Annotated in this window: 110 protein-coding genes, 1 pseudogene and 2 riboswitches (1 of these 113 running past the window's edge); of the genes and pseudogenes, 42 read left to right on the top strand and 69 right to left on the bottom strand. The window is 45.8% G+C overall.

Translation table 11 applies throughout. The features are described from left to right. Positions 1–63: the 5' portion of a DUF1249 domain-containing protein gene (locus L1D44_RS01695; RefSeq protein WP_239888565.1), read on the bottom strand. It extends 372 nt beyond the left edge of the window; the window shows 63 of its 435 coding nt (coding positions 1–63); the start codon lies at positions 61–63; the stop codon falls past the left edge of the window. 52 nt (positions 64–115) lie between these two features. After that, positions 116–727 (bottom strand): ADP-ribose diphosphatase, encoded by a 612-nt coding sequence (nudF, locus tag L1D44_RS01690; RefSeq protein WP_239888564.1) that lies wholly within the window; start codon positions 725–727, stop codon positions 116–118. Between the two features lie 291 nt (positions 728–1018). Here nudF and tolC point away from each other — a divergent pair, with 291 nt between their 5' ends. After that, on the top strand, positions 1019–2329 hold the full coding sequence (gene tolC / locus L1D44_RS01685) for an outer membrane channel protein TolC (protein WP_239888563.1): 1311 nt from the start codon (positions 1019–1021) through the stop codon (positions 2327–2329). 84 nt (positions 2330–2413) lie between these two features. Here the strand turns inward: tolC and L1D44_RS01680 are convergent, their stop codons facing one another. From L1D44_RS01680 to L1D44_RS01670, 3 genes are read right to left on the bottom strand one after another with little or no spacing between them, the layout of a single operon-like run. Next, the gene (locus tag L1D44_RS01680; RefSeq protein WP_239888562.1) at positions 2414–3151 is read right to left on the bottom strand and encodes a TIGR04219 family outer membrane beta-barrel protein; all 738 of its coding nucleotides are present in this window, start codon (positions 3149–3151) and stop codon (positions 2414–2416) included. Between the two features lie 2 nt (positions 3152–3153). After that, positions 3154–4125: a DUF2333 family protein gene (locus tag L1D44_RS01675; protein WP_239888561.1), complete on the bottom strand. Its 972-nt coding sequence runs from the start codon at positions 4123–4125 to the stop codon at positions 3154–3156. A 12-nt stretch (positions 4126–4137) separates the two neighbouring features. After that, positions 4138–4617 carry a copper chaperone PCu(A)C gene (locus L1D44_RS01670; protein WP_239888560.1) on the bottom strand — a complete coding sequence of 160 codons (480 nt, stop codon included), beginning with the start codon at positions 4615–4617 and terminating at the stop codon, positions 4138–4140. 33 nt (positions 4618–4650) lie between these two features. On the opposite strand from L1D44_RS01670, the gene L1D44_RS01665 reads away from it, so the two are divergent. Next, positions 4651–5388 carry an enoyl-CoA hydratase-related protein gene (locus L1D44_RS01665; protein ID WP_239888559.1) on the top strand — a complete coding sequence of 246 codons (738 nt, stop codon included), beginning with the start codon at positions 4651–4653 and terminating at the stop codon, positions 5386–5388. Positions 5389–5564: 176 nt separating this feature from the next. Here the strand turns inward: L1D44_RS01665 and L1D44_RS01660 are convergent, their stop codons facing one another. The 5 genes from L1D44_RS01660 to L1D44_RS01640 form a co-directional block, all read right to left on the bottom strand. Continuing rightward, entirely contained in the window at positions 5565–5765 is a 201-nt protein-coding gene (locus tag L1D44_RS01660; RefSeq protein WP_202721041.1) for a PspC domain-containing protein, read from the bottom strand. Positions 5766–5893: 128 nt separating this feature from the next. After that, a complete protein-coding gene (locus tag L1D44_RS01655) occupies positions 5894–6202 on the bottom strand; it encodes a hypothetical protein (RefSeq protein WP_239888558.1) in 309 nt (102 codons plus the stop codon). 243 nt (positions 6203–6445) lie between these two features. Then, complete coding sequence (dusA, locus tag L1D44_RS01650; RefSeq protein ID WP_239888557.1) at positions 6446–7432, bottom strand: tRNA dihydrouridine(20/20a) synthase DusA; 987 nt, start codon at positions 7430–7432, stop codon at positions 6446–6448. Positions 7433–7655: 223 nt separating this feature from the next. Next, positions 7656–8606, bottom strand: a complete 951-nt coding sequence (locus L1D44_RS01645; RefSeq protein ID WP_239888556.1) for a LysR family transcriptional regulator — start codon at positions 8604–8606, stop codon at positions 7656–7658. Further along, positions 8590–9567, bottom strand: coding sequence for a LysR family transcriptional regulator (locus L1D44_RS01640; RefSeq protein ID WP_220769257.1), 978 nt, complete (start codon positions 9565–9567; stop codon positions 8590–8592). The genes L1D44_RS01645 and L1D44_RS01640 overlap by 17 nt, the downstream gene beginning before the upstream one ends. A gap of 435 nt (positions 9568–10002) precedes the next feature. Here L1D44_RS01640 and L1D44_RS01635 point away from each other — a divergent pair, with 435 nt between their 5' ends. Further along, positions 10003–12174: an OmcA/MtrC family decaheme c-type cytochrome gene (locus L1D44_RS01635; protein ID WP_239888555.1), complete on the top strand. Its 2172-nt coding sequence runs from the start codon at positions 10003–10005 to the stop codon at positions 12172–12174. Between the two features lie 134 nt (positions 12175–12308). Here the strand turns inward: L1D44_RS01635 and L1D44_RS01630 are convergent, their stop codons facing one another. The 3 genes from L1D44_RS01630 to dnaB all read right to left on the bottom strand — a co-directional run bounded on the left by L1D44_RS01630 (position 12309) and on the right by dnaB (position 16272). After that, positions 12309–13625 carry a hypothetical protein gene (locus L1D44_RS01630; protein ID WP_345773620.1) on the bottom strand — a complete coding sequence of 439 codons (1317 nt, stop codon included), beginning with the start codon at positions 13623–13625 and terminating at the stop codon, positions 12309–12311. 71 nt (positions 13626–13696) lie between these two features. Then, a complete protein-coding gene (alr, locus tag L1D44_RS01625; RefSeq protein ID WP_239888554.1) occupies positions 13697–14773 on the bottom strand; it encodes an alanine racemase in 1077 nt (358 codons plus the stop codon). A gap of 92 nt (positions 14774–14865) precedes the next feature. Further along, positions 14866–16272: a replicative DNA helicase gene (dnaB, locus tag L1D44_RS01620; RefSeq protein WP_220769254.1), complete on the bottom strand. Its 1407-nt coding sequence runs from the start codon at positions 16270–16272 to the stop codon at positions 14866–14868. Between the two features lie 123 nt (positions 16273–16395). Here dnaB and L1D44_RS01615 point away from each other — a divergent pair, with 123 nt between their 5' ends. Next, positions 16396–18615, top strand: a complete 2220-nt coding sequence (locus tag L1D44_RS01615; protein WP_239888553.1) for a S46 family peptidase — start codon at positions 16396–16398, stop codon at positions 18613–18615. 489 nt (positions 18616–19104) lie between these two features. Here L1D44_RS01615 and rplI read toward each other — a convergent pair whose 3' ends face one another. The 4 genes from rplI to rpsF are packed head-to-tail and all read right to left on the bottom strand — an operon-like array spanning position 19105 to position 20549. Then, complete coding sequence (gene rplI / locus L1D44_RS01610; protein ID WP_220769252.1) at positions 19105–19557, bottom strand: 50S ribosomal protein L9; 453 nt, start codon at positions 19555–19557, stop codon at positions 19105–19107. A 27-nt stretch (positions 19558–19584) separates the two neighbouring features. Continuing rightward, the gene (rpsR, locus tag L1D44_RS01605; RefSeq protein ID WP_005497284.1) at positions 19585–19812 is read right to left on the bottom strand and encodes a 30S ribosomal protein S18; all 228 of its coding nucleotides are present in this window, start codon (positions 19810–19812) and stop codon (positions 19585–19587) included. Positions 19813–19823: 11 nt separating this feature from the next. Beyond that, positions 19824–20129, bottom strand: a complete 306-nt coding sequence (gene priB, locus L1D44_RS01600; RefSeq protein ID WP_239888552.1) for a primosomal replication protein N — start codon at positions 20127–20129, stop codon at positions 19824–19826. A gap of 6 nt (positions 20130–20135) precedes the next feature. Continuing rightward, positions 20136–20549 (bottom strand): 30S ribosomal protein S6, encoded by a 414-nt coding sequence (rpsF, locus tag L1D44_RS01595; protein ID WP_028766438.1) that lies wholly within the window; start codon positions 20547–20549, stop codon positions 20136–20138. Between the two features lie 335 nt (positions 20550–20884). On the opposite strand from rpsF, the gene L1D44_RS01590 reads away from it, so the two are divergent. Further along, complete coding sequence (locus L1D44_RS01590; protein ID WP_239888551.1) at positions 20885–21628, top strand: DUF481 domain-containing protein; 744 nt, start codon at positions 20885–20887, stop codon at positions 21626–21628. A gap of 130 nt (positions 21629–21758) precedes the next feature. Here the strand turns inward: L1D44_RS01590 and rlmB are convergent, their stop codons facing one another. The 8 genes from rlmB to zapE all read right to left on the bottom strand — a co-directional run bounded on the left by rlmB (position 21759) and on the right by zapE (position 30102). Continuing rightward, entirely contained in the window at positions 21759–22499 is a 741-nt protein-coding gene (rlmB, locus tag L1D44_RS01585) for a 23S rRNA (guanosine(2251)-2'-O)-methyltransferase RlmB (RefSeq protein WP_239888550.1), read from the bottom strand. Then, a complete protein-coding gene (gene rnr / locus L1D44_RS01580) occupies positions 22500–24980 on the bottom strand; it encodes a ribonuclease R (RefSeq protein ID WP_239888549.1) in 2481 nt (826 codons plus the stop codon). It abuts the gene before it with no gap. A 41-nt stretch (positions 24981–25021) separates the two neighbouring features. Next, complete coding sequence (locus L1D44_RS01575) at positions 25022–25645, bottom strand: flagellar protein MotX (protein ID WP_239888548.1); 624 nt, start codon at positions 25643–25645, stop codon at positions 25022–25024. Between the two features lie 190 nt (positions 25646–25835). After that, entirely contained in the window at positions 25836–27131 is a 1296-nt protein-coding gene (locus L1D44_RS01570) for an adenylosuccinate synthase (protein WP_220769246.1), read from the bottom strand. A 66-nt stretch (positions 27132–27197) separates the two neighbouring features. Beyond that, the gene (locus L1D44_RS01565) at positions 27198–27386 is read right to left on the bottom strand and encodes a DUF2065 domain-containing protein (protein WP_220769245.1); all 189 of its coding nucleotides are present in this window, start codon (positions 27384–27386) and stop codon (positions 27198–27200) included. A gap of 402 nt (positions 27387–27788) precedes the next feature. Beyond that, positions 27789–28181, bottom strand: coding sequence for a 30S ribosomal protein S9 (rpsI, locus tag L1D44_RS01560; RefSeq protein WP_012156791.1), 393 nt, complete (start codon positions 28179–28181; stop codon positions 27789–27791). Positions 28182–28195: 14 nt separating this feature from the next. Then, a complete protein-coding gene (gene rplM / locus L1D44_RS01555; RefSeq protein WP_028766446.1) occupies positions 28196–28627 on the bottom strand; it encodes a 50S ribosomal protein L13 in 432 nt (143 codons plus the stop codon). Between the two features lie 365 nt (positions 28628–28992). After that, complete coding sequence (zapE, locus tag L1D44_RS01550) at positions 28993–30102, bottom strand: cell division protein ZapE (RefSeq protein ID WP_239888547.1); 1110 nt, start codon at positions 30100–30102, stop codon at positions 28993–28995. 308 nt (positions 30103–30410) lie between these two features. Between zapE and L1D44_RS01545 the strand changes: the two genes are divergently transcribed. The 3 genes from L1D44_RS01545 (at position 30411) to degS (ending at position 33517) form a co-directional block, all read left to right on the top strand. Beyond that, positions 30411–30767: a DUF1043 family protein gene (locus tag L1D44_RS01545; RefSeq protein WP_239888546.1), complete on the top strand. Its 357-nt coding sequence runs from the start codon at positions 30411–30413 to the stop codon at positions 30765–30767. A 178-nt stretch (positions 30768–30945) separates the two neighbouring features. Beyond that, entirely contained in the window at positions 30946–32301 is a 1356-nt protein-coding gene (locus tag L1D44_RS01540; RefSeq protein WP_239888545.1) for a DegQ family serine endoprotease, read from the top strand. A gap of 133 nt (positions 32302–32434) precedes the next feature. Next, positions 32435–33517 (top strand): outer membrane-stress sensor serine endopeptidase DegS, encoded by a 1083-nt coding sequence (degS, locus tag L1D44_RS01535; RefSeq protein ID WP_239888544.1) that lies wholly within the window; start codon positions 32435–32437, stop codon positions 33515–33517. Positions 33518–34772: 1255 nt separating this feature from the next. Here the strand turns inward: degS and L1D44_RS01530 are convergent. The 10 genes from L1D44_RS01530 to mlaF all read right to left on the bottom strand — a co-directional run bounded on the left by L1D44_RS01530 (position 34773) and on the right by mlaF (position 43478). After that, positions 34773–36449 (bottom strand): Ig-like domain-containing protein, encoded by a 1677-nt coding sequence (locus tag L1D44_RS01530; protein ID WP_239888543.1) that lies wholly within the window; start codon positions 36447–36449, stop codon positions 34773–34775. Positions 36450–36639: 190 nt separating this feature from the next. After that, entirely contained in the window at positions 36640–37278 is a 639-nt protein-coding gene (locus L1D44_RS01525; RefSeq protein ID WP_239888542.1) for a response regulator, read from the bottom strand. After that, a complete protein-coding gene (locus L1D44_RS01520; protein ID WP_239888541.1) occupies positions 37278–38603 on the bottom strand; it encodes an MFS domain-containing histidine kinase in 1326 nt (441 codons plus the stop codon). Before L1D44_RS01520 ends, L1D44_RS01525 begins: the two co-directional genes overlap by 1 nt. 210 nt (positions 38604–38813) lie before the next feature. Then, positions 38814–40076, bottom strand: a complete 1263-nt coding sequence (gene murA, locus L1D44_RS01515) for a UDP-N-acetylglucosamine 1-carboxyvinyltransferase (RefSeq protein WP_239888540.1) — start codon at positions 40074–40076, stop codon at positions 38814–38816. A gap of 21 nt (positions 40077–40097) precedes the next feature. Then, complete coding sequence (locus tag L1D44_RS01510) at positions 40098–40349, bottom strand: BolA family protein (RefSeq protein ID WP_012156801.1); 252 nt, start codon at positions 40347–40349, stop codon at positions 40098–40100. A 13-nt stretch (positions 40350–40362) separates the two neighbouring features. After that, complete coding sequence (locus L1D44_RS01505) at positions 40363–40656, bottom strand: STAS domain-containing protein (RefSeq protein ID WP_220769415.1); 294 nt, start codon at positions 40654–40656, stop codon at positions 40363–40365. Continuing rightward, positions 40656–41315 carry an ABC transporter substrate-binding protein gene (locus L1D44_RS01500; RefSeq protein ID WP_239888539.1) on the bottom strand — a complete coding sequence of 220 codons (660 nt, stop codon included), beginning with the start codon at positions 41313–41315 and terminating at the stop codon, positions 40656–40658. The genes L1D44_RS01505 and L1D44_RS01500 overlap by 1 nt, the downstream gene beginning before the upstream one ends. 32 nt (positions 41316–41347) lie before the next feature. Further along, positions 41348–41818 (bottom strand): outer membrane lipid asymmetry maintenance protein MlaD, encoded by a 471-nt coding sequence (mlaD, locus tag L1D44_RS01495; RefSeq protein ID WP_239888538.1) that lies wholly within the window; start codon positions 41816–41818, stop codon positions 41348–41350. 75 nt (positions 41819–41893) lie between these two features. Beyond that, a complete protein-coding gene (gene mlaE / locus L1D44_RS01490; protein ID WP_239888537.1) occupies positions 41894–42679 on the bottom strand; it encodes a lipid asymmetry maintenance ABC transporter permease subunit MlaE in 786 nt (261 codons plus the stop codon). Further along, positions 42666–43478: a phospholipid ABC transporter ATP-binding protein MlaF gene (gene mlaF, locus L1D44_RS01485; RefSeq protein ID WP_239888536.1), complete on the bottom strand. Its 813-nt coding sequence runs from the start codon at positions 43476–43478 to the stop codon at positions 42666–42668. The genes mlaE and mlaF overlap by 14 nt, the downstream gene beginning before the upstream one ends. Before the next feature lie 176 nt (positions 43479–43654). Here mlaF and L1D44_RS01480 point away from each other — a divergent pair, with 176 nt between their 5' ends. From L1D44_RS01480 to mgtE, 12 genes are all read left to right on the top strand, one after another. Further along, entirely contained in the window at positions 43655–44614 is a 960-nt protein-coding gene (locus L1D44_RS01480) for a calcium/sodium antiporter (RefSeq protein WP_239888535.1), read from the top strand. Between the two features lie 46 nt (positions 44615–44660). Beyond that, positions 44661–45638: a KpsF/GutQ family sugar-phosphate isomerase gene (locus L1D44_RS01475; RefSeq protein ID WP_239888534.1), complete on the top strand. Its 978-nt coding sequence runs from the start codon at positions 44661–44663 to the stop codon at positions 45636–45638. 1 nt (position 45639) lies between these two features. Continuing rightward, complete coding sequence (gene kdsC / locus L1D44_RS01470; protein WP_239888533.1) at positions 45640–46191, top strand: 3-deoxy-manno-octulosonate-8-phosphatase KdsC; 552 nt, start codon at positions 45640–45642, stop codon at positions 46189–46191. Further along, the gene (gene lptC / locus L1D44_RS01465; protein ID WP_239888532.1) at positions 46188–46745 is read left to right on the top strand and encodes an LPS export ABC transporter periplasmic protein LptC; all 558 of its coding nucleotides are present in this window, start codon (positions 46188–46190) and stop codon (positions 46743–46745) included. The genes kdsC and lptC overlap by 4 nt, the downstream gene beginning before the upstream one ends. Before the next feature lie 72 nt (positions 46746–46817). After that, positions 46818–47357, top strand: a complete 540-nt coding sequence (lptA, locus tag L1D44_RS01460) for a lipopolysaccharide transport periplasmic protein LptA (RefSeq protein ID WP_239888531.1) — start codon at positions 46818–46820, stop codon at positions 47355–47357. Further along, positions 47354–48085 (top strand): LPS export ABC transporter ATP-binding protein, encoded by a 732-nt coding sequence (gene lptB / locus L1D44_RS01455; protein ID WP_220769405.1) that lies wholly within the window; start codon positions 47354–47356, stop codon positions 48083–48085. The genes lptA and lptB overlap by 4 nt, the downstream gene beginning before the upstream one ends. 137 nt (positions 48086–48222) lie before the next feature. Continuing rightward, on the top strand, positions 48223–49686 hold the full coding sequence (locus L1D44_RS01450) for an RNA polymerase factor sigma-54 (protein WP_239888530.1): 1464 nt from the start codon (positions 48223–48225) through the stop codon (positions 49684–49686). 30 nt (positions 49687–49716) lie between these two features. Beyond that, positions 49717–50004 carry a ribosome hibernation promoting factor gene (gene hpf / locus L1D44_RS01445; protein ID WP_220769403.1) on the top strand — a complete coding sequence of 96 codons (288 nt, stop codon included), beginning with the start codon at positions 49717–49719 and terminating at the stop codon, positions 50002–50004. Between the two features lie 2 nt (positions 50005–50006). Next, the gene (gene ptsN / locus L1D44_RS01440) at positions 50007–50450 is read left to right on the top strand and encodes a PTS IIA-like nitrogen regulatory protein PtsN (RefSeq protein ID WP_220769402.1); all 444 of its coding nucleotides are present in this window, start codon (positions 50007–50009) and stop codon (positions 50448–50450) included. 207 nt (positions 50451–50657) lie between these two features. Continuing rightward, positions 50658–51512 carry an RNase adapter RapZ gene (gene rapZ, locus L1D44_RS01435; RefSeq protein ID WP_239888529.1) on the top strand — a complete coding sequence of 285 codons (855 nt, stop codon included), beginning with the start codon at positions 50658–50660 and terminating at the stop codon, positions 51510–51512. Then, positions 51499–51774 (top strand): HPr family phosphocarrier protein, encoded by a 276-nt coding sequence (locus L1D44_RS01430; RefSeq protein WP_220769400.1) that lies wholly within the window; start codon positions 51499–51501, stop codon positions 51772–51774. Before rapZ ends, L1D44_RS01430 begins: the two co-directional genes overlap by 14 nt. 111 nt (positions 51775–51885) lie before the next feature. Then, positions 51886–53250, top strand: coding sequence for a magnesium transporter (gene mgtE, locus L1D44_RS01425; protein ID WP_220769399.1), 1365 nt, complete (start codon positions 51886–51888; stop codon positions 53248–53250). A gap of 69 nt (positions 53251–53319) precedes the next feature. On the opposite strand, the gene L1D44_RS01420 is transcribed toward mgtE, so the two are convergent. Together L1D44_RS01420 and L1D44_RS01415 are read right to left on the bottom strand one after the other, a co-directional pair. Beyond that, entirely contained in the window at positions 53320–54111 is a 792-nt protein-coding gene (locus L1D44_RS01420) for a molybdate ABC transporter substrate-binding protein (protein ID WP_239888528.1), read from the bottom strand. Between the two features lie 221 nt (positions 54112–54332). Then, entirely contained in the window at positions 54333–55007 is a 675-nt protein-coding gene (locus tag L1D44_RS01415) for an OmpA family protein (RefSeq protein WP_239888527.1), read from the bottom strand. Between the two features lie 454 nt (positions 55008–55461). Here L1D44_RS01415 and L1D44_RS01410 point away from each other — a divergent pair, with 454 nt between their 5' ends. Beyond that, a complete protein-coding gene (locus L1D44_RS01410; RefSeq protein WP_220769396.1) occupies positions 55462–55677 on the top strand; it encodes a transposase in 216 nt (71 codons plus the stop codon). A 146-nt stretch (positions 55678–55823) separates the two neighbouring features. Here the strand turns inward: L1D44_RS01410 and L1D44_RS01405 are convergent, their stop codons facing one another. The 5 genes from L1D44_RS01405 to L1D44_RS01385 all read right to left on the bottom strand — a co-directional run bounded on the left by L1D44_RS01405 (position 55824) and on the right by L1D44_RS01385 (position 61980). Further along, entirely contained in the window at positions 55824–57191 is a 1368-nt protein-coding gene (locus L1D44_RS01405; RefSeq protein WP_239888526.1) for a hypothetical protein, read from the bottom strand. Between the two features lie 210 nt (positions 57192–57401). After that, positions 57402–58925 carry a VCBS repeat-containing protein gene (locus tag L1D44_RS01400; RefSeq protein ID WP_345773619.1) on the bottom strand — a complete coding sequence of 508 codons (1524 nt, stop codon included), beginning with the start codon at positions 58923–58925 and terminating at the stop codon, positions 57402–57404. 126 nt (positions 58926–59051) lie between these two features. Continuing rightward, positions 59052–59504, bottom strand: a complete 453-nt coding sequence (locus L1D44_RS01395; RefSeq protein WP_239888525.1) for a GtrA family protein — start codon at positions 59502–59504, stop codon at positions 59052–59054. Continuing rightward, positions 59489–60943 carry a glycosyltransferase family 39 protein gene (locus L1D44_RS01390; RefSeq protein ID WP_239888524.1) on the bottom strand — a complete coding sequence of 485 codons (1455 nt, stop codon included), beginning with the start codon at positions 60941–60943 and terminating at the stop codon, positions 59489–59491. Before L1D44_RS01390 ends, L1D44_RS01395 begins: the two co-directional genes overlap by 16 nt. Continuing rightward, entirely contained in the window at positions 60943–61980 is a 1038-nt protein-coding gene (locus L1D44_RS01385; protein ID WP_239888523.1) for a glycosyltransferase family 2 protein, read from the bottom strand. Before L1D44_RS01385 ends, L1D44_RS01390 begins: the two co-directional genes overlap by 1 nt. 130 nt (positions 61981–62110) lie before the next feature. On the opposite strand from L1D44_RS01385, the pseudogene L1D44_RS01380 reads away from it, so the two are divergent. Both L1D44_RS01380 and L1D44_RS01375 read left to right on the top strand, forming a co-directional pair. Next, positions 62111–62799, top strand: a pseudogene (locus L1D44_RS01380) (response regulator transcription factor). Next, positions 62793–64142: a HAMP domain-containing sensor histidine kinase gene (locus L1D44_RS01375; RefSeq protein ID WP_239888522.1), complete on the top strand. Its 1350-nt coding sequence runs from the start codon at positions 62793–62795 to the stop codon at positions 64140–64142. The pseudogene L1D44_RS01380 and the gene L1D44_RS01375 overlap by 7 nt, the downstream one beginning before the upstream one ends. A gap of 40 nt (positions 64143–64182) precedes the next feature. Here the strand turns inward: L1D44_RS01375 and L1D44_RS01370 are convergent, their stop codons facing one another. Continuing rightward, a complete protein-coding gene (locus L1D44_RS01370) occupies positions 64183–64764 on the bottom strand; it encodes an alpha/beta fold hydrolase (protein WP_239888521.1) in 582 nt (193 codons plus the stop codon). A gap of 215 nt (positions 64765–64979) precedes the next feature. On the opposite strand from L1D44_RS01370, the gene L1D44_RS01365 reads away from it, so the two are divergent. The 4 genes from L1D44_RS01365 to L1D44_RS01350 all read left to right on the top strand — a co-directional run bounded on the left by L1D44_RS01365 (position 64980) and on the right by L1D44_RS01350 (position 69404). Further along, a complete protein-coding gene (locus tag L1D44_RS01365; RefSeq protein ID WP_239888520.1) occupies positions 64980–66017 on the top strand; it encodes a class I SAM-dependent methyltransferase in 1038 nt (345 codons plus the stop codon). A 396-nt stretch (positions 66018–66413) separates the two neighbouring features. Beyond that, positions 66414–67583 carry an MFS transporter gene (locus tag L1D44_RS01360; protein ID WP_239888519.1) on the top strand — a complete coding sequence of 390 codons (1170 nt, stop codon included), beginning with the start codon at positions 66414–66416 and terminating at the stop codon, positions 67581–67583. Between the two features lie 191 nt (positions 67584–67774). Further along, positions 67775–68911, top strand: a complete 1137-nt coding sequence (rlmC, locus tag L1D44_RS01355) for a 23S rRNA (uracil(747)-C(5))-methyltransferase RlmC (RefSeq protein ID WP_345773618.1) — start codon at positions 67775–67777, stop codon at positions 68909–68911. 283 nt (positions 68912–69194) lie between these two features. Further along, positions 69195–69404 (top strand): molybdopterin-binding protein, encoded by a 210-nt coding sequence (locus L1D44_RS01350; protein ID WP_012278778.1) that lies wholly within the window; start codon positions 69195–69197, stop codon positions 69402–69404. 105 nt (positions 69405–69509) lie between these two features. On the opposite strand, the gene L1D44_RS01345 is transcribed toward L1D44_RS01350, so the two are convergent. The 8 genes from L1D44_RS01345 to L1D44_RS01310 form a co-directional block, all read right to left on the bottom strand. Further along, positions 69510–69833 (bottom strand): hypothetical protein, encoded by a 324-nt coding sequence (locus tag L1D44_RS01345; protein ID WP_239888517.1) that lies wholly within the window; start codon positions 69831–69833, stop codon positions 69510–69512. A gap of 121 nt (positions 69834–69954) precedes the next feature. Then, positions 69955–70506, bottom strand: a complete 552-nt coding sequence (locus L1D44_RS01340) for a NifB/NifX family molybdenum-iron cluster-binding protein (protein ID WP_239888516.1) — start codon at positions 70504–70506, stop codon at positions 69955–69957. Next, positions 70503–70799 (bottom strand): DUF134 domain-containing protein, encoded by a 297-nt coding sequence (locus L1D44_RS01335; protein WP_239888515.1) that lies wholly within the window; start codon positions 70797–70799, stop codon positions 70503–70505. The genes L1D44_RS01340 and L1D44_RS01335 overlap by 4 nt, the downstream gene beginning before the upstream one ends. Positions 70800–71068: 269 nt before the next feature. After that, positions 71069–71662 (bottom strand): ATP-binding cassette domain-containing protein, encoded by a 594-nt coding sequence (locus L1D44_RS01330; RefSeq protein WP_239888514.1) that lies wholly within the window; start codon positions 71660–71662, stop codon positions 71069–71071. Further along, positions 71646–72353: an ATP-binding cassette domain-containing protein gene (locus L1D44_RS01325; RefSeq protein WP_239888513.1), complete on the bottom strand. Its 708-nt coding sequence runs from the start codon at positions 72351–72353 to the stop codon at positions 71646–71648. The genes L1D44_RS01330 and L1D44_RS01325 overlap by 17 nt, the downstream gene beginning before the upstream one ends. Then, complete coding sequence (locus tag L1D44_RS01320; RefSeq protein WP_239888512.1) at positions 72347–73177, bottom strand: ABC transporter permease; 831 nt, start codon at positions 73175–73177, stop codon at positions 72347–72349. The genes L1D44_RS01325 and L1D44_RS01320 overlap by 7 nt, the downstream gene beginning before the upstream one ends. Next, a complete protein-coding gene (locus L1D44_RS01315; RefSeq protein ID WP_239888511.1) occupies positions 73170–74147 on the bottom strand; it encodes an ABC transporter permease in 978 nt (325 codons plus the stop codon). The genes L1D44_RS01320 and L1D44_RS01315 overlap by 8 nt, the downstream gene beginning before the upstream one ends. Next, on the bottom strand, positions 74144–75670 hold the full coding sequence (locus L1D44_RS01310) for an ABC transporter substrate-binding protein (protein ID WP_239888510.1): 1527 nt from the start codon (positions 75668–75670) through the stop codon (positions 74144–74146). Before L1D44_RS01310 ends, L1D44_RS01315 begins: the two co-directional genes overlap by 4 nt. Positions 75671–75855: 185 nt before the next feature. Between L1D44_RS01310 and nikR the strand changes: the two genes are divergently transcribed. After that, the gene (nikR, locus tag L1D44_RS01305; RefSeq protein ID WP_220769376.1) at positions 75856–76266 is read left to right on the top strand and encodes a nickel-responsive transcriptional regulator NikR; all 411 of its coding nucleotides are present in this window, start codon (positions 75856–75858) and stop codon (positions 76264–76266) included. Positions 76267–76280: 14 nt separating this feature from the next. Here the strand turns inward: nikR and L1D44_RS01300 are convergent, their stop codons facing one another. Further along, positions 76281–77081, bottom strand: coding sequence for a helix-turn-helix transcriptional regulator (locus L1D44_RS01300; protein WP_239888509.1), 801 nt, complete (start codon positions 77079–77081; stop codon positions 76281–76283). Positions 77082–77198: 117 nt separating this feature from the next. Between L1D44_RS01300 and L1D44_RS01295 the strand changes: the two genes are divergently transcribed. Beyond that, positions 77199–78320: a multidrug effflux MFS transporter gene (locus tag L1D44_RS01295; RefSeq protein ID WP_239888508.1), complete on the top strand. Its 1122-nt coding sequence runs from the start codon at positions 77199–77201 to the stop codon at positions 78318–78320. 350 nt (positions 78321–78670) lie between these two features. Beyond that, positions 78671–79339: a YoaK family protein gene (locus tag L1D44_RS01290; protein ID WP_220769373.1), complete on the top strand. Its 669-nt coding sequence runs from the start codon at positions 78671–78673 to the stop codon at positions 79337–79339. Between the two features lie 62 nt (positions 79340–79401). Here the strand turns inward: L1D44_RS01290 and L1D44_RS01285 are convergent, their stop codons facing one another. Next, positions 79402–79896, bottom strand: coding sequence for a peptidylprolyl isomerase (locus tag L1D44_RS01285; RefSeq protein WP_239888507.1), 495 nt, complete (start codon positions 79894–79896; stop codon positions 79402–79404). Between the two features lie 375 nt (positions 79897–80271). On the opposite strand from L1D44_RS01285, the gene L1D44_RS01280 reads away from it, so the two are divergent. Then, complete coding sequence (locus L1D44_RS01280; protein ID WP_239888506.1) at positions 80272–81657, top strand: aminotransferase class V-fold PLP-dependent enzyme; 1386 nt, start codon at positions 80272–80274, stop codon at positions 81655–81657. A gap of 111 nt (positions 81658–81768) precedes the next feature. On the opposite strand, the gene L1D44_RS01275 is transcribed toward L1D44_RS01280, so the two are convergent. The 10 genes from L1D44_RS01275 to L1D44_RS21730 all read right to left on the bottom strand — a co-directional run bounded on the left by L1D44_RS01275 (position 81769) and on the right by L1D44_RS21730 (position 96593). Further along, positions 81769–84123: an EAL domain-containing protein gene (locus L1D44_RS01275; protein WP_239888505.1), complete on the bottom strand. Its 2355-nt coding sequence runs from the start codon at positions 84121–84123 to the stop codon at positions 81769–81771. Position 84124: 1 nt separating this feature from the next. Continuing rightward, the gene (locus tag L1D44_RS01270) at positions 84125–84985 is read right to left on the bottom strand and encodes a transporter substrate-binding domain-containing protein (protein ID WP_239888504.1); all 861 of its coding nucleotides are present in this window, start codon (positions 84983–84985) and stop codon (positions 84125–84127) included. A 372-nt stretch (positions 84986–85357) separates the two neighbouring features. Next, positions 85358–85693, bottom strand: coding sequence for a DUF1971 domain-containing protein (locus L1D44_RS01265; protein WP_239888503.1), 336 nt, complete (start codon positions 85691–85693; stop codon positions 85358–85360). 83 nt (positions 85694–85776) lie between these two features. Beyond that, the gene (gene norW / locus L1D44_RS01260; RefSeq protein ID WP_239888502.1) at positions 85777–86940 is read right to left on the bottom strand and encodes an NADH:flavorubredoxin reductase NorW; all 1164 of its coding nucleotides are present in this window, start codon (positions 86938–86940) and stop codon (positions 85777–85779) included. A gap of 1 nt (position 86941) precedes the next feature. Then, complete coding sequence (norV, locus tag L1D44_RS01255; protein WP_239888501.1) at positions 86942–88465, bottom strand: anaerobic nitric oxide reductase flavorubredoxin; 1524 nt, start codon at positions 88463–88465, stop codon at positions 86942–86944. A 286-nt stretch (positions 88466–88751) separates the two neighbouring features. Continuing rightward, complete coding sequence (locus L1D44_RS01250; RefSeq protein ID WP_239888500.1) at positions 88752–90302, bottom strand: Ig-like domain-containing protein; 1551 nt, start codon at positions 90300–90302, stop codon at positions 88752–88754. 379 nt (positions 90303–90681) lie between these two features. Further along, positions 90682–91563, bottom strand: a complete 882-nt coding sequence (locus L1D44_RS01245) for a helix-turn-helix domain-containing protein (protein WP_239888499.1) — start codon at positions 91561–91563, stop codon at positions 90682–90684. 171 nt (positions 91564–91734) lie between these two features. After that, positions 91735–92832, bottom strand: a complete 1098-nt coding sequence (locus L1D44_RS01240) for a cysteine synthase A (RefSeq protein ID WP_239888498.1) — start codon at positions 92830–92832, stop codon at positions 91735–91737. Between the two features lie 185 nt (positions 92833–93017). Next, on the bottom strand, positions 93018–94178 hold the full coding sequence (locus L1D44_RS01235) for an aminotransferase class I/II-fold pyridoxal phosphate-dependent enzyme (protein WP_239888497.1): 1161 nt from the start codon (positions 94176–94178) through the stop codon (positions 93018–93020). A 231-nt stretch (positions 94179–94409) separates the two neighbouring features. Beyond that, complete coding sequence (locus tag L1D44_RS21730) at positions 94410–96593, bottom strand: immunoglobulin-like domain-containing protein (RefSeq protein WP_275660367.1); 2184 nt, start codon at positions 96591–96593, stop codon at positions 94410–94412. 70 nt (positions 96594–96663) lie between these two features. Next, positions 96664–96749: riboswitch (cyclic di-GMP riboswitch) on the bottom strand. Positions 96750–97191: 442 nt separating this feature from the next. On the opposite strand from L1D44_RS21730, the gene L1D44_RS01225 reads away from it, so the two are divergent. Both L1D44_RS01225 and L1D44_RS01220 read left to right on the top strand, forming a co-directional pair. Next, positions 97192–97503 (top strand): Mg2+ and Co2+ transporter, encoded by a 312-nt coding sequence (locus tag L1D44_RS01225; protein WP_202721133.1) that lies wholly within the window; start codon positions 97192–97194, stop codon positions 97501–97503. Next, a complete protein-coding gene (locus L1D44_RS01220; protein ID WP_239888496.1) occupies positions 97500–98531 on the top strand; it encodes an efflux RND transporter periplasmic adaptor subunit in 1032 nt (343 codons plus the stop codon). Before L1D44_RS01225 ends, L1D44_RS01220 begins: the two co-directional genes overlap by 4 nt. 55 nt (positions 98532–98586) lie before the next feature. Here the strand turns inward: L1D44_RS01220 and L1D44_RS01215 are convergent, their stop codons facing one another. Beyond that, complete coding sequence (locus L1D44_RS01215; RefSeq protein ID WP_239888495.1) at positions 98587–99261, bottom strand: Bax inhibitor-1 family protein; 675 nt, start codon at positions 99259–99261, stop codon at positions 98587–98589. A gap of 335 nt (positions 99262–99596) precedes the next feature. Here L1D44_RS01215 and L1D44_RS01210 point away from each other — a divergent pair, with 335 nt between their 5' ends. From L1D44_RS01210 to L1D44_RS01185, 6 genes are all read left to right on the top strand, one after another. Beyond that, positions 99597–99758 carry a hypothetical protein gene (locus L1D44_RS01210; protein ID WP_220770923.1) on the top strand — a complete coding sequence of 54 codons (162 nt, stop codon included), beginning with the start codon at positions 99597–99599 and terminating at the stop codon, positions 99756–99758. A gap of 326 nt (positions 99759–100084) precedes the next feature. Then, positions 100085–100336, top strand: coding sequence for a DUF2999 family protein (locus tag L1D44_RS01205; RefSeq protein ID WP_220770924.1), 252 nt, complete (start codon positions 100085–100087; stop codon positions 100334–100336). A gap of 248 nt (positions 100337–100584) precedes the next feature. After that, complete coding sequence (locus tag L1D44_RS01200) at positions 100585–100902, top strand: metalloregulator ArsR/SmtB family transcription factor (RefSeq protein ID WP_239888494.1); 318 nt, start codon at positions 100585–100587, stop codon at positions 100900–100902. A gap of 41 nt (positions 100903–100943) precedes the next feature. Further along, positions 100944–101186 (top strand): thioredoxin family protein, encoded by a 243-nt coding sequence (locus L1D44_RS01195; RefSeq protein ID WP_239888493.1) that lies wholly within the window; start codon positions 100944–100946, stop codon positions 101184–101186. Between the two features lie 80 nt (positions 101187–101266). Further along, positions 101267–102271 (top strand): permease, encoded by a 1005-nt coding sequence (locus L1D44_RS01190; RefSeq protein ID WP_239888492.1) that lies wholly within the window; start codon positions 101267–101269, stop codon positions 102269–102271. A gap of 393 nt (positions 102272–102664) precedes the next feature. Next, a riboswitch (purine riboswitch) is annotated at positions 102665–102764 on the top strand. 108 nt (positions 102765–102872) lie between these two features. After that, entirely contained in the window at positions 102873–104243 is a 1371-nt protein-coding gene (locus tag L1D44_RS01185) for an NCS2 family permease (RefSeq protein ID WP_239888491.1), read from the top strand. A 72-nt stretch (positions 104244–104315) separates the two neighbouring features. Here L1D44_RS01185 and L1D44_RS01180 read toward each other — a convergent pair whose 3' ends face one another. Beyond that, complete coding sequence (locus tag L1D44_RS01180) at positions 104316–105848, bottom strand: TerC family protein (protein ID WP_239888490.1); 1533 nt, start codon at positions 105846–105848, stop codon at positions 104316–104318. A gap of 468 nt (positions 105849–106316) precedes the next feature. Here L1D44_RS01180 and L1D44_RS01175 point away from each other — a divergent pair, with 468 nt between their 5' ends. Beyond that, positions 106317–107180 carry a universal stress protein gene (locus tag L1D44_RS01175; protein ID WP_239888489.1) on the top strand — a complete coding sequence of 288 codons (864 nt, stop codon included), beginning with the start codon at positions 106317–106319 and terminating at the stop codon, positions 107178–107180. 53 nt (positions 107181–107233) lie between these two features. On the opposite strand, the gene L1D44_RS01170 is transcribed toward L1D44_RS01175, so the two are convergent. The 3 genes from L1D44_RS01170 to L1D44_RS01160 all read right to left on the bottom strand — a co-directional run bounded on the left by L1D44_RS01170 (position 107234) and on the right by L1D44_RS01160 (position 112594). Continuing rightward, complete coding sequence (locus L1D44_RS01170) at positions 107234–108025, bottom strand: hypothetical protein (protein WP_239888488.1); 792 nt, start codon at positions 108023–108025, stop codon at positions 107234–107236. Positions 108026–108027: 2 nt separating this feature from the next. Next, positions 108028–109194: a BamA/TamA family outer membrane protein gene (locus L1D44_RS01165; RefSeq protein WP_239888487.1), complete on the bottom strand. Its 1167-nt coding sequence runs from the start codon at positions 109192–109194 to the stop codon at positions 108028–108030. Between the two features lie 196 nt (positions 109195–109390). Continuing rightward, positions 109391–112594: an HD domain-containing phosphohydrolase gene (locus L1D44_RS01160; protein WP_239888486.1), complete on the bottom strand. Its 3204-nt coding sequence runs from the start codon at positions 112592–112594 to the stop codon at positions 109391–109393. Positions 112595–113020: 426 nt separating this feature from the next. Here L1D44_RS01160 and L1D44_RS01155 point away from each other — a divergent pair, with 426 nt between their 5' ends. Both L1D44_RS01155 and L1D44_RS01150 read left to right on the top strand, forming a co-directional pair. Then, on the top strand, positions 113021–113725 hold the full coding sequence (locus L1D44_RS01155; RefSeq protein ID WP_239888485.1) for a porin family protein: 705 nt from the start codon (positions 113021–113023) through the stop codon (positions 113723–113725). 296 nt (positions 113726–114021) lie between these two features. Then, positions 114022–114303: a pyrimidine/purine nucleoside phosphorylase gene (locus L1D44_RS01150; RefSeq protein ID WP_239888484.1), complete on the top strand. Its 282-nt coding sequence runs from the start codon at positions 114022–114024 to the stop codon at positions 114301–114303. Positions 114304–114422: 119 nt separating this feature from the next. Here L1D44_RS01150 and L1D44_RS01145 read toward each other — a convergent pair whose 3' ends face one another. Next, positions 114423–114830: a hypothetical protein gene (locus tag L1D44_RS01145; RefSeq protein WP_220770937.1), complete on the bottom strand. Its 408-nt coding sequence runs from the start codon at positions 114828–114830 to the stop codon at positions 114423–114425. Between the last annotated feature and the right edge of the window lie 513 nt (positions 114831–115343).

Raw genomic sequence — 115343 nt, 5'->3', positions numbered from 1 at the left:
CGCCAAAAACTGGCTGACATTAGGCTGGTACTTAGATTTTCTAGCTAACAACACTTTTGACACAACTCAATCCTAACTCTTTTTAACTTCCTTTCAGCGCAAGAGCTGTTTAACTCTATGCGTACTGTTTAACGATATCTTGATAATTTAACTGCAGCCATAGCAGACCTATCACTGTCGATGCATTATCAATTCGCCCAGAAATCACCATCTGATACGCTTCTTCTCGGCTTAAAACATGTACTTGAATATCTTCCTGCTCATGATCTAAGCCATGAACTCCCTTCGCTTCGGCGGCAGAGACTTTAGCCCAGTAAAAATCAAAACGCTCGCTGGTTCCGCCAGGGCTTGAAAAGAATTCATTTACTTTCATTAACGCCTGGGCACACAAGCCCGCCTCTTCCTGTAGCTCTCGATGAGCCACATCAAGCGACGTTTCCCCGCAGTCGATCATACCCGCTACCAACTCCAGTAACCAAGGGGTTTTACCACTGTCGAGCACAGGAATACGGATCTGCTCAATCAACACAACCTGGTCTGAGATCGGATCGTAGGGTAACACTACCACCGCATGGCCACGCTCAAATACTTCTCTTGAGACCACATCACTCCAACCACCGTTAAAAAGACGATGTTTAAAGCGATATTCATCCATCTTAAAAAAGCCTTTATAGAGGGTTTTCTTACCCAATAACTGGACATCATTACGATTAAATCTGCTATCCATCTCGTCTCCTAAACATGCTTGTTTATAAGGGGGTTAATGCCGAAACCGAGCCAAACTAAAATATTAATACTATGATGAAAGCAGCACTAATCATAAGCCAAAAAAACTGTTACACTTCTTAGTTGACTTAGAATTTGTACGTTTTTACTATTTAACCACTAAGTTTAGATGTATTGGGAAGCGTCGGGAAGCGCAAACCGTCTTACTCTGTGTGCGTTATTGTAAGACAAGACTAAACATAACAAGTTAAATTCGCTCCTCAATGGAGAATTTTGTCTAAAAGGACAGCAAATGAAATTCAAGATCCGTTCTCTATGCGCTGCACTAACTCTTGCAGCAACAACGCAAGTAGCTCATGCCGATGACCTTCTACAAATATATCAACAAGCATTGACCAGCGATCCTGTTGCGCTACAAGCTAAAGCCCAACGCGATGCCTTGTATGAACAGATTGAAGAAAATCGAGCTCCACTACTACCGACTATCAGTGCCAATATCGGTTACGATAAAGCTTGGAATGATCCAAGTGACGACAGCAGCGGTATTGTTGGTGGCGTGACCCTAAACCAAGTGATTTACGATCACAGTGCATGGGTTGGCTTAAGCCTAGCAGAAAAAGCCGCTTCTCAAGCAGACTCAGCATATGCTTCAGCGCTACAAAGCCTGATTATTCGCGTAACCAATGCTTACTTTGACGTACTCACGGCTAAAGATAACTACGAGTTCCAAGGCTCTGAAAAACGCGCCATTGAGCGTCAACTTGAGCAGACTAAGCAACGTTTTGCTGTAGGTCTGACCGCCATTACTGACGTACACGAAGCGCAAGCGCAATATGACTTGGCAAACGCAACTGAAATCCTAGCTGAAAACACCCTTGCTAACAGCTACGAAGCACTACGTGAAATCACAGGTATCGACCATAAGAGTATCAATATCCTTGATACTAACCGTTTCTCAGCGACAGCTGTTGCACCTGCGTCTTCTTCTGATTGGATCAAGATGGCTGAAACCAACAGTGTTGACTTAATGACCACACGTATTGGTAAAGATATCGCAGAAGAGACCATCACGCTTTATAAAGCGGGTCACATGCCATCACTAAGTTTAAACGCCGGTTACCAGAAAGGTATCGAGCAAGAGCAAGGCGATATCAGTAAGCCTGATTTCGATAACGGCACTGTGGGCGTGACCCTAAGTATTCCAATTTTTGAAGGTTTCAAGGTCTCTTCACGTGTTAAGCAGGCACAATACCAGTATGTTGAAGCAAGCGAGAAGCTTGAGCAAACACACCGTAAAGTGGTTAAAGACGTACGTAACAACTTCAATAACGTCGGTGCTTCTATCAGCTCTATCCGTGCTTATGAGCAATCTGTGATCTCATCAGAGAGCGCATTGAAAGCAACTCAAGCCGGTTTTGAAGTGGGAACCCGTACGATCGTTGACGTACTAAACCGTACTCGTGACCTGTACGACTCGAAGCGTAAGCTTTCTGACGCACGTTATGGTTATATCAACTCAATCCTAGCCCTTAAGCAAGCGGCTGGTACCTTGAATGAAGATGATATCGCAGCGATTAACAATGGCTTAAAAGTACCTCAGTAATTACTGAAGCGCGCCAAGTTAACGACATAAAAAAACCGCCAAATGGCGGTTTTTTTATTTACGGTATCAAACTCAACTCAGCAATTAGAAAACAAGTTCAACACCGGCGAAGTAGCCTTTAAACTGCATATCGGCCGTCACGCCATCGAAGCCATTAACATCGAATTTAAAGTCACGGTAACCAGCGCGAATGCGGTAGTCTAGCGCGGTGCCATCAAAGTTCCAGCCAAGACCCAATGAGTAATCGTAAACACTTGACTCATCGACACCCATCATCACATCTGCGAAACCATATAGGCCAAGACCCGGCACGCCAACTTGCGCATCGATATACCCCATGACGATACCGCTATCGATATCCTTAGTCTCTGGGTGGCCCGCATCAGCAACACGGAATTTACCGTCCATCTTCTTATAAGCCGCACCTAAATCTAGCGCTACGATATCGTTATCTAAGATCTCGTAATAAAGCACAAAGTCAGTGTTGCTTAGATCGGTTGTACTGTTTACGTCGCCTATAAAGTTATGATCGTTATAGTTAAAGTCAGCACCGCTCATCTTGCCATCGGCTTCTAAGCTATTTTGTCTAATTTTAACGTTTGGAACTAGCGGAATTGGATGCTCTACTGCAACCCAGATACTGCCTTGAGAAGATGAGTCATAGTTAAACTCTTGCTGTGGTTGACCCTTTTCAGCAAAAGTACCATTGGTATCAGCCTTCCAGTAGTCACCACCAATTTTAAATCCGACAACCGTAGCAGCTTGAGCAGAAGTGCCCACTAATGAAGTTAATAGTGCACACGCCAATAACGTCTTTTTCATAGTTAACCTTGAGTCAATAAGTTAGTTAGATCGATAACCGCTGCATTTGCGCGGGAGATGTAGTTTGCCATCACTAAAGAGTGATTAGCGACAACCCCAAAACCTGAACCATTAAGGATCATCGGGCTCCAAACGGGTTGTTGAGTTTCTTCTAGCTCACGAATAATCTGACGCAGACTCACCTGAGCATTTTTCTTTTGTAATACATCGGCGAAATCGACTTCAATCGCCTTCATAAAGTTCAGCAGTGCCCATGTAGCGCCGCGAGTCTCATAGAAAACGTCATCGATTTTCCACCAGCTAGTTTTGATCTCTTGGGCGCCAAATCCCGGTGTAGACTGTCTTGCCGCACTGTCACCAGAAAGGTCTGTATTTAGACGCTCCTGCCCCACACTTGCAGACAGATTTTGTGACATACTGCCGAGGCGCTTTTGCACCTCTTTTAGCCACTCATTTAAGTTATCGGCACGGGCGTAAAACTGCGCGTCAGGATTTTCTGTGGCCATCATACGAGCGCGATAAAGCTTGAGTAGCTTTACAGCGTCACGATACTCACTTTCCGCACTAGGTACTAACCAACTAGTATGCTCAATATTGAGCTTTGAATGTGCCGCTAACAGGTCTTTATCTGCGGTAGACTGTGACTGTGAACGGCTAAACTCTTTACGCATAATCAGCGCTAGGTCTCGCGTCTGCTCTATGGCTCCAAACTCAAATGCAGGCATGTTATCCATAAAGACTGATGGCGGAGTCACATCATTTGAAAGCCATCCCCCTGGCTTATCTAATAACGTCTCAATCGTAAGAATGAGTGAAGTGGTTGTTGCATAGCCAATCACTTTCTGCTCATTTTCCAGTGTATAGGCCGTTTGCTCTATTGGATCGGGCTCAACGCTCCACCACACACTAATAAAATAACCAATGAGGAAAACGAAACCAACAACGGCTAGGGCTTTCTTCCATGTCACTTGCATTGTAATGACTCCTTAATGGTGATGGTGATGATGCCCGGCATCACTTTGCTGTGCTTGCTTTTTAACGGGCAGGCTTATTTCTTGCTCTGTGCCATCTTCAAATATTAATGTCATATTGAGCATAGAGTCGATGACTAAAGGAGAGCTTAAGCCCATCAGCATAATATGGTTTCCAGACTCAGACAGCACTAAGCTTCCATGTGAGTCTATGTCAAAGCCATCGACTTGGCGCATTTTTATCATGCCATCTTCTTCAATCAGCGTATGGAGCTGTGCCTCTTTGGCAAAAGGAGCCTCGACAGCCACTAAACGGGTTACATCACCATGATTCTCAACCGTGATATAGGCGGCACTATTAGGCACTGTTGGGGGCATCGCGCGCACGTAACCATCGACGAGCACGACTTGAGCATAAGCCGTGAAAGAAAAGCTACTTAATAGCACCAAGTTAAACAATCGTTTGAATATTAGCTTCAATGTCTTAAACTCCATGTAAACCCAATTCGTAGAATGAGGACATAACGAATGAGTACGATTCAGGTTAAGGACGATAATGGGGTACGTATTATTACGTTTAATCGTCCAGATAAGCGCAATGCGCTTAACCTACAAATGTATACACAGCTAACAGAATACCTTATCCAAGGCGAGTCGGACAATGAAATTCTAGCCTTTATGTTTCGCGGCCAAGCAGATTGTTTTACTTCGGGTAATGATGTCGCCGACTTCTTACAAAATAGCGGTTTAGGTGCCGATCATCCGGCGTTTCGCTTTCTCTTCTGTCTACTGGATCTAAAAAAACCTGTCGTTGCTGCGGTCACTGGCGCCGCGGTAGGAATAGGCACGACCATGCTACTGCATTGCGATCTGGTTTATGCCGATAACAGCGCTAAATTTCAGCTACCTTTCGTGCAACTGGCTTTAGTTCCTGAGGCTGGCGCAAGCCTACTTTTACCTCAGGTTGTTGGTCAAGCCAAGGCAAGCGAGCTTTTAATGCTGGGCGAAAGCTTTAATGCAACTCAGGCGCACTCCTATGGCTTGATTAATGAGATTGTCGACAGTGAAACGATCTTCGACTTTGCCTTGGAGCGCGCACATAAATTAGCGGCTCTGCCACCGATATCGCTACAAACAACCAAGAAGTTAATCCGCTATAACAGAGAAGAGGTGCGGGAGCAGATGAAAAAAGAGCTTGTCGAATTTGAAGCTCGACTGGCAAGTGAAGAAGCTAAAGCAAGGTTTGCTGCGTTTTTAAAGCGTTAATACTGTCTCGTACGAGAGACTGAGTACGGATGCTAGAGGTTGTTTTTAGCATCCGCATTTTATTGCGATTACCACAGCATGTTGATGCGCTTGATAACAATTTGAGGCGATGCCTTTCAAGGTAGTTAGCACTTTCATCCAATTTCCCTCTTTGTCATTATTATAAAGCGTCAGCATTAATAGGGCTTTTCCCACTTAGGTAACACTAAGGCCAATACAAAATAGGTCAATAAGCCCATAGCAGGGTTACAGAATATAGCCACCGCACACACCACTCGTGTCCACATGCAAGACCAGTCAAACTTATCGGCCATTGCCGCACTAACACCACAAACTAATGAGCGCGGGTCTTTTAAACGTTCTACAAAATCAACCATGACTAACTTCCTTTTCAATTAATCTTCTAACTTGTGCCACTCTAATGAACACACCAGACAGGCAAACATAACTAAACTCACAACGGGCAATAGCAGCAGAGCCATAAACTGAGCTAAGAACAACATAATTAATCCTTAACTACCGCACTAGTTACTAATGGTTGCTCTTTGTTTTCGGCAGCAAGCTGCTCGTTAGTGGTCTGCTGTTCACTTTCCATATCAAACAACATTTCAGACATCTGAGCTTGAATAGAAAGACTTAACTCAGTCTGAGCCTTAGTCATCATATCTTGCATCTGAGCGGAAATATTTTGCTCGATATTATTAGCGACTTCGCTAACAAGAGAGGTTTCAGCATGGACAGTCGCACTTGTACCAAGAAGTAGAGCAGTAAACACTGAAGCTTTAACGGTTTTTAATACAGTAGAGTTAAACATAATGGATTCCTTTTCGAGTTTCGCCTAATTGCATCGTTCTAAAAAAAGTTCTGAATTACAGAATTCTTAATTACACGTTAACTAATACAATCGGTGTGCCAACTTTCAAAAAAGTTATTAAGATTATGTTTTACAAGAGTATTTTGCTGTGAAGGTTTTTATGGGGAACTGAACAATGTTTGAACACAAAAAGAAATTAGTGAAACTCACCATGCTCTGGTGAATTTCACTAAACTCGGTCTATTACAGACTAACAACCGAGTCCATCTCAGCCCTAGCTTGAGTAATGACTTCGATTCCAGCGCCTTGCTTATGGGCGTTTTCACTTAAATAACGGCGCCATACTCGTGAACCGACCTGGCCTTGGTAGAGCCCAATAATATGACGGGTGATATGATTCAAGCGGCCACCTTGTTGCAGGTGTTTCTCGATATAAGGAAGTAGTTTCTCCAAAACGGCATCTCGGCTGATCACAGGCGTATCCATACCGCACAACTTCTGATCCACTTCAGCCAAGATATAGGGGTTTTGATAGGCTTCACGGCCAACCATGACTCCATCTAGGTGTTGCAGATGACTCTGACACTCCTCTAGAGTCTTTACGCCACCGTTAATCGAGATATTTAGCTCCGGGTAATCACGCTTAAGCTGATAAACACGCTCATAATCTAATGGTGGGATCTCGCGATTTTCTTTTGGACTCAAGCCTTGCAGCCAAGCCTTACGGGCATGGACGATAAACTCTTCACAACCCGCGGCTTTCACCGTGTCGATAAGCTGAGTCAAAAACTCATAGCTATCTTGTTCATCGATACCGATACGGGTTTTCACCGTAACTGGAATATCTACCACCTGCTTCATCGCCGATACGCACTCGGCAACGAGCTCAGGTTCAGCCATAAGGCAAGCACCAAAACGACCGTTCTGCACTCTATCCGATGGGCAGCCGACATTAAGGTTAACCTCATCATAACCACGCTGCGCGGCCAGCTTGGCGCAAGCCGCTAGATCGACCGGATTTGATCCACCAAGTTGCAGCGCAAGCGGGTGCTCCTCTTCGTTATAAGCTAGGTAATCACCTCGTCCATGCAAAATAGCGCCGGTTGTCACCATCTCGGTATACAGTAGCGCCTGAGAAGACATCAAACGCGCAAAGTAGCGGTAATGTCTGTCGGTCCAATCCAGCATTGGCGCAATTGAGAAGGTACGATTGATCTGTCTAACTGACATAAACTAATTATCCAACTTAAAATAAAGACATGCAGCCCTCTAGGCTTAAGTGTCTATTTGAAAAATACCCGACTTCTGCCCAAGCCATATAAAGTGGCTAGCAATATCTGCAATCTAGGAAGATAACAATTGGCGAAGTGCAATAATCGCGCATTATAGCACTACATCTGGCTTGAGGAGAAAGCCATGCGGTGAATGTTTAACAAATCACAAGCCAACGTGACTATTTATGTGCATTGATGATGTAGGACTCAAGCGTTTGTTGTAGCCAGAAGGGGGCTAGGACTTTGCCATCGAGGGAACGTTTCAACCATAGGTAGACAGTCGGGTGTGAAAAGTCTTGCAATAAAAGCTTATCTTGAGAGTAGTCAATCTTACTCGCTCGTAACCCCTTAATGCTTGCCAGAAAATCCACTGCGCCTTTAACACCAACAATCATGAAGGCATTTGAATTCAGTAGACTACTCGCTGCGCTGCCAAGATCCGGTGCTGTCGCATAAACCTGCACAGATTTACCTTTTGACTTAGCGTAGACACCGATAGGAGACTTGTTGGCAGGAAATGGCATAGTCACCAGCTTTACTATCGGATAATCAATCATATTATCTATGGTGGGAGCCTGCCAAATAGGATGACCTTCTCGAGCGATAAGGTATCCACCTCTGTGTTGAATAATCGATTTCGATAATAGCTCTTTTCTCATTGAAGGCATAAAGCTGATCACCGCATCCACTTCTCCATCAATCAGCTGTTGTTCACTTCTTTCTGACCAGGCCGATGTGGAAATAGCAAGCGTTGAGTTAACACTATTGTTCTGCGCCTCATCAATCACCTGTTGAGCTAAACCGATCTCTAACTGTGGCACAGTACATATCACCATTGGTGGCTCAGGAACATTCGTACGATTAATGGCGAGCCCCTCTATCGAATCTGCACAGCTGAGTATTTCAGAAAAGGATTCATACAGGGCATGGGTCAACTTAGTAGCAACCAGTTTATTGTTCTTTCGAATGAATAGAGGGTCATCAAATACATCCCGCAATGCATTCAGGGCTCGGCTCACTTTTGGCTGTGATAAGCCTAAAGCCACTGCCACATCCTTGGTACTATTCTTGTGATATAACAGGCATAAAATTTCAATCGTACTGAAATTAATACTAGGCAACTTTTTCATCTTGCCCTCCCTTTTCAGAGATCATATTTGACGCGATGTAATTTCGGATCTCCTCGGCAACCCAGCCGGAGTAATTTTGATCTTTTCTCATCTGAGTCAGATAGAAATGATATTGCCCATTTCTTTGGTTGATCTGGTGGCTTAACTCATCGTCGAGTTGAAATGAGGCAATATTCCCTCTTTGGCACAAAAACTCAATTGCATCTTTATGGCTTAACAAAGCAACAGCATCGCTTTGCTCCAGTTGCAACATCAGATCGGCGAGGAAACATACTTTCGCAGTAATATTGATCTCCCGCCCACTGTCGAGTGCATAGGATTCTAGCGGATCCATAGCATCATTCAGCTCATTGCCAGAAAAACTGATATAGGGATAACCAAGAATTTGCTCTATATCCGTCACCCTATCCACGGTGAATATAGGATGCCCATGCTTAGCAACTAACACATAAGCTCCCGATTTATCGATAAGCTCAGACCATAACTGTTCGGTGTTATAAGCACTATAAGTGACCGCGATATCCACATGCTGCTGCTTTATTAAATCAGCAATATTACTGGTGCAAGATTTAAGGTGAAATAGATATTGATGCGACTCTTCACTGGCTTTTTTTTGCAAATGGCTTAACAGGTTCAGCGACAATGTCGGCGGGCAGGCAATGACAATTTCTTGAGATAGAAAGCTATTATTATCTAACTCAATTCTTTCACAATATTTAGCTAAATCGAGTATCCGTTTCATTTTGGGATAAATATCATTAGCTAAATCACTTCTTTCAAACCCCTGCTGTTTACGGAAAAAGAGTGGTGCATTCAATGAATGTCTAAGCGATTTTAAACTTCGACTGATCTTAGAGCTCGGCACGCCAAGTGTTTGACTCACTGCGGTAGCATTGAGTGATTCATACAATAAAACGAACACTTGAATATCGAAGAGGCTATTAGTGCTTAAGTTATTCATTCACCCTCAAATCAAACGCTTAAATAAAACTAACAAATTATATATAGGTAATCTAAACCAATCCTAAAACCTTAGGTATACAAGAGGTCAACTTTCTTGAATCTAATATTAGCTAATACGCAATTTTGTGACTTACCCATAATATTTACCTGCAGAAAAACACCTCATTTTTTAGATTTGCAAAATCCGAATTTTACATTTCCACTTATTAACAACTTACACTAACCACTATAAAACCCCGTAATCACAACAACAAAAGACCACGAGAGCAACTCTATGCAACACAAACAACTAACACACAAAAATCTTTCGAAATATAAACCCAAAACAACAACAATCAGCAAGAGTGATCAACTTCATATCAAAGGCAAAACAAGATTAATAATATTTTAACAACCAAAATTGGTTACCTTTAAGGAACGTATGATGATGATAATGAAAAGAAAAACATCGTTAGCCCTGTTGATTAGTTCTGCATTTATAATCTCTGGCTGTTCAGATGGTGAAGATGGAAAAAATGGTGAAGACGGCAAGCCAGGCGGCGATGGTGATCCAGGTACCTCCGGCTTACATATTGATATGGCAAGTGAAGCGATCGCGCATATCAACAATGCAAGCTATGCCGATGGTATTATTACAGTCAATTTCGAACTCGAAAATAAACAGGGTGTTGGTCTTCATGGTTTAAGCCCTGAAAATGAATACCACGACTTCCGCTTCTCTTTAGCTCAACTAAAAACCAACCAAGGTTCTGATCTAAAGCAGTGGATCTCACTACTTAATGATACAACCAATGATGCAGGTACGACATTCGAGCAAGGCTTCGAAAAAATTAAAGACTGTGCAGAGTGTTTGGAAGATCATAAAGACGGTACTTACACCTATACATTCAGCACAAACCTAACCACTGCAACCGATCCCGCAGGTGTGGTTTTCGATCCAAGCTTAACCCAGAGAATTGCTATCGAGATGCAATTCGAATACGCCTCGGGTCATGAGTTAGCTGAAAATGCCCATTATGACTGGATCCCAGCGACAAGTTCGACGGAAGGTGTTGAGACTCGTGAGCTCGTTACGCTAGAAACTTGCTATACCTGTCACCAACCAGATAGCCTTAAGGCTCACGGTGGTCGCCGCTTAGATATGGAAAACTGCCAATCCTGCCATAACGGAATCGTGACCGATCCTAATGCAATTTCTGTTGAGCTTGGGCACATGGTTCACGCAATTCATATGGGACCAAATCGTGAAGGCAAAGACGCCGAGGGCAATGTGGTTCCAATGCCATATACCATTGCTGGCTATGGTGGCGATCACGCATTCGACTACCCAGCATTCCCGACTAAACCCTTTATGGACTGCGCGACGTGTCACGTAGATGACGAAACACTTGCCGACAAAGATCTGTGGCTGGCTAATGCTAACGCCAATGCATGCTCAGGCTGTCATACTGATTCACCAGCACAGCACAAGTCAGATAAAAACCCAGAGTTTAGCTGTACAGATTGCCACAGCGCAGCAGTACATACAGATCATAAGAAGCCTTATGAAGCTGCTGAAAACTACAGCGTTGAAGTCAGTAAGGTAACTATCGACTCTGCAAACCTGATACAGTTTGAAACCAAAATTATGGACGCTAATGGCGAGCTAGTGACTAAAGATGAAGTCTACAAGCAAGGCTATAGCAAGCCCTACATGGTTGTCAGCTGGGATGTAGAGAAAGACTACCCTGATTACAATCAAGCTCCTTACAGTCAGCGTCGAATTGACTTAAAAGATGAGACTAAAGCCACTTGGAATGCCGATAACACTGTCAGTGTAGCGGTAACGATGAACTTCCCAGCGGACATCGCCTCTCGTTCTTTAGAAGTGCTGCCTGTACTTAAAGTCTGCTTCGAAGAGGGAACGGCTAATCGCACCACATGTGATGCGGACAATGCCTACCCAGCCTACGTACAGACCGAAGCTTATCGTGCTGTATTAGGCGACCCAGATGCTGTCGTTGCAGAGCGACGCTCTATCGTTGATACAGCGACTTGTTATGGCTGTCACAGCAAGGAGTTCTACCATGATTCAAATGGGGTGAACTGTATTGCCTGTCATACCAACGATAAGAGCCTCAAAGGAAATGGTGAAGCCGACAACGGCGTTGCATTACTGAAATCGACTAGCTTCATGTATAAGGCTCACAAAGCTGAAGGCCATGATAATGGTCACGGCGGAAGCGGCACTATCCTTAAGACAGATTGTACGACTTGTCACTCAGCAGTTGAAGGCTGGGGTGGTCTAGCCTACGGCTTCGAGTTGGGTCGCAATGCAGGTCAAGCCCATGCTATTCCAAGCTCACAGCGCCCAGCTACCGGTGAAGTGGTTGAAACATGGTACGCCTCTTCTGATGCTGCGGCATGTATGAGCTGTCACCAGAAGTACATGTCTGATGCTGCAATGTCGCACATTAGAAGCAATGGCGGTTACTTCGGTGCCAATAAAGATGCTGACCATATTGTTGATGTGAATGATGCGGGTAATGCAAAGGATGCTAAAGAAGCGTGTGCAACCTGTCATAGCCCACAAAAAGTCATGGAGCATCATGGTTTTAGCTTATAGCTTTAACTTGTAGTTCCCCCTGTAAAACCCAGAGGTGCTACTTTGTCCCTAGCACCTCAATAAGTTCCATCCCCTGCAAAAGTCAAAGGCACCTTACGGTGCCTTTTTTGCGACTTCAACGAGCCTAACTAAAACTAGAATGGCTGGTTTACCATGATCCAGAATTGATTCGATTCGGCGCTAAAGGCCAGTTCAGCACGCACCACTATACTTTCGACTTCAAATCGCGCGCCAAAACCAGCCGACCACTTTAAGTCTTCGTGCAGTGCGCTGGCACTAAACTCATCACTGACCTGACCCGCCTCAGCAAAGGCAACCCACTGCCACCAAGGTACATCGTATAAGTTAAATACTGGCCACTCCTGCAATGGCTGCCATCTAGGTTGTACCCGATACTCTGCGCTATAGAGCACGGCTGAACGGCCAGTATAACGCTTGCTGGTGTAGCCTCTAAGGCGCTCAAAGCCACCTAAACTCACACCGGCGAAACTAGGCGGACGATGGAAATCGCCCTGAGAGTCAGAGGTCCAAGTTGGGGTATCTGCGAGGTAGAAATTAAAGGCCAAAATTTGCTGACCAAACCATTCATTGGAGTCAATAGAAACAAAGGCGCTTTGCTCAAACTCCCAAGTGGTCCAGCTATTGCGCGAGCCACTACCGAAATCACGAGTCACCTTAAAGCTTGTTTGCCCACCTTGAGTGCTGTTTTTACCGTTATCGCGGTTATCCCAATCGAGTTCTACGGCGAGCCCCTTGGCTTCCTCTGGTAAAAACTCAAAGCCCTCAAGCTCTCGGCTATGAGTAAAAGGACTGAATTTTATACTGCTCACACCAGACTCGAACGGGTTCCAACTGATATCGCCCCTTGCACGGCCTAAGCTGTTTAACACGCCTTGGCCTCCACGGCCTATGGGTAAAATATACCTCGCATGTAACTTAGTGAACGACTCATCACCGAATGCTATGACGCGCTCGGTATCACCGTAGGGGTCGTTTTGGCTAGGAACATAATAAACCCCCTCTTTAAAGCGAGCCTGATAGGTTTCGACAGAAAATAACCACTGCTCTATAGAGGGTATTTGGTAGTCGTTAAATCGCAGATAACCAAGCCAGCTATTGTTAGTGCTATATAAGCCAATACCCAATATGGAAGACTGGATCTGACCTGCATGTTTAAGTACACCTGCACCACCAAAGGCTGTGCTTAAGCTTTCACTGGAAAAAGCGAAAGGTACGGCAGCAAACTCGGCTTGGTAGTCGGGTAATTGGTCTTCGGGCTGATTAGGCTCGTGTTTAGGCTCAGGCTTGGTTTTAGCCTTAGGTGACACAGACTCGATAATAACTATCTCTTCACCTGACTGACGATCTTCTGTCATCTCAGTCGAAGCGGCAAACGCCATTGGCGACAAGAGCCCGAATGCGGTAAAAGCACGCAGTAAATAAGTTTTCAATTTAAAAGTTCTTCATTCTGATGAAGGGCATCCTGCCTCTATCACCACTACAGAATAAGTTAATTATTTGCTCAATCTAGGCAAACTGCGACTCGTGGAGTTAATTTAGTCACAAGCTCGTAAGCGATGGTCCCGATATGCTCTGCAACCTCCTCGACTGGCAGGTCCTTTCCCCACAGTACGGCTTTATCACCGACACTATCTTTAGCGTCCGCGCCAAGATCCACCGTTAACATATCCATCGAGACTCGACCTACAATAGGAGCGAGACGACCGTTAATCAACACAGGCGTGCCTAACGGGGCATTTCGTGGATAACCGTCACCATAACCGATAGCAACCACACCTAATTTTGTGTCTCTATCAGCAAGCCAATGACTACCATAACCAACTGGTTGACCGGCTTTATGGTCACGTATGGCAATCAGTTGTGATACCAACTCCATCGCGGGAATAAGCCCGTGCTTAGTGCCAAGATCGCCAACCACAGGTGAGACCCCATAAAGCGCAATCCCTGGGCGGATCCAATTTGCCTGGCTTTGCTGCCAAAACAAGGCACCAGCCGAGTTTGCTAAGGTGCGCTCTCCCGGTAGATCTTTGGTTAACTCTTCGAAAACAGATAGCTGCTTAGCGGTATAATCATTGTCTGGTTCATCGGCACAGGCAAAGTGGGTCATTAAATTGATCGGTTTAGCGATATTGTCACAGGCCAACAAGCGCTGGTAAACCTCGTGGAATTCATCGGGAACAAAACCTAAGCGATGCATACCTGAGTCAACTTTCATCCACACGCTCACTGGCTTATCGACCTCTGCCTGCTCCAGCATCTCGATTTGCGACTCATGATGTACCACGGTTTCAATATCATGCTCAACTAGGGTCGCCAAATCGGTAGCACGGAAAAAGCCTTCCAATAATAAAAGCTTGGCCTTTACACCACCGGCACGGAGCGCCAGTGCTTCTTCTAAGCGTGCTAAGCCAAAACCGTCAGCATTATCTAAACATTGAGCGACATTAAGTAGGCCATGGCCATAGCCATTGGCTTTAACAACCGCCATCACCTTGCTCGATGGGGCAAGTTCATGCAGCCGAGCCAGATTGTTCTTCAATGCTTGGCGACTAATTTCTGCTCGTGGGAATGGTTTCACAACTAACCTTGTTATATCTATTAAAAAGTAAGAGCCTCTATGAGGCTCTATTGTAATTAATCATGGTCCCTAAATGACTTTATGGACAATAATTAATCCTCTTCGAATTGTGGGCCAGCGTAGTTATCAAAACGTGAGAATTGACCCTGGAAGGTTAAGCGCACACGCCCAATCGGGCCGTTACGCTGCTTACCAATAATGATTTCAGCAGTACCTTTATCTTCAGAGTCATCGTTATACACTTCATCACGATAAATAAACATGATCAAATCCGCATCCTGCTCAATCGCGCCCGATTCACGCAAATCCGAGTTAACTGGGCGTTTATCGGCACGTTGCTCAAGCGAGCGGTTAAGCTGTGATAGTGCAATAACCGGAATTTCCAGCTCTTTAGCCAAGGCTTTAAGTGAGCGTGAAATCTCCGAGATCTCCAAAGTACGGTTATCTTTCAGTGCCGGAACCTGCATCAACTGAAGGTAATCGATCATGATCATCGACAGACCGCCATATTCACGGGCGATACGTCGTGCGCGGCTTCGCACTTCCGTAGGTGTTAGACCTGAGCCGTCATCGATATACATCTTGCCCTGCTCAAGCATAATGCCCATGGTCGATGATACGCGCGCCCAATCGTCATCATCTAACTGACCGGTACGAATTTTGGTTTGATCGACGCGGCCAAGTGAGGCCAACATACGCATCATGATCTGTTCTGAAGGCATCTCCAAGCTGAAGATGAGCACTGGTTTGTCTTCGTGTAGCGCCGCTTGCTCACACAAGTTCATCGCAAAGGTGGTTTTACCCATAGATGGACGCGCCGCAACGATGATCAAGTCACCAGACTGGAAGCCTGCGGTCATCTTATCTAAGTCGCCAAAGCCACTCGACACACCGGTTACACCACTGGTAGGGTTGTTATACAGCTCTTCAATCTTATCGACGGTCTTTTCAAGGATCGCTTTAATGCCTTCAGGGCCTTCGTTAGCGTTAGCGCGCTGCTCGGCAATTTTGAAGACTTTGGTTTCGGCTAAATCAAGCAGTTCACTCGAGTTACGCCCTTCCGGATTGAAACCAGCATCAGCAATTTCGTTAGCTACTTTAATCATATCGCGAACCACCGCACGCTCACGTACGATATCGGCGTATGAGTGGATGTTACCCGCACTCGGAGTATTTTTAGCGATTTCACCAATATAAGCAAAGCCGCCCACATCTTCGAGCTGATCTTCAAGCTCAAGCTGCTCAGAGACGGTAATTAAGTCGATCGGTTGACCGGCGCTGATCAAAGACTCCATCGCAGTAAAAATGGTGCCATGGGCACGCGAATAGAAGTCTTCTTTTACGACAGCCTCAGCCACTCTGTCCCAAGCATCAGAGTCCAACATCAAACCACCGAGAACCGATTGTTCAGCTTCAATTGAATGCGGCGGCATCTTCAGCGCGTCCATCTGAAGATCTCTTGGTTTCTCTTTGCCCTTAAAGGCGCGTTGTTGTGACATTAAATCTCCAAAATTCCAACGTTTAAGCAAAATGTGGTATAAAACTGGGGTCAAGCAAAGCAGGTATTTAACATCTAACGACCTGCACTAAGAAAAATACTATAACAATATTAAGGAAAGAACATGCGCAATGCATTGATCGCCGCCATCGCTCTCTCTACAGGGATGCTGCCATCAGCTGTGGCATTGGCCGATGAAGGACAATGGCAACCCTATCAAATGCCGTCTATCGCCGATAAGCTCAGCGAGCGTGGCATCGACATTCCGGCTAAACAGTTAGCGGACTTAACCAGCTACCCAATGAATGCTGTAGTTGGACTGGGCTATTGTACCGCCAGTTTTGTTTCGCCCCAAGGCTTAGTTGTCACAAACCATCATTGCGCCTACCGTGCTATTCAATATAACAGCAAAAAAGAGCATAACTATCTTGCAGATGGCTTCTTAGCAACCAGTAAAGATAAAGAGCCAACTGCTGGTCCTAATGAGCGTTTGTATATTACTGAAGCGGTAACCGATGTCTCGGAGCAGGTAAAAAAAGATATCGGTGAAGACCCGCTACAGCGTTATGAGAACATTCAAGCTAACCGCAAAACACTCATTAAAGAATGTGAAAGCGATGATAACTATCGCTGCTCGGTAAGAAGCTTCCATAACGGTCTTGAATATTATCTGATTAAGCAGCTGATTATTCGTGACGTACGCCTAGTGTACGCACCACCTGAAAGTGCTGGCGCCTTTGGCGGTGATATCGATAACTACGAGTATCCACGTCACTCTGCAGACTTTACCTTCCTGCGCGCTTATGTAGGTAAAGACGGTCAGCCTGCAGCCTACGCTGAAGATAACGTACCTTACGTACCTAAGAGCTATCTAAAGGTTAATGCTGACGGCGTTAAAGCTGGCGACGGGGTGTTTGTAGCCGGTTACCCAGGTTCAACCAGCCGCTACCGTTTAACCAGCGAGCTTAAGTTTGCTAGCGACTGGTTATATCCAACTCTTGCCACACGTTATCAGCTGCGTATCGACACTATCGAAGCCATGAGCGCTAACGATAAAGACGTTAAGATCAAATATGCAGGCACGTTAGCTGGCATGGCAAACCGTATGAAGAAGTACAACGGTTTACTCGATGGTTTTAAAGCGACTGATATTACTGGTATTAAACAGAGCCGCGAAGATGATTTCCTCGCATGGCTAGCAAAGGATGCCGAGTACCAATCATTCCAAGCTCAATTTGATGAGCTAGAAACGCTACTGGTTGAGCAGCGTCTACAGCGTCAAGGGCGTTACTATTTTAATAATGCCCAAAGCAGTGAGCTACTAGCAACTGCCAATAAGCTATATCGCCTAGCCAAAGAAAAGCAAAAGAGCGATGCTGAGCGCGAAGAAGGTTATCAAGATCGCGACATGAAAATGTTTAAGGCTCGCCTTAAGCGCCTCGATTCAAGCTTTGCCATTAGCGTTGATAAAACCCTGTGGATGCAAGACTTAGAAGCTTATTTAGCCCAAGATAACCGCGTAGCAGAGCTTGATGCCATGCTTAACGAAGGCGATAGCGAAGTCAGCTTAAGCGACAAGCTTGATGCACTGTATGCACTAAGCTCGCTTACCGATAAGCAAAAACGCCTAGCTTGGATGGATGCCGACGCTAACGCATTTGAAACCAGCGCCGATCCCTTTATTCGCCTTGCGGTAGCGCTTTACCCGCAAAATATGCAGGCAGAGAAAGATGCTAAGACCTTAGCAGGAAAGCTCTCTAAAGCGCGTCCTGACTATATGAAAGCCATCATCGCTTACAACAAAGCCAATGGCTGGCCAGTATACCCAGACGCTAACGGTACGCTGCGTATTACCTACGGCATGGTCGATGGTTATCAATCTGCAGATGCGCTATACAAGCAGCCTTTTACGCGCTTAGAAGGCATTACCGCGAAACACACTGGCGTTGAGCCATTTAACGCACCAGCTAAGCTATTAGAAGCCATTGAAGCTAAGCGTTACGGTACTCATGCCGTTGAAAGCGTATATCAAGATCCTGCGTCTTGGTTATGCCGCTTGTTCTCTTGCTTAGATAAGCCAGAAGAGTTTGGCTCGGTACCGGTTAACTTCCTATCGAGTGTTGACACCACAGGCGGCAACTCAGGATCACCTGTATTTAACGGTAAAGGCGAATTAGTTGGACTTAACTTCGACTCAACTTACGAAGCCATTACCAAAGACTGGTTCTTTAACCCAACTATCACTCGCGCAGTACACGTGGATATTCGCTATATCCTATGGATGATGGATGAAGTGGATAACGCGCAAAACCTGATTGAAGAGCTGGATTTAGTGAACAACTAATACCGAGACAATCCTTTTCTGACTGCTGAAAGGGATAACACAACAAGGCATATAGGCTGCGCTTATATGCCTTTTTATTTGCTTTTAAATGAGTCTGGCAGCCCTATTTTCCTCATCTTGATATCTAAATCGGTAATGGGCTTATTTATTAGTAACAATACTGACGGGCTAAAGCCCGACCTACAAAAAAGTGACTCCCGCCTAGCAGTCTTCCCCTGCCTACTTTTCCTACTTTTCCTACTTTTCCTACTTTTCCTGCTTTTCCTGCTTCTCCTGCTTTTCCTACTTTTCCTGCTTCCCCTACATTTCCTACTTTTCCTGCTTTTCCTGCTTTTCCTGCTTTTCCTGCTTTTCCTGCTTTTCCTGCTTTTCCTGCTTTTCCTGCTTTTCCTGCTTTTCCTGCTTTTCCTGCTTTTTAGGCATAAAAAAACGCCGCACTAATAAATTAGTACGGCGTTTCTAATTAAAGCATTTGCTTAGCGCAAATTATTAAGCTTCTGCAACTACAGATAGTTTAACGATTGCTTTAACTTCAGTGTGAACTTGAACTTCAACTTCGAATTCACCAGTAGTGCGGATAGCACCTAGTGGAAGACGAACTTCGCTCTTAGCTAGTTCAACACCTGCAGCTGTAACTGCGTCAGCGATATCACGGTTGCCAATTGAACCGAATAGCTTGCCTTCGTCACCAGCTTTAGAAGCGATAACAACAGACTCAAGAGCGTTGATTTTGTCAGCGCGTTGAGTAGCAGCAGCTAGATCAGCAGCTAACTTAGCTTCTAGTTCAGCACGACGTGCTTCAAAAACTTCAGTGTTAGCAGCATTAGCAACAACAGCTTTACCTTGTGGTAAAAGGAAGTTACGTGCGTAACCAGCTTTTACAGAAACTTGGTCACCCAAGTTGCCTAGGTTAGCGATTTTATCAAGTAAAATAACGTTCATTATATATTCCTCTGAATTAATGCAGTATTACTGATGTAAATCAGTGTACGGCAGTAGAGAAAGATAACGAGCACGCTTGATAGCGCGAGCTAGTTGACGTTGATATTTAGCATTTGTACCAGTGATACGACTAGGAACAATTTTACCACTTTCAGTGATGTAGTTCTTCAAAGTAACGATATCTTTGTAATCGATCTCGGTAACGCCTTCTGCAGTGAAACGGCAGAACTTGCGACGACGGAAATAACGTGCCATGTGACAGTCTCCTAAGTTTTCAATTCGACATTTTCAGCGTGTAAAACCAGACGATTTTGACCATTTCTGCTCTGTTGCAGATTAATGAAGCCTTCGACCTGTATTTCAACGCCGGCTTTTAAGTTTTTTGCAACGCTACTAAAGCGTTCACCACTTAATACAACTTGGATTTGGCAATAAACGTTGCGTAACATTCCTGCTTCGTAACGCTGCGATTTGTGTTCCAACATCACGACCGTATGGGCAATGCCAGCTGGACTATCAAACTGCCTGGAACGCGTAATGGTTCCTGCTAATACCAAATTGTTCGTGGTCAAAAAAACTTACTCAGCTGTGTTTTCAGCGCTTTCTTCTACTTCTTCAGCAGCTTCTGCACGAGGTGCACGCTCTTCAGATGAACGACGTGTGTCGCGCTCGTCTTTAGCTTTAGCCATTGGAGATGCTTCAGTGATGGCAGCTTTAGTACGCATAACCATGCTACGCAAAACAGCGTCGTTGAAACGGAAAGCTGTTTCAAGTTCTTCAACCGCTTCTGCAGTAGTCTCTACGTTCATAAGAACATAGTGAGCTTTATGCAATTCGATGATTGGGTAAGCCAATTGACGACGGCCCCAGTCTTCTAAACGGTGGATTTGACCGCCAGCTTGGGTAAGGATACCCGTGTAACGTTCGATCATACCTGGCACTTGTTCACTCTGATCAGGGTGAACTAAAAATACGATTTCATAATGACGCATTTTTTGCTCCTTACGGTTATCTAGCCTCGTTGTTGGCTCAGTCAGACCTAATAGAGGCAAGGAACTAATTAAAGTGACTGAATTAAGCCGCGGAATAGTACATAAACTCAAGCTAGAATTCAAGCAATTATTAACCAGTCTAGTAACGCTGCTCCTTGATGCAAAAAATACTCGAGAAACAATGCGTCTGCCTTACATCTGTCCTAGATCCCAATAACCTCGATATAAGCTGTAAAGCTAATACAATCTAGTTTGCGCATAGGCTGATTCTAGGTATTATGTCGCTACGACAAAAATGATGCTCCTCACTCCAAACAACATCAAGAATAAGAAGAATGCTAAAAACTCTCATTATTGTATTTGGTCTTTTGTGCTCACAGTCCGCCTTCGCCTTAGTCCCCCCTGATTACCAAGAGCCCCCTAGCGACATCACAGCCGAAATTGAGGCGGGTTTTCAGCTCAACACGGGTAATACTGAGTCGAGTAGCTTTAACGGTAGAACCAAGGTCGTATATGACACCAACCAAATGAGGCAAGAGGGAACGATTCGAGCCTATTTCGCTGCCGATAATGAAAAAACGACCGCCGAAAAATATGATCTGCAATTACAGTCTAGCTACAAGATAAACCACGGTTACTTTTTTGGACGCGGCGATTTTACTTGGGATCAGTTTGGTAGTTATACCCGCATCTCTACGGTGTCTGGTGGTTATGGTTTCGATGCTGTGAGTACCTCTAAAACCAAACTCAGTTTAGAAATCGGTCCGGGTTATCGATATAACTTACCGATAGCGACGGACGATGCCCCCATCCCCGAAGCCAATAAAGACGTTATCCTCCGTACTGCCGCTAAATTTGAGATGAAGCTGCAGGAGTACACTAGCCTTAATGCCGATCTTACCGCCGAAACCGGTGAAGATAACAACACGCTAACGCTAGATACCAGCTACAAGAATACCCTCTTCCAAGACTGGGCATTTAAAATCGGCGTCAATGTAAAATACACAGAAGTGGTACCAGAAGGTTCTAAGCAAACCGATACCATTACCACCTTCAATCTACTCTACACCTTCCAGTAGCAGATTTTGGTCACTGCCGACTTCCACTACCTATTCGTAACACCAGCTAACTGAGATACAAAAATGCCGATAAAGGCTCAACCTTAATCGGCATTTAAAGTCAGATACTAGCTACGTAGCTGGCTATAGATTACGCGAGTCGCTGGCGCACAGCTTCAAACAAGCAAATACCTGTCGCAACAGAAACGTTTAAGCTTGATACGCTACCCGCCATTGGGATTGACACTAAGGTGTCACAGCTTTCACGCGTTAAGCGACGAAGGCCTTTACCCTCGGCTCCCATAGCGATAGCAAGTGGGCCTGTTAGGCTTGCTTGGTAAAGATCGCAATCGGCTTCACCGGCCGCGCCAATGATCCAGACACCTTTCTCTTGCAGGCTACGCATGGTGCGTGCAAGGTTCGTCACTTGATACAAGGGCACCACTTCAGCGGCGCCACAAGCCACCTTACTAACAACTGGGGTTAAACCCACAGAGTTGTCTTTTGGTACGATAACGCCGTGAACGCCTGCGGCATCGGCATTACGCAAACATGCACCCAAGTTATGTGGATCGGTCACGCCATCTAAGATCAACAAGAAAGGCGTTTCTGTTTGCTCAAGCATGGCTGCAAGTTCGTTATCGCTAAGCACTTTAGCTGGCTTTACCTTGGCTACAACGCCTTGGTGCTGACCACCGTCAGACTTTTCATCTAGCGCCTTGCGAGAAGCATACTGTACCGATACGCCCCACTCGGCAGCAATCTCAAGAATAGGAGTTAATCTTTTGTCATCGCGGCCTTGTAGCACCCACATTTCAATGACACGCTCAGGGCTGTTTTTAAGCACCGCTTCAACCGCGTGTAACCCAAAGGTCATATCTTGCTTTTTCATCTATTTCTTACTCGCTTTACGCTTGGCTGACTTAGCTTTACTTGCTGAAGATTTTTTTGCCGAAGCTTTTGTCTTTGTCTTTTTAGCTGCAGCGCTGCTGCCGCTTTTAAATTTACCGCCGCTAGACTTAGCGCCTGAACGACTCGGTTTGCGCTTTTTCCCAGACTTAGACTCAGAGCCACCCTCTGTGCCTTTGCCTCTAGAAGTCTCACGCTTCGCAAGTTTTGCACCTTCGCGATTGACTCGTTCACGGGCCGTCATTGGCTTGGTGGGTCTGCGACGACGTCCGCCAGCCGAATCGCCTTCCATCATCAAATCAATTTGACGATCATCAAGATTCACGCCAGCAACCTTCACCGTTACCGTGTCACCTATCTGATAAACCTGACCCGATGCTTCACCGACTAAACGCTGACGCATATTATCATATTGGTAGTAGTCACTGCCTAAACTTGAAATATGCACTAGACCATCGATAAATAGATCATTTAGACGCACAAACATGCCAAAATGAGTCACTGAAGCAATCACAGCTTCGAAGGTATCACCCACGTGATCTTGCATAAACTCGCACTTAAGCCAGTCGCTTACGTCACGGGTTGCTTCATCGGCGCGGCGCTCGGTGGTCGAACACTCCTCACCTAACTGATCTAGCTCTTCGATCTGATAATTGAAACCACCATCGGGTGTCCACTTGTCGGTTAACTCCGCCGACTCTTGCTTGGCAAGCAGGTAGCGAATAACGCGGTGCAAAATCAAGTCAGGATAACGACGAATTGGCGAGGTAAAGTGAGAGTACGCCTCTAATGCCAAACCAAAGTGACCTTCATTATCAGGCGTGTAAGTTGCCTGACGCATAGAGCGTAACAACATCACCTGAATCAGCTCTGCATCGGCTCTGTCTGCAATCTGCTCCATCACAGCTTGATAATCTTTAGGCTCAGGTTCTAAACCACCTTCCATCGTCAAGCCGCGCTCTTTAAGAAAATCCTTAAAGTTTGTTAGCTTCTGCTCCGATGGTGCCTCGTGCACACGGTACAACACTTCACCTTTGTGCTTCTTCACAAACTTAGCCGATGCTACGTTTGCCAAGATCATGCACTCCTCGATGATCTTATGTGCCTGGTTGCGGTTACGCGGCACGATCTTATCGATCTTGCGCTGCTCGTTGAAGATAAACTGCGTCTCTGTGGTTTCAAACGCAATCGCACCACGCTCAGCACGAGTCTCTTCCAAGGTTAAATACAGTGACTGCAGAGTCTGTAGATGCGGAAACAGAGGTTTAAGCTCTTCGCTCACCTCACCGCCCTCAAGCATATCGGCAACCTGGGTATAGGTTAAACGTGCATGGGAGTGCATCACTGCTGGATAGAACTTATAGCCCGATAACTTGCCTGCTGCAGAGATAGTCATCTCCGCCACCATGCATAAGCGATCGACCTTAGGCATCAACGAACATAGGCCGTTTGAGATCTTCTCAGGTAGCATTGGGATAACTTGCGATGGGAAATACACCGAGTTACCACGAGCGCGGGCTTCTCTATCCAGCGCCGACTCAGTGCGAACATAATGGCTCACATCAGCAATCGCTACCCATAGACGCCAGCCGCCAGACTTTTTCTGTTCGGCGTAAACGGCATCGTCGAAGTCACGTGCATCTTCACCATCGATCGTCACTAAAGGCAATTGACGCAGATCGACACGGCCCTCTTTATCGGCCTCTGTCACTTCATCAGGGATCTTACGTAGCTTCTTCTCAATCAAGCCTGACCAAGTATGTGGCAGATCGTAATTGCGCAGTGCAATCTCAATCTCCATGCCAGGTGCCATCTCTTTACCAAGCACTTCAGTGACTTTACCAGCCGCTTTAACGTAACGACCTGGTCGACGCGTTAGCTCAAGTACGACGATGTCGCCCTGACGAGCTCCCTTACGGTCCTCTTCTGGTACCAAAATCTCTTGAGTAATGCGGCGATCATCGGCAATCACAAAGCCCATGCCTGCATCTAGGTGGAAACGACCCACCAAGGCTGCGCTACGCTCTTCGACTAAACGTACGATACGTGCTTCACGGCGACCCTTACGATCGACTCCAGCTTTTTGAGCTAGCACTCTGTCGCCGTGGAAATACATCAGCATGTCACGGTTGTTGATATAGAGGTCGTCACCGCCCTCTTCTAACTTCAAGAAGCCAAAACCATCTCGATGACCAATCACAGTACCGGTCAACAGGTCCATTCTCTCTGGTAGGCCATAGGCCTTGCCACGGGTAAATACTAACTCACCGTCACGCTCCATCGCTCTCAAACGGCGACGAATAGCTTCTAACTGCTCTTCACCTTCAATTTGCAGTGCGGCAGCGATATGTTCACGGCTTAACGGGGACTTTTGTGAGCGCAAGTATTCCAAAATATACTCACGACTTGGGATAGGGTTTTCGTACTTCTCTTGCTCTCGCTTAAATTGCGGATCTTTTATCATTCACTTTCCAAATTAGTGACATGACCATCTCTGGGCCATGCTTATTGTGGCGTTCTAAGGTGCTCTTTCTTTGCCCTAGCAACAGCGCTGGGCGGCATCTTTGCCTCTAACACCTTTAACAAGTTAATTGCTTCGGCTTGCGTGGTTTCATCGCTAAAGACTTCGTTATAGAGCCAATGAAAACCCACTTCGTAATCTCGAGGACTACCATAGCCCTCACCAAATAACCGAACCAACATCATCCGTGCAGGCAGATCGCCTGTCGCGGCAGCAGGCAATGCATACTGCACCGCCCTTTGTTTATCTTCGATGACAAACTTACCATCATGATAATACTCAGCCATTCTCACCATGGCCTCGGCACTCCCCTGCTCAGCAGAGGTTTTTAACATAGAGATCCCACGCGGCGGATTCGCCTTCACGCAGATCCCATAATTGAGCATTTCCGCCCAAAGATACTGATACAAAGGCTGTTTTAGTACCTCAGCCCTTGCTTCAATATCCTGTACTATCTGACAATCATCGCCCTTAACTTGCGTCAAATAACGTTTAGTTCGAATCAGATCAACCAATTGCTCTTGAGTATAGACATCAATAGCCTTGGTGGTCGCAAAGCTCGGTAGAGCAGATAACGACAAGATTGTAATCAATACATAACGCAGCATAAGGGTTCTCAATGACAAATAGGGTGAATCAAATATTGTTTAATCATGCAATCTTAAAAGATTACTTGAATATACTCTACTTTATGTCATCGGCATTATAGCGTATTTCTTGAGTTCAGCTCTCTCGAACTCCATTTATACTCAGTCATACTAAGCCAATAAAAAGGCCGCTTATCGCGGCCTCTTATTATTAACTAAACGGATTCACTAGAATCATGGTCTCGTTTCTATCGGGACCCGTTGAGATAATATCGATTGGCGTTTCTAGCAACTCTTCAAGACGCTTAATGTAGTTCAATGCCGCTTGTGGCAATTGCTCAACAGAAGTCGCGCCGAAAGTTGACTCGCTCCAACCAGGCATAGTTTCAAGAACAGGCGTTACCTGCTCATAACCTTCAGCCGCTAAAGGAGTCGTTGTTGCTACAGTGCCATCTGGGTACTGGTAGCCAACACAGATCTTAACTTCTTCTAGGCCGTCTAGAACGTCTAGCTTAGTTAAGCAGAAACCGCTTACGCTGTTGATTTGAACTGCACGCTTCATAGCGACAACGTCTAACCAACCTGGACGACGCTTACGACCAGTAGTCGCACCGAACTCGTGACCCTTAGTACCTAAGTAGTCGCCGATTTCGTTTTTCAATTCAGTTGGGAAAGGACCAGCACCAACACGAGTGGTGTAAGCCTTCATGATACCCAAAACGTAATCTAGGTGACGTGGACCGAATCCTGAACCTGTTGCAACACCACCAGCTGTAGTATTAGAAGAGGTTACGAACGGATAAGTACCATGGTCAATATCTAGTAACGTGCCTTGAGCACCTTCAAATAGAATTGGTTCGCCAGCTTTACGCGCCTGATCAAGTAGCTCAGATACGTCTGTGCACATGCTCTTCAAGTAGTCAGCGATTGCTAGAGCATCTTTCAATGTCTCTTCGTAATCAACAGCGTCACACTTGTAGTATTCGGTTAGCATGAAGTTATGGTAAGCCATGACTTCTTTCAGTTTAACTGCAAACAATTCTGCATCAAACAGATCGCCTACGCGTAAACCGCGACGAGAGACTTTGTCTTCGTATGCTGGACCGATACCACGACCCGTTGTACCAATAGCATTATTGCCGCGCGCTTTTTCGCGAGCAATGTCTAGAGCACAATGGAATGGTAGAATTAGAGGACATGCTTCAGAAATTAGTAAACGTTCCTCTACAGGTACGCCACGCTCTTTAAGCATGTTAATTTCTGCCATCAGTGCGTCAGGTGCAAGCACCACGCCGTTACCAATAATGCACTTAACATTATCGCGTAAGATCCCTGATGGAATAAGATGAAGAACGGTTTTGTCGCCATCGATAACTAGAGTATGACCCGCATTGTGGCCACCTTGGTAACGAACGACATATTTAGCCTGTTCGGTAAGAAGATCGACTATCTTACCCTTTCCTTCGTCACCCCATTGGGTGCCGAGAACTACAACGTTTTTGCCCATTATTTGCTGCACGGTAGTGGTTAAAACGGGATTTTAGCAGATCTATGGGGGCTATAGGCAAGTAATTTATGAAAAAATAATCAACAACACCACCCCAATAGCGACTAAGGAACCACCAAGCCTTTGCAAAAGCTGCTGATTTTGATTGGAAATTTCTTTCAAATAGGCCCGCCAACGATTTGGAAACAAAAGTGGCCCAATTCCTTCAATTATTAGCACCAAACCTAACGACAGCATGATTAACTCAAAAGACATAACTATGTGTTCCCTTAAGTGAACAATCCAGCGAAAAAAACCTTAATGATGAACTTAAGCAGTTCAAAACTGCGCTAACCCTTCTCAGATTAGGCAGAGCAAAAATGGCTAAATAATCTCAATCTACTCGACATAATTTTTAAATTATACCAATTCGTATGAGAAGTTGATCGACTCAGAGCGTTTTAGCAGTCCCGATACAGTGTTAACAAGCTCAACCCTAGTGCAACTATGCTCTTCACTCGTTGCGAGCAGCAAGGATTAATGCACGACTATATGGATATAGTAGGTACGAGAGCAAGGATGGTCGAAGATAAGATAATGCAGACGCGGTAAAAAGCAGATTTTAGATAAGAAAAAACCCAGCATATAGCTGGGTTTTTTGAACTCTGAAAGCGAAAATTAACGCTTAGAGAATTGTGGCTTACGACGTGCTTTACGTAGACCAACTTTCTTACGCTCAACTTTACGAGCATCACGGGTAACGAAACCAGCAGCACGTAGAGAAGGACGTAGAGACTCGTCAAGTTCCATCAACGCACGGGTGATACCGTGACGGATTGCACCTGCTTGGCCAGTGTTACCACCACCCTTTACAGTTACCATGATGTCTAACTTCTCAGTCATTTCAACTAGCTCTAGAGGCTGACGAACAACCATGCGAGAAGTTTCACGACCGAAGTATTCGTCTAGAGGTAGCTTGTTAACGATGATGTTACCAGTACCTACTTTAGCGAATACGCGAGCAGTAGATGTTTTGCGACGGCCAGTGCCGTAGTATTGAGTTGCAGCCATTGCTATAATCCCGTTTAGATATCAAGAACTTGAGGTTGTTGTGCAGCGTGGTTATGCTCTGAACCAGCGTAAACTTTAAGCTTACGGAACATGGCACGGCCCAATGGACCTTTAGGTAGCATACCCTTAACAGCCTTCTCGATGATCATTTCAGGCTTATGGTCTTGTAGCTTCTCAAAAGTGATCTGCTTAATGCCACCGATGAAACCAGAATGTGAGTAGTAAACTTTGCCTTTAGCTTTGTTACCAGTCACAGCAACTTTCTCAGCGTTAATAACGATGATGTAGTCACCAGTATCTACATGAGGCGTATACTCTGGCTTGTGCTTACCACGTAGACGTGTAGCAATTTCAGTAGCGATACGACCCAAAGTTTTACCTTCGGCGTCAACGACGAACCAATCACGAGTGACTGTTTCAGGTGTAGCAGTAAAAGTAGTCTTCATTTACAAAAACCCAATGTTAAAATTCTGTCTCACATGTTTATGCCATCATTGGCAGAAACACAAAAAGTGCCATTCCCCGCCCCTTCGAGCAAAGAATAAGCTTTACAACTTCCACCTTATTGGTGGATAACGAGGGCAGGTTGCGGATTATAGACAAAGCTGAGTTAAAAATCACCTAATTTTTTAGTTTAATTCTTATCAGTTTTAATTCATTCCGCCCTTTTGCTCACTCAATTTCAAAAAAGAACCAACAAAACATTGCCAAAGATCGCCGTAACTGGGGTCTTTCAGCTATTTGAGGAAAATTTTGGTGGCGAACAATAAGCGATCCCGCCCAAGTTTTCTATTAATTTTACGCTAAAAATCTACGGGATATGCTCCAAAGCCAGATAATCATGAGATTGCATCTCTGTAAGCCTAGAACGACAACGCCTAAATTCGAAGCTTAATAAGCCCTCAGTATAGATCTCCTCAAGAGAAACCGCCGATGAGATAATGAGCTTTACGTTGCGCTCGTAGAACTCATCGACCATGGCTAAGAAGCGGCGCGCGATATCATCACCCGTTAACTGCTCACCCATCTGCTCCACATTACTCAGCAGCACAGTGTGGTAAAGCCGAGCGACTTCCATATAATCCCGCTGGCTTCGCGGACCATCGCACAGGGCTCGAAAATCGATGAGTAACACTCCCTGAGCCTGCTGGCGAATATCAATCACACGGCCATCGATTTCCAACCCCAACGTCGAAACCTCAGACTCTGGTGCTAGCTTGCTAAAATACTCAGCTAAGTTTTGCTCAGCTTTGGCATCGAGTGGCGAATGGAAGATCTCAGCTTGCTCCAAAGTTCTTAAACGGTAGTCGACACCGGAATCAACGTTTAGGACATCACAATGCTTATTGATAGCCGCTATCGCAGGTAAGAAGCGCGCACGCTGCAAACCATTGCGGTAAAGCTCATCAGGAATGATATTCGAGGTTGCTACCAGTGCGACGCCCTCGGAAAAGAGTGATTCAAACAGAGTACCAAGCAGCATGGCATCGGTGATATCTGACACAAAAAACTCATCGAAGCAGATCACCTGATATTGCGCCGCCATTCTCTTAGCAATAATAATTAGCGGGTCTCTTTGCCCCTGAAGCTCAGCAAGATCAATATGTAGCTGATGCATGAAACGGTGAAAGTGCGCCCGTAGCTTCTTTTCCCCCGGCAGAGCATCGAAGAAAGTATCCATCAGATAGGTTTTGCCACGGCCTACCCCGCCCCATAGATACAGGCCTTGCACACCCTGTTTACGCTTTTTGCCAAATAGAGAAAATAACTTGTTACTTTTACTCTGCTTGTCGTTTAAAGCAATCAGATCATCATAGACCCGCTGCAGTTGCTTTACGGCCTGCTCTTGAGCAGAGTCATGGGAAAAATCATCTCGGGTTAAATCTTGCTGATAATGCTGCCAGGGAGTTAATTGCGACACGTAAATCACTCTCTATTTGTAAGGTGTGAACACAAATCGGCTCAAATAAAACCGTTTGATAATTTATTTTTTAGTTCATGTTTGGGTAAGTCGTACCACGCTACAAAGTACCTTACTAAGTGGCTGGGTATCTTTTAACCCAAGCACGTAAATCACCCGATTAGTAAGTAGCAGATACACAAATCGGCTCAATTTGAGCCGTTTGTCGGGTTATTCTCAGTAATTTTCTGAGTAAATGGTACCACGCTACAAAGCTGCGATGTATATTTGGCTCAATCAGCATCATATAAGTTTATTTAGGAGTCTATATGGAGTGGGCATTAACCCTTGCCGCGTTTGTGATTGGTGGCGTCTTTGGCTACGTAGGCCATACTTTATTAGCTAAAAACAATCGCCATAAAAGTAATAATGAGCAGTTAGAGCAAACTCAGCTCGAGCTCAGTCAATACAAGCAGGAAGTATCAGATCACTTTGATGAACATTACAAGCAACTTGCAGAACTGACGGCACAGCTAAATAGAGTCAATCAGCAGTGGAATGCATCTGCAAGTTTATTCACATCACCTGTGACAGATAAACAGCTACCAGAATTGAAAGTACAAAACACCGAAAAGAGCGAAGAGGAAGTTGAGCTTATCGAGAAGAAAGAACTAACTGCGGCCTAGCGCCATGGGGATAAATTAACCTTTGTTAATAATTGATGAACTTTTTGATACTCACTTGAGTCCGAACCAATATGAATGAAGCAGCATACGACTATATGTACCTTGCGCAGTACTGACCGTACGCAGCTATTCGCATTGGTTTAAAGATTTTTGTTTTGAAAATTGGAGCAACATATAAATGAAGACTAAATTATCCTTACTTTCAGCAGCGATATTAGGCGCAACCCTGACGCTAGCCCCAGTAGTCTCTCAAGCTGCAATTCCTTTGGCCGTCGATGGGCAAGAGCTACCTAGCTTGGCTCCAATGCTACAAGAAACGACCCCTGCAGTTGTTGCCGTAGCAGTTTCTGGCACCCATGTTTCTAAACAAAAAGTACCGGATGCTTTCCGATACTTTTTTGGCCCCAACGCTCCTCGTGAGCAAGTGCAGGAACGTCCATTTAGAGGGCTCGGCTCCGGCGTCATCATCAATGCCAAAGAAGGCTATATCGTCACTAACAACCATGTGATTGAAGGTGCAGACGAAATCCTTATCGGCCTACATGATGGCCGTGAAATAGAAGCCAAACTCATTGGCACCGATGCCGAGTCAGATATTGCATTACTGCAGATCAAAGCTAAAAACCTTACTGCACTGAAACGTGCCGATTCTGACGCACTTCAGGTTGGCGACTTTGCAGTCGCAATCGGCAACCCATTTGGGCTTGGCCAAACGGTCACTTCAGGCATAGTCAGTGCTATGGGCCGCAGTGGTCTTGGCATCGAGATGTTAGAAAACTTTATTCAAACCGATGCCGCGATTAACAGCGGTAATTCCGGTGGCGCACTGGTAAACCTCAACGGTGAGCTTATCGGAATCAATACCGCGATTGTCGCTCCAGGTGGCGGTAACGTTGGTATTGGTTTTGCTATTCCAGCGAACATGGTCAACAACCTAGTGAAGCAGATCATCGAACACGGTGAAGTACGCCGCGGCGTACTTGGCGTGATGGGACAAGATCTCACTAGCGAGCTTGCAAAAGGCTTCGGGATCGAAACCCAACACGGTGGCTTCATTAACGAAGTGATGCCAGATAGCGCCGCAGCTAAAGCCGGCATAAAAGTCGGTGATATTATCGTCAGCGTTAATGGCCGTAGCATTAAGAGCTTCCAGGAGTTACGCGCAAAAGTGGCAACCATGGGCGCAGGAACGAAAGTCGAATTTGGTTTAATCCGCGATGGTGATAAAGAAACTGTTACCGCCATACTCGGTGAATCAACTCAGGCAGCCGAAGCGGCAGCAGGTGCGGTGCATCCTATGCTACAAGGGGCAAAGTTGGAGAATGCCAGCTCATCGGGCATAGAGCTCACCGATGTTGCTCAAGGCTCACCCGCAGCGATGAGCGGCTTAATAAAAGGCGACATCATAGTCGGTGTTAACCGTACTAAAGTGAACAACCTTAAAGCTCTTAAGTCGGCACTTAAAGAGCAGAAAGGCTCTGTGGCATTAAAGATTAGACGCGATAATACTAGCCTCTATTTAATCCTTAGATAGCCAGCCCAATAGTCTAAACTGAAAGCCGAGCGATATGCTCGGCTCTCTTTTAGGATTTAAGGCGCTTTTCATTACGTACAATTTAGTACAAACATGTTAATATAATTCATCTTTTCAGCACTTATTCTCAGACATGATTATCAAAGACACACTTATATATGTCGGTAAAGCCGTATTATTCGGCCTTATCATGGCTGTAGTGATTATTTTTGTTCTTCCACTCATTACTGGTCAAAGCATTACTAACGGGATCAGCAGCCGAGTATCGACCAGTAACAGCGAGCTATCATTTTCTACAGCTGTACGCCGAGCCGCGCCTGCCGTAGTGAATATCTATAGCCTGAGCATAGATCAATCTAAGCCATTAAACCCTGGTTCACTGCAAGGGCTTGGCTCTGGCGTGATAATGAGTAAAGAAGGCTATATTCTTACCAACTATCATGTGATTAAACGCGCCGATGAGATCGTAGTTGCCCTGCAAGATGGACGTAAGTTTACCTCGGAAGTTGTCGGTTCAGATCCTGAAACAGACTTAGCCGTGCTTAAGGTCGAGGGAGACAACCTCCCTATCGTGCCAGTAAACCTCAACGTACCCGCACGCGTGGGTGATGTCGTACTGGCTATTGGTAACCCATATAATCTAGGCCAAACCATCACTCAAGGGATTATCAGTGCGACGGGTCGTAACGGCTTAAGCTCTGGTTACTTGGACTTCCTGCAAACAGATGCCGCCATTAATGCCGGCAACTCTGGTGGCGCACTGATCGACACCACGGGCCAGCTTATCGGTATCAATACCGCAGCCTTCCAGATTGGTGGTGAAGGCGGTGGTCACGGTATCAACTTCGCCATTCCCATTAAGCTTGCCCATAGTATTATGGATAAATTAATTAAAAATGGTCGAGTCATTCGTGGTGCCCTTGGGATTGGCGGCGAAGCTGTTGGCCCTGTGATGGCCCAGATCTTAAACCTGCCAGATCTCACAGGCGTCGTCATTACCAGCATAGACCGTAACGGCCCTGCAGCACAGGCTAAGCTACAACCCCGAGATGTGATCACCAAGTACGAAGGTGAGTCAATTCCAGGTGTTGAGATGCTGATGGACAGAATCGCAGAAACCACACCTGGAAAGAAGGTGATGATGACAGTTATTCGAGATGGTAAGTCTTACGAAGTGCCAGTCATCATTGCCGAGAAGCCTGTTCACTATAATTAGGTTCTAGGAAAAGCTGAGACGAAAAAGACGATACAAGCTAAGACGGTAGAAAGACGGAAAAGCAAAGGCTGAAAGATAAGAGCTGAGTACCGCTTTTGATTGTATGGCAAGACGCAGTCCGCTCTAGCCGCGAAGCTTTCTCAATTCTAGGCCTGAATGTTAGTTTGTGCTAGCTGCTAGCAAAACATAAAACGCGAAAAGGCAAAACAGGTTCAGCTGTTTTGCCTTTTTCATTTAGCGCTTGCTCTCTCAACTAGAGCGACTTTTTCTAGCACCAGCCTCAGCTCTACCGTCTCAGCCTTACCGTCTTAGCTCTACCGTCTTAGCTCTACCGTCTTAGCTCTACCGTCTTAGCTCTACCGTCTTAGCTTTACCGTCTCAGCTTTACCGTCTCAGCTTTACCGTCTCTGCTTTACCGTCTTAGCCTTACCGTCTCAGCCCTACCGTCTTAGCCTTACCGTCTCAGCCTTAYCGTCTTAGCCTTACCGTCTTAGCCTTACCGTCTCAGCCTTACCGTCTCAGCCTTACCGTCTCAGCCTTAYCGTCTTAGCCCTACCRTCTTAGCTTTACCGTCTTAGCTTTACCGTCTTAGCCCKACCGTCTCAGCCTTACCGTCTTAGCCCTACCGTCTTAGCCTTACCGTCTTAGCCCTACCGTCTTAGCCCTACCGTCTTAGCCTTACCGTCTTAGCCCTACCGTCTCARCCTTACCGTCTTAGCCCTATCGTCTCAGCCTTACCTTCTTAACTTTACCTTCTTAACTTTATCGTCTTAACTTTATCGTCTCAGCCTTACCGTCTTAGCTCTACCGTCTTAGCTTTACCGTCTTAGCCCTACCGTCTTAGCCTTACCGTCTTAGCCTTACCGTCTCAGCCCTACCGTCTTAGCCTTACCGTCTTAGCCTTACCGTCTTAGCTTTACCGTCTCAGCTTTACCGTCTTAGCCTTACCGTCTTAGCCTTACCGTCTTAGCCCTACCATCTCAGCCTTACCGTCTTGGCTTTCTTGCTTTTCCTAGCACCTAGAACCTTTCTTCGCTTTCCTGCTTTTCTTAGCACCTAGAACCTATCTCAGCCTTTCCTAGAACCTATCTCAGCCTTTCCTAGAACCTATCTCAGCCTTTCCTAGAACCTGCTTTTAAAATACCTAGAACCGGCTTGCCTAATCGGTGTAACACAGCCTTCGCCCATAAAAAAAGCCACGCTAAATAGGTTAGCGTGGCTTGTCGGGAGAGACTAAATAGTGATGAGCTTATTTTTATTTATGGATTTTAGGCAGCGCCGCAGCTTTGTCTGCATAATCTGCATGACATTCACCACAAGAGTACTGCGCAGTAGACCAAGGCATTTGGAACTTACCATCTTCAGTGAACTGCTTGGCCGCTGGGTCTAAGTCGATAGTAAATAGATGAGACTTCACATCACCGAAAGCTGTTGTGCCGTCTTTACCTAGATGAGTCACTGCACTCTTGGCAAGCTTTGGCATATGACATGTTGTACATTCAGCCATATTTGCATGACCAAATGAACCACCACCGTCGGTGAACTCTTTATCGTGACAATCAGTACAGGCTTTCACGGCTCCAGCATGTAGGCCATCGGCACTATCTTGATTGACCGTCGACTTGTGAGAGTCATGACAAGTTGTACAGCTCATATTACGCTTAGGACCAATCTCGTCACCCGCTTGATAGCTACCGTGGGCTTCAGGAACCACACCCAGTATTTCATCGGCTGTCTGGTGATGCTTAGATAGGCCGCCACTAGAGATAATGCGTCCACCCACTTGGCTACCATCAGGGAAGGCTGCGTTATATGCGCTCACATACGTTGGGTAATCCTTCTCGCCATCACGAGTATGACATTCACCACAGGTGACCGCCTTACCAAACGCCATATCTTCGGCTAGGAAGTCGTCTGTTGTACGAGCCATGGCAATTTTTGTAATATTATCTTTTGAAGGTGCCTTAATATGGTCACTACCTGCACCATGACAAGCTTCACACTGGATGCCTTGCTCGGCAAAGGTACCGCCCATGCCTGGTAGACCATCTTGGCGGTCTGGGTTACGTGTATCTCCATCTTCAGTAGTCGTACGCTTCCAACCTGTTGTATGGCAGTTACCACACTTATACTGGTAATTAAAGTCACTCGTTTTGTAGTTGCCCATCACATCAGGATCGTTTAGATGATTCTCAGGGATATTCAACTCACCATCGCTATTGCGAATGTTATATTGCACATTGGTACCTGTGACAATATAACCATCGGCATCTAACCAGCGCATCTTCCAATGATAGCCACCCACTACATAAGTGACATCATCGTAACTCGTTGGTGCACCAAGATCGTTATTGGTTGTACCGTCACCATCTGGACCCGCAAATTGGAGTAGATCAATTGCCCCTGTAATCGTTGCTTCAGGTGTGTACGGGAAAGTAGGCTGCTCGCCGTTAGCAATTTTCTGGATCTTGAAGTTATGCCCAGTCTTGCTAAAGGTTTCATGTTGACCGCTGTGACAACCCGCACACGCGGCGCTGCCAACATAAGTTAGCGGCTCAGGCACGGGCTGTGCCTCAACTGTCACGGTGACGACGGCTGATGCCTCATCTGTGCCATCGGTTATCGTATAGTTAAACTTGACCTCTCCCGCTTCGGTGCCAGCAGTAAAGTCGACCTTACCGTCTTTTATCACGGCACTACCAGAATCGACAGAAACGATAGTTAGTGTATCACCATCGGCATCGCTATCATTAGCAAGCACATCAATAGTCACCACATCTTCAGCCAAGACATTGGCAAAATCAGCCACCGCCACAGGTGGGGTATTCTCTACAGGTAGGTTTGTATTGTCATCGTTATCGCTACCACAAGCCACCAGCATGGTTATCATGCTGGCAAGCAGTAGTTTTTTACATGGAATGTGTGCGTTCATAAGTTCATCCTCAACATTGCTATTCATATCGCCAACGTTGCAGGGAGTGGCGACTGATATGCCTCTTTGGGCATGCATCAAGTATTGAAGAGTTACTACTAAAGAGATAGATAACTAGAGTTCACCGCTATCAGAGAGTTGTGAACTATAGTTATCAGAAATGAGCTAATACACTGTTTAAATAGAAAATTTAGTCTTGAGAAATGTTATGACTTGTTATCACAAATTGTCCAGTATTTGTCAAAATGTAGATCTTGTTCTCATTTTGAGTTACAAGCCCGGCCTTTTTTAACTGGCGCAGGTGGAAGTTAAACTTAGTATGATCCTCTATTTCTACTAAACGACATAAATCCATAAACTTAAGTGTCTTATGTTCCGCCAAAACCTTAAGTGCTTTACGTCGATAAGCATTCGCCAGTGCGCCATAAACCAGATCCGGATCGAGATCGACACGGCTCTTAAACAACTGCTTCTCTGCTAGACTTCGCCTTATGGTGACAATGAGTTCATCGCTTTTAAAGGGTTTAGTCATCACACTATCGGCCCCTTTTTTCATGGCATCCACGGCCGTATCGACAGTGGCATAGGCGGTGATAATAATAACGGCAATGAGTGGTTGTTTTTGCCTTAAGTTAGAGATGGCTTCAACCCCAGTCATTCCTGACATCAACAAGTCCATCAAGGCAATATCAAAGTGTTGCGTCTCACTCGCCTTAATCGCGGCTTCCGCGCTTTCAACCGCAGTAACGTTAAAGCCTTCAAGCTCAAGAATTTCAACCATATTTTGGCTTAGTTCTCTGTCATCCTCCGCTAACAAAATTGCGGTCATCAGTGCTGCTCCCGATAAAATGTCAACTCAACCCGCGTACCTTTTCCTTCGCTACTCACAATACGCATTTTCCCATTATGTAGTGATACTATCTGTTCGCAAATTGCCAATCCTAACCCTGTCCCTTGGCCAACAGCCTTAGTTGAGTAGAATAGCTCTGTTGACCGCGCCAGCAACTCTTCGCTCATTCCACAACCAAAGTCTTCAACCGTCACACATACCTTCTGCTCATCCTGTTGAGCAATCACGATAATCGAGCTATTCGCTGGTGAGGCATCGATGGCATTGCACAATAGATTAATAAACAGCTCTTCTAGTTTGATCCTCTCGGCATATAAAACGATATTTTCACTGCAGTTCAACTGGATCTTATACTGCTTAGTTCGATGTGACAGTAACTTCACACCTGAGTCTAACACCTCGCTAAGGGCAACGAAGCAGCGCTTCCCCGATGCTGGCCTAGCATAGTTCAACAACTCTTTACTGATAGACGATGCGCGCTCAATCCCTAAGCGGACACGGCTTAGGTAATTGGCTTCTGAATCAAACAAATGAGGGTGCTTTCGCTCCAATAGATCCAGCGCCAAAGTGGACGAAGCCAGTGGATTATTGATCTCATGAGCGACTCCCATCGCCAGCTGACCTATCGCCTTGTACTTATCCGCTTCGATGGCGCGTTTCAGTTTAGCGGCAGTCTTGTGCTCCTTCTCTAAATCAAAGACTTTAAGCGCCTTAAATAGAGCGACTAAAATGATCCCTCCCGCCAATGTACGATAGATAGGCACACTGTAGTGATATTCGGTTGGCACTAACCCTGAGAGCACACCATAAATCATTAAACCTATGCCGCACAGTGCGAAGTAAAAACCATAGCCATGTTCTTCTTGGCGTAAACTGTTGCCGTAAACAACCATACCAACACCAGCCAAAGCCGCAGAGCCGAAGCCAATTAATATCCGAGTATATCGACTGGCTTCTTCAAAGCCGGTTTTGTTCACCGCTAAGTGATGCAGATCTGGGATCAGCATATAAGCGTAACTCAGTATTAAGGCAATGATCAGCCCATGACCTATATAGGCAAGACGCTTATTACTGATAGTTAAGATCTGCCAAGCAAACACCATCAAGGCGGCATAGGATAGAAATAGCTTAGCCAAACAGAGCCATTGGGTTAATAAGCGGTACTCAGGGGCGATATGATCCGAAAATATCAACACATAGAGTTCAGACCATTCATGAAAAGCATGGGAGAAACCAAACACGGCCAACGCCCACAGCGTTGGTGCCACCTTTAGTTGGCTATAGCGAAAATTACGAAAAACCACGGCACAGCCCATCGAGAAAAAAACGAGGCCGTAGAAGAGGTAGATGTTAAACGTGACAAAAACAGGCATACCATCAACATAGCATCTGGCTCCGGGCTATTTTTTGATCTGCTTCCTATTTTATTCGGCTACAACTTGCGCTAGCTCATAAAACAAAAAAGCCATCTAAGTGAATACTTAAATGGCTTTTCATTCGTATAACTTTAAAGTTTATGACTTAACGCGCTCAACGTGCCCGCCTAGACCTTTAAATTTATCTTCAATATGCTCGTAACCACGATCTAAATGGTAGATACGATCTACGATCGTCGTTCCTTCAGCAACAAGGCCTGCAATCACAAGACTTGCCGATGCACGTAGATCGGTAGCCATCACCTGCGCACCATTTAGCTTTTCAATACCATGAATAATACAGGTATTGCCTTCAAGCTCCATGGTTGCGCCCATACGGCTAAGTTCAGGAACATGCATGAAACGATTCTCGAAAATGGTTTCGGTAATCGTAGCCGTACCCTCTGCGAGTGCGTTTAGCACACAGAACTGAGCCTGCATATCGGTTGGGAAGCCTGGGTATGCCACGGTCTTAATATTTACCGCTTTAGGGCGTTTGCCCTGCATATCTAGCTCAATCCAGTCATCACCTGTTGTGATGTTTGCGCCGGCATCTTCAAGTTTTGCCAATACAGCTTCAAGTGACTTAGGATCCGCTTTAGTACAACGGATTTTGCCACGAGTCACAGCCGCAGCAACCAAGAAGCTACCAGTCTCGATACGATCTGGCATCACTTGGTAGTCACAACCTTGCAGTGACTCGACACCTTGGATGCGCACGGTATCGGTACCCGCACCTTCGATTTTAGCGCCCATAGCGATCAAGCAGTTGGCTAAATCGACCACTTCAGGTTCACGGGCAGCATTTTCGATGATGGTTTCACCATCGGCCAATGCTGCAGCCATTAGCAAGTTTTCCGTCGCGCCAACGCTGATCATATCCATAAAGATATGCGCGCCTTTCAAACGACCGTCAACACGTGCTTTGATATAGCCTTCTTTAACCTCAATCTTAGCGCCCATCTGCTCAAGACCTTGCAGATGCAAGTTAACAGGACGAGCACCAATAGCACAGCCGCCAGGCAGAGACACATCGGCCGTACCATAGCGAGCAAGCAGCGGGCCTAGAATGAGAATTGATGCGCGCATGGTCTTAACCAACTCATAAGGCGCACAGAATTCATTAAGATTGGTGGTAGAGATACATACTTTATCTGTGCCTGAACGGGTCACTTCAGCGCCCAAGCAGCGCAGTAGTTCACAGCTAGTATTCACATCTCTTAGATTTGGTACGTTCGAAACATTGAAATCAGTCTCGGCCAACACACCTGCCATTAAAATAGGCAAAGCGGCATTCTTAGCGCCAGAGATAACCACGTTTCCAGCAAGTGCACCACTTGCTTCAATTTTTAATTTATCCACTTTAACTCTCTAAATCCGCGATTACATATTAAAGACTTTTTCACGCTTCCATTGTGTTGGCGTGAAAGCATTAATCGTAATAGCGTGTAGCTCACCGCTAGTGATGTGAGCCATTAATGGGCCGTAAATTGTCTGCTGTTGCTTCACTCGTCCCATACCGTCAAAGCATTCACCTACAGCGATAATCTTGTAGTGTGTCCCCTCTTGAGTCACTTTTACTTCCTCTAAAGAAAGTGCGTCTAAAAGGATGGTCTCAATCTCTTTACATTCCATGGAACTGTTCACCTTACTTAGCTTCTTCGATAAAGAAGTCGTTTAAATCGTATAATATAATAAATTTCTTAAGCTGCTCTGAAGGCGATATTAACTTCAAAGTCGCCCCGTTGGCGGCAAATATACTGACTAATTCCAGTAAAAAAGCCACGCCAGCACTGTCGCAATATTCAATACCAGATAGCTGCAAAAATGCGGTATCTGGCTCCAAAATACGACTGCGTCCACTCCATAGGCTGATCACCGCATCCTGATCTAACCGACCCGATACGCTGCAATTAATCCCTTGCTGTTTAAATGTTGCCACTAGCTCTTTTTCTCGTTAGCGTTCAAATCAATATGTTGATTTGTCTTCTCTTTCAGCATATCAATCACTGACTCGATCCCCTGCTGACGCACAAGGTTAGTGATCTCTGATTGCTTCGATGATAACAAGCTAACGCCTTCGGCGATTAAGTCAAACGCTTTCCAAGTACCATCTTTTAAACGACGGGCTTTAAACTGTAACTTAATCGCTGGGCGGCCCGGTTCAACAACCTGAACATTGACACTCACAAACTTCTCACCGGCAAAGTCTTCGGCTCTGCCATATTCTACTGTTTGATCGGTATATTCGGTAAATGCCTGAGCATAGGTCGAAATCAGGTAGCCTTTAAATGCTTCTACGAAACGCTCACGCTGATCTTTAGTGGTGTCCCGTAGATACTGGCCTAACACCTTATAAGAGGCATACTTATAGTCAACGTAGGGCATCAACTCTTCGGTCACGATCACCTTTAGGTGATCGGGATCGGCAGCAATCAGCTTTTCATCTTGATGAAAACGAGCAAAGGTCTTGTTAGCGACAGCCTCAACCAAGGTAAAAGGGTTGGTTTGATCGATATCGGTACTTGCGGCAGCCTGAGCTCCAACACTTAACAGTGCCATCATGGCAAACATTACGGCTCGATAAAAACCTTTAAACATGCTTTAACTCTCCAACTCTCTTCTTAAAAAGGCTAATCCTTTTTACCCATGCTATAGAGGAACTGGCCTATCAGCTCTTCTAGTACTAACGCCGAATGGGTATCTTCAATACGATCGCCATCGGCTAATAGCTCAATATCATCATCCATAAAACCTGGGGTGAGCCCCAAAAACTGCTCGCCTAATAAGCCTGACGTTAAAATAGAGAGAGTGCTAGTCTCGGGAAAATCCTGATAACGCTTGTCCATCGAAAGTGTCACTACCGGGACCAACTTTTCAGGATCTAGGTCAATAGCACTGACGCGACCCACTACAACGCCACCAACCTTCACCGGTGATCGCACCTTGAGCCCGCCGATATTATTAAACTTGGCATATAGTGTATAACTACTATCGCCCGATTTAACCTCAACATTGGCCACATTAAACACCAGCACTAGAAAGGCTGCCAATCCGGACAATAAAAAAAGACCGACTAGAATCTCAATTTTCCTTGTCAACATAACTCATTTACCACTCTATTCAATAAATCTAAACAATAATTAACGACTAGAAAACTCTCTTAATCGTCATATCAACTACTGGCCAAACATTATCGCCGTCAATAGGAAATCAAGCGCTAAAACCGCTAAGCTAGACTGGACAACGGTCTGAGTTGTCGCTCGACTGATCCCCTCTGGGTTAGGAATAACATGATAACCACGGTAAAGCGCAATCCATGTCACCACCACCGCAAACAATAAGCTCTTAATCATGCAGTTAACAATATCTTCCCGCCACTCTACCGATGCCTGAAGTATCGACCAGAAGCTGCCGCTATCAATGCCTTTCCACTCTACGCCGACTATGTGTCCACCATAGATCCCCACAGCCGTAAACATCAATGCCAGCAGCGGTAAGCTGATGACACCAGCCCAAAAGCGCGGCGCAATAATCTGTCTCAGCGGGTCAATCGCCATCATCTCAAGACTCGACAGCTGCTCAGTACTCTTCATTAGGCCAAGCTCTGCCGTTAACGCAGAACCTGCTCGACCAGCGAATAGCAGTGCCGTCACCACGGGGCCAAGCTCTCGTAACAAGCTTAGCGCGACCATGGGACCTAGGCTCTCTTCCGTCCCAAAGCCCACTAAAATATTATAGCCCTGCAGCGCGAGTACCATGCCGATGAACAAGCCTGAGACTAAGATAATCACCATCGACTGCACGCCCACCACATATAGCTGCTTTAATAGCAGCGGCGTACCTTTTCGAAATCGAGGGCGGTGCATTATTGCGCCCCATAGCATCAGACCGGCTTTTCCTAGCCCTATCACTAGTTCAATACTAGCCCTGCCTAATCGAGCAATTTGATCAATCAAGCTCACCGAGTAGTTCCTTCTTATAATCTTCTGCCGGGTAATGAAACGGCACTGGACCGTCTGGCTCACCACCAATAAATTGTCTTAACTTTGGATCTTCAGACAAACGCAACTCTTCTGGCGTACCGTGAGCAATGATACGTTTGTCGGCTAATACATAGACGTAATCTGCAATCCCCAACACCTCAGCCACATCGTGTGAAACCACGACTGAGGTCAGATTAAGCGCATCGGACAGTTCACGAATAAGCTTAACTAACACCCCCATAGAGATAGGGTCCTGTCCGGCAAATGGTTCATCGTAAAGCACCAACTCGGGCTCTAATGCAATTGCTCTGGCTAAGGCTGCCCGGCGCTGCATACCACCAGACAGCTCCGTGGGCATCAATTGCGCCGCGCCTCTGAGGCCTACGGCTTCGAGTTTCATCAAGACGATACGGCGAATAATCGCTTCAGGTAGCCCGGAGTGCTCCCTGAGGGCGAAGGCGACATTGTCGAAGACATTCATGTCGGTAAACAGTGCACCACTTTGAAACAGCATGCTCATGCGTTTGCGCAGGGCAAAAAGCTCACTACGGCTGCACTTATGTATGTCAACACCATCGAATTTAACCGAACCGCTATCGGGGGTTAACTGCCCACCAATAAGCTTAAGCAGGGTGGTTTTTCCGATACCACTTGGCCCCATAATAGCGGTGACTTTTCCCTTTGGGATCGACAGCGTCACGTCTTCAAAAATGACATGCGTGCCGCGGCTAAATGCCATATTTTGGGTTTCGACCAATGTTTTGGGGGTGTGAGTCATGCAAGTGCCCTGCATCTAAAATTGTGGAAACTTCCATTTTCCGTACAGGAAAGGGAGAAATTGTACGTAATTGACCAAAGAGGTACAACCAAATCGATACTATCTCACCTCAATACTTTCATTTTAATTCAATTACAGCGAAAATAAGCGGCTAGATCCCAACATACTAAGAATCGATGCTATTTAATATTTTTCTGTTAGTTGCAGGCTTAGGCGCACTAGTCTGGAGTGCCGACAAATTTGTTTATGGTGCAGCAGCCTTCGCCCGTAACCTTGGCTTACCGCCGATGTTAATTGGTTTAACGATTGTCGCCATGGGGAGCTCCGCCCCCGAGATGTTTGTTGCAGCCACCGCATCGCTCGATGGCATGACAGATACCGCTATTGGTAATGTTCTGGGCTCTAACATCGCTAACATTACCTTGATCTTAGGTATTACCGCGCTACTCGGAGCGATCTCCGTCAGTTCGCAAACCCTCAAACGCGAAATTCCAATGATGCTGGTCGCCACTGTCATTGTAGGCTACTTCCTACATGATGGTTTCTTAACGCGCATAGAGGGTGTCACCTTGTTGGTGATGTTTATCGGTTTAATGGGCTACCTGATTTGGCATGCATTGACCAATAAGAATCGTGATGCCTTGGCCCGAGATGCTGAAGAAGAAATTCCAGCCGATGTGCCTACACCGAAAGCCATTTTATGGCTGGTTGTGGGCATGGTATTATTACCTCTGTCGGCAGACTGGATGGTGCAAGGTGCGGTTGGGATCGCCAAGGCATACCATCTATCGGATCTGGTTATCGGCCTAACCATTATTGCAGTGGGTACCAGCTTGCCAGAACTTGCCGCTTGTGTTGCCGGTGTCTTAAAAAAAGAAGACGACCTTGCTATCGGTAACATAGTTGGTTCAAACTTATTCAATATTTTAGCAGTACTTGCTATACCAGGTATCATAGCGCCAGGCGCCGTAGATGCCGCGGCGAGTACTCGTGACTTTTATATGGTGCTCGCAACAAGCAGTGCACTTGCAATACTGATCTTATTAACGGGACGCGCCAAACAGCTAAAACCTTGGCATGGCGTAGTACTACTTATTACATTTATCGCATACCAAGCGTTACTTTTCTTATCTTAATCCTAGGTGCGATACGTTAAGCAGCAATTTAAAGAGAGACCAAGAAATGGTAGATGAACATCAACTACGCCAATGGGGTACCAAGGTCATCGATATCGAGAAACAAGCGCTCGATAATCTGTATCAGTACGTCGACTCTTCAGAATTTGCCCAAGCTTGCCAATTAATTTTGCAATGCACAGGTAAAGTCATCGTGATGGGCATGGGTAAGTCTGGCCATATCGGCAACAAGATTTCAGCCACATTAGCCAGCACGGGGACACCGGCATTTTTCGTGCATCCAGGTGAGGCCAGTCACGGCGACCTTGGTGTGTTGAGTGAAAACGATATCGTGCTCGCTATCTCTAACTCAGGCGAGTCGAGCGAAATCTTAACCTTGATGCCCGTCATTAAGCGCATGGGACTGCCTATGATCTCGGTAACGGGCAAGCCTGATTCCAATATGGCTAAGCTTGCTCAACTACACCTTTGCATCGAAGTGCCAGAGGAAGCCTGCCCACTAGGACTAGCCCCAACTTCAAGCACCACGGCAACCTTAGTCATGGGCGATGCCTTAGCCGTTGCCCTGCTGCAGGCTCGCGGCTTCACCCAGGATGACTTTGCACTATCTCACCCTGGCGGCAGTTTAGGTCGTAAGTTACTGTTAAAAGTCAGTGATGTGATGCATAAAGGCGTTGAGCTACCTAAAGTGCAAGATGATATCTGTATCACCGAGGCGCTATATGAGATCTCTAAGAAAGGCTTAGGTATGACAGCTGTGGTCGACAGCAGCAACACCTTAGTCGGTATCTTCACCGATGGCGATCTGCGCCGCGTTATCGATGCCGAAGTCAACTTACGCACCACTCCAATTGCCGAAGTAATGACTAAAGGCTGCGTCACTATTACCGAAAATGTATTGGCGGCCGAAGCACTAAAAGTGATGGACACCAAAAACATTAACGGCCTAGTGGTAATTAATGAACAGCAGCAACCCGTTGGCGCATTGAACATGCTCGACATGGTTAAAGCGGGAGTGATTTAACATGTCTCACCAAGGTTTCTACGGCCCGGTTAGCCAAGATGTTTGGCAAGCGGCGAGTAAAATTAAATTACTGATCTGCGATGTCGACGGCGTGTTTTCAGATGGTCTGGTTTACATGAGCAACAGTGGTGAAGAGCTAAAAACCTTCCATACTCGTGATGGCTATGGTGTGCGCTCGGTACTCACTAGTGGTATTCATGTGGCGATTATTACTGGCCGCAAATCACAAATCGTTGAAGACAGATTTACCGCCCTTGGCGTCACGCATATCTATCAAGGAGTCGACAATAAGCTGGCTCCCTATAACGAACTACTCGAGCTTTATAATGTAAGCCCTGAAGAAGTCGCCTATATTGGAGATGATATGGTCGACTTACCGGTTATGCAGAAGGTGGGCTTGTCCGTCTGTGTGGCAGATGGCCACCCTTACGTGAAACAACATGCCAAGATGACAACCTACATTAGAGGTGGCCACGGTGCCCTGCGCGAGTTGACCGACCTACTACTGTTAAGCCAAGACAAGTTTGACTCGGCCCATGGGATGAGTATATGAACCGCGTGACCCTAGCGATTATCGCCTTTTTTGGCACTGCACTTCTGCTCTACTGGCAAGTGCAGTCTAAGAAGAGCGAACAAGAGCTGGATATCGATATGAGTCAGCGCCCCGACTATATTATCGATGACTTACGTAGCGTCGAATATAACGAGTTAGGCTTAATCAACAGTGAAGTTTCGGCTAAACACATGGAACATTTCGATAGTGTCAGCATGACCTATTTTACTGAGCCTGTTTACCTTATTTACCCAGATGACGGCCAAGCTCAATGGCGCCTCAGAAGCGAAAAAGGCAGCCTGAATAAAGCCACGGGTAAGGTAGCTTTAGAAAACAATGTTATTATCGACTCGATTAGTCCGGAAGAGCCGATCCAGACGTTAAGTACCAGCTATTTAGAACTTGATCTGAATACGATGATCATGACCTCTGACGAAATCATTCACGTCACGGGCAACGAATTTGTCATTCAAGGTTTAGGCTTATACGCCGATCTGAATGCCCAGAGCGTTAAACTAGTCAGCCAAGTAGAAGGTATCTACGAAGCTAAATAGCGCTCAATTACATGAACACTTTTGCACTCGCGCTAAATTAAGCAAAGCGTACTTGCTGAGTAGAAGGACACTATGAAATACAATCAATCTATCCTTGCAGGCCTACTTTGCCTGTTGAGTTTCAGCTCTGTAGCTAAAGTCGATGACCTGCTACAAGAAGTTAAAATTGCAGCCGCAAGCCAAGAAGCCGATATCAAAAATAATCAGGTTATCTTCTTTGGCCCAGTAGAGGTTACTCAAGGCTCAATTAAGATGAATGCCGATGAGCTACGCGTATTCTCCAAAGCAGATAAGAGCGGTAAGACGCTAGTCGCTACTGGCAACCCAGCAACTTACACTCAGATGATGGAAGATGGTCGTCCAGCAACCGCTAGTGCGAAAGAGATCCGCTATGAGCTTGCAACCCGCACATTAACCTTAATCGGTGGGGCAACCCTAGAGCAAGACGGCAGCCAAGTTACTGGTAACCGCATCAAATACAACATTAGTTTACAGCAGCTTATTGCAGAAAGTACTGGCAAGGGTGATGACAGAGTTATCACTATTATTCAGCCTGAAACTTATCAGGAAGAGAAACCTGATGCGCCAGTTAAGAAGCAGGAACAGCAATGACCCAGATTACCTTAAAAGCGGCAAACCTTGCTAAAAGCTATAAGAATCGAGCCGTAGTACAAGATGTCAGCCTAACCGTAAAGACAGGCCAAATTGTGGGTCTGCTCGGTCCTAATGGTGCCGGTAAAACTACGACTTTCTACATGGTTGTGGGTCTAGTGCAAAGCGATAAGGGCAAGATCTTTATCGATGATGATGATCTTACTCTCGATCCTATGCACCTGCGCGCCCGTAAGGGTATCGGCTACTTACCACAGGAAGCCAGTATTTTCAGAAAGCTATCGGTTCGTGACAACATCATGGCGGTATTACAAACCCGCAAGGATATCAATAACGAGCAACGTGAAGAGCAGCTAGAACACTTACTCGAAGAGTTCCACATCACTCACATTCGCGATAGCCAAGGTATGGCATTATCGGGCGGTGAACGACGCCGAGTAGAAATTGCCAGAGCACTGGCAGCGAATCCAAAGTTCATTTTATTAGATGAACCATTCGCCGGTGTCGACCCGATCTCTGTTATTGATATTAAAAAAATTATTGAACAACTTAAGAGCCGTGGCTTGGGCGTACTGATCACTGATCACAATGTTCGTGAAACATTGGATGTGTGTGAACATGCTTATATTGTGAGTCACGGAAATCTCATTGCCGAAGGTACACCTGCCGAAATCTTAGACAACCAGCAAGTTCGAGCAGTGTACTTAGGTGAGCAATTCAGGCTATAGTTAATTAACAGAGTGGAAGTCAAAGCCCAAAACATAGAATTCATTTCTAAATAAAATCATAGTGTTGTGTTTTTAGGCTTCCTTCGCCAAACCAGCGAGCTTTAACGTTTAACTACAGTGTAGGGAATAGCGGTAAGATGAAAGCGTCACTCCAGCTCAAAATGGGTCAACAGCTCACAATGACTCCTCAGTTACAGCAGGCCATTCGCCTGTTACAACTGTCTTCTTTAGAGCTGCAACAAGAGATCCAACAAGCATTAGAATCTAATCCACTATTGGAATTAGATGAAGAGCAGTCAGACGGTGATATTGGCGACAATGAAGACCAGTCATCGAGTGATTCTAATAACGATCTTAATCAAGATAGCGCCAGCGTTGAAACCTCCGATGCACTGACTCAAGACTCCATGCCAGACGACCTGCCTATGGACACCACATGGGATGAAGTCTACACAGTTTCCTCAAACTCTAGCTCCGGTGTTAGCCGCGAAGATGATATGCCATTTCAAGGTGAAACCAGTGAAGGCCTATACGAACATCTTGAGTGGCAGAAGAACCTGACTCCATTCTCTGACAACGACCTTGCCATCGCTACCGCAATTATCGATGCGATTGATGAGCGTGGTTATTTAACCCAGAGCTGCGAGGAGATCCTCGAGGCCATGGGCGATCCAGAGACCGAGCTGGATGAAGTTGAAGCCGTTTTAAAGCGTGTACAACATTTTGATCCTATTGGCGTTGCAGCGCGCAACCTAAGCGAATGCCTACTGATCCAACTGGCGCAATACGCGGCCGATACGCCGCATATTGATAACGCTAGATTACTGATCAAAGATTACTTAGATCTGATCGCCGGACGCGACTTTAGACAGCTAATGCGCAAGACTAAGCTCAAAGAAGACGAGCTACGTGACGCTATTGCACTGATCCAAACACTTAACCCAAGGCCTGGGCTGGCGATCGCTCGCAGCAAAGACGAGTATGTCATCCCCGACGTTTCGGTTAGCAAGAAAAAAGGCCGCTGGGTGGTTGAGCTGAACCCAGACTATATGCCTAAGATCAATGTTAATCAGCATTATGCTTCTATGGCGCGTAGCACCACTAATCAGGCAGATGGACAGTTTATTCGAGGCCATCTTCAGGAAGCCAAATGGTTCATCAAGAGCCTAGAAAGCCGTAACGACACCCTACTCAAGGTGACTAACTGTATCGTTAAGTTCCAGCAAGGGTTCTTCGAGTACGGTGAAGAAGCCATGAAGCCCATGGTGTTAAATGATATTGCCGAAGCCGTTGAAATGCATGAGTCCACCATTTCACGAGTAACGACACAGAAATATATGCACACCCCAAGAGGTATCTTTGAGCTCAAGTACTTCTTCTCTAGCCATGTTGGCACAGATGATGGTGGGGAGTGCTCATCGACCGCAATCAGAGCGTTTATTAAGAAGTTAGTCGCAGCTGAAAACCAGAAGAAACCATTGAGTGATAGCAAAATGGCGCAGCTTTTGGCAGAACAAGGGATTAAAGTTGCTAGACGTACGATCGCGAAATATCGCGAAGCAATGCTGATCCCCCCCTCAAACCAACGTAAGAGTTTATAACTCAAAATTAGGCACTTGGAGGATCATTATATGCAAATCAACGTGACAGGACATCATCTAGAAATTACTGATTCACTTCGGGGTTATGTGGAAGACAAATTCACAAAGCTTGAACGACATTTCGATCAGATCAATAATGTGCAGGTTATTTTGAACGTAGAAAAAACGCAGCAAATTGCCGAAGCCAAAATTCACCTAAAAAAAGGTGAAGTATTTGCCACTTCGGAACATGCGGATATGTATGCTGCCATAGACTCCCTGATCGATAAGCTAGATCGTCAGGTTATTAAACACAAAGAGAAGTTAACTAAACACTAACGATGGAACTAAGTACCATCCTGCAGCCGGAATGCACCACCTGTGCCACTCCGGGCAGTAAGAAAAAGGTATTGGAGTTAATCAGTGATATTGCCGCTGTCCAATACCCTACCCTTTCTTCACAAGAGATTTTTGAAAGTCTGTTGGCAAGAGAAAAGATGGGTAGCACGGGTATAGGTAATGGTATAGCTATTCCACACGGAAGGCTGGCAAATATTGAACGTCCAGTTGCAGTATTGATAAAATGTGAAGATCCCATCGCATTTGACGCTATCGATAAGCAGCCTGTGGATATTCTATTTGCGTTGCTAGTCCCGTCCGAGCAGTGTGAGCAACATTTAGCGACACTGTCTTCGATGGCTGAGAAACTCAACGATAAGGCGGTTCTGAAGCAGTTGAGAAAGACCAGTAACGAGTCTGAGCTGTACCAAGTCATTACCCAGTAACACCTTACTCGGGTCTTTAAATTAGTCGTATTACTCAGATGAAATACTGACGGCTTAAAGACCTAAGTAATTATTACAGCAATATTATTTATCTTTATTACCCACGCAAATTCTTGCTTTCAGCCCTAAAAAAGTTGATCCTTACAATTGTGCAATATAATCATATAAAAACTAACATCAGTTTAAACTCTACCAGGTAATCATACGATGAAGCTTGTTTTAGTCTCAGGACGTTCCGGTTCAGGTAAATCTGTTCTATTAAGAATGCTCGAAGATCTCGGCTATTATTGTGTCGATAATCTGCCACTGCCTATGATGGGCACGCTACTTAAAGAGCTCTCGGGCAACACTCAACTGGTTGCGATCAGTGTCGATATTCGCAATCTTCCAGAAAAAGAGAGTGAGCTGACTAAGCATCTAACCAATTTGCCTGAGGGCGTAGAGCTATTAAGCTTCTTCCTCAATTCCAGTGATGAAGTGCTGCTTAAACGCTATAACGAAACCCGTCGTCTTCATCCCTTGTCTCATGATAATGTCTCACTAAAAGAGGCGATTGAGCTTGAGGGACGTTTACTCGAACCGTTAGCCAATATCGTCGATCACTATATCGATACCTCAAACCTGAATATCTACGATCTTAACGATCAGGTGCGAGAGATTTTGCTCGGTAACGTCGATAAAGAACTGATGATCAACTTTGAGTCATTCGGTTTTAAACATGGTATGCCGACAGAGGCAGACTTCATGTTTGACGTACGTTTTTTGCCTAATCCACATTGGGAACCCGATCTGCGCCCAATGACAGGTCTCGACAAACCTGTCCAAGACTTCTTGAATGAACGTCCAAGAGTCAATCAGTTCATTAAACAGATTGAGCAGATGCTCGAAGATTGGCTCCCCGATTTAGAGCGTAATAATCGCAGCTATCTCACCATCGCCATCGGCTGCACCGGAGGCCAACATCGGTCAGTTTATATCACCGAGCGCCTTGCCGCACACTTCCAAGGAGGCAAACATAAAGTCAAAGCCCGCCACCGTGAGCTAAAGAATGCCGACCATTAAACGTGAAGTCACTATCTGTAATAAATTAGGACTTCACGCCCGAGCAGCCACAAAACTTGTGGTGCTGGCCTCCGAGTTTGATGCCGAAATCACAATTATTCAGGGCGAAAAACAAGCCTCAGCGACAAGCGTATTAGGCTTATTAATGCTAGAGACGGGAATGGGCAAAACGGTTCAGCTAGTGGCTACGGGAGTCGATGCCCAAACGGCACTCGACGCCATCTGCCAATTGATTGATGCCAAATTTGATGAAGATAGCTAATCATTCATCATTTACTTAACGACTAAGTTAGTTATCACGCAAGTTATCACACACAAATATCCAGCACTTAAGTTATGATAAGCGCCTTTTAAAATACCCAGTGAGGGAGCTATGCCGATTGAAGTCTTAGACAATGAAACAACGGACCAACGTCTCAATCAGCTGACTCAAGCATTAGGCAACGGTATGTTTGTCCATGTCCGCAATATGTTGCAGGACATGGCAGCATCGGACATTGCTTTTATTCTCGAATCATCGCCACCTCGCACCCGTCAAGTGTTATGGCAACTGATTGACCAGGAACACACAGGTGAAATCCTCGATGAACTTGGTGAAGAGCTCAAAGATAGCCTGATCACCCAGATGAGTCCTGAGCGCGTAGCTAAAGCAGCCGCAAACATGGACACCGATGATCTGGCGTATATTCTTCGTAGCCTGCCTGACAGCGTCTACAAGCAAGTGCTGCAATCGATGACCAAGCAAGACAGGGTTCGCGTAGAGCAGGCGCTGTCTTATCCCGATGATACTGCGGGCAGCTTGATGAATACCGATACGGTCACCTTAAGACCCGACGTCAATATCGATGTGATTTTGCGTTACTTAAGAATACGCGGAGAGCTGCCAGATGCGACAGATATGCTGTATGTGGTAGACAAGCACGACAGAGTGCTTGGCGGTGTGCGTATAGCCGATCTGCTGACCTGTAACCCCGATGCCTCGGTGCGGGAAATCATGATCTCCGATCTTGAAGGGATCCCGGTTGGTATGTCTGACAGCGAAGTCGCGCAACTGTTCGAACGTCACGACTGGGTTTCGGCTCCTGTTATCGACGATAACAATAAGCTATTGGGGCGTATCACCATCGATGACGTGGTCGATGTGATCCGTGAAGACGCCGAACACTCGATGATGGGTATGGCGGGTATGGATGACGATACCGATACCTTTGGTCCTGTGTTAAAGAGTACCTTTCGCCGTTCACTTTGGCTAACGGTTAACTTATTCGCTGCCCTCTTAGCTGCCTCTGTCAGTAACATGTTTGAAGGCACGCTGGAACAGTTTGCCACCATCGCTATTTTGATGACCATCGTACCTAGCATGGGCGGCGTGGCTGGTAACCAAACCTTAGCACTGGTTATTCGTGGTATCGCCCTTGGCCAAATCGGTCAAAGTAACTCCCGTTGGTTGATAGGTAAGGAGCTAGCTATTGGCTTCCTAAACGGGCTTCTGTGGTCTGTTCTCGTCTTTGGTGCTGTCTGGGCTTGGAAAGGCGATATGGCGCTTGGTGCGCTTATTGGAGGGGCTATGCTTATCAATATGACGGTGGCAGGCCTTGCTGGTGCTAGCATTCCACTCATACTGAAGAAGATGAATATCGACCCAGCGCTCGCTGGCGGTATGGTGCTAACCACAGTAACCGATGTCATAGGCCTATTTGCCTTCCTAGGGCTAGCAACCGTTTTCTTAATGCATTAACCATTAGTATCAAGTAGATAAAAGGCCGCAATCGCGGCCTTTTTCTTTTTAACTCATGTATCAGAGCCACTACTGCTTAAGCGGTGCATCGAAGCCGTAGTCAGCAAGAATAGCTTGCCCGGGTTCTGACAGAATATACATGGCCAATTTCCAGGCTTGAGGCTCAGCGTCATCTAATACGATCAAGCCATAATTAGCACCGACTGATAAAGGGGCGGGCATCTGCACTATCTGCAGATCTTTCACCTCTTTTTGCGCCAGTACTGCATTGGTGCAATAAGTGAGAAACAGATCGGCACGCTTATTTTCCATCACCCAGCCATAGGTGTTACGGCCCTTGGGTGCTTTTGCACTTTTCTCACCACCTGTGAGCTGCAGTGCTTTTTGTTCAAGCTGCGCCTTAGCGCCAGCCTGTAATGCGTCAGCCTTGGCGAAAATCTTCCAAGCATAGTCTCCCGACGGATCGGCCTTTGGTGTAGAGGTACCCACACGCACATTTGGGTCTAACATAACAGCGAGCAGGCCTTCACTGTCGAGTTTAACGTTTGGCTGAGCGATGGCGCACATCTGATTGCGGGCAAACATCACCACACTGTCACCTTTACCTGCAGCCTTTAATGTTTGAGGGTGCTTCATGTTTGCAGACGCGAATACACCAACCTGTTCGCCAGACTCAATACGTTTACGTAGTAGACCCGATGGTCCGTAATCGGCGTGAACCTGTTGCTCACTCTCCTGTTGATATGCCGCAACAATGTCATTCATCGCATTTTTTAAACTACCAGCAGCTCTTAGCTCAATAGGATCTGCGTTGGCAACAACAGGCAAAGCCAACAGCGACACTAAGATCCATTTCTTCATTATTTTTCCACCGTTAGAAAGTTAATTATCAATTACAAGTATTTATACCAATGAAAAAACATCTAACGCTAAATAACAATGTCTGTTCTTCGCGGGGTTTACCCAGTGTCTAACAGCGAGAGTTCTGTCACCTAGCCAGTCAGTTATCCAGACAAAAAGTCCCACCTTACGCCCATAAAAAAAGCCACTCTTGAGTGGCTTTTTAGGCTTAAGACGATAGCTTAAGCTTGAGGCATAGGGCTTAAGATTATCTCTACGCGGCGGTTTTCAGCACGGCCCTGCTTAGTTTGGTTAGAGGCAATTGGCTTTGACTCTCCCATACCGTGAGAAGCTACGCGTTGAGCAGGAACCTTATGATTCGTTAGATAATTTGCCACCTCACTCGCACGTACTTGAGACAGTCTTAAATTATAAGACTCGGCGCCAGAGCTATCGGTATGGCCCATGACATTCAGCTTAGTCTCATCATACTCAAGCGCCACCAGCACCACACTGTTAAGCACCTGTTGAGCACGTTGACTCAAGTCCGTTTGATCCACACCAAAAGTCACATCATTTGGCATGTTCAAAATAATATTGTCGCCACTACGGGTCACGCTAACACCCGATGATTGTAACTGCTTACGCAGCTCCGCTTCCTGAACATCCATGTAATAGCCGATCCCGCCACCAAGTGCAGCGCCCGATGCAGCCCCGATCAACGCACCTTTACCTCGATCACTCTTACTCGAAGAAGCAACACCGATTGCTGCACCAGCGATAGCACCAATTAAGGCACCGTTAGTCGCTTTGGCATTTTGAGATTCGTTAGTATAAGGATTGGTTGTCTGACAACCAGAGACCAACATGGTGGCAATTAAGCCACCAATCAGAAAAGAACTGCGTTTTACACTCATTTTTTACTACCCCTAACAGCCCTTGCCTTCGGCAAAAGCGACCACGATTAAGTTGTATTTTTAAAGCAGTATATAAAGCACGGCGAATTAGACAATGGTCACGCCGTTAACTGGTTTAAAAACAAACAAATTAGCCAGCTTTCTTAAGCGGCCCTTGCACCACCGTGGTGCGCATGCGCACCTTTTTAGGGCGAACAAAATACGGCTTATTGCACCAAAGCTGACTAACGAGCTTTAACCATATGAAATGTAATGAATAAAAATACCAAACCAACTTGGCACGTCTTAAGCATACTCATTATTGAGTATTCGCTGGCTAAAAAAATAATTAATAACAATGCTCAGCGAATAACGACAGGAGCAGGCTAAAACCCTTTGTCGATGGAATTCCGTCACCACACTCAAAGACGCACAAACCACTGATGTCTAAACATTAGAATGAGAGAAAAATACGATGGATGCTATCAACCTTAACCTCAAAGTAATTAACGAAGTCAAAAATAACGGCCGTTTATTATCGGACGTTGCCAAAGACTATGGCCTATCGACTAAAACCGTTTATCAGATTGTTCAGGAAAGTGAGCAAAGAACCAGTCAAGGTTCACTGCCAATTCTGAAACAGACTAAGCAGCTAAGTTTACGTATTAAACAACTGCTCAGTCGTCGCTAGATTTAACAGGCTGTACCCTGTTAAGCAGAGGCGGGAAACACAACTTTCGCCTCAACGAAATCAAAAATTAACGCGCTAACTCTATATAAATAAAATACGCTTAATGTGAATTTCGCCTCTGCACCCCATCTTGAGTTCAACACCGACTACTGGAAAGTGGCTAGTCGGTAACCTAGTGGCTCGGTATCGTCTGGATTCAACACCATGGTGTAGTTACCGGCTTGATTAAACTGTACGACATCTGACTGATATAGAAGAGTTAAGGTATCGTTTTCATCTTTAAATACCACACTTATCTCATAGTCATCCGACGGCAAACTAATGCTACTCAGCTCGGTAAACTCAACCCCTGTTAACTTATATTCTGCCGACTCAATAGTCTCACTCGAGCGCACAAAATAGATCATCAGTTCCTCAAACTCCGGAACAAGATTGGCCAAGCTGATCTGATGCTCAAATGCTCTTGGTCGATGATCGTGGGTGATGGTCATGCCCTTTGCTTCACCTAACTCATCCTCATAAACCACAATGGTTTTACTCTCATCCTGGTTAAAGGTGATCAATAGGTTATTGGCTAATACTTGGTTGCTTGCGCTGTTAGTAATGGTAACGCCATAGTCGTTGTAGCCTATATCTTTAAACTCAGTGAGTTGATTCGGCTTTAGCTCGTATAGGTACTGGGACTCCTGATTACTGACAAGCTCAGCATCGATCGTGTCGGTATTATTGAGTCCATTAAAAACACGATACTCTGCATTGGCATCAATATTGACATAGGGATCAGGCGTGCCAGAAGAGTCCACATTATCGACTATGATCTTAGGCGTCCCAGGACCAAAGCTATTGCGAATAATGAACTTGTATACCGTATTATCGGTCAGCTCCAGTGCGGCGGTGGTAAACACAGGTTCGGCTTGCCCACTTTCGGTGAGATACAGTACATACTCACCAGTATCGAATATCAGACCATCGCTGTGACCTTTATAGCTAATGGCGTCCAGCATGATCGCCGAACTAAACGCTTGCCCCTGTTTGCCCAAATAGAGGTCAAAACTAGGCTCACCCATCGCAGCATGGGCGATTAACACCTGCATCTTGCTATAGTCGCCACTTTCATCACTATTGAGTTCATCCATTTCGCTGCGGCTGTAGACGATATCGACTAACTCAGGCTCACTATAATCACCGACTAATATAAAAAGATGGTTATCAGCATCCCTCAGCTCTATCGTCGATTGATAGATATTCAGCTCTTCGCCTTGGGCATCTAAGCCTGTGATCTCAAGTTCGCTCGTTCCCGTCCCGTACTCATACCTAGGTAAGGAATCGGCAAAGCTCACCGACGAGTAAGCATACCCATCCAGTACCAGCGCAGTCGAGGTGCTGTTTGCCGATCCGTTGTAATATTGGATAAAGCTACCGCTGCTGGTTGATTCGCTGTCATCTGAGCTGCAAGCGACAACCGTCGCCATTACTACTGATAAACCGATATAACGCCATGGTGTTTGTTTCATCTATCTTCCTTAATTAATTCGCAATATGTGCACCTCTTATGACCTAAGGTTTGCGTCAAGAACTGTCAGATAGTGAAATAAACGGCAAGTATATGAATAGCTTTGTAAATTAGTGTGAACTTAATAAAGCCTCACTTTAAGCATGCTGACTTCAATAAAAAAGCGACCCTATTCGGGTCGCTTATCATTTATCTAAGCCGAGGGCAGAGGCTAGCTCGCTAATAGCACTATGAATTGCCTAGAGAGTTTTTTATCGTCTTGTCGACCATACTTGATTAGCAGATCCTCTCGCCCATCACCATTGAGATCATCGCTTATCAACATCTTGCCATCCACTGGCAATTGCAAGCGATGCTTCTCGGGATCGGAACCAAATAGGCGCTTGCCCGATTGACCCAAATAGATCTTTAGTGTCGATTCATCTTCCGACAATAAAAGATCTTTAAGGCCATCGCCGTTAAGATCCGCAAGCTTAACTACTGGCGTGCCCGCTTGCCCCGAACTGAAGCTAAAGCTTAGCTCAACTTCTTTGGTCACATTGGAGTCATCACTAAATCGACCGCTAGAGTCCATCTTAAACAGATGCACATCTTGATCGATACTGCCCGAGAGTAGCGCGCCGATAATTTGCGATACCCCAATATCAAACCCCGCCACCATCACTTCATCCCGCTCATCGCTATCGATATCGATAAACTCCAAACCAGTAAGTGTCCCTTCGGCTTTAATCACACTGCTCGCCGTCTTGGGGAAAACCAAGGCGCCTTTCTGACTCTCACCGAGGTAGATCTCATAATCATTTACTCTGTCGAAAACACCACTGCTTTTGGTGTAGCGGATCACCATATCGGTCACCCCATCGGCATTAAGATCTTTAAGCTGCTCAACCTTGCGATAAACCAGCTCACTCTGATCTAACTGCTCACCGTAGGCATCGCGCTTGTTCCACCAATCGATACCACTGATAGGCTGGCGTACCGAAATGTATTCGGCAACCTGATCGAAGCCTTTAGTCTGGGTCTGCTTATAAACTTCCAACTCTCCCTCGCCAATCTTAACGATATCCGCCAAGCCATCGAGGTTAACATCACTGATATAAAGCTTAGATTGAGTATAGGTGGCGCCATCGTCAAATAGACGAGACTGCGGCTTTATCGGCAGAGTCTGACGCTCAAAGCCTTGCTCTTTAGCCAAAAAAAGATGCAACTGATTAAAATCATGGATCAAGATATCGTCTAAGAGATCACCATTGAGATCCTGAATAAACTCACCACGACTGATGAAGTCTGGCCGCTCTTTAAAAGATAGTGAACTGATCTTGGCCACCGTTTCAATATATAACTTAGAGCTATTCTCTTTACTCACGAGAAGCTGTAGCTCATCTTGAGATAGGAAATACAACTGTTGTAATTTACCGGGCACAAACTCTGTGATGTCAAAACTATGTAGCTCTTGGGGCAGCGCTCGCTTCATTGTGAGTTGGTATCGTCCCCTTTCAAACCCATAGATAGCCATCCAGCGCTGACTCAAACCATCGACACCAAATACCACTAACTCTTTACCCGCCTCAGGCAGCAGATCGGCAGCGATGATGGGGTGAGTCAGCTCAAAAGGGGCATCGATTGCCATTTCAGTAAAGCTTAACGATGGCTCGGAGGCCGCTAAAGCCGATAGTGGTAATGTCGACGCAGCCAGTAGATAAGAAACGCCGCCTCCAATTAAAACCGATCTCATATTGAAGAACTTCATGTTAACCATTACCTCATCCATAAATACTATAGAGAGTGAAACTAGCGGTTTTCTAGCCGGAGTAAAACCACTAGTTAACAGTTTGTAACATAAGCCCGAGTATTTTGAGCATTATTCAAGAGCAACGGCTCGATATATCCAACGATTGGCACCAAACCAGTTAATAATGAGTCCAGCCAATACGCCTAAGCTAAAACTGATTAAAGCATTCAGTGGCCCACCGCTTAACGCCGTGGAGCATAGATAAAATACCGATAGATTAACCAATGCCGCGAGAATTGAAACTGCCACTGACCTCAATAACTGCCTAGCCTTAGGGACTTGCTTGCGCTCACCAAAGGTCCAGTAGCGATTCGCCAACCAAGAAACAATAAGCGCACAGGCAAAAGCGCTGCAGCGAGCGAGCATTAAAGGCAGCTCAAAGCCATTCAGCAACCCATAAAACAGCGCAGCATCAAACATAAATACCGCGCCGCCAACCACTAAGAAGCGCAAAGCTTGCCAGTGCTTAAGCCATAATTGCCGCAGTGCCTGCATAGAGAAGACCATTAGTTGCGACGACAACGCAGTAGCCCCCGATACTTATTGTGCGCCACTTCACTGCAGTGAGAGAATCGAGGCTCTGCAAGCTTGCTATTCTCAACCACTAAGTAGAAGTCACTCTTCGAGTCCACCTTGTCTAAAGCATCAATCTTGTCTGCTTGACCAGCGCTGTAGAAACGTGCTGAAAACGGCTGCCTCTGCCAGTAATAAGTCGGTAATGCTTCACTGCGCAGTGAGAGTAACCAGCGCTCGCTCTTATCTTTTGCAGGCCCAAAATTCAGCACGACAACGGTGATGAGTAACAAGACTGGAATAGATAAAGCGATTGCATTGAGCCCTGGTAGGCGACCATTGCACCACGCATAGCCGAGCAACAGCGCTAAGCCTGGAATACCAGGCAAGACATAGGCGGGCAGAATATTGCCCGCGAGCGTAAACAGCACCATAGGTGCAAGCATCCAGCACAGAAGATAGCTAGCCACCCCCTTAGATTGCTCTGCCGCCTGTTTCTCCCCCTTAGCAACGACTTCTGACGCAGAGCTTCTAGCCTCTGTCACTATCTTGTAAATTGCCCTCGGCAGAAACAGTGACCATGGCATAGCAGCAGCAATGAAATACAGCCAGATCGTACCTCGGATCTCGTCATGGGCCGTGCCATAGAGATCGCCTTGCCAGCCACTATCGACAAAGCGCGACCAATGCTCCCCAATAATAAAGTAATGTAAAAAGCCTGGAGTCGCTCGCTCCGCCATCACATACCAAGGCAACGCGATAGCGAGCATCAGCAGAGTGCCCGTCACAAGTGGTGTACGCTGCCATAAGTGTCGCCACATCTTTAATAGGCCAGTCTTTTGCAAGCCATTCTTTCGCAAACCATAGCGCCACAGCAACCAAAGCCCAGTGCCAATTGCGAACAGGACTAATGCCACCGGGCCTTTTGCCAGCAAGCCGATTGCTAGGCCGCTAAAACCGATATATCCCCAAAGTCTGTCACCTTGCCAACACAGGTAAAAACCGACCATCGCCAGCGTCAGCCCCAGTGTCAGCGCCATATCGGTCATTACTGCACCCGCGCTGACGCTAAACACCACTGTTGATGCCAAAATGATTAGCACCGACGTCACGGGTAAATGCAGACGTTTGGCAAAGTAACCGACAACGGCTAAGGTCAGCATCGCTGCCAACCAGTGGGGAAAACGCACAGCAAACTCATTGATACCAAATAGGTTTAATGAGCCAGCACTCATCCAGGTATGTAGCGGGGGCTTGCCCCAAAACGGCACATTGTAATCAAATAGAGGCGTTACCCAGTTTCCTGTCTCTACCATCAGGCGTGCCATCTCACCGTATCTCGCCTCGGTGGTATCCATCAGCGGATACCAAGGCAGGAGTAATAGTCGTGTCAGAACCACCAGCAAGAGCACAGCCACTCCCCTGTGAGTGTCGCGAGTGCTCAACATTATTTAGCCCCCAAGTAGCTAACATTATCCTGCTTTGTATTGCGAGTCCGAGCTTTCACTTGCGCCAACGACTCCCGATAGGCTACCTCTTCAATCAGGTATAGAGGCCTTTGCTTCACCTCTACAAACACTCGCCCCAGATACTCTCCAATCAGCCCAAGAGCCAACAACTGGATCCCAGCTAATGCCAGCTGCACCACCATTAGCGACGGATATCCAGCAACACTGCCGCCAAATATCAAGGTATTAGCCACTATCCAACCGCCATAAACAAAGGCGCACAATGCCGTCAGCACACCGCACCAAGTGGCGAGTCTAAGGGGTTTAAAGCTAAAGGAGGTAATGCCGTCCATCGCTAAGCCAAACAACTTGCCATAATTCCACTTAGTTTCACCGGTAAAACGAGGATCGCGGTCAAACTCTAAGGTCTTTTGAGAAAATCCCGGCCAACTAAATAACCCTTTCATAAAACGGTTACGCTCAGGCAAAGCCTTAATACTATCGATAACCTGACGGCTCATCAGGCGAAAATCACCGACATTCTCAGGCACTGGCGAGTCCGATACCCAGTTCATCAAACGGTAGAAGCAGCCAGCAGAGAAACGTTTAAACCAGGTCTCCCCTAACCGTTTTCTGCGCTTCATATTGACGATATCGTAGCCGGCTCGCCACTGAGCCAACATATCAGGGATCAATTCCGGTGGGTCTTGCAGATCCGCGTCCAGCATGATCACCACCAATCCTCTGGCGTGGTCAATACCTGCTGACATCGCCGCCTCTTTACCAAAATTACGGCTTAACTTGATGCACTGATACTCATTATCTACCAGAGGTAATCGGCTCACCTGCAGCCAAGAGTCATCACAACTTCCGTCATCAACAAATACAATTTCACTGCTATCATCAAGCCTTGAAAGCACCGCGGTTAAACGCTCAATCAAGGGCTTTATCATTTGCGATTCATTGAATAAGGGCACCACAACAGACAGACAAATCTCTGCATGTTCGCGAGTTTGAGAAGATGAGGAATACGACATGTTTTATCCTGCAAAGGCTAATTTGCCGTTAGCATGCCTAGACTTGAGTGAACGAAATGTCGTTGACATTTTTTCGACAAAAAAAGTGCTAAAATAATCGCCATATACCGGGTTAATCACAGCATGCACAATGACAATTAAACTACTGATTATTGAAGATAACAGCGATGTAGCGGGGATCCTTGGCGACTATTTCGAAGCCAAAGGCATGGAACTCGACTTCGCCGACAACGGTGAGCTTGGTCTTTCGCTAGCACAGGCTTTCGACTTCGATGCTATTATCCTCGACCTGATGCTGCCTAAACTCGATGGCTTAAGCCTATGTAAGGCGCTGCGCTCCCTTGGTTGCAGCACCCCCATCTTAATGTTGACCGCGCTAGATAATAAAAGCGACCTACTCAGCGGGTTCGATTGCGGTGCAGATGATTATCTCGGCAAGCCTTCGATCTCGATGTCGTCGATGCCCGAGTACAAGCACTCGTAAAACGGCATCGTGGCCAAGTGGCGCAAGGTACACTCAAGTTTGGTGATATAGAGTTAAACATCGCAAAACATCAGGCTTCTCGCCAAGGTATGCAACTCGCACTGACACCTATCACCTATCAGATCCTGCTGCTGTTAATGAAAAATGCTCCCAATGTGGTTAAACGCGAACAGATCATCGATGAAATCTGGGGCATGTCGCCACCAAGTAGCGATATTTTACGCAGCCATATGTATCAACTACGCAATCAACTCGATAAACCCTTTAAGCAACCTATGTTAGCAACAGTGCCTAAAATCGGCTTTAGGCTGCAACAGGGAGAAGAGACGTGTTAAAGCGCTTACTCAACCGAGTCCCATCGGCCTCTAAGCTGCCTCAAAGGTTGATGATCTATTTCAGTATCATTGCCCTAGCCATAGGGCTCACGCTCTATATTTCCATGCTGAGCTTAATGCAGTGGATTGAGGATGAAGTCAATCAACATGAACTCGAGGTTAGCGCGCCATTCGCCATAAGCTTATTTCAACAAGGTGCAAAGCAACCTCTCAAAATTGGCTTATACGTTGAGGCTTACCATTCAACTGAACTTATCCCAGAGAAATACGGTGATTTAAGCCAATTCCCCAACAATTTTTCAGGTGAAGTGGTCGACCGCGGCGCAACGGGGTTATTCCATGAGGTCACTAACTTTAAGTTATTTGAAGATGATGCACTCAACCAGCACGAAGAGATCTTCCTTTATCGAAGTGAGTTTGAACTTGAAGGTGTAATGCAGCCTCTCTACCTCATCATGCCTGCAGAAAGCGTGGAGTTAAGTCACAGTGAGTGGCAATCAATTAACCTGTTTGTGCTTAGCTTCATTGGGGTTTTGTTTCTACTATTTGGTTTCGCGATTCACAAACTAAGCCGCCGATTAGTTGAACCCGTTGAGCAACTCAGTAAGCAACTAAAATCCCCTGCTACACACAAGACCTTTAGTGTACCGCCGCAGTCTGCCGCCGAATTTAGTGAGCTTGCTAATAGCCTCAATCATTATCGCCAACAAAATGAGATGATGATAAAGCAAGAGCAGGCGTTTGCTCGCTATGCCAGTCATGAGCTTCGCACTCCAATCACAGTGATCAGCGGTGCCGCCAAGTTACAGGAGCAGAATGATGCTGCCGCATTTCAAGCTCGCCAGCGTGACCGTATTATGCGAGCCGCCCATGATATGCAGCATACAGTCGATGCCCTGTTAGGCTTAGTAAAACAAGAGAAAGGCACCGACAATAAGCAATTCAGGACATTAGAAAAAAACGAAGTTGAGCAGATTATCGCGCCGCTTTCACACCTAGCTAACTCAAAGCAGATTACACTCGAGTTAGACTTTAGAGAGCCGCCACTGCTCAAACCGAGCCCTGCAGTGCTACGAATGCTACTGACTAACTTGATTAGCAATGCTATCAATGCCAGCGACTCCGGCAAAATATCCATTAGCATAGATAAACGTGCAATAGGGATCACTGATACTGGCCGCGGGCTCAATTCATCAGAAAACGATAGCAATAATGGCCATGGGCTCGGCCTTCTCATCGTCGATAGCCTGTGTCAGCGTTACCAGTGGCAATTTAGCCTAGAAGATATCGCACCAACAGGGTGTCGGGCGCGACTGAGTTTCCCTGTGGCTGAAACGCACTAAGCCTCTCCCGCGCCAACAAACAGAGGAACCAAGCTTTAGCTTATGGCACTTCCACAATATTATGACAGATGGCTTTTGCGATGCGTCGGCTAAAAATGACCGACAGATGCAGAATAATCACAAACCTCTGATTCTCGGCTATGTGCCAGAACGAGCTAGAGCTAGGTACAATCGTAAAATCGATGGGCGTCCAATAAGAGTAAAGTTTTATTCCCTCTAATACGATTTCAGACTCAGCAAGCTCAACAAGTAAGTCACTGTTAGGCCTTAGCTGTCTAATTCCTTTTGACGGGTAAGGCAGATAGGCTAAATAACTGCCGTTATGGGGAGTCGACAGACAGAAGAATTGACTCACTCGTCTAGCACCATCTAGCGACTGTAAGTAATAACGGCCGATAATACCGCCCATACTAAAGCCCACCAGCACTATCTGTTCATCACAACCCAAAGCGCTGTCGATCTGCTGCCGTAAATTTTCGGCAGCATGTTCTATACCGTAGCGCCCATCGAAGGGGCTAATCGTGGGGGCAAAACATTCGTGGCCCGCTTGCTGTAGTCGCTTTTGCAGCAAGCGCATCACATGCCCAGTATTAAAGATGCCATGTACCAATACGACTTTCATATATCCTCTGCCATGGATAACAACAAAGACCCTGTCTATTTCTGAGTCAAACTCAGCCTAGAGTCAAATGAAATAACCCTTTGGCGCCATTTTCAATGCTCTCACCAAAGGTATCTCCTAGATAACGCCATTGAAGAATGAGGGTATTTATTGGTGCATTTTTGCTATCATTAGCGCCGTCACCTCTGACACTATTTCAAATGAGCCTAATATATATGTCGATCACAACATCGGACCCAGCAGCTATACCTCTTTCTCAAGCATTGACCCAAGCCATTGCTAAGCGTGCTGCATTTCTAAAGCAAGCAGAGACACAAGATACCGATTGTTACCGCGTATTTCACGGTACCGTAGAAGGTTGTAATGGACTCAATATCGATCGTTACGGCAATGCTTGGCTCATCCAAACCTTTCACCAATCGCTGAGCGATGATGAACTAGCCGATGTGACAGAGCAACTGACTCAACTCGCCGATCTTCCCGTGATCTACAACGATCGCTCTGACAAGAACTCTCGAGTATTAAACCGCTTACCAGAAGAGCTACAGAGCTTCGCCACGAGCGAACAGCAGATGCAAGAAAATGGCATCCAGTTTACCAGTAAGTTACGCCATGAAGGCCAAGATCCGCTGCTATTTCTAGATATGCGTGTAGGCCGTGAATATGTTGCCGCCAACAGCGCAGACAAGAGCGTATTAAACCTCTTCTCCTACACCTGTGGCATAGGCACGGCTGCGGCTGTCGGTGGTGCCAAGCGTGTCGTCAACGTCGACTTCTCCTCATTTGCCCTAGCGGCGGGTCGTAAGAATGCGGCGTTAAACCAAGCTGAAGATGTCTGTGAATTTATCCAAAGCGATGCCTTTCCAGCCTTAAGACAGTTGGCAGGCCTTAAAGTCGGTGGTCGTCGCAATCAAAAGCTTCCCTCCTACCCAAAGCTAAGTGCCACTCAATTTGACTTGGTCTTTCTCGACCCACCGAGATACGCCAAGAGTCCTTTTGGCATCGTCGATCTCATCAATGACTATCAGAGCCTATTTAAGCCAGCACTACTGACCACTAAATCCGGTGGCACAATTGTCTGCTGTAACAATGTTGCCAAAGTCGATCGCAATGCCTGGTTTGACAGTTTAGTGCGCTGCGTTGAGAAACAGGGGCGTGAAGTCACTCAGCACACTTGGTTAGACTGCCATAACGATTTCCCATCATTTGATGGTAATCACCCACTAAAGATTGTAGCGCTACAGTTAAGCTAATCAGCTTTAGATTGTGGATTAAAAATCTGCTGCGACAAAACGCTTCAAACAGTAAAAAGGCGGCTATCAAACCCGCCTTTTTAACCATCTATTAACTACCAGACTCTCAAAGGACTATAAATAACAGTTACAAGGCGCCGACAAAGCTAAATCCCTTGCGACAAAACAACTTAGAAACCAATGTCAGCCTCATCCTAAAACCCAGCATCAATTAAGCAAATACAAATAAAAGTTTAACGCATAAAAATCAGGCGCATAGAAGCAAATAAATCTAAAAAATCGTTTTTTATTTCTTAGTACATAAATTAAACTTTACTTTCCATATTAAAAGCATAAAATCCGCCTCCTCAAACCAACATTTAAACTTTTAAAAGTATCAATCTATAGGAGATAAAGGTGGACATTTCTGCCTGCAAACCACACAAAAACAGTACATTCGTACCTGTTGCTGGTTTATCGTTTTTTGCTATCGCATCAGGCTTTCTGATGAGCCTTATTCCATTGTCACTAGCATCATTTGGCATGGATAACTCATTGGTTGCATGGTTAGCGAGCATCTTCTATCTAGGTATCTTAGTTGGTACAACCTGCATTCAAACAATCGTAGCTAAAATTGGCCACAGAATCTCACTGATGCTTTTTCTTGCCATGTTGACCCTGACAATCGTCGCGATGCTGGCTATACCGACAGCATCAGTCTGGCTCGCCGCTCGTTTTCTTGCCGGCTTTGCCGTTGCGGGTGTTTTTGTGGTCGTTGAGTCTTGGCTACTGATGGCTGATAGCGCAAAGCAAAGAGCTAAGCGCTTAGGCCTATACATGACATCCCTCTATGGTGGTACTGCGCTGGGTCAGCTAGCGATTGGGCCATTAGGTATTAATGGTGTTACCCCCTTCCTCTGGGTTATTGGCTTACTCATGTTAGCGATCTTGCCACCACTTTTAATCAAAAGAGGCCAGCCAGAAAGTCTCGAGCACGAGAAGATCAGCATGCGTGAAGTGAGAAAGATCAGCTTACCGGCGGTGATCGGCTGCTTAGTATCGGGCCTGTTACTAGGTCCTATTTATGGCCTAATGCCAAGCTATATCAATGGTCAGTTTGCCAGCACCGAACGTACCGCATTTTTAATGGCTGTGATTATCTTAGGCGGTATGTTAGTACAACCTTTAGTGAGCTATCTATCGACGAGAGTCGGTAAGAGCCTGTTGATGGCGCTATTTTGCCTACTCGGTACTATCGGTATCGTTGGTATCGCCGATGGCACCTCAATTGCGATAATTACCGTAAGTTATTTCTTACTCGGCGCGAGCTGCTTTGCGCTCTACCCTATTGCTATCTCACTGGCCTGCGAGACGATGGCATTGGAGAAGATCGTTGCCGCGACAGAGCTAATGCTACTGAGCTACAGTGTTGGCTCTGTATTCGGGCCAGTCATTGCAGAGCACAGCAGTACCTCGGCGCACTCGCTGATCACTTATCTCGCTGTAGTATTGCTGACGACATCGATTTATATGTTGATTAAGAGTCTACAAAACACACGCAGCGGCCACACACCAGCAATCGGTTAACCGCCACTTAGTGTTATACAAAGAGCGCAGCGTAAGCTGCGCTTTTGCTTTCGGCTCAACAGCAAAAAATAACACTGACTTCTTTCTCACAAAGGGCGATTTTTGAGTAAAAAAGCACTAAAATAGTGCACTTCAGGCTAGCAAAAGTAGTCGCCAATATTATCGTTCCAACGCTTTAGAGTACCCAATCAGTGAAATGTGCCCACTTTGATCAGCAGCAGTGTCTTTCTTGCTGCCATATAAACCAACCCATGCCAGAACAAGTTGCAGCTAAGTCGCAAGTACTAAGCCAGCTACTGAGCGACTTCGAGGTTGAACAGTGGCACCAGCCTGTGTTTGGTCCTGATAGTGGTTTTCGTAATAAGGCTAAAATGGTAGTGCTTGGCGCGGCGCATCAACCCATCTTAGGCATTGTTACCCCAACGGGCGAGCCCGTCAGCCTATGTGATTGCAATTTATATCCTGCCGATATGCAGCAACTACTGCATCGACTAGAGCTGTTTGTACGCCAAGCGGGCATACCGCCTTATAATGTCGATAAAGTAAAAGGCGAGCTTAAGTTCATCTTACTCACCCGTAGTCAGATCAAGGGTGAATACCTGCTACGGTTTGTGCTCAGATCTCACAAATCTATCGAGCGTATAGAGCGAGAACTACCGCAGCTATTAAGGGAATACCCACAGATTAAAGTGGTATCGGTAAATATTCAGCCGGTACATATGGCCATTCTCGAAGGGGAAGAGGAACTTTTCCTCACCGAACAGACGCGCTTATCAGAACAATTTAACGATGTGCCTCTGTTCATTCGACCAAAGAGCTTCTTTCAGACTCACCCAGAGATCGCCGCCAAGCTCTATCAAACGGCTCGAGAGTGGATGGCAGAGCTTAAACCCGATACGCTTTGGGATCTATTCTGCGGCGTCGGTGGTTTCGGCCTGCACTGTGCATCGAAACATAGCGCATTAACCGGGATCGAGATCTCGGCTGAAGCTATCACCTGCGCCAAGCTATCGGCAGAAGCAATGGGCTTAACGCAAGTTAGCTTTACCGCGCTGGACTCTACTGGCTTTGCTCAAGGCTGTGATGCCAAAGATAAGCCCGATGTGGTCATCGTCAACCCACCAAGACGTGGCATTGGTGAAAGCTTGTGTCAGTCACTGTCTGCATTCGCCCCTAAAGCCATCCTATACTCAAGCTGTAATCCACACACCTTGGCCAAAGATTTAGCCACTATTCAGGGCTACCGAGTTCAGAAAGTGCAACTATTCGACATGTTCCCCCATACAGACCATTTCGAAGTCTTGGTTCTGCTGCTTAAAGACGCTTGATCGCCGCAATGCCTTCCAACATCAAGGCTTAATCCTAAGCCTTGATGCACTTACTAAGTCATGCTTCACTCTATTCCCCCCGCTTCCACAACATAAGGGCTAGCTAAAGCTGGTCAGGAAATAATCATTGAAAATTAACTAGATACGATCTAGATCTCAAAAAAAGAGATTTGGGATAAGCAAATACGACTAGATTCAAGTAAATGCGACATATTGTCCGTAATTAATATCTATCTGGCGATAAGCTCTTTATAATAAATCCTTTATTATTAAGGATATACTTATGAAAATCAGCGCACGTAACACACTAAACGGTACTATCAAATCAATCGACGAAGGTTCTGTTAACAACGAAGTTGTTATCGAACTAGCACCGGGTGTTGAAATCACTTCAGTTGTGACTAAGAAATCTTGTGAGCAACTAGGCCTAGTTGTTGGTGGTCAAGCATACGCGATCATCAAGGCAAGCAACGTGATGGTTGCTGTAGACTAAGCAAGCGACCCAACGGTTGCTGTAAGCTACTGTTTAATAAAAAAGCCGCAAGCACCTTGGTGTTTGCGGCTTTTTATTTCAATTATCTGCGACTTGGCTAAATAGCTAGGCTCCCATCAAGGAGATGACAGCGCCAATAATAATCAAAGACACTCCCGTCAAAATCGTATATTTCACCCGTATCGCCCGCTTATATGCCAACAAGCCTTGATACTGAATATCGATATTCTCGCAGTTTTCAAACCCGCGCCCCAGCGTCCAAATAAACAGCGTCGTGCGATCAAAAGAGGAGACAAATGAGCCTTGGGACCCAAGTAGACGCTCCCAGAGTGCCCTATCATGTAGCTTTAGTACGCGGTTCAGTTCCGGCAAGCCCATAAAGGCCAAACCCACAAATAGAATGATAAACCCCATAACCAATACAGCCATCTCGCCCTCCTGGTCAAAAAACACTCACAGCCGTTACTAACATCGGATATTTCCGTCAAGATGTAAAGTCGCCAAGGGCTATCGCAATCAATTATTAAGTTTAATACCTAAGCTGCTTATATTATTTAATAACTCTAAAACCTGCGTATTGCACCCCAGCTTGCTGAGGCGATGGTATCTTAAGCAGCCTTGGATCTAAGCTATTAGTCGGTGCGGTTTTTCCGCTGCAACCACAGCCGCCGGAAGTTCCACAGCCGCCCGATGAGCCACCGCTACAGCCGCAACCACCCGATGAACCTCCACAACAACCGCCCTTCTTCTCATGGTTCAATGAGGCTCGCCCTTGGGAAGCATTCAGCAAACGGTGATTCAGATCTTTCGCCCTAGAGATAAGCTCAGGCAGTTCTATAGTGTTATCCGTCTGGCTCACACTCATTCCCGCATCCAGCAACTTGCCTAACATGCGCTCACCGATATGCTGCACCACCACAATATCTGCTTTGTGATCGATGATAAGGTTTAGCATCGCCTTTTTAGCGCTGCAGCCACCGCCCACCGCGGGGTTCTCAAAACGTGCGATTAATTGCAGTTGTTCATCGTAAAAAGCTATCTCTGGCGCTTTGGTAAAGTGAGTCGCCAAACGATCTCGACTCATAGGAATAGCAATAATCATAGTAAATCCTTCTTAGGGTTCTGAGGGAGTAAAAGCGCCTTTCCTTGAGTGACTGCTGTTGCCACTTTTTTGCGTGCACTCGCCAACAGATAACCAAAGGTTTGCCGAGAGATCCCCATTGATGCCGCAGCATCGAGCTGACTCAGCTTTTGCACATCCCCTAGGTTGAGTGCCTCAAATTCATCAGCTTCTAACTGAATTTTCTCAAGCTCACTCGATGGAATGCCATTGGGTTTAAATAAGCTACATGGTACACAGCTACTTAGGTGGCGGCATTTCTTAGGTCTAGACATAACAAACTGTCCTCTGACAATCTTGTTGGAATTAATTCATTGGATTGAATTGGCTGCACTTCTACTTTGTCATGCAGTTATTGGCGTAGGCCAATAACTGCTATTATTGGTGATATTTTTCGAGCAAACTGAGGTGAGAATCACACTCAAAAATATTCACCGAGCCTAAATAACTGTTAGTTAAAAAAGCGCCGACTATATAAGCGCCAGCCAAAGTTTCAAACGTATTGCTCTGTAATGCTAACGATTAGGAAGGGATGTGAACTTAATTAAGCCTGCGGCCAGTTAATTACCCGCTGACAGATAGCCTTGAGCAAATACTCGTCATGGGAGATCACTAACAAGCCTATGTTGCGGCGTTTCGCACAGGCTAGCAGCTGTTGCCAGAATTCGGCTTGGGTCACCATATCAAGGTGGGCGGTTACTTCATCACAGATCAGATACTCAGTGGTCGGCACCAGCGCACGGATCAAATTAAAGCGCTGCAGCTGACCGCCAGATAACTGGCTTGGTCGCCTCGCTAACCAAGATGCCTGTAAACCATATTCCTGTAACAGGGGCAGATAGCCATCGCCTTTCCAGCTCTCATTTAACGAGGCCGCTAATGTCAGTCGAGGGTTAAAGGCGAACTCACTCTGCTGGATCAGCCACTGCACAGGGTTGGCTTGGTTAACTTGCTTTGCAGGCAGCTCAAGCAACTCGACATCGGCAGTGACCATTCCCGCGAGCACACTCGCTAACGATGACTTCCCGACACCGCTAGGGCCTGAGATCCCCACAACCTCACCACGCTGCAAACTGAGATCGGGAAACTGAATGCTTTGATTATGCCGCCGAAGACAGCCACTACGCAGCATTAGCATTTGTTAACCCCCAATGCTCCGGTAACGCAGCCCAAAGACTTTGTGTATAACTATCGCAGGCACCGCTACGAATATTGGCACTGGTAGTGATCTCAACCAGCTTACCGTCACGCAGCACCAAGATGCGATCAGCCACAGTAAGCAGCTGCCTTAAATTATGACTTATCACCATCACAGCCACATTCTCACTACGAGCCAAGTAGCCGAGGTGTTGATAGATGCCTTCTGCAGCCTGACTATCTAAGCCACAACATGGCTCATCGGCAATCATGATTTCACTCGCCTGCCAACAGGCCTGCGCCAGTAATGCTCGTTTAGCCATGCCGCCCGACAGCTGATGACGATAACAACGGGTAATATCTGCCGCCAGTGGAAAAGGCCTCTTGCGTTTAGCGCCCTTAGGCACTCGACTCAAGGCATAACTTAATTGCGATGAAATTCGCCTTAAAGGATCGAGTACCGAAGCAGACTGCGCCGCCAATACTCGCCTATCACCACAGCTATGGAGCACCTGACCGCTTAAGCTAAACCCACTCGGTACCTGACCTAGTAATGCTTGTGCCAATAGACTCTTGCCACTGCCACTGGCTCCCACCACTGCAAATACTTCGCCCTTCGCAATCGAGAAACTTAAGGGGGATAACAGACTGATATCGTTCGATTGAATACTGAGTTTATCGACACTCAACATGACACGACTCCTTTTAGATGGGTCTGCGGCCCCTGACGCAGCGCCGCCAACAACTGCTGAGCAATATAAGACATCAGCAGTAAGCAGATAAGCAGTAACAGCCCCGGGCACACTCCTAGCCACCAATGTCCGGTAAGTACATATTGGCTCGCTTGAGCCAGCAGAGCTCCCATAGAGGGGCTATCAGGATTTAAGCCGAAGCCTAAAAAAGTGAGAGCCGCCATATGCGTCAAGGCATGGGGAAACAGGAGTAATCCGCCAACCCACCACTGAGGCAAAATTTGCGGCAACATATGGGTTTTAAGCCGTTGCCATGGAGAACAGCCAAACTGCTCCGCCAGCCGATAATAGGGGGTCGACTGCACTTGCTGCATCTCAAACCGCAATAACCGCGTAAGCTTAGGCCAGTGGCTCAGTGCGATGGCAATCACTAAGCCCCATTCGGCCCCGCCAAAGGCCAAAGAAAGCAAGATCAGTAGCAGCAGGTGAGGCAGTGACATAAACAGATCCACCAGCAAGTCCACCAGCCAACGACAGTATGGATGCAACATGGCGAACATCGCCATCGTCAGCGCCAACACACTACTCATCAGCACCGCGAGCCCCCCCACATAGATGCTCTGTGCCAGCGCTTGTATGCTGCGGCTAAACAGATCTCGCCCTAACCAGTCGGTGCCAAACAGATACGCCATTGAGGGAGCTTGATACTTATGCAGCAGGTTGAGCTCTGCCCCCTGAAATGGCCATAAAAAAGCGAACAGCACCAACAGCAATAGACTAGCGGATGCAAAAATAAAGCTTGGCTTACGTAATGTGCTATGCATCTTTCGCCTCGAGCATGAAGCGGCGCGAAAGCAAGCTGGCTATCAAGTTACCGCCAAAGACGAGTAGCGCCGAGATCAGGGTACAGCCCATCAGCAAGCCCATATCACTGGCCAAGCCAGCCTTAACGATGCTCGCCCCAACCCCAGGAAAGCTAAACACGCTTTCAGCGATCAGCGAGCCGCCAAACAGCTCGGCAACGGTGGCAAATTGCAGGATAATCGCCGGCAACAGGCTATTACGGATCACATGAAACAGCACCACCTTGGATAGGCCATCACCATGGGCTAATGAGTACTGCACATAATCAGACTGCAATACATCGATCACCTTCTCGCGGGTATGCAGCATGATCGGTGCCATACTCACCGCAGTAAGTGTCACAACGGGCAGTAGCAGGTGTTGCAACATGCTAGCTAACGACTGCTCGGTAAACGTCATGCCTATCGGTGCCGCACAGCAAACTGGTGTTAGGCTTAGCGCGATAGAGAACAGGCTAATTAACAGCATCGCCAGCCAGAACGATGGCATGCAGACCATTAGCCAAGCGAACTTTTGAATGATGCGATCTAACCAACCGCCACGATAGACAGCCGCAGTGAGTCCCAGCAGGTAACCGAAAACTAACGAGCAGATCCAGCTAAGCGCAATCAGTAGCAGCGAGATCGGCAAGCGCTCGGCAATCACACTCGATACGGGTTGTTGATAGAGACTAGAGTAGCCTAAGTCCCCCTGCATCAAGCCCCCAAGCCAGTGCAGCAAACGCTGTCCAACACCTTGATCTAGCGCCAGCTGACTCTCTAGTAAGGACTTTTGCGCCTCAGAGACCGCAAAAACATTGCCACCAAGATAGGCATTGATCGGATCCAGTGGCGACCAACTAAGCAATAGATAGGCAAACACAATAACCAAGATCAGCAGTAGCACCAGTCTTAGGCTAACCTGTAATACCGAACGCGATAGCTTTTTCATCGATTAGGACACTGCCAACGCCACTGCTCAATATTGTTTGCAAGAGGCCAACCATGCCCATGAGCCTCTATGCCTGGTTCACTAAGATCTAAGCATTCATTAGCCGCATAGAGATGCTGTAAGTTAACTAACCAAGTCCAGGGGCGATCTGCCGCGATCAAGGTTTGCGCCTGCTGCCAGAATGGCAATGACTCAGACCATGATGCCGCGGCCTGCGCATTGTCTAGCGCCTTATCGACCTGCGGGTTGCTATAGTAGCCGGAATTGAAATAACCTTTGCCACGACTAGCACTGTGATAAACCGCCCTCACTTCCGTGGCACTATGACTGCCAAAGCCTAGCAGCACTGGCTGACTATGCATCTGCAGATAGATCGCCTCCCAGCTTTTGCCTACGGGCTTAATCTCTATGCCTAATGGCTTAACCATCTGCGCGACGGCCAATGCCAGCTGTTGGCGAACCGTATCACCCGCTAAATAATAGAGCGTCATGCTAGCCACAGTGCCCCCCTTATGGCGTAGCCCAGCTTTAAGCTGCCAGCCATTTTGTTCGAGCAAGCGCTTGGCGGCATCAAGATCGGGCTTATTTGACGAGATCTGCTGAGGCCCCCAAGGTAAGCCATCGGCTATCGAATAGGCTGGAGTCGCAAAACCGTCTAATAACTGCTGTACTAAAATCTGGCGTTCAACTGCCATATCAATAGCTTGGCGAATGACAGCATCCGAAGTGACATCATTACCTATGCCGCCACCTTGAACAGGAACCATGGGCCAGGCGATACCGCGGTTATCGACGCTATCTATGCTCCATAGCTTGTAGCCCGGCGGTAATATCTTGGCGTAACGAGGCGCGATAGCAGCAAGATCTAACTGGCCAGAACGCAGTCTTGCATAGCGACTATCTTCATCGCTAAAGGTCACTACTATCTTAGAAAAAGCCGGTTTTTGGCCGTAATAGTATGGATTGGGCTGCATGATAAGCTGCTGATTTCGATCCCAACGCACGAAGGCCAGTGGACCAGAACCGATAGGATTGAGGCCGTAGGCTGCGTTATAACTAGCCTTAGGCACGATAGCTAGGTTGACTAGGTTATCGATAAAGGTGATATCGGCCTGCTTAAGATAGAATCGTAAGCTGTGGTCATCTAAGATCTCAACCCGCTCCAAATTGGTTAAGTCATGTAGCGAGGCGCTGTTCTTCGCGGTATCGAAGCTAAACTTCACATCCGCTGCAGTTAACGCGCTGCCATCACTAAACTTAACCCCATCGCGTAAATCCACTAGCCAGCTCAAGCGATCCTCGCTAAGGCGCCACTGCAGGGCGAGATCACTCACCAGTTCAAGGGCATTATCGCGTTTAATCAGGGTCGATTGAAATAGCGGACGATTGTACTTCCCCCACCCATAGATAGGATCAAACCCCGTTTCCGGCTCGGCTCCCAAGGCAAGGGTTAACACCCTGTCTGTGTTTGCGAGACTAGCAAAGGGCAAAAGAGAGAGAACTAATAGAATTAACGGCTTCACAATAACATCCACAATCCATTGAGTAATACTATTTTTCGAATCGTAACACTACACCCAATTGTTCAGTAAAACAGCTTATTCCAAAGACTAAATACTGCATCATTGACCTAGATCACTTTTATAAGGGTGCATCTTGCTTACATCTATAAGATACTCAAAGTAATTAAGTTTTTAGGAATTTAGCTATGTCTAACGACACCATTCGCTTCACTGTTTCGATGCCACAATCTCAGTTTGATGAGATAGAACAAGACCTATTGCAGCGAGGCTACCAGTCTCGCTCCGAATACATTCGCGACCTGTTTCGCGATCGTCTCGTCGATAAGCAATGGAACGAGAGTAAGGAGGATGTCGTTGGGGTACTGACACTGATTTTTGATCACCACCAACGGGGCCTAAGTGAGAAACTAATCGATATCCAACATAACCATTTAGTGCATGTAATGTGTAGCACCCATGTGCATGTGGATCATCACAACTGCCTAGAGACAATTATCATCAAGGGACAAGCGGCTGAGCTTAATGCCATTGTGAATCGAATCGCCGCATTAAAAGGGGTTAAGGTGGCACGTTTGAGTCGCGCAGGTGTGGTTTAACCTAGCGCAACTGCCTACAGTGCTGCTGAACCCGCCCTAAAGTACTGACTTGGCGTATTACCAAGATGCTGCTTAAAAAAGCTAATAAAGGCACTGTCGCTCGCAAAGCCCAGTGAAAATGCCACCCTAGATACGCTACTCCTCTCGGCTAAGCGCTCTATTGCGGCCTGCAATCGCCACTGCTGCCGCCAAGCTTGATAGCTCATTCCCGTTTCTTTAGTAAAAATCCGCGAAATCGTCTTCTCACTGGCACCAATCTCAGCCGCCATCAGCTTAAGTTGCTCAGCTTGACGCTGCCCAGTCTGCAGCAGCTTAAGCCAGCCTTGTAAGCGTTTATCTATAGGTATAGGAAGCGATAGCTTGAGCTCTTCCGCCGAATTAAGTTCCTCGGAAAATAGGGCTATAAGCGCCGCCTGCTGCTGACTCGGCATATCCCATGGCCACATTGCCATTCGCTCAATCAAGGCAGTAAGTAGCGGGTTAACCCCAAGTAACTTCACTGAGTGAGGCAGCTCGGGAAAAGCCTCAATATCAAAATAGATTGAACGGTATGCCACCACATTTCGCATCTTGGCGCAGTGCTCTACGCCAGCAGGGATCCACGCGGCCTTAGTGGGCGGCAGTACACATTGACGTTTGTCCCCCTCCGATTGGCATAAGGTTATCGACATACATCCCCGCGGCGCATACAAAAGCTGTGCTTTTTTATGTTGGTGCATCCCCGAATCATGCTGCCCCACATCGGCAGCGATCCCGACGACAGCGGCAGTGATCTTATCAGCATTAAAGCGCTGGTTATGATCGATAATAGCCATAGCTCACCTTGTCCGATTTCAGATGTTTTTAGTCTTTATTATTGTAATCGACCTTTTCTCGGGTCGCTATACTCCTTCCCGCAATCTAGCTACAGCATTAAACATTACGGAATTACCATGAATAAAAGACCCGAGATCTGGTTAATCACCAGCTTGATGATGTTTCCACAAATCGTCGAGACCATCTACAGCCCAGTACTACCCGATATTGCGACCGCCTTTAATGTCAGTCAGCAGGCAGCCTCACAAACGCTATCGATCTACTTTATTGCATTTGCTCTAGGGGTCATCATTTGGGGACGTTTAGCCGATATTATTGGCCGTAAGCCCAGTATGTTACTGGGTTTGATGAGCTACGCCGTGGGCTCAATTATCGCTATCAACAGCCAAGAGTTTGAATATCTACTACTGGCGCGAAGCTTGAGTGCATTTGGCGCTGCAGTAGGCTCAATTGTGACCCAAACGATGCTACGCGATTGCTTTCAAGGGCCTGAGCTTGGCAAGGTATTTTCAATTATGGGCATGGGAATTGGGATTAGCCCAGCGCTAGGTCTTATCTTAGGTGGCTTACTTGCCAGTCTATCGGGCCATAGTGGTGTATTTCTAGCCCTAGGATTACTGGCTATTACTCTATTGCTGTTATGTGTTTGGCGGCTACCGGAAACCCAAAATAAAAGAGGTAAGCCCACCTCCTTGAGAGTACTCGCGATAAAGATGGGAAAAGACACTATGATATGGCGTAACGCTATCTTGGTTGCCAGCTTTAACCTGATGCTTTTTGGCTATTACTCGCTGGCACCATTTATGTTTACTCAGCTTGGCCTAAACCAGAACCAATTTGGAGCAAGCGGTATTGTACTCGCCATTGGAGTGCTAATAGGTAGTGCCACAAATAAGCATTTAATCAGCAAAGGTTGGCAAGGGGAGGCATTACTCTCATTGGCTTGTATTGCCGCTCTAATTGGCGCTATCGGCGTGTACCTGAGCCAATCTAATCTGTTATTTTTGCTGCCAATGATGCTTGTCGTCATCGGCTTTGGTATCGCCATCCCCAATATTCTCAGTCAGGCATTGGTCAATTATAAAGATGCGGCGGGCACTGCTGGCGCATTATTTGGTTTGACCTATTACCTGATATTAGGTGGAGGATTATCTCTAGCGGCATTAAATCACAACTTAGCGCAAGTTCTGCTTTGTTGCGCACTAACCAGTGTGCTGTTAAGCCTTAAAAAAAGTTAAGCTAGCAAAGATCAAGCATCACTAATCTTGTTAGTGATGCTTGGCGCTTTAGACTCAATAGCAGCATTGCCAACCGCTCACAAAACCAGTCTTAGGCTCCATCAGTATGAACTGGGGAGCTCATGCTGTTTCTAATACGAACAACCTCTGTTTTGCTTAGCATTCACAGTACTTTTGCGATCTATACTGCAGTTTAGTATGTTGATAATTGGCAAAATATGAACCTTAGTCCAAAAGCATACGTCTTGCGGATTTAACGTCCACATTTCCCTAATTTCAAGACTCAATAGTCCACCTACTTTACTGCTCTCAAATGGCGCGGTTGATTGGAGGGCAACTAAGGCAATACCGTGATTTCTAGACTTCCTAAATGGGTTGAGTATGGTGCGTTTATTCTGGCTTTTACCGCGGGTAGCGTGAATGCCATCGGCCTGCTGGGTTTCGAGCACCAATCGGTCTCCCACTTATCTGGCACGGCAACCTTGGTCGGCACTCAGCTGTTAAGCTCATCGCCCACAGTCTTGTTCCATCTACTAGGGATCTTAGTCAGCTTTATGCTAGGCGCGGCACTTTCGGGCGCATTTCTCTCCGGCAGCAGCGTCAAACTGGGGCGTCATTACGACACCTTATTACTTATCGAGGCGGGCTTTCTTCTGTTTGCTATCTATCTACTGCAAGATGGCACCTATTACGGTCACTACATGGCATCGGCGGCTTGCGGCCTACAAAACGCACTGGCAACCACCTATAGCGGAGCGATTGTGCGTACCACTCATGTTACGGGAATTTTCACCGACCTCGGCATCATGCTAGGCGGCGTGTTTAAAGGCGAGAAATTTGATAAGCGTAAAGCCATACTGTTTATCTTGATCATCGCGGGCTTTATCTCTGGCGGCGCACTGGGGGCTTACCTTTTTGCTAAGCTACAATTCTTTGCCCTGCTGGCCCCCGCCGCCATCTGTATCGCACTGGCGATAAGCTACCGTATCTATAAGATCCAGACGGCAGTGAAACGCTAAATAAACTGATAATAAAAAAGCGCCTTAAGGCGCTTTTTTATTATCTCAGAGTACACAATCGATTACTGATTGATGGTCACTTTCTCAATGATAATCGCCTCTCTTGGCACATCATCATGGTCACCTTTAGAAGCAGTTTTAGCACGGCCTATCTTTGTCACCACGTCCATACCTTTAGTCACTTGACCGAATACGGCGTAACCCCAACCAGCATTGGTCGTTGCGGTATGATCTAAAAAGCTATTATCGGCCAAGTTAATAAAGAACTGCCCTGTTGCCGAATGCGGTGCATCGGTACGCGCCATCGCAATACTGCCACGAACATTCTTAAGGCCACGGTTAGCCTCATTGACAATTGCAGCTCGAGTCGGCTTCTCTTCCATCTCGACAGTAAAACCACCACCTTGGATCATAAAGCCTTTTATGACTCGGTGAAAAATCGTGCCTTCATAAAAGCCTTCTTGGCAGTACTTGATAAAGTTCTTAGCGCTAACAGGCGCCTTTTCCAGATCCAGCTCTATCTCGATATCACCTAAGTTGGTGGTAAAAATAATCATGGTCTCACACTCTCATTATGCGCTTATGCGCCTACTCACTATTTTACTCTTAGTTATGGACAAAAATGAGTTGTGTTTAAAAATATATTTCCAGCTTCTTTGGTTCAAAAAAACATAAAACAGCCACTTTTGCCCAATAAAAAGCCAAAACAACAAAAATATAACACAAAGCGTCAAAATAATGACTTTACCCTTGATAAATAAGGATTTTTATCACAAAACGCTAACACCAAGTGTGGGTGAAATCACATCTTTAACCCGTCTAAGCCTATAAAATGCCCCACAAACAACCCGCCTTAACCATCAACAAGCAATAAAAATAAATAAAACACATAACCACTTATTTTTATTAAAAAATACAACAAGGAAAACCCCATGACCAAAAACTCTGAAGCAAGCTTAGCCAACGCAGGACGTCGAGGTTTTTTAAAAACGACAACAGGCGTTGCCCTTGCAGCAGTCGGAACAAGCCTACTCCCAGCCACTGCACACGCGAGCAGTGACAATCATATTAAACCTTTCCATGGTCATGGGTCTGAGCATGGTTTTTGGAATAAAGTCCGCAATGAATTTATTCTAAATAAACGCACCACCTACATGAACATCGGTACCTCAGGCACCATGCCAAAGCGCGTACTAAAAGACTATAACCGCACCAACGAGCAAATCTCGATCAACCCTTGGAATAGCAATGTTCCAACCATAGATTATGCTAAGCAGATCGCACCAAGCTTTGGTGCCGATGAGCATGAACTTGTGCTAAGCCGTAATACAACCGATGGTTTATGTACCATTATCAACGGTCTGCAGTTTGAATATGGCGATGTTATCTTAACCACTAACCATGAGCACCCAGGTGTTACTACACCACTAAAGCATGTCGCACAGCGCTATGGCGCCGAAGTGATCGAGTTGGCGCTACCTGTATACACGCCAAACAATGAAGTAAGTGCAGATGACTTCGTGCAAGTGTTTAACGATGCAGTCAACCTATATGGCAACCGCGTACGTTTTATGGTTTTCTCTCACGTGACTTTCACCACAGGCACCACCTTGCCAGCTAAGCGTATCTGCCAAGAGGTCGCCATTCCTAATGGGATCGTCACCATGGTCGATGGCGCACATACACCAGGTATGTTCAACCTTGATTTCCATGATATCGACTGTGACTTCTACTCAGGAGCTGGCCATAAGTGGCAGTGTGGCCCAGGTGCTACAGGCTTCCTTTACGTACGTGACAACGCTAACCGTCTATTCGAGTTCTGGAGCGATCGCGAAACACCACTGTGGTTTATCAATAGCTCATCAACAGCCACAGCTGTGCAAGCTAGATTACAATCGATTGGTCAAGATAACTACCCAGCTAAGCGTGCATTAGCTGACTGTTGTGCGCTTTGGGATCAGATTGGACGTGATGCTATTGAAGAACGCATTCTAGACTTAAGCGCCCTATGTAAGAAAGAGCTTGCCAAGAAGTTCCCTGATGCGATGATCTTCGCCCCTAATATTCGCGAACTATCGAGTGGCCTAACCTCTTTCAACCCATTCGATGATCTAAATGATGGTGAACTACTCACCGAGTTCCGTGATCGTTTACACGAAGAGTATGGCTATATCGTTAGAACCACCTCTTTCTATTTAGATCCATATGACACAGTTAAGACCTACTCTCTGCGTATTTCGACTCACCTTTTCCACGATAACGATGACGTTAAAGGCTTGGTTAAGGCGATGAAGCAACTGCATCGCGAAATGAGATAACCCATATATAGAAAACGGCCCGTTTGTTATTGTTAAAAATAACAAATCGGGCCGTTTTTTTATCACAAAATTGAGCCTACGAGGAGAGGAGCGATACCTATCGCCCATGACTTAACCAGCCTGCTCTACTCTTTCAACCAGACCAATATTGTGCTGCTGCCGCAATAGCAGACGAGTAAACTCAGCCGCTGGGACCGGGCGACTAAAGAGGTAGCCTTGACCATACTCACAACTACGCTGCTGTAAAAAAGTCGCTTGCTGCTCAGTTTCGATCCCCTCGGCAACCACTTTAAGCTGTAACGACTTAGCCATCGCCAATATCGCCGATACCAAAGATGCGTCCGATGAACAGGTGGTCATATTATTAATAAATGCTCGATCAATTTTTAACTTAGTAAATGCAAACTTCTGTAAGTAACTGAGCGCCGAATAGCCAGTGCCGAAATCATCGATAGATAAACCAACACCGAGTTGCTTAAGATAAGATAGCATCTTCATCAAGGCGTGATCTTGCTCTATCAACAAACTCTCTGTCACCTCCATATCCAACTGACTTGCGGGCAAACCTGTCTGTAGCAATATATCGACGATACGCGACTGCAATTGCTCGCAATACCTAAACTGAACACTAGAAAAGTTAATTGCAATCTTAATAGGGCTAATTGCTTGCCACGCCGCAGCCTGAGTGCACGCCTCAAGCAATACTATGTCACCGAGCCGATGAATAAGGCCGTTTTTCTCCGCAAGCGGAATAAAGTCCTCAGGCGAGACAAAACCAAGCTCACTATCGGTCCAGCGCATCAAGGCTTCGGCTGCGACAATTTCACGGCTGCTCAAGTCCAGTATCGGTTGATAGTAGATCTCGATATCGCCTTGCTGAATAGCCTGATGCAAACGGACATTGAGCGCAAAGTTTCGCTGCACATCAAGGTTCATGCTCTCATCATAGAAACTAAACCCGTTTCGGCCCATATCCTTGACGCTATATAGCGCAGTATCGGCGCGCTTTAATAGTGTCGCAGCATTTTTGCCATCTTTAGGGTAAATAGACATACCAATACTGGTCGAAACAAAAAACTCTTGCTGCTCGATATGAAACGGTTTTTCAAACACAGATAGAATACTACTCGCGACCAGTTTGGCAGAGTCTTGGTGCTGAATATCGGGCACGATAACCAAGAACTCATCACCACCTAAACGTGCCACGATATCGGTACTGCGTACAGATCTAAGCAGCCGCTCGCTAGTTTGCTTTAATAACAGATCCCCTGCATGGTGCCCCTCTGTATCATTCACTTGCTTAAAGTTATCCAAGTCGATAAACAACAACAGAATTTGCGTCTGTGTCGCATGCGCTGCACGAATCGCTTCCTGCAGACGAGCCATACCATGGGTACGATTAGCCAAATTGGTCAGTTCATCATGGGTCGCTTGATAGGCAAGCTTGCTTTCCGATGCCTTACGCTTAGTGATCTCTTCATGTAGCTGAGTGTTTTGTATTGCCAACTTCTGCTGTTGCTCGGAAGATAGCTCAACTTGGGTCTGCAGCACTAAGTTAGCGTTATTGATCCGCATCAGGTAGATAAGCCCCATAAATACTGGCAGTGCCAATAGGGAGATTGCGGCAATAAACCAAGCCGATGTAAAAATATCTTGCTCACTGACAGGCTCAAACCAACTCTCTAATAGAAAAGGGGTCGAAACAACCTTCTTCTCAAAGTAGATGATCCTTGAGGTTTCACTATAGTAGCTCGTCGTGCCAAGCTCGCGGTCTGAGACACAACCGTTGAGAGAGTTCCACACAACAATGTCTCCAACAGGCGTCACTAAGGTTAAGCAACTGCCGCTATCGTGGTGCTCTTGTGTCGACAACATACGGATCAGCACATCTGTATTTAGGCTCGCCACTAAGATCGCTACGGGCTTATTCTGATGATAGATAGTCTGCAGCAAATGAATATCAGGTCCATCCTCACCAGATACGACCAAGATCTTATGACTAAGGGCCTCCATCTCCTTAAAAGGTAGCTGACTGATATCAAAAGCACTATCTGGCTGAGTATCGACAATGACACTTTCGCCTACCCCCACGATCAACACCCGAGAGTAAATAAGTTGGCCATCCATCTTATTCGACTGAGTAAAGTTATCTATGGTTCGAGTTAGGTTAAATAGGCTAGAACCTAAGCCATACTGCAACGACATACCTGCGGCTAAATTAGAGAAGTAGGTACTGACGTCCCGTTTCATGCTCAGATTAGCAATATTCTTTTCACTAGCATCGATGAAAAAACTTAAGTTTTCCGTGTAATTACTAACTCTTAGATTAAGCGCACTGTTTTGTGACTCTTTTAATCGACTCTGGCCCAAATTGGTGACGGTCAAAATAAGAATTAAATAGGCACTCAGTAAGATACCTGCAATGATGATAGCAGTTTTGCTGTTAAACCATTTGAACTGTTTCATGTTACTTTTTGGCATCTAATGCCGCTTTATCAAAATAGTCTTGGTAGTAATGAAACACTGTAGGGTAATGCTTCTTCACTAACTTGTTATAGCTACCGTCTGCGCGGATCTGTTTCAAATACTGGTTGAAGGCTTGTCGAAGCTGTGGCGAGTCTTTGCGAAAACCCACCGCCATTCGCTGCTCTTCGGAGATGGGACCAATAATCTTAATCTCATTTGGCCACTTATCTATCGCAATCAGTGAATCTGCAACATCTAGTAGGGTTGCCTCGGCCTTAACACTGAGTAGAAATGGTACCATTTCATTAAGCTGTAATTGCTTAGCGGGTAAAATAACATTGGCTTGAGTGCCGTACAGATCATATAGGTCGGGATCGAGACAAGATTGCTTCATGGCGATGATATCTCGCTGACGCAGCATCTTCTTCACGGTTAAAACATCATCCAACTCAGAGCCACTGGGATTAATTGGGTTCAGCTCTGACTCAGTGCGCGCAACCAGCCAAACCGCAGAGGGAAAGTAATCATCGGAGAAAGCCACAATCTCCTCACGCCAATCTAAAACGGTAAAACCATTAGCAATCACATCGCCGATTATCGGCTCAGGTTCGCCATAGACGACTCTATTATTAATGAACTGACCATTACGCCCTGTCAGCATGCCAAAAACCGTTGTCCATGTGGCGGGAATAAACTGATATTCCACTCCAAGGTGACGAGCGAAGTTTTGCATTAGCTCAATATCGAGGCCACTATGAGTGATCTTGTTGCCTTCCGAGTACTGAGAAACGAAGTTTGCATAGGGTACCCCTAGGTGACGCAACACCCCTTCAGCTTTAACTTCGGCTAAATCCCTTGCCATGACTTGGGTCGCCGAAATGCCAAAAGTAACCAGCAATGCTAGCAGGGGTAGAAACCTTGATTTTACTTGGAGCCTCATCGTAAAAGTCTCACATCTTAGGGAGCGTTTAGCTTGAATGACGGGCGTGGAGTATAACCCGAGTCGATGTTATTTCCACGACTCAGGCAACACTTTTATAAGTGATGGTTAAATTTGCAGCTACGTCGGTGTAAAATAAAATAAGTAAAGATAAAACAATCGCATACAATCTAGTTTAATAACTAAAATGTCACAATAAAAGTCAAATTTCTGTCACCCACAAACAAAAAAGTCAGCAAGGGCTGACTTCTTTTCTTATTCGTTCATAGGCTACTTATCTTAACTATTCTAAGCCTACTTAGTGTGAAACATTGGCTTATTTGATTTATCTGACTCTGACCAGAAATTAATATTGAATTGAGCATCATCACTTAGCTCAATACGATGCCAATACTGGGGAGGACTCGTAACAAACTGCCCTGCATTAATCACTACTTTCACCTCAGCTTCAGTCTCTTCACTATTAGCAAAACCATAGTAAGTAACCTGCCCCTCCATCACACATAGCTGACCAAATACGCCTTCTGCCGTATTGTGATGACCCAGCAGGGCCGCCGGCACATTTTCCTTAGTAAAAAAGCCGGTTGAACGCTGAATGGTCCAATTTTTAGGGATCCGTAAATGGCTCATATTTAACTCCTCAGGATATGTTGCTGTCAGCGATTTACTTACAGCAACATCTGCAATACAAAATTGTTTAAATCTATTGAAAGCTATAGCGATTTCAACAGCGAGAAGGCTCTATTCATATGTTGCTCGGCAACGACAAAGCCCTGTAACGTCCCCTCAGCATTTAACGCATTAACACTACAACCTTCAGCATCAATCTCCATCTGCCAGCGTTGGATGCCCACTACTGTGTTTCCCCCTAGCTGAATGGGATAATGTGGCGTTTTGATCTTCACTAACATCGCGGGAAGCTCCAACTTTGTCGCCTGACCCAATAAGGTTTTTGCTAACGCATTCGCACTGAGCAGCGCTGGCTGTAGGTAAGCCAATACTTTGCCATCTATCTCGGCGCAATCTCCCAAAGCAAATATATCGGCCGCCGAAGTTTGTAGAAAACCGTCCACTATAATCCCGCGGCCAACAGCAATGCCCGCTCGCTGCGCCAACGCGATATTGGGCATGAGTCCCGCGGCAGAGATCACCATATCGACCTCTGTTTGCCGATTAGAGGCTAACTTGGCAAGGATTGAAGAACTCCCACTAGTACTATCGCTAGTGTGATTAAGCGCAACAACACTATCATTAAGCGCCAGCTCCACTCCCAATCCTTGCATCTTTTTGCCCAGCTGCAGGGCAATGTACTCAGGCAATAAGTTAGCCATCAAACGATCGCAGGGATCGACAGTCATCACCTTTTTCCCTGCACTCGCCAGATCCATCGATAACTCTGCGCCTATCAAACCTCCACCTATCACGAGTATGCGCTTAGCCAGCGCAAGTTGTTGCTCTACCGCTTGGTACTCTTGCAAGCTATTTAGGGTCATAACTCTGTCGATGGCATTACCTGACATAGGCGGAATAAAGGCTTTAGCCCCCGTTGCCAATACCAACTTGGAATACGGGTAAGCTTGATCAGCCACCAAGATCCTATGGCAATCAGGCTCTATTGCATCAACTCTTGTATTAGCCCATAGCTCAAAATCAAACTCGGTGGCCATAGCTGCGCCTGTCGCCCTAATTAGATCGCTAGCAAGCTGCTTTTTAGAAGCCACATGGCTAAGATCTGGCTTGTTATAATCATCACCACTATCACAACTAAATACCTGAATTGCGGTGGTAAGATCGCTACGTCTGATCGCTTTGATCAATTGATACGCAGCAAAACCACTGCCGATAATGATTATGGGGGCTTGTGTTTGCTGACTCATCTTAAGCTCCCTTGGTAGGCAAAAACACATCTTTGCCTAAGCCACATTCTGGGCAGAGAAAATCTACAGCAACATCTGACCAAGTAGTGCCTGGGGCAACATTTTGATTCGGCTCACCAATAGCAGGGTCATACACCCAGTTACACACGGTGCACACCATGCTTTGCGTATCGAGCTCGGGGCTTATCGCAACTTCAGCTTCGGGAGTGAATGACTCAACGGCTGCTTGTTGCTGTACAGGCTCTTTGTCATCAGCCTCTTGAGTACTGATTTCTTGGGCTGTCGGAGCTGGGTTAACGATCTTCTGCTTTAATGGCTCAGATAGATCCCTCAACGCCCACTGCTTTGCAATGTGTTGGCCATATTCGCGACATTCACGCATCGCCTTGCCATCGGGGCGCCACTTGGTTTTCATACCGTAACTCGTCTCAAACCCAGCATCGGTAAGGCGTGTATGAATGCGGTCAACCGCACCACCATTCCAGCCAAAGCTCCCAAAAGCTGCGGCCTTCTTATTTTTAAAGCGCAGACCAGTGATCTCTTCCAGCATGCCGGCCACTTTGGGCATCATCACATTATTCATGGTTGATGAACCCACCAAGATCCCTTTCGACCTGAAGATACTGGCAAGAATGTCATTCTTGTCTTGGCGCGACACATTAAATACCTTAACGGCAACGCTGGGATCGACATCATGGATCCCTTGGGCGATCGCATCGGCCATCATGCGAGTATTGTTCGACATCGAGTCATAGAAAAGCGTGATGCGATCTTCTCGATAGTTATCGGCCCACTCAAGATACTGATGAATGATCTGGGCAGGATTGTCACGCCATACGATGCCGTGAGAGGTCGCTATCATATCGACAGGTAAATTAAAGCTTAATACCTCATGGATCTTAGCCGTCACCAATGCACTAAATGGCGTTAAAATATTAGAGTAATAGCGCAAGCATTGATCCATTAACTCCGTTTGATCCACTTCATCGTTAAACAGGCGCTCATCGCAATAGTGCTGGCCAAACGCATCGTTGCTGTACAGCACAGCATCGCCAGTTTGATAGGTCATCATACTATCAGGCCAGTGCAGCATCGGCGCCTCGATAAAGATAAGCTGCTTGCCGTTACCGATATCCAAGGTGTCGCCAGTTTTAACTATATTGAAATTCCATTCAGGATGATGGTGATGGCCGACGATCGAATCCACGGCATTTTCGGTGCAATAAATTGGCGTATTGGGGATCTTTGCCATTAACGCAACCAGCGCACCTGAATGGTCTTCTTCGGCATGGTTTATGATGATGTAATCGATCTGATTAAGATCGATCTCCATCTCTAGATTTTGAATGAACTGCTGACTAAATCTATGGTCGACAGTATCAATCAATACAGTCTTCTGCTCACGAATAAGATAGCTGTTGTAACTGGTACCTTTAGTCATCTTGTACTCAGTACCATGGAAGTCTTGCACTTCCCAGTCACGTTGCCCTACCCAATGAATGTTGTTTTTGACATGAATTGTCATATTGTCACCTATTACTAAAATTTAATTAGTGCACTTACACTAAACCTGATCTTGTAATAGCAGCGAATGTGCCAACTTTTACCTCATTGATTTACTGGGTATTTTAAATATAAAGCAGAAATAAGATTGTCTTTTCAACAACAGGAAGTGATGTCAAAACGACAGGTGCAAAGTCAAAAAGACAAACACCTCAAACATAAGCATTACTCGTTAACACCCAAAAATAACTCATAAAAAAGCCCCAACTTTATTAAGTTGAGGCTTTAAAATGCACTTATCTATTCTATTACTGATGCATCTTCTCAATTAAGGCTGCGCGGGCATCGTAATCTTCTTTATGACAGCTTGAGCAACTGTCTTTTGAAGTATTCCAAGGCTGAACATACTTACCGTCTTTGGAGAAGTTCTCAGGACTAGATGCTGGATATTCCAAATTAATCCTGAAGAAGTGCTTGTTGTTAGGCATATGACAGCTTTCACACTTGGCCACAAAGCTGTGGATCTCAAGCTCTGGCGTGAACGGCTTGTCGTAGTGACAATCCACGCACTGTTTCAGCATCGCATTCTCATGACCCGGCTTGTCATCATTAATCTTTGATTGATGTGGATTATGACAGGTATGGCACGCCATATCCTGTTTCTTACCTGTGATCTCACCCGTATCGGCATCCATTCCTAATAGCGCATCACCGGCAACTCGACCACCAATATCATAAGGGATCGTACGACCACCGATACTGTCGCCACCAAAGTCTTGGTTATGCTCACTGATAAAGGTTGGGAACTTACGGTTGGTCTTCTTGCTGTGACATTCAGCACAGGTGATCGCTTTACCAAACGCCATATCCGCTTGCTGTAAGTCAGAGGTATAGCGCCCCTTAGCAATACGATCAATATCATCTGCAGACTGAGTCTTCACATGCTTATCGCCAGCGCCATGGCAGGCTTCACACTGAATCCCCGTCATCTCAAACGTACCTTCGATACCTTCAAGACCATCTTGATGGTTTGGATTCAAAGGCGAGTCTGGAGTGTAATCTTTCCAACCGGTTGTATGGCAGTGACCACAATCGAATGAGTGTCCGTCTACTGGAAAATGTGCATTATTAGGAACGATATTGTCTATCGTAAAATCTTCACCATTTTCAGGTAATTCAGCTCGAACACCTTCGCCCGCAAGAATGTAACCATTGCTATCGATGTACATGGCGGTGCGATAGTAACCACCGATAACATAGCTCACCTCATCCCAACTATTCGGTGTACCCGCACTATTTTTCGCACCATGAAGCAACTCGACCGAGCCTTCTAACGATGAGAACGGGAACTGCGGTGCCTCACCGTTTTCAATCTTGCTTAGCTTAAAGTTATGGCCTGTTTCTAAGAAGGTCGCTTTATCTGTATGGCAGGTTAAACAAGTTTGTGTTCCCACAAAGTGACCCGTCTCAGTTGCTGCAGAGACCTTAATTGTCACGGTTGAATCATCAGTCGCACCTTGCGGGTCGGCAACCGTGTAACTAAACACAACAGTGCCAGGCTGTACTGGAGTAAACAGCAATTGGTTGTCTTTAATGACCCCAGTGCCTGAACCTTCGATTAACTCCACGACTGTTAACGTTAGCGCATCGCCATCAGGATCAGTGTCGTTAGCAATGGCATCAACCATTACCGGAGTACCAACAATGGCGGTGGCCGTTGTTGGTTGAGCGATCGGCGAATTATTATCACTTGGCGGAGGCGTCACGACATCATCATTGTCGGAGCTACAGGCGATCAATACGCTTGCCATACTTGCGAGTAACACTCTTTTATATAAAGCGTTTAAGTTGTTAATCATGATATTCCCTGCAAAAGTTATCATTATTTTTTATTTAAATTCTGATATTGATACCGCGTAAAAATCATCACCGTTTATAAAAACTGAAATGACTCACTTTTAAAAATAAGCCTAACATTCAACAGGATGCACTTTATTTTGGCCGCAAAAAACCATCACGCCGAACTTAGGGCATGAATAAAGGTTATTGAAAGTGGATTTCGCTTACTTCAATTTTACAAAGTGGAAAATAGTCAATTCACCGCCGAGGCGTAATGGATTTTTCGGCCCTAAAATGGTGTTTTTCGTACCTATTAAAAACTATGTGAGCTCGATGGCTATTTATTCCTAGTGCTTCAAGCCTATTTCTTAATCTAACCAAGTAATTGAAAGGTAAGATTTAAGAGAACTGAGTGGCGGCCTTCCCCCTGAATTGAGAAGGCGTCAGTTGGGTATGACGCTTAAAAAATTTCACGAAATAGGTCACATCATCGAAACCTAACTCATAAGCAATGTCTTGAATTTTAGCGCTACCGATAATTAATTGTCGCTTTATCTCAAGAATGGCATGGGCATCAATTAACTGCTTGGCAGTTTGACCACTCGCCTGCTTACACATTTGGTTCAGCGATTTATAAGAGATATGCAGCATCTCGGCGTAATCCGATGCATCACGGGTATGAGCCGCATTACTCTCAATAAGCAATAAGAACTGCTGAAAACGTAACGCCTGAGTTTCGCTAAGATGCTGAACGTCCGTTTTGCGCTCAGCAGCCAAGGCCACCAACAGTGACGAAAACAACAGCTGCACGAGTAACTGTGATTCCGCTTCGCTTTCCTGAGCCTTATTGATCTCAAGCAGCAAACTGTCACAGGTATCAACCAAGGCGGAGCTTAGGCTCAAAAGTGGCTGCTGTGAACTCACCAAGTGGGTAGGAGTAAAAAAAGGGATGCGAATATTGGTTAAAATAGCATTTAAGAAGTCTTCGGTAATATTGATCATCTTACCTTTAGGGCGATTCTTCAGATCAAAGGCATGCACTTGGTGTTTGTTGACAAAAATAAAGCTACCTTGCTTAAAAGGGTGATATTTGAAATCCACAAAGTGACCGCCTTGTCCCTCTGTAATATAGATAAAGCAGAAGTAATTAATCCGGTGAGCATGTGATGGACAGACTTTATACTTAGGTAATCTGCTATAGAAAAGCTCCAAATCTAATATTTCGACACCCGACTTTTTAATACTCGGAGCCCTAAATTCTACATTAGGAACATTGTTCATCGACTTTATGCCTACAGTTCAAGAACCGCAAAAGCCAAACATTACTAGCTTAAGGGTAAAACGCGAATAACTACTTTAGTGAACTATCTAATGCCATAGGCTAATAATCAATAAAGAGGCAATGAAAATAAAACTCAGCTCTCAATCTAAACCGATTACGAGTATATCCGATTAGCCTCGCACCTCCACTACGGCGGATAACGACTGCTCTTGATAACGAGTAAACATGGCCAGAGCAGATTCACTCTCACCACTGAAACCTTTTTCGCTGAGAAATTGCTCATTATAAAGCTTCGATGAAGAACGCTCAGGAAGATCGCAATAAAAGGTCACTATGGTTTTTCCTCTGCCCATCTTAGCCGCCGCATAAAGAGCGCCAGCAACGTTGAGCGCCGCACTGCTTCCGAGCACAATACCATCATGCTCTCTTACATGACGTGCGATGGCCACTAAATCGACATCGGGCAAGGTAATGGCTTTATCGATCTTCGCTTGGCGAAAGTTTTCGACGCTTCGCATAATACCTATCCCTTCGGTAAAGGAACTTCCACTAGCAACATATTCGCCTGTTTTTAAGTAGTTATAAATCCCTGAACCATCGGGATCCACCAGCCAAGTTTGCAATTGTCTATTCTTAGTCGAAAGAAAGCGGGAGTTACCCGCGATGGTGCCACCAGTGCCAGCAACCGACACCAATGCATCGATTTTACCTTGAGTCTGACGCCAGATCTCTGGCCCTGTATGGCTAAAGTGGGCCTTGCTGTTGCTGGTATTTTCAAATTGATCGGCCCACCAGTAATTCTCATTCTCTGCACCGAGGCGCTTAGCCGTATGATAAAAATGATCTGGGTTGGCAAACGGGCAGGCATCCACTAGCTTAAGCTCGGCATTATAAAGCAAGACCATCTGTTCTTTCTCACGCGCCTGCCCCCTTGGCATCACAACTAACATCTTGAACCCCATAGCCTTAGCCACCAGAGCTAGACCAATCCCCGTGTTACCTGCTGTGCCTTCAACGATAGTCATACCTGGAGTTAACTTGCCACTAGCAATAGCATCTTGAACCATCTGCAGGGCGGCACGATCTTTAATCGAGCCACCGGGGTTTTGCTGTTCACACTTAAGTAAGATCTCACAACCGCTTAGCTCACTCAGGCTGTTGATCCTAAGTAGATCGGTATTGCCGATAAGCTCAGTGATATTACTGGCAATGCCATGGGGGACAAATACCTGATGGTCAAAACTTGAGGAGGATGAGGAAGCTGACATAGATAACAATCTCTGTTGCAGATACTCATTCAATATTAGGCACAGATTTGATTTAAGCCAAACCTATGCTTCCATGATACTTAAGTTTACAAGAGCAGTTAGCAAGAGCTGTTCAGCAACCAGTATTGCTTTAGCGCAATACTGGTTGAATGAACTAAGATTCGCTACCTATGCCCAGACGTTAATTACACCCAGCCCAATTCGCGAAATTTTACTAAGGTCTTGCAGAAATATTGCATCTGCGCAGGGGTGCCGATAGAAAGGCGGTTCCAACCTTCTCCATGGTTAAACGGGCGCCCGACCAAAATACCCGCCTTTGCCATACGCTGCATATACAGCTCGCTATCGCCATTAACCTTGTGGAAGATGAAGTTGGTCTCGCTTGGCAAATACTCTAAACCTAATTCAGTTAACTGTTGGTATACTAAAGCCTTAGCCTGACTATTAGATTGTAAGCTTAATTCTAACCATTTAGGGCTTTCAAGGCTGGCCTTAGCAGCGACGCAGCCAATTAAGTTAGCATTGTCGATACTGGCTTGGGCCTGCATCAGCTTAATTAACTCACTATGGGCGACTCCATAGCCGACACGAAGTCCAGCAAGGGCGTAGATCTTTGAGAAAGTTCTGCACACCACAATATGTGACTGACCTTGCTTAACCCGTTCAACCGCAGACACAAACCCAGCTTGCTGCACATACTCCACATAGGCTTCATCGACGATAAAGCTCAGCTGGCTTGATGCCTTATCTAACCACTGATTAAGCTCGCTTTGAGGCAGTAGCAAACCCGTCGGGTTATTAGGGTTACACAGGTACACGATTGAAGGACCATTGTGAGCCGCTACTTTTGCCTTCATGGTGGCAATATCCGTTTGCCAATTGTTATCTAGCTTTACCTTCACTACGGGTACACCACGCGCCATGGCGTAATCGATGATCACCCCGTAGCTTGGATCTGGCATCACCAATTGAGTGTTAGTTTGCACCAACGCATCCAGTGCCATCTTTAAGACTTCTGACGAGCCATTGCCATAGATGAGTTGCGACTCTGCCACTGATATATTCTCTGCAATCGCCGTCATCAATTGACTGCGCGCGGCATCGGGGTAGCGCCAGGCATTAGGCAGTGCCTCTGCCACAGCTTGCTGCGCTTTTGGCGCTAGGCCAAGAGGGTTTTCATTAAAGTTTAGCGGTATCGCGTCATCCGCAGTCATTCCAGTCGATGCTGTCGAAGTCGTCGCTGTAGAGATTGAGGTTGAGCTACATCCTATGGTGGCCAAGCTTGATGCGGCGGCACCTGCATATAGGAATTGACGACGACTTAATTTGAAAGAAGAGCTTTGCATACTTAGTTATTATTATTGAATTAATATATGCAGCAGATATTCTTATTAACTGTTCACGACCGCTAGTCCATCAGTCATGTTTTGCAGCCAAGATCACACTTTTTCCATATAGCTAAGTGCATATAAATAAGGGATAAATTAGCAGTACATTTATTGTGTAAAAAAGCCCCGTCACATCGACGAGGCTTTAGCATATTCATGCTAGACAAGCATAGCATTCACTATTAACGATTAACGTGCGAACCAAGCATCTTGCCAAGCACTGCCAGTACCTGGTGCATAGTGACTCGCAGCGCCGCTACACCAACCACTGTTTGGCCAAGGTAGGCACTCATATACCCCACCAGCGTTAGTCACTACGTCACCGGCTTGGTATTGGGTACCTGCCGCGTAAGCTGGATAGTCGCCGCCCTCGCTATCTTCCTCAACCAAGCTAACGCTAGTGCGACGAATCAATTCCAGCTCTGGTGCGCTCACTACGACTTCATAGCTACCTGCCACTAAATCCGTTGCTGACAAGGTGACAGCAGCAGAGCTCGATACCTTAACTTCACTGCTTGCAAACACAGTACTGCCTTGTTCTAAGCTGGCATTAACTACCATAGTTTGGTTAACACTAGCGCTAAACTCAATAGTCACACTGCCTTGCTCAAGCACATAGCGCGGCGCAATACCGCTTACATCAAGAGTAGGTTTAACCACTGGAGGCAAGCCGCCATCACAATCGCTATCGCCTTGCGCTTTCCAAACGCCCCACTCGCCTGTAGTGCCCGGCTCATCACCTTGGGTCCACCAGCCAGCTAACCAACTCTGACCTGAATGGCTAACCGTGTCACCGCCAAGGTAAACCTTTGCTTTATCCCATGCATTTTCACACACAGCGCCTTGCTCTTTCACAGTAACAGTACGCAATGCAACGGTTTGTTGCCCTGCACTGTCTGTTACGCGGTAAGTGAGTGAATACTGACCTAGTCTATCCGTATCAACATCACCTTCAATAACGATATGGTCTGTTAAGTCACCATCTTCGGCATCAAGTGCGCTAACACCAGCCATAGGGTAAAACTCACTACCAACTAATACACTGGCATTAGTTACGCCTTTGATTTCTGGTTTGGTGTTATACACTTCAACACTACGCACTTGCTCAGTCAGATTATCATCGCTATCAGACACGCGGTATGTTAGTGCATACAAACCCAGTGCGTCAGTGTTTACGTTACCTTCAACTTCAATTGACGATGTTAAGTCACCATCTTCTATATCCTTAGCACTCACACCGGCTAATGCATCAAACTGTGCGCCTAACTTAACGCGAGTGTTGTTCACCCCACTAAAAATTGGCTTACCGTTATCTGGCTCTGGCGGCAGAATATCTTGGCCATGAATAAACGGACCGTATGCCTTAATAAATGACTCATTGTACGCCTGACCCGCAGAGCTTTGCCCCATATCCCAGTTAACAGACCAAGTCATCACACCACGTAGTGGCTGACCTTGTGCTTTTAGTTGTTCAAAAGCAGCGTACAGTTTTTGTGGGTCTGTAACATAGCCCGTTGCTGCGGCATCGATGTTAGTAGGTATACCAAACACAAGTTTGTCATGCGGGATCTTAGTAAAACCATTGTTGCCGTTAGCTAGTGCGTCAGCGATATGATAAATAAACTCTTGCTTTAAGTTATCGTTGTTTTGCGCAATCCAACCTAGGCCTTCGATATAAATACCGTCACCGCCTTGGTTATAAAATTGTGGATTAATCCAGTCGTAATAGCCCTCTAATGCCGTGATATAAGGCACGTACTTGCCACCAGTTGTTAGGTATGGGAACTCTGGCGCCATGGTGATCAAGAAGTTTTTACCCTGTTCACGGTAGTAATCTTTAACGATACGCAGCGCCGCAGGAATAACGGTTTGGTTGTCTGCAGCGGTCACCGCCGCTTGCTCTAAATCGATATCTAGACCATCAAAGCCATAGACTTCGACAAGACGGATAATCTCATCGGCTAGGGCTTGCTCTTGACCATTACGAAGTTCGATATGAGCATCGGCACCGCCTAAGGCGATCAATACCGAACGGCCTTGACGGTTAAGCTCACCTATCTGCTCAATAAATTCAGCTTCGGTTAAACCAATTTCTGGATCGAGTTTAAAGGTAGGAATCGTGCCTACTGCACCGTAGACCTTCATAAATGACACATCGACCACGTTATATTGTGGATCGATCTCAGTTAGCGTCACACAAGGGGCAACACCACCTTTATAACCCGCACCGCCACACCAGTTATGCCAATAACCAACAACAACCCCAGCTTGCGGGTTGACCATATCAACGCCATTAGCCATAGCTGGCGCCGACATCGCGCCCATTGCCAATGCTATGCTCGCGCCAAGTAGATTAAGTTTGAGTGATTTCATTAATTCATCCCTTTTCATTCAACATCGAAAAGCAACAAACAGGCAGGCAATGTCTGCAGCCCGTGTCACTTGCGGTAGCGCCACTGCCGTAGGAATTACTCCGTTAGGCTGGATGCTTTGCGTCACCCGTTTTCACAGGTTTTGCCTTTTTCATCAAGTGCATAAGTAGCACTCATCTCATTTTGCGGATTATTATCTGCAACCCTAATTTTGTAAATCAAAATATAGTGAAAAAATCAATCTAACAGCAATAAACACCTTAAAACCACAAAAGACAAAACTTTGACAACTAACAAGCTGATTAAAAAGAGGTAATAATAAAATAAAACACACGGTAACCAGCATTTAAAGCAACTAACTACTGATTTATACAATAGAAGTAACCATTAAAAAGAACTTTAAAAATTTAACGCCAAAAATATAACCCAAACCTAATAATTTCAAATTATTGATATGAGTTAGAGCTATCACTATTTATTGACACAAATCTCAAGAACCGCTCATAGAGTTCAACTGAGGTTCAGCTAAAAAACGCTACTATTTGCAATCACTTTATTTCGTGTTTTTAACCTAATGATTAGCTATCTAAGAGAGTTGAATGAAGATCCATGACACCAATTTAACTTACGAAAACCTCCCCAGCGTAATGCTGCTGCTCGAATCGGTTGCCTTTATGTGGGTCGTCACCCTGATCACTTTAGGGATAGTCAGTTGGGTGGCACTTAAGCTTTGGCACCTACACTCACTGCCCAAATACCTAGCAAAAGAACGTGGCATGCGGCAGGCCAAACTGGTTTTCTGGCTCTGTATGTTAGGCCTATTTTGGAAACCGCTTTGGGTATTGGCCGTTATCGCCATCGTGACCGATTGGGACAGGGTACAAGAGTGGATTAGGGGGACGCGCGCATGAAAGAGATAATGCTGCCCTATATCTTTATCGTCTGGTTACTATTCAAGTTTAAAGTTATTAAATCCAGACCTAGAAACTACTTTATCAGCGTGTTTGTTGGTTGCTTAATTGCGATAGCCCTATTCTTAGCTCATCGCTTCTACTCGCCAGCGGATCTGACCAACTCCACCACAGTGCGTGCACCACACGCCATTTTATCACCGGCGATTGGCCAACAGATCGATACCATCTCAATCGATCATAACCAGCACGTAAACAAAGGCGACCTGCTCTACACCTTAGTCGATGACAAGGTCAGCAGCGCCATCGATGAGATCAACGCGCGTATTAACGAAGTTGAGCGCAGCATCGAAGCCACCGAGGTCAAACTGGCCCAAGCCCAGCGTACTCACCAACGTAAAGCCAACCTTGGCGAGCATGTTAGCGAGCGAGACTTAGAAAACGCAGAGGATGAGGTGGAGATCATTAAAGCCGAGCTAAAGGTGCAAGACGCTCAGCTTGAGGTGCAATATGCCCAGTTAAGAAAGCAGCAGTTTGAGTTGAAGAGACTCGAGGTACGTGCGCCGTTTGACGGTATGGTCACCCATGTCTATATCGCCGATGGTTCTCGAATCGGTGCCATGCACCTTTGGGACACTGGCCGCAAGTTTGTTGAGATGCGTATTCCCGATCAATCTTTTGCCTATATTCAGCCGGGGCAGTTTGCCGAGTTCTATATCGATGCCTACCCTGGGCAGATATTCAGAGCCAGAGTACACAGTAAGGTTGAAGCAACGGGAGAAGCACAGGGCGATATTTTCCCTCGCGAGCAGATGGTGTCACGCCACATCAATTTAGGCTCTATGCCTGTCGGTCGAACCGTGGTGCTTGAGGTCGATGATGCCACTATGGCGATGCTGCCTATTGGCGCGACGGGCTCAGCCTGGATAAGCGCCGACAAGCCATCGTCACTGCTAGGCTTTCTCGACATCATTGGCGGGGCAACGGTACGATTGACCGCAGTGAAAGCTTACCTTAATCCATTATAGTGATTGACAAAAAAGCACAGCTTAAGCTGTGCTTTTTTGTGCGATAAGCCTTAACTTATTTCTTTGATATCAGCTCCAATATTCGTAAGAACAGGTTAATGATCTCCATATAAAGCATGCCACCAAAATCAATAGCTTGATCTAATGTATCACCGAACTTACTAGCACTAGCCCAGAAATAACCAATATAGCCACACATGCAAGCAGCTACAATCCAGTGAATAGCCTCATGGCTATGGCCAAATATGAATAACCAACTCAGCTCAATCACCAAAATCCAACCAGTGATCACTGCCAGCACCTTACCAAAATGAATAAATAGATTCGGCATCAGCGTCGCAGTAATAATCATTAACAAGGTAATAGTCGCGGTGTATTGAATCGCTGTTACAATCTCACTGTAGGAGAATTGTTGTAAACACAAGTTAAGCAATAAACCGACGCTTAACGTGAGTATGTTATAGCCTAAAAAGCTATATAATGGCGCTTCATAACGAAACATTATCATGAAGCCTAGAGTAGAAAAAACCAAAAAACCGATCAAAATAAACCAAGGATTAATACTATTAATCCACTCTGTCGGAAAGTAAACAACTGTCAGGTAGTTAGTAGTAAATCCCCAGATTAACACTAAGCCAATCACTAAGTTGAATACCCGCTTGCTAACCTGTCTATCTTTTAAAAACAGCCCAGACAAGTAATGACTCAGGCCTGCTTGTGACTTTTCCATGTAAGCTATTTCCTAGCAATAATACGGTTATACCGCCAAATGCCGCGGAGCTTAGCCAAAGTTGAGACTCTGCAATATAAACAAAGATTCAATTTGCAAAATAGGTCAACAAATAAAGGGTTAACTGGTTAGAGCTTATCCAAAATCAACATAAAAACAGCCGATGGTTTTAATGTTCACAGCGATGAAGCTAACAGCAGTAAAAGCAGAATTGAATAGATCACTTTCTTATAACGATGGCGATTGCCCATCTGAACGCCCGATTCCATGCCATACTTCACTATATATCATAGGCGTAAATATCACGCTCAGTCGAACTAGTTGAGAATGTAAATATGAGCAAATCACACGACAGTACTCGAAGACAGCCAGATCATGGAAAACAACACTCAGCAGAGTTTGAGCATAAGAAAAAGTTGGGGCAAAACCCTAATGAACTTCATGTACCCAAGCCTAAAAAAGACCAACATGAGTACCATGAAAGCCCCGAAGAGTAGGCTGACCCCGACTAGCCCATAAGCATGAATTTGCAGTAAGTGAGGAGCAAATTAAGCAGATTAAGTGGCTAACGTCTCTGATGCTCACTCATTAATGCAAAATCTGCTGATTTTGGATAGCCCATATTGCTACAGAGCAATCCAGTAGCGATACGGCAATCACTCGTCTTCAATGTCTCGTCATACCGCTTACCAATAGCTCCGCTCAAAAGCACCTCCGCCTAACCGAATCGACAAGGTCATCAGATAATCTAATTGAAGGTTAGCTACAGAAAAGTGCTAGAATCAGCGCCAATTAACTTTCCACAGCAAGCAAAGGTAATGCAATGAACCCGATTATTGCGATCTTAAAAGAGCACAACGTCAGCGACGAGCAAATTACATCTCTATTTCAGACATTGACTGAAAACCCAATGATGGCGATGGCTACCATTGGCCAGCTAGGTATTGCACCTGAAAAGCTACAACAGCTTATGGGTCTTGTTATGCAAAACCCAGCTTTGATTAAAGAAGCCGTTGAAGAGCTAGGCTTAGATTTTGCAAAAGTTGAAGCGGCAAAAGCACAACTGCAAAAGTAATCCGCAATGCCTTGTACAAGTATTGCTACAAGGCATTTTCTCTCCTCACACAGAAAAGTGTCTAGCCAGAACTTGTCGTCACTCCAATAGCCATTCTCGTCCCCCCTCCTAGAACTCGCACTCACTAAGCCAATAGAAATGACTCATAGATCACGATTCTGAATGTCATTTAAGCAAAAACCTTGTACCACAAAAAACATTTGGCTATTTTGCCAAATAACAAATCAATAAACAGATAATACCAAGCGATGACAGAACAAGAGCAACTGAAATTGAATGCCCGTGCAGCTGTACTTAAAGCTTTGGCGCACCCGACTCGTCTATGGCTGGTTGAACAACTACAACAGCAAGAGCGCTGTGTTTGCGAGCTAACAGATGGGGTCAACGCAGATATTTCAACAGTGTCCAAACACCTATCACTGCTGCGTCAAGCGGGCATTATCAGTAGCCGCCGTGACGGCAAACAGATCTATTACCGTTTAGAAACGCCCTGCTTATTAAAAATGCTTAGCTGTGTTGAAAGTGTCATTGAGAAAAATGCCGCCCACCATGCAGCATTGGTTTAACGCTTTTATCGTCCCAATAAATCTTTACCATAAGGCTCATTATGAAAATTGAAATCCTAGGAAGTGGCTGTAAAAAATGCTCTAACTTAGCGACAGAAGTGGAACGAATCGCAACAGAGATGGCGCTACCATTCACTCTCAACAAGGTCACAGACATGGCGGCAATTCTTGATTACGGCGTGATGTCGACACCCGCTATAGTGGTTAACGGTGATGTAGTGACTGCGGGAAAAGTCCCATCAGAACAAGAGATCCAGGACTTACTGAGCACTCACCGTCAATAACCATAAGGCTGGTGTTCATAACCCTCAGCTTGAGCCAGCCTCTCACTCTCTATTTATTCATCTATGCGTAAGGTAAGTTTATGTTTACCTGGTTCACCCTATTCGCAGACTGGCTAGTCTACGACTGCTTCGGCCTCTCAAATCAAACCCAGTTCGGCCAAGCGGTGCACTTTTTTGTCGAAGATACCACTAAGATTTTTGCGTTATTGATTGTAATGATTTACGCCATAGGTTGGCTGCGAACGTCACTCAATGTTGAGCGCGTCCGCGGTTATTTAGCAGGGAAACCCAAGCTTATCGGCTATGGTTTGGGCTCAGGCTTTGGTGCCATCACCCCTTTTTGTTCATGCTCCAGTATCCCAGTGTTTTTAGGCTTTACCTCTGCGGGGATCCCCATCGGCATAACCATGGCCTTTCTACTGACCTCCCCCTTAATTAACGAAGTCGCAGTGTTATTGCTGTTTAGCCTATTAGGCTTAGAGATCACCTTACTTTACATCGTTACCGGCATTACTATCGGCATAATTGGTGGGGCCATTCTTGACTTGCTCAAGGCTGAACGCTGGTTACAGCCGTTAGCCGCTAAGGCTTATGCTATTGGGCGACAATCAACACAAGAGGCAGCTACGCCACTCACTCATTCTCAAAGCACTCATTCACAGCATGGGGTGACTTGGCAACAGCGTCACGCTTTTGCTAAATCTGAAACTGGCGAAATTTTTGGTCGTGTTTGGAAGTGGGTCATCATAGGTGTCGGCCTAGGTGCAGCACTACATGGCTTTGTGCCTGCTGGTTGGCTCGAAGCCAATCTAGGTGATGGTCAATGGTGGAGCGTACCATTGGCGGTACTAATGGGGATCCCGCTTTATGCTAATGCCACTGGGGTGATCCCAGTAATGGAAAGCCTGCTAGTACAAGGGGTGCCATTAGGCACAACACTGGCTTTTTGCATGAGTACGGTTGCGGCGAGCTTTCCAGAGTTTGTGATGCTAAAACAAGTGATGCAGTGGCGACTATTAGCGATTCTATTTGCCTTACTATTAGTGTCATTCACTATCATGGGGTGGGTGCTTAACTTGGTTTGATTTAGCTTGGTTTGGCTTGGTTTGATTTAGCAAGCTTAGCTGAACCGCGAACAAAAAGGCCCTGCGGTTTATCGCAAGGCCTTGGTCTTATCTGCAGTTAATACTGTAGCCCACATTACTCAATTCGGCCTAGACTCAAGTAATCTAGCCTCAAGCAATCTAGCCAGTACTGAATGACGAGCCTTTCTCCAGTTCTGCTTCTGACAGGCTCGCCAAAATAGACAGCAATGCCTCGAGTGAGAGAGCAACTGTCTTTATGTGGATTGCCTCACGCAATAACTTAAGCTAGATAAGTTGCTATCAATTTCTACAGCTTGTTTTTTCAGTAAAAACTTGATCCACTGCACGTTTTCCCCAATGCTGCTTGCGCACTATCGGCAGCTGCGTAGAATCCGCGCCAACAATTTATTGTGCTGTATATCGCTGGAAATTTGGTCCAGAAGTCTCTACCACAAGACCTAATCTTGTGACTACAGCCCAATCACCGTCCACTGCCAAACGTCTAAAACACTTGGCAGCACAGTGGTATTCGCCAATAAATTTATTGAACCCTTAGCGTTTAAAAAATTAGCGCATCAATAAACATTAATAAGGCATCACTGTGGCGATCTCTAGCTTACTTCAACGTGCGGGACAGTCCCGCTATATGGAAAATACTTTCCAACTTTCTAAGCGCAATGCCAATGTTGGCACCGAGCTTTATGCAGGCTTTATTACCTTCTTAGCCATGAGCTACATCTTAGCGGTGAACCCAGCGATCTTAGGTAGCATTGAGGGGATGGATAAGGGGGCGATCTTTACCGCCACCGCCTTAGCCGCAGCATTAGCCACCCTAATCATGGGTTTCTTCGGTAATTACCCTGTGATGTTAGCGCCCGGTATGAGCATGAACGGCTTCTTCAAGGGCATGTTAGCATCTAGCTCTGTGGCGCTTATTTGGCACGAAGCGCTGTTCGGCATCTTCCTATCGGGTATCGTCTATTTGATCTTCTCTATGACCAAGATCCGTAAGCAGATGATTGAGTCGATCCCCGAAGATCTTAAGCTCGCCATCACGGTATCTTTAGGCTTGTTTATCGCCTTCCTCGGGCTTAAAAATGCCGGCATTATCGTAGCCAACCCAGTCATTTTGGTTAGCATGGGTGACATTACCCAGCCCCAAGTGGCCATCGCCTTTATCAGTTTGTTTGTCGCTGTTGGCTGTATGGTGAGAAACGTGAAACTGGCGACCTTTATCGCCTTTATGACCTCGATAACACTTACCCTTATCAGCGATGCCGTATTAGGCACTCAATATGCACCAATCCCAGAGACTTGGTTCAGCGCCCCACCTAGCATAGAGCCGAGCTTTGGTAAGGTGTTTAACTTCGAGTTTCTCACCGCCGATAAGCTATTCGATCTGCTGTTTATCGTCATCATCTTCTTTATTGTCGACTTCTTCGATGGTTTATCGACCATTGTCGGCGTGGGCAAAGATGCCGGCATTATCGACAAAGATGGCAAGGTGCCAAATGCGCGCTCGGCGCTTGTAGCCGATGCGGGCGGCACGGTAATTGGTAGTGTTTTGGGTACCACCTCTATCACGGCATTTTCTGAATCTGGCATCGCCTCGGCACAAGGTGCCAAGACGGGTCTTGCAGCCGTTGCCACCGCTGGTTTATTCCTGTTAGCACTGTTCTGTTACCCAGTCTTCTCTATGTTCTCTACCGCTATTGTTGCACCTGCGATGATCGTAGTAGGCATCTACATGATAGGCCGCTTAGGTCAGATCCAGTGGGATCACAAGCCATCGTGCATTGCCGCCTTCTTCACCATGATGTTCACCATTTTAAGCTTCTCTCCAGCTAACGGCATGGCGATGGGTTTTATCAGTTATGCATTTGCCATGGTGGTGGCGGGTAAAGGACGCGAAGTCCATCCGATCATCTATGGCTTATCACTGATCTTTATCGCGTACCTAGTTATGCTGTAACGCAATTAAAAAGCAAAATCTGCTCAATAAAAAAGGTCTGCAATGCAGACCCTTTTCTTTACTCAAAACCAATTAATTTACAGGTAAATGACTCACCTTCACCAATGAGACTTTGAAGTCATCGGCTTCGACGATCTCAAATTTGAGCTTGGCAAATTCAATCACATCACTCACCTTCGGAATGGTTGAGTTTAAGGTCAACAATAAGCCTGCAACGGTAATGTACTCCTGCTGCTTATCAATCAGTCCTATGGTTTCTAAGCGCGACTCAAGATCATGTAGCGAGGTAGAGCCCTTAACTAGCCAGCCGTCATTACACACACTGATCTCAGGGATCTCACCAATATCAGGGAACTCACCCACAATCGACTCAAGCAAATCGTGTAGGGTCACGATACCTTGAATGCTACCAAACTCGTCTGCAAGCACAGCCATGCCGGCGCGAGACTCTCTAAAGCCATCGAGTAGACGGATAACATTGATGCTATCTGGCACAATATACGCAGGAAAAGCTGCTGCAATATCCGCTAAGTTCTCACCCGCTTCAATGCCCAGAAGTAGATCTTTACTGCGCACGATACCGACTAAGTTGTCCAAGGAGCCACGACAAACAGGGAAGTTTTGATGGCGACTATTCTTAATCGTTTGCTTGATGTTATCGGTACTATCTTCAGTATTAAGCCAAACCGTCTCGCTTCTTTGGGTCATCACTGTGCGCACATTACGCTCTGAAAGCGACAGTACGCCAGTGACCATCTCGCGCTCAGCATCACCAAAACTCACTGGTGCAGGTTCTGCGCCTTCATCGTCATCATGCTGGTTATAGTGCTTATTGCCCATCAGTCTAAAAATGGCTTCAGTTGTGCGCTGACGCAATGGTACTCGCTCTGCATGCTTAGCATGGCTTGAGCTAATCATTTGGTTAAACATCTCAATCAATAGTGAGAAACCGATTGCGGCGTATAGGTAACCCTTCGGAATATGGAAACCAAAACCTTCAGCAACCAAGATAAAGCCAATCATCAGCAGGAAGCTTAAACACAATACGATGACGGTCGGGTGAGCATTAACAAAGTTAGTAATCGACTTAGAAGCCAATAACATCACAATCATAGAGACGATTACTGCAATCATCATCACAGCTAAGCTATCAACCATACCTACAGCGGTAATAATCGAGTCCAATGAGAATACCGCATCTAAAGCTAAGATCTGTGCGATAATCACACCGAAGCTAGCATAAACATTCGCACCTTGCTGTTGATGCATATCTCCTTCAAAACGCTCATGCAGTTCGTGAGTCGCTTTAAATAGTAGGAACAAACCACCAATGATTAAGATTAAATCTCGAGTTGAGAAGCTTAAGTCATAAATACTAAATAGCGGCTGGGTTAAGGTGACTAGCCAAGAAACAATACTCAACAAGCCAAGTCGCATTATTAAGGCTAAAGACAAGCCTATTGTTCTTGCTTTATCGCGCTGTTCTGGTGGTAGTTTTTTAACTAAAATAGCAATAAAAACAAGGTTGTCGATACCTAAAACGATCTCGATAATAATTAGGGTAATTAAGCCAATCCATATTTGTGGTTCAAGCAAAAATTCCATCGTGTTTTTTTATTTTCCAAAACTGTCGCCTGTGCTCCAGTCTGGTCAATAGCTCCTAAAATTTAACGCATTAAAATTAATTAAGCGCATTTATATTGGAGAAACCGAAAAATCTAAAGTTAATTAAATTTTAACTTTGTTAGACCACAACGAAATGGAATGAATATAAGCGCTTATTAGTTCAAACGTTAGCTCTGGTAACAGTGAATAGAGACTCACATTCACAGCCATCGATTTAGTAACGAGGAGCAGCCAGAAGATGCCGAAGTGATGGCGTAAATAGGCTCCCCCCAAATTTACCGCAAAATAGAATCAAGCATAGCGAGATCATCAGCTGGTCTACTGCCATATTCGTCTCGTAACCACCGTCAGCACTGTTCAAATCTTGAGCTGTTTTTATGATAAAGATCAAGGAGTAAATATCACCTTTTGGTATTTTGAATTATCGACAATGCTAAGGGGATGCACATGAATAGGCTGTTTATAATTTCACAAAAGCATCAGCAACAAACGGATGCAATCGCGGCAGGGATTTTGCTCGCCAATCAATTAGGTTTACAGCCGGAGGTAATGAACTACAGTTACGAATCGCTTAGCGGAGACGCCTATTATAACCCTAGAATCGCGGCATCGGTACGAGCCCAAATATTGGCTGAAGATGAAGCCTATGTGCAAAACACATTAGCGCAACTCAAGGCCAGCAACACACCTTCTACCACCCTCTGGTGTAAAAATTTGAGTGAGCACGCTTGCAAAAAAGCCCACCCAGATGATTACGCCATGATGCTAAAATCAATTCATGAGTCGGCACATTTTCTTCCCGCAGATTGGCAGCTTATTCGTCATACTAAGGTGCCGCTCATGCTACTGAGTAATAACCCCCTTAATCGAGTAAAGTCTATTTTAATGGCCATAGATCTAGGGACTAATGATGCATCGAAACAAGCACTCAACCAAGCCATCATCATGCAAGCGAATCGACTTGCAACCGCCACGGGTTACGAGCTACATCTAGGCTTTGTGATCCGTTTACCTAAAGTCTTGCGCGATATGGATCTGGTAAATAGTCGCAGCCTCATTAAAGAAGCCTATCAAAAACATCAGCAAGAAATTGAAAAAATAGGACTCGAACAAGATCGTGTACATATTCTGGCGGGAGATGCCGACATGTGTCTGTTTGAATTAAGTTGTCGTTTAAAAGCAGAGTATTTAGTCATGGGCGCACGCCAACGACAAGGCATACTGGGCTATATCGTAGGCAATACGGCCGAATCTATTTTAACCCGGATCCGCAGTAATGTGCTTGTGGTTCCCCATCAAACAGTCGACTGATAAATATAATTTATTCAAACAGATGCCAGTCAGGATAAAAGCTGATTGGCTATCTATTCACAAGTGGAGCGGTATTGATTAAGCTCGATAAGACCACGAAGTATGATGCCGTGGTAATAGGCCTGTATTAGCTGATAATCCATCTCAGGGGCAAAGTAGTAGGTCACCTCTTCGGAGCCAGTTTGCTTAACAGGAATTAAGCTTAGCTCGCCAAAGGGCGCAATATTCTTTGTCAGTGGTTGTTGCACATAGAACTGATAAGGTTCAATTGCATCAGAAGCCTGTCTGATTAAACGAAATTGTTTTCGACCTTGGAGCAGGTATTCACGAATTTGAATCGCCAAGGTGTCAACATCTCGCAGCGCAGCATCATCTGAGCAGTAGTTTTCAATATCACCATCGACATCGACCTTAGACACACGACCGTTATCGCTAAAGCTGGCCTGCATATCTCGGGCGCGAAAGCCTGTCACCTTCTGATGAAACTTTTCAGTTATCCACTCATCACTGACATTCGACCAAGCTAACTCAGCACGTTGCTGATACTGAGTGCCTATGCCTAAGATGCTGGCCTGACTGTTTGAGGTCACCACAGCGGTTTTACCAGACCAAGTCTCGGTTCGACTCATGGTACCGGTATGGATCCCACTGAGGTAAATATCATAGTCGGCGCTGCGGCTACACTGCTCTGGCGCTTGCTGCGATACTTTTTGACCTGAGGCCTCGACAGCGTAAGCACCATGGCTCAGCACTAATATAGAAGCGAGTACAGGAGCTAGCACAGACGCTAGCCCTAACGCTTTTATAGAGAGACGCTTAGACACACAAACGAATAATCCCACCATAATTAGAATACTTCGTTCACATTGAGGTAGAAGTTCGTTTCGTTCTCGCCCACACCAATATCGAGACGTAAGTTAATGTTATCTTTTATTTTAAATCGGAAACCTGTGCCGTATGAGGTCAACAACTCTTCATTAAGATCGCTCACCTTAGACGCCACGCTGCCTACGCCGCCCCAAAACACCATGCCATAGCGCTGGAAGATAGGTAGGCGGTATTCTACTTGGCCCATCATCATCTGCTTATCACGGTAGCGACCCTTAATATAGCCACGCATCGCGCCTGAGCCGCCTAAGTCAGGCAACATATTCCAGGGTACATCGCCATCGGTAAAGTGCCCCTGGACTTGCCATGCGATAAGTCCCGGCGCCGAACTCAACAGCGAGGTTGAGCTCAGATCGATATAGTTAGCGAGCTCAAGATCATAAGTCGAAAAGCTTGAATACTCGTCATTTTGATATAGGCCAGCATCGATTTGGAACAACCAACCTTTGGTGGCATTTAAACGGTAATCGCGGGAATCATAGATGCTGGTCACCACCACACCCGAGCTAAAATTGTTTGGCAAAATATCGGCTGAATCCACAGGTATCCCCGTTTCAACCAGCTCTAATTTTTCAGCACTGGCGTAGGTAAAATCCGCCCCAACACCGAGAAAATAGTTGTCGGCAACCTCTGTCATCCAGCGCGGCTTGAAGCTATATAAATGCTCCTCGAACTCATGATGATTAGCGTCAATATTGCCTTGCTCTATGCCCTGACCGTAATAAACCGCGGCTTCGTTATGCAGCTCTAATCCTAGCTGTAAACGCTGCTTACCACCGTTGAAGAAGGTCATGTTTTCAACTTCAACACCGTAAGAGTTATTCATCGAAACAAAGGAGTTCAATACCAAGGATGACGGCTGCTCATCGCTCGCCGAGCCATCGGTTTTATATAGCCCCACCATTAACAACCCCACGCCAAACTTCTTCTCCGGTGTGTAGTACGCCGTTGGCAAGTAGCTCATATCGATAGGCTTACTCTGGTCAAACTCACCGTCGGCGCCAAACACAGACAAGATGTCATCGACCCAAGTCGGTTGCATATCTTTAGGGGTGTCAAACAGAGGTTCTACAGCGATGGCCAAATTAGAAAAAGCGCACAGGGTTAACAATAAAATCCGTTTCATAAATACTCTAATCAGTAACCAAGGTAATGGGAGGAATTAAGAGGCGGCATTCTACCACTACAAGCGTATTCAACAATGACTTTTTTTGATTAAGGATTAATCAGCCATTAATCCACAGATAACTGGTTAACTTAATTATAGAAACAGCCAAGCCCTCTCAGAAGTAGAGCTTGGCTGTCGTCTCTGCACTCGCTATCTAAGCACTCTTACTCAGGAGATCTGACTGTAAGTACTTGGCGATATCTACCTCGTTGATCTGTGCTGGCGCGAGAAATTTATTAGCGTATTCCAGATAGATCCCGCTTGAGAGGAATAGCTTGAAGATATCCATATCCAGATGCTCATCCAATGCCATCTTATGCAGGATATCGATGGCAACGCTAAGAGGTTTAGCCTTCTTATAGGGTCTATCGGCCGCCGTTAACGCCTCAAAAATATCGGCAATCACCAAGATCCGCTCTGGGATCGACAGGTCTTCGGCGCTGAGTTTACGCGGATAGCCCGTGCCTTTTAAGGTTTCATGGTGAGTCGAAGCATAACGCGGAACCCTTGCAAGCTCTGGTGGGAACGGTAAGTTCTCCAGCATCTTAATGGTACTGGTGACATGCTCATTAATCTTAAACCTGTCTTCTGTGGTCAAGGTACCGCGAGAGATAGTGAGGTTATAGAGTTCGCCTAAGTTATATTGATGCTCAGGGATCGCCATCTTAATACCAAACTTAGGGTCAAACTCCACCTTATTGATCCGCTTGATGATGTGCTCAGGCTTATCTCTTAACAATGGCTCAGTGACCGGATAACTCACCTCGACTCCTTGATCACTAAGATTGAGCTCCTCCACAGGAGAGAGGCCAAGCCTATCGTCGAAGTGACGCTGCCAAGTCGTCTTGGCAAGCTGAGCCAAGCGCTCTTTAGCCTCCTGCCCCATAAACTCGCCTCCGACATTAGCCTTGGCAATAAACTCAAAATCAGCGAGCAGCTGAGCTCGACGTTCAGCCAGTTCGGCAAGATAAAACTCATTGGGCTCATCCCCTGAGGAACTTCGCTTAAGATAATCAATCTCGACATCACGCCATAACACCTCAAAGCGCATCCGCACTTCGTGAATTCGGTTATATACCGCTTCGAGCTTAGTGCCCTTATCGACGATATATTCGGGAGTCGTGATCTTGCCACAATCGTGCAGCCAAGCCGCGATTCTAAATTCTCGGTGTTCATCGGCCGAATGAAACTTAAAGTCTTTAAAAGGAGCCTGATCAGAGTGCTCAACTGCCTGAGCCAACATCAAACCCAGCTCAGGTACACGGTTACAGTGGCCTGCAGTATAGGGGGACTTATCATCGATCGCTTGTGCAATGAGCTTGATAAAGGACTCCATCAACTCCTTTTGGTTCTCTTCATGGGCCTTAATCGAACTCGACATCTCCATCATAGAGTGTGCCAATTCATCCAGTTCTTTAATGTTGGTTTCGACCCGCTTCACCTCATCGTATTGACGGTTTTTGATCTTGTCATTTTCGATGGCCAGCAATTTTACCGGACGAATAATTGGCGATGAGAACAACCAAGATACCGGCAAGATAATCAATAAACAGATACTGGTGAGCAGAATCGATTGCTGTACCTTTTCAACACTGGTTGCCAGTAGCTGCTTAGTTGGTACCACAATGGCGAAATACTCTTGCCTCCCCGCGGAAGCGTCACCAAACGGAGTCACATACAGAAATTCCTCGACACCATTTAACTCACGGCGGATCAATCTGTTCTGATGACTCGGATCTCGAGCTATATCGATAAGCGCCTCAAAAGGAACGGTTCCCTGGGTCAGTAGGGTCTGCTTTACTCCCTCGCCAAACCACTTAGATCTTAATGCCTGATTTTGCTCTGGGGTGATATTGGCAAGCGCTAGATTTATCACCTCAATAATGGCCGAGTCCTCACTTGGCATCACAACATGTAAAGCCGTATTGAGTTCTATCGGTGAAAAGTCGAGCTGCTCATGGTACTGAATATGTTCGACAAAAAACTGATTAGCCGTGTAATGCAAAATAATACTGCTATCGAGGGCCGCATAAACCTCGCCCTCTTCAACCGCATGTAGTATCTCGTAAGTAGAGGCCATCTCTACTATCTCGATTTGTGGATAATGTTTTCGAATGACTTCGACAATCGACCAGCCACTAGGAATAGCGACTTGCTTACCATTTAACTGCTCAATATGAGTAATTTCAGCCATGCCTTGCTGGGTAACCAAGGCATAAGGAAGCTTCAAAAACGGCTCACTAAACTCACCGAGTAAGCTGGTCTCATCGGTTTTAATCACAGAGTGCAGCATATCGAGCTCACCGGCTTTATAGCTCTCGGTCAGCTCTTTCCAGCTAAAACCATTGATATAGTGCAGTTCTAAACCTGTCATATCTGCAACTAGGTTTAACAAGTCGACACTATAACCTTGGGGCATGCCAGATATTGCAAAATCGATCGGCGCCCAATCGGTTTCATTAGACACCAATAATGGCTCAGTGTTTTCTACCAAGGCTCGCTGTTTCGCTGTTAGGGCTAGCGGTTTAGACTCAGGTATTTCACCCCCTATTTTTCTATCTTGGTTCGATGCGATCAACTCGCCACTCTGCTTATAAAGATAGATTTTTTTATCTGTGATCTCCTTTTCATCCTCTGCTTGCACAACGAGGTAGTCTGACATGCTTGAAAGCGCAATATCTAAGGCAAGCACGATCCCGCTATCGCCCAGTTTTATCGAGTAGGTTTGTCCAGGAGACTGCAGGTGTTGGAACAGGTAAGGCTCTGTCTTAGAAACGGCTTGGGTATGGGCATCGACAAACCAAGGTCTGACTCTAGCATCATACTCACTCGGCTTAATGTGGCTTACACGTAGATTAAATTGCTCATCGAAGTAAGCCTGCTCTTTTTGGCGTAACCTTCCTTCACCACTGATGCTAATCAGCACCCAACGATCTAAGTGGGAAGCATTTAATTGGGTGCGAATGATAGGGTGAGCATTCAAGTTAATCAGCTCATAGAAATCGCCATTGGGCATACCCACATAGATGCCATAAAACAGGGGGTTGATCTGCATGACATCGGCAAATGCCTGTCTCACTTCAGGATCAAAAGCACCATTTATCACGGGTAGATCGAAATTTGAAAGTAGATGGACGGTATTGATAGCGCGGTTATCGACTTGAGTCAGGTAGCTACTGGTATTTTTAGCCGTATGATTATAGAGCTTAACGGCAGCATCGGTTGCCATATTCTTACTAAAGTAATACTGCAAACTAATGGCTATCGCTGCGGTTAAAACCGTGGCCAAGATAAAGATCCCCACCACAGTCACGCGAATGGTAAATCGCTGGTTAGTTACCTTGCCCAAGCTGCCCATAGTACTCCAACTCTGTTATTCAATCCTTGAAAAGGCCATTTTATAACAGAGTCGCAACAAGTCAACGCAACGGCCTAGCATTACACATTGAAGTTAGAGGAAAAATAGGCGTTTATGACTAGTAAAAACTTCATTTGACCGTACCGAGGCTAATTCAATTTTTAGTGTTATCCAAACAGCTAGTCTATGCTTGAGCGTGATAATTTGACTAAGGAAGCCAGATAAGGACTGTCTATGATTAACAACAAACTATATGGCGTTTTGCTTTTATGCATGACTTTTAATGAAGCGTGGGCAACTAATTTCACAAACCCAACTACATCAAAGGGTCAAAACTGCGTATAAGTAAAAACTTTAGAGACCAAAGAAGTAAAGCCAGGTTCATACGATATCGATATTGAAATTATTGGTCACTGCATCGAGAAAATGAATGTAAAGGTTTGCCCTTCACAAACTGGAAAAGCTTGCGAATTTTACGAATTACCTCGTGGCGAAAGAATTCAAACTCAACTGAGTATTCAAAATGAAACTCCTGATATGTATTATAAATGGGGGTTTTACGATACCTCTACGACCCCCTCTTATCAGGCTAGCGGCCCAAATTGGAATTATATTGAGGCGGCCTATTTATCAGCCGATATCGACGGTTTAGATCAAAGTGTTAAGCCTAAAGGCTACGGCGTAATAGGGTCAACATTAGTAGGTAATAATGTCATTTTAAGTGTTTCTTACAATACGGTTTCCGAGGATGTTGAAGTATTAGGGCGTAATGTCGATGCCACTATAAAGCAAGCTTCAGCTACTATCGGGTATCGTTATGGAGCGAACGACACAACAGATCTATTCATTATGGCATCATATCTATATGGGGAGGTTGGAGGCTCTTGGGAAGGAAATAGTGAGTCCTACGATGATAACGGTTACGGATTAGGAGTTGGAGTTCGCTCTATGGTCACAGAGTCATTTGAGGCGTCAGCAACAATCGCTCGAGCCGAAATAGATAGTCAATCTGAAACAACCTTTGCAGTGTCCGCTTATTACCATTTCAATAAACAATTTGCTATCGGAGCAGGCTACACAATAGCGGATGATGTCGATATGTATAATGCGAGCGTAAGAGTCTCATTTTAAATGACACTATCTAATTAATGAGGGCAAAGTAAACAGGTTACTTTACCCTCTCTCACTCTACTCACTTCTCTCAAACTAAATAACAAACCTCACTATCAGCCTAAACTTGCTCTCTGTTTCATCACAACTACAGCATTACTTTACATCTAGTTTATACGCATCGCTATTCATCGATAAACACTGCCAATTTCCGCTTTTGGTGCTTATACAATTGAGATACTATCGCGCCGTTGAATCACGAGCCCCAAACTATGGCTGTTTAGCCGTGTTCAACATTCTTATCACGAGGAATAATAATGCTAGCTGTAAATGAGTATTTTGAAGGTCAGGTAAAGTCTATTTCTTTTGCTGGTGCAGACAAACCAGCATCTGTAGGCGTAATGGAAGTGGGTGAGTATGAGTTTGGTACCGCAGCACCAGAAGTAATGCAAGTGATCTCAGGTGCACTAACGGTAATGCTGCCCGGCCAAACTGAATGGCAAACCTTTAACGCCGGTGAGCAGTTTGATGTTATCGGCAATGCTAAGTTCCAAGTCAAGGTTGCGACCCAAACTGCTTACCTTTGCATCTACGGCTAACTTGTTTAACTCAGCGGTTAAACAAGTTAGCAGTTAAACAAGTCAACCATCCATAGATTGCCTTATCAGTTATGCACTGAACAGCCTAACATGGATGGTTTTTTGTCAGCTAAAACACGTTACAAAGGTACCCACTGCACTAACTGCCCAGCAGTTTTCATTGCAAAATCTCGCTTAATCAGGCTTCCCGCAGGGTCGAATAACAATAACTCAGCAGAGTCGGCTCGATAGGTCGCTATCAATTTGTCTCCCTCTGGCGTCCCCATTCTTGCAATCAGAAAATACACCTGCTCACCTAGGTAGTCTCGGGCTTCATTCATCTGTTCTGTTTGGCTATTACTCACTGCAAGCCCAGGATCATAGACAAAAACAATCGCTGGCTTACCCGTACCGATCTCTTCATGGGTCGCTTTAAACCCTTTTGGCATCACCATGACGAGAGCCGCGAACAAAAGCACTATCGAAGTGACGATTACGAAAACGATCAAAGGTTTACGTCGGCTCGACTTTGAATTTAGTGTATCCAAGGTACAAATCCCTCTTATAACAATTGAAGTACATAAAAAATACTCCCCACTATAATGAATGAACCTGAGTCCTAGATTAAAAATCATTAAATTTCCGCATTTATAAGCGCTCAACCACTGTGCCACCTTAATTACCTATAATAAAAGCATTACCCTATATATATTATTGCCTCACTAACAACAAACGCTCCTAATACAAGACAACAAAAAACACAACAGCCTAAAACAAATAGATTCACCGATAATTAAAACCTATTTAAATCTATTTAAACCATCAACCTAAAGTAAGAAAAAACGCATAAGAAAACCAACTAGTAAAAATATTCAATCCAACGTTTAACACGATAGCCGCGCCACTCTCCACCACGCCGCAACAACCAACAAAGCCTTAACATGAGGTATTCAAAAAAAGATAGAATAAAAAATAGACAACACTAATTTAGAACAACAACTTATACGTAAAACCCAGCCACAGCAGTACCTACAACTACCACTATAGGTATACCCAAATAG

Origin of the sequence: Shewanella sp. Isolate13, from assembly GCF_022398325.1 — a bacterium.
Taxonomy (GTDB): Bacteria; Pseudomonadota; Gammaproteobacteria; order Enterobacterales; family Shewanellaceae; genus Shewanella.
This window is presented reverse-complemented; position numbering and strand designations above follow the sequence as displayed.

Coding starts and splice junctions, on each gene's coding strand:
- L1D44_RS01365 (WP_239888520.1), top strand. CDS start 64,980: ATGTCGATCACAACATCGGACCCAGCAGCTATACCTCTTTCTCAAGCA.
- norV (WP_239888501.1), bottom strand. CDS start 88,465: ATGACAATTCATGTCAAAAACAACATTCATTGGGTAGGGCAACGTGAC.
- L1D44_RS01655 (WP_239888558.1), bottom strand. CDS start 6,202: ATGTTTAACTCTACTGTATTAAAAACCGTTAAAGCTTCAGTGTTTACT.
- L1D44_RS01420 (WP_239888528.1), bottom strand. CDS start 54,111: ATGAAGAAATGGATCTTAGTGTCGCTGTTGGCTTTGCCTGTTGTTGCC.
- L1D44_RS01670 (WP_239888560.1), bottom strand. CDS start 4,617: ATGGAGTTTAAGACATTGAAGCTAATATTCAAACGATTGTTTAACTTG.
- nikR (WP_220769376.1), top strand. CDS start 75,856: ATGTCTAACGACACCATTCGCTTCACTGTTTCGATGCCACAATCTCAG.
- L1D44_RS01270 (WP_239888504.1), bottom strand. CDS start 84,985: ATGGCAAGGGATTTAGCCGAAGTTAAAGCTGAAGGGGTGTTGCGTCAC.
- mgtE (WP_220769399.1), top strand. CDS start 51,886: ATGCCGATTGAAGTCTTAGACAATGAAACAACGGACCAACGTCTCAAT.
- L1D44_RS01590 (WP_239888551.1), top strand. CDS start 20,885: ATGCTAAAAACTCTCATTATTGTATTTGGTCTTTTGTGCTCACAGTCC.
- L1D44_RS01480 (WP_239888535.1), top strand. CDS start 43,655: ATGCTATTTAATATTTTTCTGTTAGTTGCAGGCTTAGGCGCACTAGTC.
- L1D44_RS01225 (WP_202721133.1), top strand. CDS start 97,192: ATGAAGATCCATGACACCAATTTAACTTACGAAAACCTCCCCAGCGTA.
- L1D44_RS01155 (WP_239888485.1), top strand. CDS start 113,021: ATGAATGTAAAGGTTTGCCCTTCACAAACTGGAAAAGCTTGCGAATTT.
- L1D44_RS01340 (WP_239888516.1), bottom strand. CDS start 70,506: ATGATTATTGCTATTCCTATGAGTCGAGATCGTTTGGCGACTCACTTT.
- L1D44_RS01370 (WP_239888521.1), bottom strand. CDS start 64,764: ATGAAAGTCGTATTGGTACATGGCATCTTTAATACTGGGCATGTGATG.
- L1D44_RS01210 (WP_220770923.1), top strand. CDS start 99,597: ATGAGCAAATCACACGACAGTACTCGAAGACAGCCAGATCATGGAAAA.
- L1D44_RS01165 (WP_239888487.1), bottom strand. CDS start 109,194: ATGAAACGGATTTTATTGTTAACCCTGTGCGCTTTTTCTAATTTGGCC.
- L1D44_RS01215 (WP_239888495.1), bottom strand. CDS start 99,261: ATGGAAAAGTCACAAGCAGGCCTGAGTCATTACTTGTCTGGGCTGTTT.
- L1D44_RS01235 (WP_239888497.1), bottom strand. CDS start 94,178: ATGCAAAGCTCTTCTTTCAAATTAAGTCGTCGTCAATTCCTATATGCA.
- L1D44_RS21730 (WP_275660367.1), bottom strand. CDS start 96,593: ATGAAATCACTCAAACTTAATCTACTTGGCGCGAGCATAGCATTGGCA.
- L1D44_RS01245 (WP_239888499.1), bottom strand. CDS start 91,563: ATGAACAATGTTCCTAATGTAGAATTTAGGGCTCCGAGTATTAAAAAG.
- L1D44_RS01545 (WP_239888546.1), top strand. CDS start 30,411: ATGGAGTGGGCATTAACCCTTGCCGCGTTTGTGATTGGTGGCGTCTTT.
- tolC (WP_239888563.1), top strand. CDS start 1,019: ATGAAATTCAAGATCCGTTCTCTATGCGCTGCACTAACTCTTGCAGCA.
- L1D44_RS01180 (WP_239888490.1), bottom strand. CDS start 105,848: ATGGAATTTTTGCTTGAACCACAAATATGGATTGGCTTAATTACCCTA.
- L1D44_RS01430 (WP_220769400.1), top strand. CDS start 51,499: ATGCCGACCATTAAACGTGAAGTCACTATCTGTAATAAATTAGGACTT.
- L1D44_RS01390 (WP_239888524.1), bottom strand. CDS start 60,943: ATGTTGAGCACTCGCGACACTCACAGGGGAGTGGCTGTGCTCTTGCTG.
- L1D44_RS01320 (WP_239888512.1), bottom strand. CDS start 73,177: ATGCATAGCACATTACGTAAGCCAAGCTTTATTTTTGCATCCGCTAGT.
- L1D44_RS01170 (WP_239888488.1), bottom strand. CDS start 108,025: ATGGTGGGATTATTCGTTTGTGTGTCTAAGCGTCTCTCTATAAAAGCG.
- lptB (WP_220769405.1), top strand. CDS start 47,354: ATGACCCAGATTACCTTAAAAGCGGCAAACCTTGCTAAAAGCTATAAG.
- L1D44_RS01640 (WP_220769257.1), bottom strand. CDS start 9,567: ATGAATAACTTAAGCACTAATAGCCTCTTCGATATTCAAGTGTTCGTT.
- ptsN (WP_220769402.1), top strand. CDS start 50,007: ATGGAACTAAGTACCATCCTGCAGCCGGAATGCACCACCTGTGCCACT.
- L1D44_RS01405 (WP_239888526.1), bottom strand. CDS start 57,191: ATGAAACAAACACCATGGCGTTATATCGGTTTATCAGTAGTAATGGCG.
- L1D44_RS01295 (WP_239888508.1), top strand. CDS start 77,199: ATGAATAAAAGACCCGAGATCTGGTTAATCACCAGCTTGATGATGTTT.
- lptC (WP_239888532.1), top strand. CDS start 46,188: ATGAACCGCGTGACCCTAGCGATTATCGCCTTTTTTGGCACTGCACTT.
- dnaB (WP_220769254.1), bottom strand. CDS start 16,272: ATGTCACAACAACGCGCCTTTAAGGGCAAAGAGAAACCAAGAGATCTT.
- L1D44_RS01450 (WP_239888530.1), top strand. CDS start 48,223: ATGAAAGCGTCACTCCAGCTCAAAATGGGTCAACAGCTCACAATGACT.
- L1D44_RS01510 (WP_012156801.1), bottom strand. CDS start 40,349: ATGGAATGTAAAGAGATTGAGACCATCCTTTTAGACGCACTTTCTTTA.
- L1D44_RS01200 (WP_239888494.1), top strand. CDS start 100,585: ATGACAGAACAAGAGCAACTGAAATTGAATGCCCGTGCAGCTGTACTT.
- rplM (WP_028766446.1), bottom strand. CDS start 28,627: ATGAAGACTACTTTTACTGCTACACCTGAAACAGTCACTCGTGATTGG.
- rlmB (WP_239888550.1), bottom strand. CDS start 22,499: ATGAAAAAGCAAGATATGACCTTTGGGTTACACGCGGTTGAAGCGGTG.
- L1D44_RS01410 (WP_220769396.1), top strand. CDS start 55,462: ATGGATGCTATCAACCTTAACCTCAAAGTAATTAACGAAGTCAAAAAT.
- L1D44_RS01500 (WP_239888539.1), bottom strand. CDS start 41,315: ATGTTTAAAGGTTTTTATCGAGCCGTAATGTTTGCCATGATGGCACTG.
- L1D44_RS01675 (WP_239888561.1), bottom strand. CDS start 4,125: ATGCAAGTGACATGGAAGAAAGCCCTAGCCGTTGTTGGTTTCGTTTTC.
- rpsR (WP_005497284.1), bottom strand. CDS start 19,812: ATGGCACGTTATTTCCGTCGTCGCAAGTTCTGCCGTTTCACTGCAGAA.
- L1D44_RS01565 (WP_220769245.1), bottom strand. CDS start 27,386: ATGTCTTTTGAGTTAATCATGCTGTCGTTAGGTTTGGTGCTAATAATT.
- L1D44_RS01220 (WP_239888496.1), top strand. CDS start 97,500: ATGAAAGAGATAATGCTGCCCTATATCTTTATCGTCTGGTTACTATTC.
- L1D44_RS01635 (WP_239888555.1), top strand. CDS start 10,003: ATGAAAAGAAAAACATCGTTAGCCCTGTTGATTAGTTCTGCATTTATA.
- L1D44_RS01530 (WP_239888543.1), bottom strand. CDS start 36,449: ATGAACGCACACATTCCATGTAAAAAACTACTGCTTGCCAGCATGATA.
- L1D44_RS01280 (WP_239888506.1), top strand. CDS start 80,272: ATGACCAAAAACTCTGAAGCAAGCTTAGCCAACGCAGGACGTCGAGGT.
- L1D44_RS01400 (WP_345773619.1), bottom strand. CDS start 58,925: ATGAGATCGGTTTTAATTGGAGGCGGCGTTTCTTATCTACTGGCTGCG.
- nudF (WP_239888564.1), bottom strand. CDS start 727: ATGGATAGCAGATTTAATCGTAATGATGTCCAGTTATTGGGTAAGAAA.
- L1D44_RS01300 (WP_239888509.1), bottom strand. CDS start 77,081: ATGGCTATTATCGATCATAACCAGCGCTTTAATGCTGATAAGATCACT.
- L1D44_RS01330 (WP_239888514.1), bottom strand. CDS start 71,662: ATGCTAATGCTGCGTAGTGGCTGTCTTCGGCGGCATAATCAAAGCATT.
- L1D44_RS01475 (WP_239888534.1), top strand. CDS start 44,661: ATGGTAGATGAACATCAACTACGCCAATGGGGTACCAAGGTCATCGAT.
- L1D44_RS01250 (WP_239888500.1), bottom strand. CDS start 90,302: ATGATTAACAACTTAAACGCTTTATATAAAAGAGTGTTACTCGCAAGT.
- rplI (WP_220769252.1), bottom strand. CDS start 19,557: ATGAACGTTATTTTACTTGATAAAATCGCTAACCTAGGCAACTTGGGT.
- L1D44_RS01325 (WP_239888513.1), bottom strand. CDS start 72,353: ATGTTGAGTGTCGATAAACTCAGTATTCAATCGAACGATATCAGTCTG.
- L1D44_RS01665 (WP_239888559.1), top strand. CDS start 4,651: ATGAGTACGATTCAGGTTAAGGACGATAATGGGGTACGTATTATTACG.
- L1D44_RS01150 (WP_239888484.1), top strand. CDS start 114,022: ATGCTAGCTGTAAATGAGTATTTTGAAGGTCAGGTAAAGTCTATTTCT.
- mlaF (WP_239888536.1), bottom strand. CDS start 43,478: ATGACTCACACCCCCAAAACATTGGTCGAAACCCAAAATATGGCATTT.
- L1D44_RS01385 (WP_239888523.1), bottom strand. CDS start 61,980: ATGTCGTATTCCTCATCTTCTCAAACTCGCGAACATGCAGAGATTTGT.
- L1D44_RS01205 (WP_220770924.1), top strand. CDS start 100,085: ATGAACCCGATTATTGCGATCTTAAAAGAGCACAACGTCAGCGACGAG.
- rpsI (WP_012156791.1), bottom strand. CDS start 28,181: ATGGCTGCAACTCAATACTACGGCACTGGCCGTCGCAAAACATCTACT.
- L1D44_RS01415 (WP_239888527.1), bottom strand. CDS start 55,007: ATGAGTGTAAAACGCAGTTCTTTTCTGATTGGTGGCTTAATTGCCACC.
- L1D44_RS01190 (WP_239888492.1), top strand. CDS start 101,267: ATGTTTACCTGGTTCACCCTATTCGCAGACTGGCTAGTCTACGACTGC.
- L1D44_RS01195 (WP_239888493.1), top strand. CDS start 100,944: ATGAAAATTGAAATCCTAGGAAGTGGCTGTAAAAAATGCTCTAACTTA.
- L1D44_RS01175 (WP_239888489.1), top strand. CDS start 106,317: ATGAATAGGCTGTTTATAATTTCACAAAAGCATCAGCAACAAACGGAT.
- norW (WP_239888502.1), bottom strand. CDS start 86,940: ATGAGTCAGCAAACACAAGCCCCCATAATCATTATCGGCAGTGGTTTT.
- L1D44_RS01660 (WP_202721041.1), bottom strand. CDS start 5,765: ATGGTTGATTTTGTAGAACGTTTAAAAGACCCGCGCTCATTAGTTTGT.
- L1D44_RS01345 (WP_239888517.1), bottom strand. CDS start 69,833: ATGGCTGTATTGGTTATGGGGTTTATCATTCTATTTGTGGGTTTGGCC.
- lptA (WP_239888531.1), top strand. CDS start 46,818: ATGAAATACAATCAATCTATCCTTGCAGGCCTACTTTGCCTGTTGAGT.
- degS (WP_239888544.1), top strand. CDS start 32,435: ATGATTATCAAAGACACACTTATATATGTCGGTAAAGCCGTATTATTC.
- L1D44_RS01285 (WP_239888507.1), bottom strand. CDS start 79,896: ATGATTATTTTTACCACCAACTTAGGTGATATCGAGATAGAGCTGGAT.
- L1D44_RS01645 (WP_239888556.1), bottom strand. CDS start 8,606: ATGAAAAAGTTGCCTAGTATTAATTTCAGTACGATTGAAATTTTATGC.
- L1D44_RS01265 (WP_239888503.1), bottom strand. CDS start 85,693: ATGAGCCATTTACGGATCCCTAAAAATTGGACCATTCAGCGTTCAACC.
- L1D44_RS01275 (WP_239888505.1), bottom strand. CDS start 84,123: ATGAAACAGTTCAAATGGTTTAACAGCAAAACTGCTATCATCATTGCA.
- kdsC (WP_239888533.1), top strand. CDS start 45,640: ATGTCTCACCAAGGTTTCTACGGCCCGGTTAGCCAAGATGTTTGGCAA.
- hpf (WP_220769403.1), top strand. CDS start 49,717: ATGCAAATCAACGTGACAGGACATCATCTAGAAATTACTGATTCACTT.
- L1D44_RS01540 (WP_239888545.1), top strand. CDS start 30,946: ATGAAGACTAAATTATCCTTACTTTCAGCAGCGATATTAGGCGCAACC.
- L1D44_RS01575 (WP_239888548.1), bottom strand. CDS start 25,645: ATGCTGCGTTATGTATTGATTACAATCTTGTCGTTATCTGCTCTACCG.
- L1D44_RS01525 (WP_239888542.1), bottom strand. CDS start 37,278: ATGACCGCAATTTTGTTAGCGGAGGATGACAGAGAACTAAGCCAAAAT.
- rpsF (WP_028766438.1), bottom strand. CDS start 20,549: ATGCGTCATTATGAAATCGTATTTTTAGTTCACCCTGATCAGAGTGAA.
- L1D44_RS01570 (WP_220769246.1), bottom strand. CDS start 27,131: ATGGGCAAAAACGTTGTAGTTCTCGGCACCCAATGGGGTGACGAAGGA.
- rnr (WP_239888549.1), bottom strand. CDS start 24,980: ATGATAAAAGATCCGCAATTTAAGCGAGAGCAAGAGAAGTACGAAAAC.
- mlaD (WP_239888538.1), bottom strand. CDS start 41,818: ATGTTGACAAGGAAAATTGAGATTCTAGTCGGTCTTTTTTTATTGTCC.
- L1D44_RS01335 (WP_239888515.1), bottom strand. CDS start 70,799: ATGTCTAGACCTAAGAAATGCCGCCACCTAAGTAGCTGTGTACCATGT.
- L1D44_RS01615 (WP_239888553.1), top strand. CDS start 16,396: ATGCGCAATGCATTGATCGCCGCCATCGCTCTCTCTACAGGGATGCTG.
- L1D44_RS01350 (WP_012278778.1), top strand. CDS start 69,195: ATGAAAATCAGCGCACGTAACACACTAAACGGTACTATCAAATCAATC.
- dusA (WP_239888557.1), bottom strand. CDS start 7,432: ATGTCAGTTAGACAGATCAATCGTACCTTCTCAATTGCGCCAATGCTG.
- L1D44_RS01240 (WP_239888498.1), bottom strand. CDS start 92,832: ATGTCAGCTTCCTCATCCTCCTCAAGTTTTGACCATCAGGTATTTGTC.
- rapZ (WP_239888529.1), top strand. CDS start 50,658: ATGAAGCTTGTTTTAGTCTCAGGACGTTCCGGTTCAGGTAAATCTGTT.
- L1D44_RS01315 (WP_239888511.1), bottom strand. CDS start 74,147: ATGAAAAAGCTATCGCGTTCGGTATTACAGGTTAGCCTAAGACTGGTG.
- L1D44_RS01680 (WP_239888562.1), bottom strand. CDS start 3,151: ATGAAAAAGACGTTATTGGCGTGTGCACTATTAACTTCATTAGTGGGC.
- L1D44_RS01160 (WP_239888486.1), bottom strand. CDS start 112,594: ATGGGCAGCTTGGGCAAGGTAACTAACCAGCGATTTACCATTCGCGTG.